Raw genomic sequence first — 115,343 nt, forward strand, 5'->3', positions numbered from 1 at the left:
TTTGTCGCGGACCGGCTGCCGTCGTACATGGTGCCGTCGGCGGTGGTGGTGCTGGACACCCTGCCGCTGACCGCGAACGGCAAGCTGGACCGTAAGGCGCTGCCCGCGCCGACGTATGCCAGTGGTGCCGGCCGGGCGCCGGCGGGGGCCCGGGAGGAGGTCATCTGCGAGGTCTTCGCCGAGGTCCTGGGCCTGGAACGGGCCGGTGTGGACGATGACTTCTTCGCGCTGGGCGGTCATTCGCTGCTGGTGGTGTCGCTGGTGGAGCGGCTGCGGCGGCGTGGTGTGTCGGTGTCGGTGCGGGCCCTGTTCACGACGCCGACCCCTGCGGGGCTGGCGGCGGCGGCAGGCCCGGAGCAGGTCACCGTTCCGCCGAACCTGATCCCCGAAGGCGCTGTCGAGATCACCCCCGACATGCTCCCCCTGGTCGACCTGACCGCAGCCGAGATCGACCGCGTGGTCGAACAGGTCCCCGGCGGCGCGGCCAATATCCAGGACATCTACCCCCTCGCCCCCCTCCAGGAAGGCATCCACTTCCACCACCTGATGGCGGACCGCGACGGCACCGACGTCTACGTGACGCCCACCGTCATCGAGTTCGGATCGCGCCAGCGCCTCGACGCCTTCCTCACGGCGATGCAGTGGGTGGTGGACCGCCACGACATCTACCGCACGGCGGTCGCCTCGGCAGGCCTCCGCGAACCGGTGCAGGTCGTCGTACGCCACGCGGACATACCGGTCGAGGAGGTCACCCTCCGTCCGGACGGCACCGACCCCGTCGAACAGCTCCTGGCCATGGCCGGCGGCTGGATGGACCTGGACCGGGTGCCGCTGATGGACGTACGCGTCGCCGCCGACCCGGGCGGCGAACGGTGGCTGGGCCTCCTCCGCATCCACCACCTGCTCCAGGACCACACCACCCTGGATGTGCTCCTCGACGACCTGCGGGCATACCTGGGCGGCCGGGCGGACCGGCTCCCGACGCCGGTCCCGTTCCGCGAATTCGTCGCCCAGGCCCGGCTCGGCACACCGCAGGAGGAACACGAGCGCCACTTCGCCGGACTCCTCGGGGACGTCACCGAGACCACCGCCCCCTACGGGCTGGCCGACGTCCACGGCGACGGCACAGGATCGGAACAGGCCCACCTGCGGGTCGACAACGCCCTCGCCGGCCGAGTCCACGAGGTGGCACGTTCCCTCGGAGCGAGCCCGGCCACCGTCTTCCACCTGGCGTGGGCCCGCGTCCTCGGCGCCGTCTCCGGCCGGGACGACGTGGTGTTCGGCACCGTCCTGTTCGGCCGGATGAACGCCGGCGAAGGCGCGGACCGCGTGCCCGGCCTGTTCATCAACACCCTGCCCGTACGCGTACGGGTCGACCAGCGGGGTGTCGGAGAGGCCCTCGGCGGCCTGCGGCACCAGCTCGCGGACCTGCTGGCCCACGAACACGCCCCGCTGGCACTCGCCCAGGGCGCCAGCGGACTCTCCGGCGGCAGCCCTCTGTTCAGCTCCATCTTCAACTACCGCTACAGCCCGGCCGGGCCACGGGAGACAGGGACCGAACTCGACGGGATGAGGATCGTCTCCGCCCGCGACCTCACCAACTACCCCCTCGCCGTGGCGGTCGACGCCGACGAGTCCGGCTTCGCCATCACCGTGGACGCGGTGGCGCCCGCCGACCCGGCGCAGGTGGGCGCGCTGCTCGTGACCTGCCTCGACGCCCTCACCTCCGCCCTGGCACAGGAACCGGCCACTCCGCTGCGTACGGTGGACGTACTCGACGGGACCGGTCTGTCCGCGCTCGTGGACGGGTGGAACGACACCGCGGTGCCGTTCTCGGACGTATCACTGCCCGAGGCGTTCGCGGCCCGCGTGACCGCGGGACCGGACGCGATCGCCCTGGTCCACGGCGACACTGAGGTGTCGTACGCGGAGCTGGGCGCGCGTTCGGACGCTCTCGCACGGGTGCTGGTGGCTGCCGGTGTGGGCGCGGAGTCGACCGTCGCGGTGGCGATGGAACGGTCCGTCGACCTCGTCGTCGCCTTCCTGGCCGTCTCGAAGGCCGGCGGGGTGTTCGTGCCGCTGGACGCGGGCTGGCCCGCGCCCCGGCTGCGCGCGGTGGTGGAGGACGCGAACGCCTGCCTGGTGCTGGTGCACGAGGCGACGGCAGGCCTCGAACTCGGCGTCTCCGCGGTATCGGTCCACGCCACATCGGACACGGCCGTCGGGCTGCCGGGTCCGGTGCCTGCGGGCGCTGCCGCGTATGTGATGTATACGTCGGGGTCGACGGGTGTGCCGAAGGGTGTGGTGGCGACCCATCGCGATGTCGTCGGCCTGGCGCGGGACCGCTGCTGGGGTTCGGCCTCCCGTGTCCTGTTCCATGCGCCGCACGCCTTCGATGCGTCCTCGTACGAGCTGTGGGTTCCGCTTCTGTCGGGCGGCACCGTCGTGATCGCGCCGGATGAGCGGCTGGACGCGGTGGCACTGCGGCGGCTGGTCGCGGAGCACGGGCTGTCGCACGTCCATGTGACGGCGGGGCTGCTGCGGGCGCTGGTCGACCAGGACCCGGGGTGCTTCACCGGTGTCAGTGAAGTACTGACCGGCGGGGATGTGGTTCCGGCGGAGTCGGTGCGGCGGGTGTTGGCGGAGAACGCCGGTGTGGTCGTGCGGCAGTTGTACGGTCCGACGGAGGTGACGCTGTGCGCCACGCAGCACGAGATCACCGACGCGGCTGAGGTGGACGCGGTGCTGCCGATCGGGCGGCCGCTGGACAACACCTCCGTCTATGTCCTGGACGACGGGCTGAACGTGGTGCCCGTGGGTGTGGCCGGTGAGCTGTACGTCGCCGGGGCCGGAGTCGCCCGGGGGTATGTGGGGCGGTCGGCGCTGACGGGTGAGCGGTTCGTGGCCTCTCCGTTCCGGCCCGGTGAGCGGATGTACCGGACCGGGGATCAGGTGCGGTGGTCTGCGGACGGCCGGCTGGTTTTCGTCGGTCGTGCGGACGAGCAGGTCAAGATACGCGGCTTCCGGGTGGAGCCGGGCGAGGTGGAAGCCGTACTCGCGGCCCACCCGGTGGTCGGGCAGGCGGCCGTGGTCGTCCGCGAGGACATCCCTGGCGACAAGCGGCTCATCGCCTACCTCGTCCCCGGCGAACACGGAGAGCAGGGGGAGCAGGGCGCTTCGATCGTCGGAACCGTCCGCGCGTACGCCGCCGACCGACTGCCGGAGTACATGCTCCCGTCCGCGTTCGTGGAACTCGACGTGCTGCCGCTGACCGTGAACGGCAAGGTGGACCGCAAGGCGCTGCCCGCGCCGACCTACACCACCGGTGGCGCCGGACGCATGCCCGCCGACGCCCGTGAGGAACTGCTCTGCCAGGCGTTCGCGGACGTCCTCGGGCTGCCGTCGGTCGGCGTGGACGACGACTTCTTCGCCCTGGGCGGCCACTCCCTGCTGGTGACCCGGCTGGTGAGCCGGGTACGCGTCACCCTCGACGCCGAACTGCCGATCCGCACGGTGTTCGAGGCGCCGACGCCCGGCAGGCTCGCGGCCCGGCTCGCCGCGGCAGGCGGCCCCGCCCGCCTCGCGCTGGTGGAACGCGAACGCCCCGCACGCCCCCCGCTCTCCTTCGCCCAGCAGCGCCTGTGGTTCCTGGGGCAGCTGGAGGGCCCGAGCGCGACCTACAACATCCCGCTGGCGCTGCGGCTCACGGGAGAGCTGGACCGGGAGGCGTTCGCGGCGGCCCTGCGCGACGTGATCGAGCGGCACGAGGTGCTGCGCACCGTCTTCGCGCTGGCCGACGGCGTGCCCTACCAGCGGGTCCTGCCCGTCGGGGAGACACCGTTCGCGCTGGACGTCGTGGAGGTCTCGCCCGACGGCCTGGCCGGCGCGGTCGCGGACGCGGCGGCGTACGCCTTCGATCTGATGACGGGGATACCGATACGGGCGTCGCTGTTCGCCGTCGCACCGGACGAGCATGTCCTCGTGCTGGTCGTGCACCACATCGCCGGTGACGCGTGGTCGATGGAGCCGCTGTCCCGTGATGTGGCGGTGGCGTACGCGGCGCGCCGCGGGGGCGAGGAGCCCCTGTGGGCACCGCTGCCGGTGCAGTACGCCGACTACGCGCTCTGGCAGCGCGAACTCCTCGGCCACGAGGAGGACCCCGGCAGCCTCATCTCACGCCAGGTGGACCACTGGCGGACCGCGCTCACCGGCGCGCCCGAGGAGCTGGAGCTGCCGTACGACAGGCCGCGTCCGGCGGAGCTGTCCTACCGGGGCCACCTCTCCGAGGTCGGGATCCCGGCCGAGCTGCACCGGCGGCTGCTGGAGGTGGCGCGCGCCGAGGGCGTGACGGTGTTCATGGTGCTCCAGGCCGCGCTGGCGACCGTGCTGAGCAGGCTGGGCGCGGGCACCGACGTTCCGATCGGGACCGCGGTCGCGGGACGCACCGACCAGGCCCTGGACGAGCTGGCCGGATTCTTCGTCAACACCCTGGTCCTGCGCACCGACCTGTCCGGGAACCCCACGTTCGCGGAGACCCTGGGGCGGGCGCGGGAGAGCCTGCTCGCCGCCCTGGCCCACCAGGACGTGCCGTTCGAGCGGCTGGTGGAGGAGTTGACACCGGCCCGTTCGCTGGCGCGGCACCCGCTCTTCCAGGTGATGCTGACACTGGAGAACACCGCGCGCGCCGGCGGCGGGGGCCTGGCGGAACTGCCCGGCCTGGAGATCTCCGTCCTGCCGACGGGCACCGTGCCCGCGAAGTTCGACCTCGACCTCGGTTTCACGGAGACCTTCGATCCGGCGGGGAACCCGGCCGGGATGCGCGGCACGCTCATCGCGGCCGCCGATCTGTTCGACCCGGACACGGCGGACCGGATCGCCGCCCGGCTCGTCCGCGTGCTGGACCAGCTGGCACACCGCCCTGAGCTGCGTCTCGGCGCGGTGGACATGCTGGACGCGGCCGAACGGTCCCTCCTCGTCGAAGGATGGCAGGACCCGGCGGTCCCGGTGGCGGAGACGACGCTGCCGGAGCTGTTCGAGGCGCAGGCGGCCCGGACGCCGGACGCGATCGCCGTGACGGACGGCGAGGTCCAGGTCTCCTACGCGGAGCTGGACGCGCGCGCCGAGCGACTGGCACGGCACCTGACCGACCGGGGGGTGGGCCCGGAGGACGTCGTCGGCGTGCTGATGGGGCGCTCCGCCGAGCTGATCGTGGCGGTGCTGGCCGTGCTGAAGGCCGGCGGTGCGTATCTGCCGCTGGACCCGGAGAACCCCGCCGAGCGGATCGAATCCGTACTGGTGGAGGCGGGGGCGGTGTGTGTCGTCACGTCCGTGGCGAGCAGGCACGCCCTCCCGGTGGCGGTGCCGGTCGTCCTGGCCGACGGTTCCGGGGTCGACGGTTCCGGTTCCGGTTCCGGTTCCGGGACCGTCGGTTCCGAGGCAGATGACGCGAGCGGCACGGCACGGCGCCGGGCCGTGCGCCCGGACCACCCCGCGTATGTGATTTTCACGTCGGGGTCGACGGGTCGTCCGAAGGGTGTGGTGGTGCCGCATCGGAATGTGGTGGCGTTGTTCGCGGCGGCTCGGGGGGTTGTGGGGTTCGGCGCGGGTGATGTGTGGAGTTGGTTCCATTCGCTCGCGTTCGATTTCTCGGTGTGGGAGTTGTGGGGGGCGTTGCTGCATGGCGGGCGGGTGGTGGTGGTGCCGTTCGAGGTGTCGCGGTCGCCGGGTGAGTTCGCGGGGTTGGTGGTGCGTGAGGGTGTGACGGTGTTGTCGCAGACGCCGTCGGCGTTCCATCAGCTGGTGGGGGCCGGTGCTGGTGTGGGTGTGGGTGCTGGTCTGGGTGGTGTGCGGGTGGTGGTGTTCGGTGGTGAGGCGCTGGAGTCTCATCGTCTGGCGGGTTGGGGGGAGCGGCTGGGGGGTGGTGGGCCGCGGTTGGTGAACATGTACGGGATCACGGAGACGACCGTGCATGTGACGCATGTGGATGTGTCCCCCGGGCCGGGTGTTTCGGGTGGGAGTGTGATTGGCCGGGGTCTTGCGGGGCTTTCGGTGGTGGTGCTGGACGAGTGGTTGCGTCCGGTTCCGGTGGGTGTGACGGGTGAGTTGTATGTGTCGGGTGCGCAGCTGGCCCGGGGCTATCTGGGACGCGCGGGCCTGACGGGTGAGCGGTTCGTGGCCTCTCCGTTCCGGCCCGGTGAGCGGATGTACCGGACGGGTGACCGGGCCCGGTGGTCGGCGGATGGCCGGCTCGTGTTCGGGGGCCGTGCGGATGACCAGGTCAAGATCCGCGGCTTCCGCATCGAACCCGGCGAGGTCGAAGCCGCACTCACCGCCCACCCGGACGTGGCCCGGGCGGCCGTGGTCGTCCGCGAGGACACCCCGGGCGACCTGCGCCTGGTCGGTTACGCGATACCCCGTGACGGTGTGGTCGCCGATGGGCTGGCGGAGGTCGTGCGCGGGTTCGCCTCGGACCGGCTGCCGTCGTACATGGTGCCGTCGGCGGTGGTGCTCCTGGAGACCCTGCCTCTGACGGTCAACGGCAAGCTGGACCGCAAGGCACTGCCCGCCCCGGCCTATACCGGTGGCGCGGGCCGGGCACCGGCGGACGCCCGCGAAGAACTGCTCTGCCAGGCGTTCGCCGAGGTGCTGGGGCTGTCATCGGTCAGTGTGGACGACGACTTCTTCGCGCTGGGCGGGCATTCACTGCTCGCGGTGTCGCTGGTGGAGTGGCTGCGACAGCGCGGCGTGCCGGTATCCGTACGGGCGCTGTTCACGACGCCGACCCCCGCCGGACTGGCCGCGGCGGCGGGCACGGGCGGGATCGAGGTCCCGCCGAACCTGATCCCGGAGGACGCGACGGCGATCACGCCGGACATGCTGACCCTGGTCGACCTGACCGAGGTCGAGATCGCCCGCGTGGTCGAGCAGGTCCCGGGCGGCGCGGCCAACATCCAGGACATCTACCCCCTCGCCCCCCTCCAGGAAGGCATCTACTTCCACCACCTCGTCGCCGACCGCGACGGCACCGACGTCTACGTGACCCCGACCGTGCTCGACTTCGACTCGCGGGAGCGGCTGGACCACTTCGTCGCCGCGCTGCGCTGGGTGATGGACCGGCACGACATCTACCGGACCGCGATCCTGTCGGAAGGGCTGCGCGAACCGGTCCAGGTCGTGTGGCGGCACACCGAACTCCACGTCGAGGAGGTCCCGCTCGACGCCTCCGGCCCCGAAGCGGTGGAGCAGCTCCGCACCGCGGTGGGCGGCTGGATCGAGCTGGACCGCGCGCCGCTGCTGCGGGCGCACATCGCCGAGGGCTCGGACGGCGGGTGGCTGATGCTGCTCCGCATCCACCACCTCATCCAGGACCACACCACGATGGAGGTGCTGCTGGAGGACCTGCGGGCATTCCTGACCGGTGCGGCCGACCGGCTGGCGCCGCCGGTCCCGTTCCGCGACTTCGTCGCCCAGGCACGGCTCGGGGCGTCGCGGGAGGAACACGAGCGCTACTTCGCCGGACTCCTCGGGGACATCACCGAGACCACCGCCCCCTACGGCCTCATGGACGTGCACGGCGACGGCGAAGCGGCCGCGCACGCCCGGCTGTGGGTGGACGACACGCTGACCGAGCGGATGCGTACGGTGTCCCGGACGCTCGGGGTGAGCCCGGCGACCCTGTTCCATCTGGCGTGGGCCCGCGTCCTCGGCGCCATTTCCGGCCGTGACGACGTGGTGTTCGGCACCCTGCTCTTCGGCCGGATGAACGCCGGTGCCGGCTCCGACCGCGCGCCGGGCCTGTTCATCAACACCCTGCCGGTACGGGTGGGACTGGCCGGGCGGAGCGTGTCCGAGGCCCTGACCGGCATGCGCCACCAGATGGCCGAGCTGATGGTCCACGAGCACGCGCCGCTGGCCCTGGCCCAGGCCGCCGCCGGCCTGCCCGGCGGCAGCCCGCTGTTCACCTCGCTCTTCAACTACCGGCACAACCAGGACGAGACGGAGCCCGGGGAGGAGATCGAGGGCATCCGGACGGTCTTCACCCGGGAGCACACCAACTATCCGCTCCACGTCTCCATCGACAACGACGGACCCCGCTTCGCGATCACCGTCAACGCGGTGGCGCCCGCCGACCCCGACCAGGTCTGCGCGCTTCTGCACACGAGCCTGAGGAATCTGGTCACCGCCCTGGCGGAGGCCCCTGACACGCCGCTCGACGGAGTGGACGTCCTGGACGCGCGGGCGCGGCACCTGCTGCACGTCGAGTGGAACGACACGGGCCGGGACGTGCCCGATGTCACCGTGCCCGCCGCGTTCGCCGCGTGGGCGGACCGTACCCCGGAGGCCGTGGCCCTGGTCTCCGGCGGCACGGAGGTGTCGTACGCGGAGCTGGACGCCCGCTCGGACCGGCTGGCGGCGCGTCTGGCGGCCGCCGGTGCGGGTGCGGAGTCGACCGTCGCCGTGCTGGTGGAGCGGTCCGTCGAGCTGGTGGTGGCGTTGCTGGCCGTACTGAAGGCCGGTGCCGCGTATGTGCCGCTGGACCTCGGATGGCCGGTGGCACGGATGCGGACCGTGGTGAAGGACTCGGGCGCGGGCTGGCTGGTGACGCACGGCCCGACGGCCGCACACGAGATCCTGAGCGGTGCCGGTCTCCCGGTGGTCCCGGTCGAGCCGGCGGCCGGGGCGGAGCCGGCGGAGTCGGCCCCGCCGCAGGAGTGGTCGCCGGGGCAGGCTGCGTATGTGATGTATACGTCGGGGTCGACGGGTGTGCCGAAGGGTGTGGTGGCGACCCATCGTGATGTGGTGCGGCTGGCGGGGGACCGCTGCTGGGGTTCGACGCCTCGGGTGTTGTTCCATGCGCCGCACGCGTTCGATGCCTCCTCATACGAGTTGTGGGTTCCGCTTCTGTCGGGTGGGACGGTGGTGATCGCTCCGGATGAGCGGGTGGACGCGGTCGTACTGCGGCGTCTCGTCGCTGCTCATGACCTGTCGCATGTCCATGTGACGGCGGGGCTGCTGCGGGTGCTGGCGGATGAGGACCCGGGGTGCTTCGCGGGCGTCAGTGAAGTACTGACCGGCGGGGATGTCGTGCCCGCCGAGTCGGTGCGAAGGGTGTTGGCGGAGAACGCCGGGGTCCGCGTGCGGCAGTTGTACGGTCCGACGGAGGTGACGCTGTGCGCCACGCAGCATGAGATCACCGACGCCGCTGAGGTGGACGCGGTGCTGCCGATCGGCAGGCCCCTGGACAACACCCGTGTGTATGTCCTGGACGGCCGTCTGTCTCCCGTTCCGGTCGGTGTGGCCGGTGAGCTGTACGTGGCGGGCGCCGGCCTCGCCCGGGGTTATGCGAACCGGTCCGCGCTGACGGGTGAGCGGTTCGTGGCGTGCCCCTTCGGGGCGGCGGGCGAACGGATGTACCGGACCGGTGACCTGGTCCGTTGGACGGCGGACGGTCGGCTGGTGTTCGCGGGGCGTGCGGACGAGCAGGTGAAGATCCGTGGGTTCCGGGTGGAGCCGGGCGAGGTCGAGGCCGTGCTCGCGGCCCATCCGGCGGTCGGTCAGGCCACGGTGCTGGTCCGCGAGGACACGCCCGGGGACAAGCGGCTCGTCGGGTATCTGGTGCCGGGTGAGCCCGGCGCTTCCGTCAGTGTCACCGTCCGCGCGTATGCTGCCGAGCGGTTGCCGGAGTACATGCTGCCGTCGGCGCTCGTGGAGCTGGACGCGCTGCCGCTGACGCCCAACGGCAAGGTGGACCGCAAGGCGCTGCCCGCGCCGGATTACGCGACGGGTGCGGGCCGGGCGCCGGCCGACGCCCGTGAGGAACTGCTGTGCCAGGCGTTCGCGGACGTCCTCGGGCTGCCGTCGGTCGGTGTGGACGACGACTTCTTCGCCCTCGGCGGCCACTCCCTGCTGGCCACAGTCCTCGTCAGCCGGATTCGTGCGACGTTCCGCGTGGAGATGGCGATCGTCGCCCTCTTCGACGCGCCGACCCCGGCGGCCCTGGCGCGCTGGCTGGTCCAGGCGCGGCCCGGACGGATCGCCCTGACCGCGTGGGAGCGGCCGGAGCGGGTCCCGCTGTCGTTCGCGCAGCGCCGTCTGTGGTTCCTCGGCCAGCTGGAGGGCCCGAGCGCGACCTACAACATCCCGCTGGTCCTGGAGCTGACGGGGGAGTTGGACCGGGAGGCGCTGGCTGCGGCGTTCCGTGATGTGATCGGCCGGCACGAGGTGCTGCGGACGGTCTATCCGATGGTGGACGGGGAGCCGTACCAGCGGGTCCTGCCGGTCACCGAAACCGGCTTCGACCTGCCGGTTGTCGAGATCGACGCCGCCGGGGTGACCGATGCGGTGACCCGGGTGACCGGGTACGCGTTCGACCTCGCGGTGGAGATTCCCGTACGGGCGTCGCTGTTCGCGGTGGCGCCGGACGAGCATGTTCTCGTGCTGGTGGTGCACCACATCGCGGGTGACGCGTGGTCGATGGCGCCCCTGTCCCGTGATGTGGCGGTGGCGTATGCCGCGCGGCGCGAAGGCGCGGAGCCCGTCTGGCCGGAGCTGCCGGTGCAGTACGCGGACTACGCGCTCTGGCAGCGCGAACTCCTCGGCGACGAGGAGGACCCCGACAGCGTGATCTCCCAGCAGATCGCCTTCTGGCGGAACACCCTGGAGGGAGCGCCGGCGGAACTCGCCCTGCCGACCGACAGGCCCCGCCCGGCGACGCCGTCCTACGAAGGCCGCTTCGCCCCCGTCGAGATCCCCGCCGACGTACACGCCCGGCTGCTGGAAGTGGCGCGGGAACACGGCGTGACCCTCTTCATGACGGTGCAGACCGCGCTGGCCGTGGTCCTGTCCCGGCTTGGTGCGGGTGATGATGTGCCGATTGGTGTGGCGGTGGCGGGGCGTACTGATCAGGCCGTGGATGATCTGGTCGGGTTTTTTGTGAATACGTTGGTGTTGCGGGCGGATGTGTCGGGTGATCCGTCGGTGGGTGAGGTGTTGCGGCGGGTGCGGGATGTGTCGTTGGCGGCGTTCTCGCATCAGGATGTGCCGTTTGAGCGGTTGGTGGAGGAGTTGGCTCCTGCGCGTTCGTTGTCGCGTCATCCGTTGTTCCAGGTGATGTTGACGTTGCAGAACGCGGGTGGCCGTGCTGGTGCTGGTGGTGGGGTTTCGTTGCCGGGTGTGGTGGCGGGGTCGTTGCCGTTGGGTGGTGAGGCGTCGGCGAAGTTCGATCTGGATCTGTCGGTGGGTGAGCGGTTTGATGCGGGGGGTGCGCCTGCGGGGTTGGAGGGTGTGCTGATCGCTGCTGCTGATCTGTTCGGGCAGGGGTCGGCTGAGCGGGTGGCGGGTGCTCTGGTGCGGGTGTTGGGGGTGATGGCCGGGGATCCAGGTGTGCGGGTGAGTGGTGTGGAGGTGCTGGATCCGGTCGAGCGTGGGCGGGTTCTGACGGAGTGGAACGACACGGCGGTGGTGGTGCCGGGTGTGGTGGTGCCGGGGCTGTTCGAGGCTCGGGTTGCTTCGGATCCGGGTGCGGTGGCTGTGGTGTCGGGTGGGGTGGGGGTGTCGTACGGGGAGTTGAACGGTCGGGCGAACCGCCTGGCGCGGTTGCTGGTGGCGTCGGGGGTTGGTCCGGAGTCGGTGGTCGCGGTGGTGATGGACCGGTCGGTGGAGTTGGTGGTGGCTCTGCTGGCGGTGTTGAAGGCGGGTGGTGCGTATCTGCCGATCGCGCCTGATCTGCCGGGTGAGCGGATCCGGTACATGCTGGACGACGCGAACCCCCGGCTCGTCCTCACCAACCACGAAACCGGAACCCGGATCGAGGAAACCGTCCCCTGGGCCGATTCCGATTCCGATTCCGCTTCCCACTCCCACTCCGAATCCGGTTCTGGTTCCGGGCGCGGGTTGGAGCGGGTGGTGGTGGATGATCCGGGGACGGTCGCTGCGCTGGCGGGGCTGGGTTCGGGTGATCTGCCTTCGGGTGTGATGGGTGGGCATCCGGCGTATGTGATCTATACGTCGGGGTCGACGGGCCGGCCGAAGGGTGTGGTGGTGTCGCACGCCGCGATGGCGAACTTCGTGGTGGCGATGGGCGGCCGATTCCCGATGGACGGGGAGGATCGTCTGCTGGCGGTGACGACGGTGTCGTTCGACATCCATGTGCTGGAGCTGTATGTGCCCTTGGTGTCGGGCGCCGGGGTCGTCCTCGCCGCTGAGGGTGAGGTGCGGGATCCGGCGGCGCTGGCCGGGCTCATCGAGCGGTCGGGTGTGACGGTGATGCAGGCGACGCCGGCGCTGTGGCAGTCACTGCTGGGCGGTCATGCGGAGGTACTGCGCGGGCTGCGGCTGCTGGCGGGTGGCGAGGCGCTGCCGGGTGCGCTGGCCGGGCGGATGGCTGCGCTGGGCGGTGCCGTGAGCAACTTGTACGGTCCGACCGAGGTGACGGTGTGGGCGACGGTCGCCGACGTCGAGGATTCCGTGGTCCGGATCGGGCGTCCGGTGGCGAACACGCGGGCGTATGTGCTGGACGGTGCGTTGCGTCCGGTGCCGCCGGGGTCCGTGGGTGAGCTGTATCTGGCGGGTGCGCAGCTGGCCCGGGGCTATCTGGGACGCGCGGGCCTGACGGGTGAGCGGTTCGTGGCGTGCCCGTTCGGGGCGTCGGGTGAGCGGATGTATCGCACGGGTGACGTGGTGCGGTGGTCCGAGGAGGGTGAGTTGCTGTTCGTCGGCCGGGCCGACGAGCAGGTCAAGATCCGTGGGTTCCGGATCGAGCCGGGCGAGGTGGAAGCCGTCCTCGCCGCCCATCCGGACGTGGTCCGGGCGGCGGTGGTCGTCCGGGAGGACACCCCGGGCGACAAGCGGCTCATCGCCTACCTCGTCCCCCGCAACCCCGAAACCGACGGGTTGCAGGACATGACACGGGGGTTCGCCGCTGATCGGCTGCCGTCGTACATGGTGCCGTCGGCGGTCGTCGTCCTCGACGCGCTGCCGCTGACACCGAACGGCAAGCTGGACCGTAAGGCACTGCCCGCGCCCGACTATGTGACAGGCGCGGGCCGGGCGCCGGCCGACCCCCGTGAGGAGGTGCTGTGCCAGGCGTTCGCCGAGGTCCTGGGCCTTGAACACGTCGGCGTGGACGATGACTTCTTCGCCCTGGGCGGGCATTCGCTGCTGGCCGTGTCCCTGGTGGAGTGGCTGCGGCAGCGTGGCGTCTCCGTATCCGTACGGGCCCTGTTCGTGACGCCGACCCCCGCCGGGCTGGCGGCGGCGGCAGGCCCGGAGCAGGTCGTCGTGCCGCCGAACCTGATCCCGGCGGACGCGACGGCGATCACCCCGGACATGCTCACCCTGGTCGATCTCACCGCAGCCGAGATCGACCGCGTGGTCGAGCAGGTCCCGGGTGGCGCGGCCAACATCCAGGACATCTACCCCCTCGCCCCCCTCCAGGAGGGGTTGTTCTTCCACCACCTGATGGCCGGGCGCGACGACGCGGACGTGTACGTCCTCCCGACCGTGGTCGGTTTCGACTCGCGGAACCTCCTCGATTCCTTCCTGGCGGCCCTCCGGCGAATCGTCGACCGGCACGACACCTACCGCACGGCGGTGGTCTGGGAAGGGCTGCGCGAGCCGGTGCAGGTCGTCGTCCGCAACGCCGAACTGCCGGTGGACGAAGTCGCCCTCGGCGCCGGCGGGGACCCGGCGGAACGGCTCATCGCGGAAGCGGGGGCGTGGGGCGCGCTGGACCGGGCCCCGCTGATGCGGGTGCGGATCGCCCCCGAGCCGGGCACCGGCCGATGGCTGGCCCTGGTGCTCATCCACCACCTGGTGCAGGACCACACCGCCCTGGACGCCCTCCTGGACGAGGTGCGCACGATCCTGTCGGGGCGCGCGGCCGACCTGCCCGAACCGGTGCCGTTCCGCGAGTACGTGGCGCAGACCCGGCTGGGTACGGCGCGTGAGGAGCACGAGCGGTACTTCGCCGGACTGCTCGGGGACGTCACCGAGACCACCGCCCCCTACGGCCTGACGGATGTCCACGGCGACGGCACGGCGACCGCGCGCGCCCAGCACTGGGTGGACGACACGCTCGCCGCACGCGTACGAGGGCTGGCCAGGTCGCGGGGGGTCAGCGCGGCCACGGTCTTCCATTTGGCGTGGGCCCGCGTCCTCGGCACCCTGTCGGGCCGCGACGACGTGGTCTTCGGCACGATCCTGTTCGGCCGGATGAACACCACGGTCGGCGCCCGGCAGGCGCTCGGTCCGTTCATCAACACGCTGCCCGTGCGCGTCCGCCTCGACCGGACCGGGGCCGGTGCGGCGCTGTCGGCGATGCGGGACCAGCTCTCCGAGCTGATGGTGCACGAGCACGCGCCGCTCACGCTGGCGCAGTCGGCCAGCGGTGTTCCGGGTGGCAGTCCCCTGTTCACCTCGCTCTTCAACTACCGGTTCACCGCGACGCCGGGCGGTGCGGGTGTACCCGCCGACGCCCGGGACACCTCCGGCGCCGCCCAGGACGGCGCTGCTCAGGACGGCGCCGGCGACGCTCAGGACGACGCGGTCGACGGGATCGCCCTGCTCGGATACCGCGAGCAGAGCAACTACCCCCTGACCGTGTCCGTGGACGACGTGGGGGAGCGGTTCCTCCTGACCGTCGACGCGGTCGCGCCGGCCGACCCCGACCAGGTCTGCGCCCTGCTGGGCACCTGCCTGGACAATCTGGCCGCCGTCCTCGACCGGGCGGAGGGCACAGGGCTCGCGGAGGTGGAGGTGCTGGACCCGGCCGGGCACCGGCGGCTCCTCGAAGACGGGACCGGTCCGGTCCTGGACGTGCCGAGGATGCCGGTCGCCGACCTGTTCGCTGCACAGGCGGAGCGGACACCGGACGCGACGGCGCTGGTCCACGGCACGGTCGAGCTGTCGTACGCGGAGCTGGACGTCCGGGCGAACCGCCTGGCGCGGCTGCTGATCGCACGGGGGGCAGGGCCGGAGTCGGTGGTCGCGGTGGTGATGGAGCGCTCGGCCGAACCGCTGGTCGCGTTCCTGGCGGTCATGAAGGCGGGCGCGGCCTGCCTGCCCGTCGATCCGGCTCTCCCGGCCGGCCGGATCGGGCTCATGTTCGAGGACATCCGGCCCGCGCACGTGCTGACGAGCCCGGGGTCCCGCTCGCTCGTGCCCGGAGACGCACCCGTGACGGTGCTGGGCACCGCGGAGACGGACGCGGAGCTGGCGGGCCTGGCCGGCGAAGCCGTCACGGACGGCGATCGCGTCACCCGGTTGCTCCCGGATCACCCGGCGTACGTGATCTACACGTCCGGTTCGACCGGGCGGCCGAAGGGTGTGGTGGTCACGCACACCGGGATCGCGGGTCTGGCCCGCGCCCAGGTCGAGTCGTTCGCGCTGAACGCCGACAGCCGGGTCCTGCAACTGGCCTCCCTCGGTTTCGACGCCTCGGTGATGGAACTGATCATGGCGTTCTCGTGCGGCGCGGCCCTGGTCGTTCCGGCGGCCGAGGGCCCGCTGATGGGGCGGGAACTGGCCGATGTCCTGCTGACGGAACGGATCACCCATACGCTGATCCCGCCGAGCGTCCTCGCCACCGTGCCCGATGTGACCGGCGACGCGCTGGTCACCCTGGTGGTGGGCGCGGAAGCCTGCCCCGCCGAGCTGGTGGAACGCTGGACGCCCGGCCGCCGCATGGTGAACGCGTACGGCCCGACCGAGATCACCGTGCTGTGCACGCTGAGCGACCCGCTCCGGCCGGGGGAGACCCCGCCCATCGGCCGTCCGATCGGGGATGTCCGGGTGTACGTCCTGGACGACCGCCTGGCACCGGTGCCGGTCGGTGTGGCCGGTGAGCTGTACGTGGCGGGTCCGGGCGTGGCGCGCGGCTATGCGAACCGGTCCGCGCTGACCGGTGAGCGGTTCGTGGCCTGCCCGTTCGGTGGGTCCGGGGAGCGGATGTACCGGACGGGTGACCGGGCGCGGCGGACCGCCGACGGCCGGCTGGTGTTTGTCGGGCGGGCGGACGAGCAGGTCAAGATACGCGGCTTCCGCATCGAACCCGGCGAGGTCGAGGCCGTGCTCGCTGCCCACCCGGCGGTCGGCCAGGCCACGGTGCTGGTCCGCGAGGACACCCCTGGCGACAAGCGGCTGGTGGCCTATGTGGTGGCCGGCGAGAACACCGTTGACGATCTGGCGGGGACGGTACGGGAGCACGCCGCCGGACGCCTGCCGTCCTATCTGGTCCCCTCGGCGATCATGGAACTGGACGCGCTGCCGCTGACGCCCAACGGCAAGCTGGACCGCAAGGCGCTGCCAGCGCCGGATTACGGCACGGGTGCGGGCCGGGCGCCGGCCGACGCCCGTGAGGAACTGCTGTGCCAGGCGTTCGCCGAGGTCCTCGGGCTGCCGTCGGTCGGTGTGGACGACGACTTCTTCGCCCTCGGCGGCCACTCCCTGCTGGCGACCCGGCTGGTGAGCCGCGTACGCGCGGTACTGGACGTGGAGCTGCCGGTCAGGGCGCTGTTCGACGCGCCGACCCCGGCGGCCCTGGCGCGCTGGCTGGTCCAGGCGCGGCCCGGACGGATCGCCCTGACCGCGTGGGAGCGGCCGGAGCGGGTCCCGCTGTCGTTCGCGCAGCGCCGTCTGTGGTTCCTCGGCCAGCTGGAGGGCCCGAGCGCGACCTACAACATCCCGCTGGTCCTGGAGCTGACGGGGGAGTTGGACCGGGGGGCGCTGGCTGCGGCGTTCCGTGATGTGATCGGCCGGCACGAGGTGCTGCGGACGGTCTATCCGATGGTGGACGGGGAGCCGTACCAGCGGGTCCTGCCGGTCGCCGACACCGGCTTCGACCTGCGGTTCACGGAGGTGGCGGCGGAGGATCTCGACACGGCGACGGCCACGGCCGTCGGGCAGGCCTTCGACCTCGCGGTGGAGATTCCCGTACGGGCGTCGCTGTTCGCGGTGGCGCCGGGCGAGCATGTTCTCGTGCTGGTGGTGCACCACATCGCGGGTGACGCGTGGTCGATGGAACCGCTGTCCCGTGATGTGGCGGTGGCCTACGCCGCCCGGCGCGAAGGCGCGGAGCCGGAGTGGGCGCCGCTGCCGGTGCAGTACGCGGACTACGCGCTCTGGCAGCGCGAACTCCTCGGCGACGCCGACGATCCCGACAGCACGCTGTCCCGCCAGGTGGAGTACTGGCGGAACGCCCTCGCCGGCGCACCGGACGAGCTGCCGCTTCCCACGGACCGGATGCGGCCCGCCGAGGCGTCCCACCGTGGACACCGGATCCCGGTCGTGGTCCCCGCCGACGTGCACGCGCGGCTCGTGGAGGTCGCGCGGGAACACGGCGTGACCGTGTTCATGGTGCTCCAAGCGGCGTTCGCGACCCTCTTGCACCGGCTTGGTGCGGGTGATGATGTGCCGATTGGTGTGGCGGTGGCGGGGCGTACGGATCAGGCTGTGGATGATCTGGTCGGGTTTTTTGTGAATACGTTGGTGTTGCGGGCGGATGTGTCGGGTGATCCGTCGGTGGGTGAGGTGTTGCGGCGGGTGCGGGATGTGTCGTTGGCGGCGTTCTCGCATCAGGATGTGCCGTTTGAGCGGTTGGTGGAGGAGTTGGCTCCTGCGCGTTCGTTGTCGCGTCATCCGTTGTTCCAGGTGATGTTGACGTTGCAGAACGCGGGTGGCCGTGGTGGTGCTGGTGGTGGGGTTTCGTTGCCGGGTGTGGTGGCGGGGTCGTTGCCGTTGGGTGGTGAGGCGTCGGCGAAGTTCGATCTGGATCTGTCGGTGGGTGAGCGGTTTGATGCGGGGGGTGCGCCTGCGGGGTTGGAGGGTGTGCTGATCGCTGCTGCTGATCTGTTCGGGCAGGGGTCGGCTGAGCGGGTGGCGGGTGCTCTGGTGCGGGTGTTGGGGGTGATGGCCGGGGATCCGGGTGTGCGGGTGAGTGGTGTGGAGGTGTTGGATCCGGTCGAGCGTGGGCTGGTGTTGGAGGAGTGGAACGACACGGCGGTGGTGGTGCCGGGTGTGGTGGTGCCGGGGTTGTTCGAGGCGCGGGTTGCTTCGGATCCGGGTGCGGTGGCTGTGGTGTCGGGTGGGGTGGGGGTGTCGTACGGGGAGTTGAACGGTCGGGCGAATCGGCTGGCGCGGCTGCTGATCGCACGGGGGGTTGGTCCGGAGTCGGTGGTCGCGGTGGTGATGGACCGGTCGGTGGAGTTGGTGGTGGCTCTGCTGGCGGTGTTGAAGGCGGGTGGTGCGTATCTGCCGATCGCGCCTGATCTGCCGGGTGAGCGGATCCGGTACATGCTCGATGACGCGAACCCCAGGCTCATCCTCACCAACCACGAAACCGGAACCCAGTTCAGCTCTGACGGGTTGGAGCGGGTGGTGGTGGATGATCCGGGGACGGTTGCCGCGCTGGCGGAGCTGGGTTCGGGTGATCTGTCTTCGGGTGTGGTGGGTGGGCATCCGGCGTATGTGATCTATACGTCGGGGTCGACGGGCCGGCCGAAGGGTGTGGTGGTGTCGCACGCCGCGATGGCGAACTTCGTGGTGGCGATGGGCGGTCGTTTCCCGATGGATGAGAGGGATCGTCTGCTGGCGGTGACGACGGTGTCGTTCGACATCCATGTGCTGGAGCTGTATGTGCCGTTGGTGTCGGGTGCGGCGATTGTGCTCGCTGGTGAGGGTGAGGTGCGGGATCCGGGGGCGCTGGCCGGGCTCATCGAGCGGTCGGGTGTGACGGTGATGCAGGCGACGCCGGCGCTGTGGCAGTCGCTGCTCGGTGGTCATGCGGAGGTACTGCGCGGGCTGCGGATGCTGGCGGGTGGCGAGGCGCTGCCGGGTGCGCTGGCCGGGCGGATGGCCGCGCTGAGCGGTGCGGTGAGCAATCTGTACGGTCCCACCGAGGTGACGGTGTGGGCGACGGTCGCCGACGTGCAGGAGGGTTCTGCGGTCCGGATCGGGCGTCCGGTGGCGAACACGCGGGCGTATGTGCTGGATGGTGCGTTGCGTCCGGTGCCGCCGGGGTCCGTGGGCGAGCTGTATCTGGCGGGTGCGCAGCTGGCCCGGGGCTATCTGGGACGGTCCGCGCTGACAGGTGAGCGGTTCGTGGCCTGCCCGTTCGGCGGTTCGGGCGAGCGGATGTATCGCACGGGTGATGTGGTGCGGTGGTCCGAGGAAGGTGAGCTGGTGTTCGTCGGCCGGGCCGACGAACAGGTCAAGATCCGCGGGTTCCGGATCGAACCCGGCGAGGTCGAAGCCGTCCTCGCCGCCCACCCGGACGTGGCCCGGGCGGCGGTGGTCGTCCGGGAAGACACCCCCGGCGACAAACGGCTCATCGCCTACCTCGTCCCCGGCGAACACGGAGAGCAAGGGGAGCACGGGGGTCAGGGCGCTTCGATCGCCGAAACGGTCCGCGCGTACGCGGCCGACCGACTGCCGTCCTACATGGTCCCGTCCGCGTTTGTGGAACTGGACGCGCTGCCGCTGACACCCAACGGCAAGCTCGATCGCAAGGCACTGCCCGCCCCGGTCTATACCGGTGGTGCGGGCCGGGCGCCGGCGGACGCCCGCGAAGAGGTGCTGTGCCAGGCGTTCGCCGAGGTCCTGGGGCTGGAACACGTCGGTGTGGACGACGACTTCTTCGCGCTGGGCGGGCATTCGCTGCTGGCGGTGTCGCTGGTGGAGTGGCTGCGGCAGCGCGGCGTCTCCGTATCCGTACGAGCGCTGTTCGTGACGCCGACCCCCGCCGGGCTCGCGGCGGCGGCAGGCCCGGAGCAGGTCACCGTTCCGCCGAACCTGATCCCGGCGGACGCGACCGCGATCACCCCGGACATGCTCACCCTGGTCGAGCTGACCGGGGCCGAGATCGACCGCGTGGTCGAGCAGGTCCCGGGCGGCGCGGCCAACATCCAGGACATCTACCCCCTCGCCCCCCTCCAGGAGGGCATCTTCATCCACAGCCTGATGGTCGACCGGGGCGCCACGGACGTCTATGTCACGCCCACGACGATCGCGTTCGCGTCGCGGCAGCGCCTGGACGACTTCCTCACGGCGATGCAGTGGGTGGTCGACCGGCACGACATCTACCGCACCGCGATCGTCTCCGACGGGCTCGCGGAGCCGGTGCAGGTCGTCGTGCGGCACGCGGAACTGCCGGTCGAGGAGGTGACGATCGACCCCGCCGCCCCGGACCCGGCCGAGCAGCTGGCGGCCGCCGTCCACGGCTGGATGGACCTCGACCGGGCGCCGCTGCTGTCGACACACATCGCCGCCGCCGATCCGCGGGGCGATCGCTGGCTCTGCGTGCTCCGCGTCCACCATCTCCTCCAGGACCACACGGCCATGCGGGTGATGCTCGACGAGTTGCGGGCGTACCTGGGCGGCCAGGGCGATCAGCTGCCGCCGCCGCTGCCGTTCCGCGAGTTCGTCGCCCAGGCGCGGTTCGGAGTGCCGAAGGAGGAGCACGAGGCGTACTTCGCCGATCTCCTCGGCGACCTGACCGAGCCGACCGCCCCGTACGGGCTCATGGACGTGCACGGCGACGGCTCGGCGACCGCGCAGGCCCACCTTCAGGTGGACAGCGCTCTGGCGGACCGGCTGAAGCGGGTGGCGCGGTCGCTGGGGGTGAGCCCGGCGACGGTCTTCCACCTGGCGTGGGCGCGGGCGCTCGCCGCGCTGTCGGGCCGCGACGACGTGGTGTTCGGCACGATCGTGCTCGGCCGGATGAACTCGGGCACGGGCGCCGACCGGGTGCCGGGCCTGTACATGAACACGCTGCCGGTACGGGTACGCCTGGCCGGCGCGGCGGTCGGGGAGGCGCTGAGCGGGCTCCGGCACCAGCTCGCCGACCTGATGGTGCACGAGCACGCGCCCCTGGCACTCGCCCAGGCGGCCAGCGGTCTGCCCGGCAGCCCCCTGTTCACCTCGCTCTTCAACTACCGGCACAACCAGGACGCGGGCCAGGGGTCGGCCGAGGCGCTGGACGGCATCGAGCTGCTGTCCTTCCGCGATGTCACCGACTATCCGCTCGGTGTGGCCGTCGACGCCGACGGGACCGGCTTCAGGATCGCCGTGGACGCCGTGGCGCCCGCCGACCCCGATCAGGTCTGCGCCCTGCTCCACACCAGCCTGGACCATCTGGTCACCGCCCTGGCGCAGGCCCCCGGCGGCTCGCTCCTCGCCGTGGACGTGCTCGACCCGGACGAGCTGTCCGAGCTGGTCGACAGGCGCAACGACACTGCGGTCGCGGTGGCGGATGTGTCGGTGCCCGAGGTGTTCGCGGGGCGGGTGGCCGCTGTTCCGGGTGCGGTGGCTGTGGTGTCGGGTGGCAGGCGGCTGAGCTATGCGGAGTTGGATGCGCGGTCGGACGGTCTGGCGCGGCAGTTGGTGGCGCGGGGTGCTGGTCCGGAGTCGGTGGTCGCGGTGGTGATGGAGCGTTCGGTGGAGCTGGTGGTCGCTCTGCTGGCGGTGTTGAAGTCGGGTGCCGCGTATGTGCCGCTGGATGTGTCGTGGCCGGTGGCGCGGATGCGTGCCGTGGTGGAGGACGCGGGTGCTGGGTTGCTGGTCGTGGATCGTGTGACGGCCGGGCATGCGCTGGTGGGTGAGGCGGGGCTGCCGGTGGTGCGGGCGGGTGCCCGTGGCCGCAGGTCGGTCGTCCTGCCGGGTCCGGTGCCTGCGGGTGCTGCCGCGTATGTGATGTATACGTCGGGGTCGACGGGTGTGCCGAAGGGTGTGGTGGCGACCCATCGTGATGTGGTGCGGCTGGCGGGAGACCGCTGCTGGGGCCCGACTCCCCGGGTGCTGTTCCACGCCCCGCACGCCTTCGACGCCTCCTCCTACGAGCTGTGGGTTCCGCTCCTGTCCGGCGGCACCGTCGTGGTGGCGCCGAACGAAGCGGTGGACGCGCCCGGGCTGCGGAATCTCGTCGCCGCCCACGACGTATCGCATGTCCATGTGACGGCGGGGCTGCTGCGGGTGCTCGCGGATCAGGATCCCGGGTGCTTCACCGGCGTCAGCGAAGTACTGACCGGCGGGGATGTCGTGCCCGCCGAGTCGGTCCGCCGGATCCTGGCGGAGAACAGCGGCGTCGCCGTACGACACATGTACGGTCCGACGGAGGTGACGCTGTGCGCGACGCAGCACATGATCACCGACGCGGCCGAGGTGGACGCGGTGCTGCCGATCGGCCGGCCGCTGGACAACACCCGCCTGTACGTCCTGGACGCCCGTCTGTCTCCCGTTCCGGTCGGTGTGGCAGGAGAGCTGTACATCGCGGGGGCCGGCCTCGCCCGGGGGTACCTCAACCGGCAGGGGCTCACGGGCACATGGTTCGTGGCCTCCCCCTTCCGGCCCGGTGAGCGGATGTACCGCACCGGCGACCTGGTCCGTTGGACCGCCGACGGCGGGCTGGTGTTCGTCGGGCGGGCGGACGAGCAGGTCAAGATACGCGGCTTCCGGGTGGAGCCGGGTGAGGTGGAAGCCGTGCTCGCGGCCCACCCGGCGGTCGGACAGGCGGCCGTGGTCGTACGGGAGGACACCCCCGGCGACAAGCGGCTCATCGCCTACCTCGTCCCCGGCGAACACGGAGACCCCGGAGACCACGGCGAGCAGGGCACCTCGATCACCGAAACCGTCCGCGAGCACGTGGCCGACCGACTGCCGTCGTACATGGTCCCCTCCGCGTTCGTGGAACTGGACACCCTGCCCCTGACGGTCAACGGCAAGCTGGACCGCAAGGCACTGCCCGCGCCCGACCTCGTGTACGGAGCGGGCGGCGCCGTCGCGGACGGACCCCTCGCCGTGCTGGAACAGGCCATGCGCGAGGCGTTCGCCGAGACCCTGGGGCTGCCCGAAGTCGGTGTGGACGACGACTTCTTCGCCCTGGGCGGGCATTCGCTGCTCGCGGTGGCGCTGGTGCACCGCCTGAAGGCGCGGGGCATCATCACCTCCGTACAGGATGTGATGGCCGCACCCACCGTGACCGCCCTGCTCGGCACGCTCACCCTGTCGTCGGTGCGGGACTCCCTCGGTGTGCTGCTGACGATCCGCGGTGGCGGTGACCGGCCGCCCCTGTTCTGCGTCCACCCGGCCGGCGGGCTGAGCTGGAGCTACATGCCTCTGGCCCGGCATGTGCCGGAGGACCGGCCCGTGTACGGGCTCCAGGCCCGGGGCGTCGACGGACAGTCCCCGTTCGCGGGCTCGGTGACGGAGATGGCCGCCGACTACATCGAGCAGATGCGGCGCGTCCAGCCGGCCGGCCCGTACCACATCGTCGGCTACTCCTTCGGCGCGACCCCGGCGCACGAGATCGCCGTTCAGCTGCGGGACCAGGGCGAGGAGGTGGCGGCCCTGGTCATCATGGACTCGTTCCCGCTCGACGACATCCTCAAGGAGGTCCGCGCCGCCGGAGGCACGCCCTCCGACGGGGGCGAGCCGTGGGAGGACGTGCTGCGGGCGGAGTACGGGCCCCTGCTCGGCGGATTCTCCGACGACGAGATCGCCGTGTTCGCGCGGGCCTTCGAGAACAACACCCGGATCAGGGGGGCGCACACCACCGGGCGGTTCGACGGCGACGCCCTGGTCCTCGCCTCGACCGACAACGCATCGGAGGACGAGCCGCTCACCGCGAAGTGGGCGCCCTACATCCTCGGCGGGATGACGGAAGTGTCCATCCCCTGCGGGCACGCGGACATGGTCCGGCCCGACATGATGGGCCTGGTCTGGCAGGCGATCGCCGCCTGGCTGGAATCCCGATGACCAAGCAACCGGAGGGAACTGACATGCGAAGGACATCCCTGGTGTGCCTCCCCTTCGCGGGGGCCGGCGCCTCGTTCTTCCACCCATGGGCGGCGCTGACCGACGGCAACCCGCGGATCGTGGCACTCCAGCTGCCGGGACGGGAGTGGCGGCTGTCCGAGGACCCGTACCGGAACGTGGCCCAGGCCGTGGCGGGGCTCCTCCCCGCCGCGGGCGGCCAGATCGCCCCCGGCGACCGGGTGGCGGTCTTCGGACACAGCCTCGGCGCCGTCCTGGCGTACGAGCTGGCCCACGCGCTGGTCGCCCACACCGGTGCCGATGTGGCACGGCTCGTCGTGAGCGGATCACCGGATCCCTGGACACCACGGGCGAGACGGGCGACCGGCCTCCCCGACGACGAGTTCCTGCTGCGCGTCAAGGAGTTCGCCGGCTACGGCCACGAGGCCCTCGCCGACCCGGACATGCGCGAACTCATCCTGCCGACCCTGCGGGCCGACGTCGAAATGCACGAGAACTACACGCCCGCCACGGACCGGCCGCTGCCGGTGCCCATCACCGCCGTCCGCGGCACCGGGGACGACCTGGTCACGGCCGAACAGACGGCGCGATGGGCCAGGGCGACCAGCGCCGGCTTCACCCGGGCCGAGGTGGAGGGCGGACACATGTACATCGCCGAGGACCCCGGCAGCCTGCTGCGCCTGATCGATGACGAACTCGCCCGCTGAGCGCCGAGGAGAGGCCCATGGAGCTGGACGGCAAGACCGCGATCGTCACGGGGGCCGCCCGTGGCCTCGGCCGGGCCTGCGCGGTCGCCTTCGCCCGCGCGGGCGCCGACCTCGTCCTCCTCGACGTCTGCGCGGACCTGCCGGGGGTGCCGTATCCGCTCGGCAACCCCGGCCAGCTCGCGCACACCGCCGACCTCTGTCGTGAGCACGGCGCCGCCGTCCTGACCCGGCACGTGGACATCCGCGACCTCGCCGCGCTGCGGCAGGCGGTGGACGAGGCCCACGACCGGTTCGGAAGCGTCGACGTGCTGCTCAACAACGCCGGGATCGCCGCTCCCTCCGGCAGGGCCACCGACGAGATCACCGAGGACGAGTGGCAGCTCATGATCGACGTGGATCTCTCCGGCGCCTGGCGCGCGATCAAGGCGGTCGGTGCGATCATGACCGGCCAGCGGTCCGGCAGCATCGTCAACGTCGCGTCGACGGCCGGGCTGGTCGGCTACCGCAACTTCGCGGGGTACGTGGCCGCCAAACACGGCGTCATCGGACTCACCAAGGCGGCGGCGCTCGACTTCGCCCCGGTGAAGGTCCGCGTCAACGCGCTGTGCCCGGGATCGGTCCGGGACGACCCGGCCGTGGAGGGCCGGATGCTGTCGGAGATCGCCAGGTCGCTGGAGGTACCGGTCGCCGAACACGAGGAGGCGTTCGTCCAGTCGCAGCCCATGAACGCCCTGATCGAGCCCGGTGACGTCGCATCGGCCGCCGTCTGGCTCGCCTCCGACGGCTCCCGGCAGGTCACGGGATCGGTCCTCACGGTCGACGGCGGGTTCACGGCCCGCTGAGCCGCCCCTTCCGCCGAACGCAGGGAGATGAACGTGGTCACGCCCCCCTCGCAGCCGCCCGGGAACGCCCGGCACTGCCATGCCCTTCGCCTCCGGCTCGGCACCCCCGCCGACGCCGGCGTCCTCGCCGAACGCTTCGCACGGCTCACCGCCCCGGGCGGATTCTGGTCCGAACGGGTGCCGTTCGCGAGCGACGACCCGGGCGGCGTCCGCCGCCGTGCCCGCGAGCTGGCCCGGCCCGTCGGCGCCGGCCGGGGCGCGCGCGCCGTCCTGATCGAGTACACCGACGGACGGGCCGACCTCGTCGTCGTCGCCCACCGGGCCGCGTTCGACGGCCGGTCGCTGCGCCGCCTCGCCGCCGCGACGCTCGACGGCGCCGCGCCGACCGACGAGGGTCCGCCGCCCGCGTGGACCGGGAACGGTACGGCCCTGCCCGAGGCCGACCCCGCACCCGTGTGGGGCCTGGGCGAACCGGGGCCCGGCGACGACGCGGTGGCCCGGTGCCTGCTCACCCTGCCCGCGGGCACGGACCCGGACCCGGAACGCTGGCGGGCGGCGTTCGCCGCGGTCCTCGGCCGGTACGAACCGGAGAAGCCGCCCGGACGGGCCCCCGGCGCGGGACTCCTCTTCGAATCCGACGGCGATCCCGACGGCGATCCGGGCGGCGATTCCGGCGGCGGTCCCAGCGGCGCGTTCAGCGGGAAATCCGGCAGGGCATCCGGCAGGGCATCCGGCAGGGCATCCGGCAGGGAATGGGAGTACGTGCCCTGCCAGGCCCCCCTCCACCCGCTGACGATCACCGTGGGACGCGGCCCCGGCGGCACGGTCGAGCTGCGGGCCGACCACCGGCCCGCCCGGATCAGCGAGCCGGTCGCGGCCCAGTTCCTCCGGCATCTGGCCGAGGCCCACCGCCGGGCCCCCGGCTCCCTCGCCTCCCCCGACTCCCCGGACACCTTCGACACCTTCGACATCTTCGACAGCGCGGAACGGGAACGGGTGCTGGCGCTCGGACGCCCTCCGCTCCCCCTGCGCACCACTCCACGGCGGATCCCGGACGTCTTCGCCGAACGCGCCGCCGAACACCCCGACGCCGTCGCCCTGCTGGACGAGGACACCCAGGTCACCTACGGCGAACTCGACCTCAGCTCCACCCGGCTCGCCCACGGCCTGCGCGCCGCCGGGGTCGCCGACGGCGCCCTGGTCGGCGTCTGCCTGGAACGCTCGGCGGAACTGGTGGCGGTCCTGCTCGCCGTGCTCAAGGCCGGGGCGGTCTACGTGCCGCTGGACCCGGCGTACCCGGCGGACCGTCTCGCCTACCTCGCCGAGGACTCCGAGCTGTCCGTCGTGGTCACCACGCTCGACGACTTCCCCGGCCCCCCGGATCTCAGGGCACTCACCCCCGACCGGGTACGGGAGCTGGGCGGCGACGGCACCGACACCCCGCCCCCGACCGGCGCCGGCCCGGCGGACGCGGCCTACGTCATCTACACATCGGGCTCCACCGGCCGCCCCAAAGGCGTGCTCGTCCCGCACGCCAACGTCGTCGCCCTCGTGGACGCCACCCGCGACGACTTCGCGCTCGGCACCACCGACGTCTGGACGTTCTTCCACTCCGTCGCGTTCGACTTCTCGGTCTGGGAGATCTGGGGCGCCCTGCTGACCGGCGGCCGTCTCGTCGTCGTCCCGTACTGGCTCTCCCGGTCGCCCGAGCGGATGCACCGGCTGCTCACCGACCGGGGGGTCACCGTCCTCAGCCAGACGCCCTCCGCCTTCGCCCAGCTCGCCCAGGAGGACCGGACGAGACCCGGGCGGCTGCCGGTACGACTGGTGATCTTCGGGGGCGAGCCGCTGGACACCCGGAGCCTGCTGCCGTGGCTGGACCGGTACCCCGAGTCCCGCTGCCGCCTGGTGAACATGTTCGGCATCACCGAGACCACCGTCCACGTCACCGCCGGAACGGTCACGCGCGGCCTCGCCCTCGCCGGTTCGAAGTCCGTCGGCAGACCGCTCCCCGGCTGGCGGGTGTACGTGCTGGACGAGACCGGGAGACCGGTGCCGCCGGGGGTCGCCGGGGAGATCCACGTCAGCGGTGCCGGAGTGGCACTCGGCTATCTGCGCCGACCCGGGCTGACCGGGGAGCGGTTCTGCGCCGACCCGTTCGGCGACGGCCGGATGTACCGCACCGGCGACCGGGGACGCCTGCTGCCGGACGGCACACTCGAACACCTGGGACGGCTCGACAACCAGGTCAAGCTGCGCGGCTTCCGGATCGAACTGGACGAGATCCGCTCGGTGCTGGCCGAATGCCCGGGGGTGGTCGCGGCGGCCGTGACACTGCGCCGCACCGACCCACAGGACGCGGCCACCAGCCGTATCGACGGGTACGTGGTGCTCTCCGGCGAGGCCGCGACAACCGCGAACCCCACGGCACACATACGGGAGCGGATCAGCCGCATCCTGCCGGACTACATGCTCCCGGCGACCGTCACCGTGCTGCCCGCGCTCCCGATGACCGCCCACGGAAAGGTGGACTTCTCCGCCCTGCCCGAACCCGGGACCCCCGCAGCCGCAGCAGGGGCAGGGGTCGGGGACGGCCTCCGGGCCCCCGAGGACGACATCTCCGGCGCGCTGCTGGACGTATGGCGCCGGCTGTTCGGCTCCACCGTGGGCGTATCCGACAGCTTCTGGGAGCTGGGCGGGAACTCGCTGCTCGCCATGCGGATCGCGGCGGCCGTCCGGGAGCGCGGCCTGCCCCCGCTGGATCTGCGGATGCTGTATCTCCACCCGACGGTACGGGAGCTGGCGGCCGCGATGGCCGTGTGACGGCTACGCGGTGCTCTCGACGACGCGGTTCTCCCAGGCCCAGACGGCGATCTCGGTCCGGTTGCGGACCCCCAGCTTGGTCTGGATCCCGGACAGATGGCTCTTGACCGTGCTGATGGAGATGAACAGTTCGGAGGCGATCTCCTGGTTGGTGCGGCCGCGCGCGATGGCCTGGACCACCTCGACCTCACGCCCCGACAACGGCATCGACCGCGCGGCACGCGAATGGGGCACCGAGCCCGCGTCGTTGAGATGCTTCAGCAGCCGGAGGGTGATCGACGGCGAGACGAGGGCCTCGCCGTTGTGCGCGGCGCGGACCGCCTCGATGAGCAGGGCGGGTCCGGCGTCCTTGAGGACAAAGCCCACCGCGCCACCGCGCAGCGCCCCGTACACGTACTCGTCGAGATCGAACGTGGTGACGACGATGACCCGGATCGGATCGGTCACCCCCGGGCCGGCCAGCGCGCGGGTGACCTCGATGCCGTCGAGCCTGGGCATCCTGATGTCCACCAGGCACACGTCCGGGCGCAGCCGTCTGGCCATCTCGACCGCTTCGGCGCCGTCCTCGGCCTCACCGGTGACGGTGATGTCGGGCTGATCCTCCAGGATCAGCCGCAGACCGCGCCGGATCATCGTCTGGTCGTCGGCGATCAGGACCTCGATGGACATCACGGCTCCCTGGTGGGGACGGGCAGGGCCGCCCGGACGGACCAGCCGGCACCGGGCCGGGGGCCGGCGTCCAGCGACCCGCCGAGCGTTTCGACACGTTCACGCATGCCGATCAGACCGTACCCTCCGCGGTGGTGCGCGCGAGGGGAACCCGGCGGGGCGTCGTCCGCCACTTCCACGGTGACACCGCCGGGTGTGCGGCCCACGGTGACCTCGATGGAACGGGCGTTCCGCGCGTGCCGCAACACGTTCGTCAGGGACTCCTGGACGATCCGGTACACGGTGCTGGTGACCTCCGGCGGCCACCGTGTGTCGGCTTCGCCGTCGGGCATCGCCAGGCTCACCGTCGGGCCCTGCCGGCTGAACCGCTCGACCAGGGCGCCCAGCTGCTCGGGGCCGGGTGAGGCGGGCGCCGCGTCGTCGGTGTCCCGCAGCAGGCCCACGACCCGGCGCATCGCGGTCATGGCCTCGCCGCCGGCGGTCTCGATCTCGGTGAGCGTGTCCGCGACCTTCTGCGGATCGCGCCGCGCGACGACCTGCGCCGCCTGCGCCTGGATCAGCATGCCCGTGATGTGGTGGGCGACGATGTCGTGCAACTCCCGCGCCAGCTCCAGCCGTTCCGCCCGGCGCACCCGCTCGGCGGCGGCCCGCGTCCGGCCGTCGTAGGTCCGCAGCGCCAGTCCCACGGCGACAGCGAGCAGCCAGCCCACGGTGGTGATGGCCGTCACGGCGGAGGACGGCCGGCCGGAGAACTGGCCGACGATCACCAGGAGTCCGCCCGCCGTGACGGCACCGGCCGGCACCGTCGGCAGTGCCCTGACCGCCGAGCCGGTGAGCACCGCCAGGCCCAGGGTCATGGCGGGCCCCGGCTCGGCGGGCAGCCGGACTCCGGGCATCATCCCGATCAGTACGATCAGGGCCGCCACGCCCAGGCCCGCCGCGGCCGTCCAGGTCAGCTCCCGGTGGCGGGCCAGCGCGAGCGCGCACACCACGGCGGTGGCGACACTGCCGGGGACCCAGGACGCTCCGCCCCAGGTCTGTGCGAGGGCGAACGCCTGGATCACGATCGCCGTGAGGAACACGGCACCGAGCCCGGCGGTCGAGGCACCCTTGACCCATCGGTGGGGAATGGTCACGGCGCTCAGGCTACCCAATCCCCGACCGCCCTCCGCGCCGTTCGGCGCGGCACCAGGGGTACCGCTCACCGTGTTCACGACCTCTCCACGCTCTCCGCGCCTCCGGGGCGCCGCTCGTTCCGGTGCTCCGGAGGCTCCGTGACCGCAGTGGACCGTCCGGGGTTACGGGGAGGACGGTCCAGAGCTACCGGGAGGGACGGTCCGGGATTACCGGGAGGACTGTCCGTTTCCGCCGCCCTGACGGTCCTGGACCCGCAGGGTCGCCCCCAGCGCGAGCGCGACGGCCATCGTCAGCGACGACAGGCCCGTCACGATGGTCCAGCCGTTGACCCAGACCGCACCGGCCAGGACGACGCCACCCGCGGCGATCGCGGCGGCCGGTGCGGTCGGGAGCTTCCTGACCGCGGAGCCGACGAGCACGGCCAGGGCGAGCGACGTGATGGGCGCGGGCTCCTGCGGCAGGTCCTCGCCCACGGCCAGGGACACCGCGACGGCGATGCCCGTCACCGCGAGGCCCGCGAGCGCGGCCGGCATTCTGTGCCGCTCACGCACCAGCGCGAGCGCGCTCACCACCACCGACACGGTGGTGCCGAGCACCCAGGAGGCGCCGCCCCAGCTGTCCGTGAGCATGTACGTCGTGAAGGAGATCCCCAGGACGAACACGAAGGCAAGTCCGATGTTGAAGGTGTTTCCGGCCGGTCGCACCGACCGTTCCGCTGTATTCATGCTGCTTAGGCTAGGAAGTACGGGCTCACAGCGGACCAGCCGAAAGTACGGAAGAGTGCCGGACGAGCCGTGCTTTGGACCGGTTCCGGCACGGTGGATCCGTTCCGCCCGGCCACGGGGCCCTCCTCAGGACGGGACGCGGCGGGCGGACAGATCGAGGAGACGGCTGTCGAGACACCGCTCGACCGCCAGGTCGAACAGCCGCCGCTCCACGTCCGCACGCTCCGCCGGCGTCAGCACCGGCGGCCCGCCCATGCGTCCCGTCAGCCGGTCCAGGACCCCCAGCAGCGCCGCAGCGGGGTAACGGGTGCCGCACTCCTGCCACACCCCCAGGACGGAGGCGGCGGCGAGGACGGCCGTGTACCGGTCGGCGAGCGCGAACGCGGCGGGCGAGGCGTCGATCGTGAGATCCTCCGGCCCGAGCGCCGCGCACCCCTTCCGCAGCGCCTCCAGCTCGTCCCGGCACCGCGCGGCGAACCGGCGGACCGGATCGGAGTCGTCCGCGCGGGCGCCGTCCGCGATCTTGAGGAGTGTGCCGATGACACCGTCGTGGCGCGGCATGCCGGGGCTCAGCCGGTCCAGGGACAGCGCCGGCAGGTCACCGCCCAGGTCGAACAGCGCCGGTGCGGCGGCCCGGCCGTCCGGCCATGCCCGGCGGGCCAGCCTCGGCAGCTGCGGAAGCAGGGTCACGAGGGCCGCCGCGAGCGAGACATGGGAGAAGGTCGCCGGGGCCACGTCCCGGGCCAGCTTCTGGAACATCGCGTACGGGCCCCGCCGCAGATACGACCGCGCGCCCAGGACCGCCCGCAGATCGTCGAACGCGTCCAGCAGGATCCGCGCGGTCAGGTACTTCGCCGCCGGGGCGTAGACCGCCATCGCCTCCGGCTCCAGATGCAGCGCCCGCAGGACCACACCCGAGAACGCGTCCATGGCCAGCAGATCGGCCCAGGCACGGGCGATCGCCGCCCGCACGTACGGCAGGTCGGCGACCGCGCCGCCGTACAGACGGCGGTCGAGCGAGCACCGGATCACCAGACGCAGCGCGGTGTCCAGCGGCCCGACGTACACCGCCGGGCCCACCGAACGGGTCGTCTGGTACGAGCGCAGGGCCACCTCGATGCCCTGGCCCGGGGAGCCGATCAGGGCCCCGGGGGGCACGGGGCAGTCGGTGAACTCCACCCCGCCGAGCTGGACACCGCGCATGCCCGAGCTGTGGAAACGCGGCAGGTCCCGCAGGGCTCCGGCCGGCAGCCCGTCCCGCAGGAGCAGGAACTGGCTGTGGCCGCGGCTGCCCGCGCCCGCACCCGTCCGGGCGAACACCACCATGGCCTCCGCCCGCCGTACGTTCGCCACGACCTCCTTGCGGCCGGACAGCAGCCAGCCGTCCGCGTGCGGCCGGGCGGCGAACTCGGCGTGCGCGAAGTCGTTGCCGTGCGCCAGCTCGTGGAACGCGACGGCGATGCGGCCGTTCGCCAGCAGCAGGTCCGCCGCCCGGCGCCGCTGCTCCTCGTCGCCGGCGGTCCAGATGTTGACGGAGGCGATGAGGGAGCTGAAGCCGTAGCCGAGACCGAGGCACGGGTCCCGCCGCCACAGCGTCCGCAGCACCTCGGCGAGCCGGTCGGCGCGCTCCAGCCGGCCGCCGTGGGCCACCGGCACGAACTCGGCGTTCAGCCCGTACGTGTCCAGGGCCCGCTCGCCCTCGGCGAGCATCTCCTGACGTTCGTCGGCGGCCAGGACCGCCGCGTGACCGACCGGGTTGTGGTCGTCCAGGGCATCGCCCAGGAGGGCGTCGAGCGCGGCGGCGGTCATGAGTGGCCCCCCTGGGGCATCGGCGCGCCGAACGGGGTCACCGGGGCGCCGGTCCGCGCCGCCTGTGCCACGTACCGCGCGAGCGGCTCGTCGATGCGGTCGTCGCCCGGGGCCGGGTCCGGCGGCGCGGTCCGCAGCCCGGCGGCGAGCGAGGCCCGCAGCGCGCGCAGTGCCGCCCGTACCCACAGGCCGTCCTGCCACAGCGGTTCGCCCTGGTGCCGGTGGCGTCCCGCGGACCATGCGTGCAGGCAGGCCGCGCCCGCGTAGCACAGTTCGTAGGCGGCGGCGATCTCGTAGGCGGCCATCGGCGGGCGGGCGGCCGGAGCCACCGCCGCCATCAGGTCGTGCACGGCCGCCGTGGTGGCCTCCAGCGCGGCGGCGTGCTCCGCGAGCCCCTCCGGGGCCGGTCCCGTGGCGAGGGAGCGGGCCAGCGCGGGGAGGGACTGCACCACCGAGCACCCCCGCCGGGACAGCAGGGTCAGGGCATCGCGGTCCAGCGGGCCCGGCGGGGCGCCGCCCACGGCCACGGCCTCCGCCAGCCCGGCCGCGTCCACGGATCCGGCGGCGTACCCCCGTACCAGGCGGGGGAACTGCTGGACGAGCGCCGCACGGTTCACCGGGGTGCTGCCGTCGAACACCGACACGATCCGGTGGTCGCGCCAGATCTTCTGGAAGGCGCCGTCCGCGTACACGCCGGTGAGGAAGGAACGGGCCCCCAGCAACTCGGCGAGTTCACCGAGCACCGTGTCGGTCAGCTCCGGCGCGACGGACTTGACCAGCGCGGACACCACGCTCATCTCACCGGTGAGGGAGTGGATCGAGCGGCTGCCGACCAGGGCCGCGGCCTCCGAGGCGGCCAGCAGCGCCGCGCACCGGCCGAGGGACGCCCGGGGGTGGGCGCGCTCCAGCAGCGGGCGCCGCTGGATGATCCGTTCGGCGGTGAACGCGGCCGCGATCCGCAGCGCGTGCTCACCGGCGCCCAGCGACAGGGCGGCGCACATGGTCCGGGTGAGCTGCAACGCGCGCAGCACGGTCTCGATCCCGGTGCCCTCGCCCCCGAGCAGCGCGCCGGACGGCAGTGCCGCCCCCTCGAACGCGATGCCGGAGATGTCGACGCCCCGGATGCCGTGGGTGGGTTCCTTGGGCAGTGCCCGCCAGGTGCCGGGGGCGAGCGCGGCGCGGTCCACGAGGAAGAGGCTGTGGCCGCGCGCGCCGCCCGCCGCGCCGGTGCGGGCCAGGACGGTCAGATACGGGGCCCGGGTGGCGTTGTTGACGGGCCATTTCACGCCGTCCAGCCGGTATCCGCCGTCCTGGACGGTGGCGGTCAGCTCCCCGTCGAGGAGGTCGGCGCCGTGGTCCGGCTCGGACAGCGCCCAGGCGACCGGGTGGCCCGCGAGGACCGCGTCCGCCGTGGTGCGGGCCTGTCCGGCGTCGCCGGCGAGCCAGACCGACGCGGCGCCGAGGTAGGTCTTGCCGTGCGCGACCATGGTGCTCAGGTCGTGCCGGGCGACCGTACGCCAGAGCCGCGCGAGGATTTCGTGGTCGGCTCCGGCGCCGCCCCACTCGGCGGGCACGTAGTACGCGGGCAGGCCGAACGCGTCGAGCCGGGCGACGAACGGGGCCGGGAACTCCTCGGCGGCGTCCAGCTCGGCGGAGAGCCGGCCGGCCGCGCCCCCGGGGCCCGGCGCCCCGTCCGGGCCGGGGCCGGCCGCCTCCAGCAGGGCCGCGTCGAGCGCGGCCGCCAGCGCGCGGCCCGTGCCGAAGACGGCCGCGGTCACGGCTTCGGTCCCGCCGGCGCCGTGCGCAGCGCGGGCTCCAACTCGGCGTGGAGCACCGGCACATCGCCCGCGAGGAACCGGTCCCGCAGGGCGGTACGTCTGATCTTGCCGCTGGTGGTACGGCGTACGGTGCCGCGCCGCACCAGCACGACGTTGCGCACGGGAAGGCCGAACGACCGGGTGAGCCGGCGGGAGACCGCGGTGGCGACGTCCGGCAGCTCGGACTCCGGGGTCCCCGGGCGCACCTCGTGGACCAGCACGACGCTCTCCTGCGGCGTGCCGACCCCGAACGCGACCCCGAGCTGGTCGCCGAGTGCCCGGTGCGCGGCGCGGGCCTCGTGCTCCAGGTCCTGGGGGAAGAGATTGCGGCCGTGGACGATCAGCAGTTCCTTGAGCCGGCCCGTGATGAACAGCTCGCCGTCGAAGAGCGCGCCCAGATCGCCGGTGCGCAGCCAGCCGGGCCCGTCCTCGTCGCCCGCGAGCCGGGCGTCGAACACCCGCGCGCTCAGTTCGGGCTTGCCCCAGTAGCCGCGGCCGATGCTCCCTCCGCGCAGCCAGATCTCACCCACCCTGCCCTCGGGCAGCGGTTCGCGTGTCCCCGGGTCGGTGATCCGCAGATCGAAGGCGTGCGCCCGGCCCACACCGATCAGCTGCCGCCCGGTGCCGCCGGGCACCGGCCGCAGCCGTGGCCCTTCGGCCGACTCCAGGAGCGCCTGGTCCACGGTGAGCACGGTCGGCCGGACGTCGTCGGGTACGACGGTCACGTACGCCGTGGACTCGGCGAGGCCGTAGCCGGGGGAGTGGGAGCGGTCGCCGAGCCCGATCCGGGCGAAGCGTTCCGTGAACGCCTCCGTGGTCGGTACGTGGATGGGCTCGGCGCCGTTGAGCGCGTAACGCAGGGCCGACAGGTCCAGGCCCGCCATCATCTCGTCGGTGACGAGGCGGGTGCAGAAGTCGTACGCGAAGTTGGGGGCGCCCGTGTAGGTGACCCGGTACCGGTCCAGCATGCGGAGCCACTCGACGGGCCGCCGCAGGAGCAGGGTCGGCTGCATCAGCGTGAGGGGCGCGCCGCACAGCAGTGCGCAGGTGAGCTTGGTGAACAGGCCCATGTCGTGGTGGAGCGGCAGCCAGCTGCCGAACCGGTCGTCCGGCCCGAGGCCCATGTGGGTGCAGAAGGCGGCGGCATTGGTCAGGATCGCGCCGTGGGTGAGGATCACCCCGTTCGGCGATCCCGTCGACCCGGAGCTGTACTGGAGGACCGCGTCCGTGTCCCGGTCGACCACCCGCCCGTGGACCGGCTCCCCCGCCCCGGGCTCCGGGGCCCCGCCCACGGGCCGTACCGCCTCCACGGGGAGCCGGTCGAGCCCGTGGGCGCGCAGCTGGTCGACCACGGCCGCGTGCGCGGCGTCCGTGGTGATGGCCAGGCCGGGCGAGCAGTCGGCCGCGATTCCCGCGATCCGCTCGTCGGCGCTCGCCGAACCGCCCGGCGTCGGCGAGGGCACGGCGATCAGCCCGGCGGACAGGCACGCGAGGTAGACCTCGGCGAACTCGATCCCCGACGGCAGGGCGATGAGCACCCGTTCGCCGGGGGCCAGCCGCCGGGCCAGGCCGGCCGCGCGCACCCGGGTCCGGCGGGCCAGCTCCGCGTAGGTGACACTCTCGTGTTCCGGAGCGGTGGAGCCCTGCCAGAGGGTCAGCGCGGTGCGTTCGGGATACTCGGCGACGCGCGCGGCGAACGCCTCCCCCAGGCTCCGGAATCCGGTGAGGTCGAGGGTCATGGCGTCAGCGCCGGCCTTCCATCGCCTCGATGAGGCTCTTGGGCCGCATGTCGGTCCAGTTCTTCTCGATGTAGTCGAGGCACTCCTGGCGGCCGGCTTCTCCGAAGACGGTGTTCCAGCCGTCGGGGACGTCGGCGAAGACGGGCCAGAGCGAGTGCTGGCCTTCGTCGTTGACGAGAACGAGGTAGGTGGCGTCGGGGTCCTCAAAAGGATTCGGCACAGCGTTGCCCTCTCGCGATGAAGGAATGGAGTGTGGGGGCGGCTCGACCGCGCCTCACTATGCCTCCGCGGTCCGCTGACCATCAATACCGAAGGAGCGTTCCCGCAGTTCCTCCTCGGCTGTCTGCTCGACCTTGGACATCGTGGCGCGCAGGATGGGCGGGGCCATCAGCGAGGTGACGATCGCGACCAGCACGATGATCGTGTACATCTCGGTGCCGAGTACGCCGAGACGCAGCCCCACCATCGCGATGATCACTTCTATGACGCCCCGGGCGTTCATCCCCGCCCCCAGGGCCAGCCCCTCCCAGTGACTGAGCCGGCTGAGCCGCGCCCCCGCGTACGCCCCGGCGAACTTGCCGAACACGGCGGCCGCGAGCACCCCGAGACCGGTGAGCAGGACGGCGGGGTCGGCGAGCGCCGTGAGGTCCATCCGGAGCCCGGCGGTGGCGAAGAAGACCGGTGCCAGGACCGCCACCACGAAGGTCTGGAGCGGGGCGATCGCCTTCTGGTCCAGCGCGCCGCTCGCGCGGATCACGACACCGGCGACGAACGCGCCGAACACCGCCTCCAGGTCCATGGCCTGGGTGGCGGCCGACGCGAGCAGCGCCAGGACGACCACGACGGTCACGGTCCCCCCGCTCCCCGGCGTCCGCGCGGCCGCCCGCAGGCAGAACGCGACGACGGGCCGCAGCAGGACCGCGCAGATCAGCACCACGGCCAGCCAGGTCACCGAGAGGGCCAGTTCGCCGGAGTGGAACCCGGTGGTCGCCATGGCCGAGACCATCGAGAGCAGCAGCCATCCGATGATGTCGTCGACCATCACGGCGCACAGGGTGAGCTGGCCGATATTGCGGTGCAGCAGCCGCAGATCCATCAGGGTCCTGGCGATGACGGGAATGGCACTGACCCCCATGGCGACGCCCAGGAACAGCGCGAACACCGGGCGCTCCCCCGGGACCAGGAAGGCGGGCAGCGCGAAACCGACGGCCACACCCAGCGCGAGCGGGACGGCGATCCCGGCGAAGCTGATACGGATCGCCGCGGTGCCGCGCCGGCGCACCATCGACAGGTCCATGTGGGCGCCGGTGAGGGCGACGAGCAGGAGCACACCGATCTGCCCGGTCGCGTCGAGGAGATGGAACTGCCCGGGGTCGCGTGGCAGCAGCCAATCGCTGAACCCGGGCGCGACCTGCTCCAGGATCGACGGGCCGAGCAGGACGCCCGCGCACAGCTCACCGACGATGGCGGGCAGGCCGAGCCTCACCGCCAGCCGGCCGAGCAGGAACGCGACCAGCAGCAGCGTTCCGACCTGGAGCAGGAAGACGAGCAACTGGTGGGCGGCGATGGTGGGTACCGGTTCGACGGCCAGCATCAACGAGCCTCTCTGTGAGCGCATCTCGTCCGGGCCCTGGCGGGGGACGCCGCTGCCCGCCGGCCGGTACCCCGGCTTCGGGACGGGCGTACCCGGCGGGCCACGGCAGCCGGGTGCCGGTGCTACCGGCAGGCCGGTGATCGTGGGGGGAGGGGGGAGGGGTTCATTCGACATGGTTCGGCACCGGGGTGTCCAACCGCACCCGGGTCCTCACTTGGACGAACGCGCGAGCGGTGCCCCGGGGCGGGGTGGCACCGGAGAACCAGGCCCTGGGGAGAGGGCCCGGGGCCGACCCCCACCGGCCAGGAGCGGTGGAGTGCGGCGGGCGTACCTTCGCCCCGTCGGGTCGTCGGCGTCAACTACCCCGACCCATCACGGAGATGGCCGGATCCGGTGCACACGGCCCGGCCGCCGCGGAGCCGTCCCGCCTCCGTCGTTGAACCGTTGCCCGGACGACAGCGTGTCGAAGGGCGACGGCCGTCGCCCGGTGGTGCGAGCGGGTGCCGCCCTGACCGTACGCGTGTGCCGGGGCGGCACCCGGCGGCCTGCGGAAGGGAGGCCACCCTCGCGCCACCTTCGCGCGCGTCGCGTCACATCGCGACTTCACGATACGGAGGGTCATGGGTCCTCACGCACGCCCGCTGCCGCAAGTGCGCGGCCGGGAACAGCAGCTGGCACAGATCGGCGCGAACCTGCGGGACGTGACGGGCGCCCGGCGGAGCCGGGTCCTCCTGGTGGAGGCGGCGTCCGGCACGGGCAAGACCCGCCTCCTCCTGGAGGCCGCCGGCATCGCCGCCAGAAACGGCTTCACCGTCGTCGGCGGTGTCGCGGCCGGTCACGACGGCGCACCCAGGGCGTCCCCGGCGGCGGCCGGTGCCCACCCCCACCCGCCGGGCACCGCCGAGGACGGATTCCACCATCCGACCGGGTCCCTGGCGATCGAGGCGGCGCGGGCCCGGCTGCGCACCGACGCGGAACACCACCGCACCGTCGTCGCCCTCGACGATCTGCACTTGGCGGACCCGCCCGCCCTGTCCGCCCTGTGCGACCTCGTCATCGCCCTCGGCGGCCGCCCGATCCTGTGGCTGCTCGCCTTCGCCCCGGACGGGGACGCCGCCCCGTACCAGCCGGTCAAGACCTGTCTGGGCCGGCTCCGGGGGAGACTTCCCACGGAACCCCTGCGGGAACTGGGACCGCTCCCGGGCGAGGCGCTCGCGCAACTGGTCGCCGACTGCGCCGGAGCCGCCCCCGGGCCGACGCTCCTCGCCCTCGCGGAGAGCGTCAACACCACGCCCCGCGCGGTGATCGAGCTGATGCGCGCGCTCGCGGAGGACGGCGATCTCCAGGTGGTCGACGGCATCTCCCGGGTGCGGACCGGCCCGCCCGGTCCCGGCCCCGGCGTCGGCGCAGGTCCCGGCACTGGCACTGGCACTGGAGTCGGCACCGGCGTCGGCGTCGGACCTGGTCGCGGCACCGGCGTCGGGCTGCCCAACCCCGTACCGAAACGTTTCTCCATGCTCATGCGCAGAGAGTTCCGATCGCTCTCCGCACCCACCATGAAGGCGCTGCGGCTGGCGGCCGTCCTCGGATCGCCGTTCGCCCCCGAGGACCTGTCGGCCATGCTCGGCGAAGCACCGGTCGGACTGCTGGCAGCGGTCGACGAAGCGGTCGGCCGGGGACTCCTCGTCTGCGGCCGGCACGACCTCGCCTTCCGCAGCGAACCGATCTGGCGGGTCCTGCTCGACTCCGTCCCCCTGCCGATGTGCGCGCTCCTGCGCCGGCAGGCGGCCGGCATGCTGCTCCCGCGCCCCGACGGCATCGAACGCGCCGCCCTCCAACTGGTCCACGTCGCCCAGCCCGGCGACGCGGAGGAACTCGACGTCATCGCCGAGGGGGCGCACAGGCTGCTGGCCACCGACCCCTCGACCGCGGCGTCCCTGGCGACCCGGTGCATGGAACTGCTGACACCCGGCCGGTCCGAGCGCGTACGCCTGGCGCGGACCGCCGTCGAAGGCCTCACCAGGGCGGGCGACCCGGGCCGGGCGATCACCCTGGCCAAGGACACGATCGACGAGGTCGCCAGGCTCGAAGCCCCGCTGTCCGCGCCGCTCGCCACGGACGTCGCCGGACTGCGGGCGTCGATGTCGACCGCGCTGCTGCGACTGGGGAACGCGCGGATGGCACACCGCGCCGCAGGCGACGCGCTCGCCGCGCAGGCGGGCGGACCCCCGCAGCAGGAGGCCGTGATCACCCATCTCGCGGCCTCCTACCTGACCGGGGACAGCACCGGGATCCAGCGCGCCCAGAAGATCCTCAGCGCGCCCGGCCGGCATGTCCAGGCCGTACGGGTCGGCGCGTTGACCGTGCACTCGCTCGACCAGTGGCGCGAGGGCCGCGTGGGCGACGCGGTGGAGACCCTGCGCAAGGCCGTCGCACTCGACCACGGCGGCGAGAGCACCCAACTCCTCGACCCGCGCTGGTTCCTCGCGTTCGCCCTCACCAGGACCGACGAGTACGACGAGGCGGCGGCGGTCGTCGAGTACTCCGCCCGGCCGACCGGCCCCGACGCGGGCAGGACGGCCGCCGCCGTCCCCGCCGTGCTCCGGGCGCCGCTCCACCTCGCCCAGGGACGCCTGGACGAGGCGGAGGAAGCGGCGCGGATCGGTGTCGCCACGGACGGCCTCTATGTCCCGATCGCGCCACAGGCATGGCTGGTCCTGGCCACCGTCGCCCTGCGCCGGGGAGCCCTCACCGAGGCCGAGGCCCACATCAAGGATCTGGACGAGAGCTTCCCCCAGGACGACGCCTCCCCTCCCTGGTGGCCCGCACGCCTGCTGCTGAACGCCCAGCTGGCCGAGGCACAAGTGGACGCGCGCGCTGCCATGGACGTCCTGATGGAGATCGCGGCCCACGCGGGCGCGCTCCGCGAACTCGTCCTGGAGGACCCGGCCGCCGCGGGCTGGTGCGTCCGCAGCGCGCTCGCGGCGGACCGGCCGGGCATCGCCCAGGCGGTGGTCGAGACGACGGAGTACCTCCGCACGCACAACCAGCACGTCCCCGCGGTGCTCGCCGCCGCCACGCATGCCCGCGCGCTCGCCGAGGGGGACGCCGACGCCCTCGCCCAGGCGGGCAGGCTGCACCGGAACCCGTGGGCCCGGGCCGCGGTCACCGAGGACCACGCCGGCCTGCTGCTCGACCGCGGCGACCACGAGGCCGCGATCAGCCGGCTGGACCGCGCGATGGGCGCCTACGGGGCACTCGGCGGCGAACGGGACGCCGCACGCGTACGGGCCAGGCTGCGCCTGCTCGGTGTGCGGCGCCGGCACTGGACGCAGGCCAAGCGCCCGGTCTCCGGCTGGGAGAGCCTGACGAAGACCGAGCGGAAAGTGGCCGAACTGGTGGCCTGCGGGCTCACCAACCAGCAGGCCGCACGCCGCCTGTTCATCTCGCCGCACACGGTCGGATTCCACCTCCGGCAGGTCTACCGGAAGATGGGAATCCGCTCCCGCGCGGCCCTGATCCGGCTCAGGACCCAGTGAGAACCACCCCGCCGCGCAGTCCCGCCGGATCCACTCGACCCGCCGCGGTGGTTCGCGGGACCCGCGCCGTCAGCGGCTCCCACCAGCGGCGGTTCGCCGCGTACCACGCCACGGTCTCGGCGAGACCCCGCTCGAACCCGGTCCGTGGCGCGTAACCGAGCGCCCGCAGCTTGTCGTCGGCGAGCGAATAGCGGCGGTCGTGGCCCTTGCGGTCGGGCACCCGCTCCACGCGCCGCCAGTCGGCGCCCAGCGCGTGCAGCAGCCGGCCGGTCAGCTCCAGGTTGGTCAGCTCGGCGGTGCCGGCGACATGGTAGACCTCGCCCGGCACGCCGCGCTCGGTGACCAGCCGGACGGCCCGGCAGTGGTCGTCGACGTGGATCCAGTCGCGCACATGGCCGCCGTCACCGTACAGCGGTACGTTCAAGCCGTCGAGCAGCCGGGTGGTGAACAGCGGGACGACCTTCTCCGGGTACTGGTACGGGCCGTAGTTGTTGCCGCAGCGGGTGATGCTGACCGGCAGCCCGTGGGTACGGGCGAAGGCGAGCGCGATCAGATCGCCGCCGGCCTTCGACGCGGCGTAGGGGGAGTTCGGGCCGAGCGGGGCCGTCTCGTCCCAGGAGCCGGCCGCGATACTGCCGTACACCTCGTCGGTGGAGACCTGGACGACCCTCGGGGTGCCGGCGTCGAGGCACGCCTGCATGAGGGTCTGCACGCCCAGGACATTGCTGCGGACGAACTCGCCCGCGCCGGCGATCGACCGGTCGACGTGCGACTCGGCGGCGAAGTTGACGACGACGTCATGGCCGGGAACCGTCTCCCTGAGCAGGCCGGCGTCGCAGATGTCGCCGTGGACGAAGGTGAACCGGCCCGCGACGGGCGCCAGGTTCGCCGGGTTCCCGGCGTAGGTCAGCTTGTCGAGCACGGTCACGTCGTACCCGTTCGCATACCCGTCGGCGTCCGCGTCCGCGACGCAGGACCGGACGAAGTGGGAGCCGATGAAACCCGCGCCGCCGGTCACGAGAATCCTCATGAGGCGACCTGCACCTTGCTGTGGTCGCCGAGGACGAGCCGGTGGGCCCTCGGGATCCGGGGCATCGACGGCACCGTCGCCGTGCCCGTGCCCGCTTCTGTGTCCGTCTCCGTCTCCGTCACCGTCACCTCGGTCTCGCGTCCGATCAGTGAGTGCTCGACGCGCCGCATCCCGACGATGGACGCGCCGCGCAGCACGATCGAGTTCGCGATCTCGCTGTCGACCACCGTGCAGTCGCTGTCGATGGAGGTGAACGGGCCGATGTGGGAATCACGGATCCGCGAACCGGCCGCGACCACCGCCGGGCCGACGATCCGCGACCCGGTGACGGTCGCGCCCGCCTCGATCACGACCCGGCCGACCAGTTCGCTGGAGTGGACCTCACCGGAGCAGTCGGCCTCGACGCCGTCCAGGACGAGACGGTTGACCTCCAGCATGTCGGCGACGTTGCCGGTGTCCTTCCAGTAACCGGAGACGACCGTCGACTGCACGCGGCAACCCGCGTCGATCAGCCCCTGGATCGCGTCGGTGATCTCCAGCTCGCCCCGCCACGACGGCTCGATCCGGCCCACGGCGTCGTGCACCCGGGCCGTGAACAGATAGACGCCGACCACGGCGAGGTCGCTCTTCGGATGCTCCGGTTTCTCCTCCAGACCGATCACCCGGCCCCGCTGGTCCAGCTCGACCACGCCGAACGCGCGCGGGTCCGCCACCCGGGTCAGCATGATCTGGGCGTCGGGCCGGCTCGTCCGGAACCGCCGTACGAGCGAACTGATGCCGCCGACGATGAAGTTGTCACCCAGGTACATCACGAAGTCGTCGTCGCCGAGGTAGTCACGGGCGATGCGCACGGCGTGGGCCAGACCCAGCGGTGCGTCCTGCCGGAGATAGGTGACCTCCAGGCCGAAGCGCGAGCCGTCGCCGACGGCGGCCTCGATCTCGGCGGCCTTGTCACCGACGACGATGCCGACCTCGCGGATGCCCGCATCGGCGATCGATTCGAGGCCGTAGAACAGGACCGGCTTGTTGGCGACGGGGACGAGCTGCTTCGCCGAGGTGTGCGTGATCGGCCAGAGCCGGGAGCCGGACCCGCCGGCGAGCACGAGCCCCTTCATCGGCGTCAGATCACCCGGACGGTCGGCGAACGGCAGATCACGGCCGCGAGCGCGGCAGCCGGCCGCCGGCAGCCGGAGGTTCCCGCTCCCGGGTTCGGCCGGTGCCGCCGACCCGGCCGGCGGCCGCTCGGTGGTCTCAAGGGTACGAGCCATCATCTCCCCATATCCGTGGAAGGGGTGCATTGGTGGTGGGTGCTCCGATGAACACGCGGGGGCGGGGGCAGGAGCGGGACCGGGGCGGATGTGCTCAGGCCAGCACGGCGGGCAGGACACTCATCCGGCGGATCATCCACTCCGACTCCCACGCGACGGCGGTACGGGTGCTCAGCCGCGCCCGGGGGAAACGGCGCAGGAACCCGCCCAGCGCGATCTGCGCCTCAAGACGGGCCAGCGAGGCGCCGATGCAGTAGTGCGCGCCGAGACCGAAGGAGAGATGTCCCTGCCCCTGCCGCTCCGCCGCGAAGCTGTCGGCCCCCTCGCCCGGCCGCCGGTTCGCGGCGGCGATGTTGACCTGCACCGGGGCGCCCTCGGGGATCAGATAGCCGCCGAGGTCGATGTCCGCGGTGGCGAACCGCCAGGTCGGGTGCGGGAACGGCGGGTGCACCCGCAGGGTCTCCTCGACCCACGCCCTGATCTCCTCCTCGGACCGCGGCCGCTCGTCGGCCGGCCGCCGCAGGGCCTCGTACAGCGCCGCGGAGATCAGGCTCCCGGTCGTCTCGTAGCCGGTGATGACCATCGCCAGGGCCCAGACGACGACCTCGCCCTCGGTGACCGCCGCGCCCGGCCCGTCGGAGGCGGCCAGCAGGCCCGTGATCACCCCGTCGTGCAGCGGGCCCGGGTCGCGCACCCAGCCCTCGACCGCCCCGTACAGCGCCCTGACCGCGTTGCCGCGTGCCGCGTAGTCGGAGGAGTAGAGGATGACGTCGGTGATCCCGCGCAGCCGCTGCTGCGCCTCGGGGGGCAGACCGAGCATCTCGGAGATGAAGGCCAGCGGAATGCGGTGCGTGTACTCCGTGACCACGTTGACTTCGGCAGACTCGCCCGAACCGGAACCGGAACCGGAACCGGCACCCGAACCGGCTTTTGGTTCATGAGGATCGGTCACCGCCGCGGCCTGCTCCAGCTCGTCCAGGAACCCGTCGACCTTGGCGCCGACCTCCGCGCCCCACTTCTCGGTGTTGCGCGGACTCAGCACCGACGCGTGCAGCCGCCGGATCCGCGCGTGGTGCTCCCCATCGCTCATGATCATGGTACGGGCGTACTCCGGGTCCGGCTGCGACCCCAGCATCAGGCCCGGCTTGCGCATCCAGTCGGGGACCAGGGTCACGTCCTTGGCGAGCCGCGGATGCGCGAGCGCGATCCGCACCAGCTCCCGGTCGCACACGACCCAGGCGTGCCTGCCGAGATAGGGGATCCGGACGACCGGCGCCACCCGGGCGGCCGCCAGCAGCTCCGGCATGCAGTCGAAGGGCCCCGGGTCCGTCGGCATGCCCGCCTCGGGGGCCTGGACCGGGCATTTCCCCGTCGTGGCGCTCGCTGTGACACGGGGTGTGGCGTTCACTGCGGCGTTCACTGCGGCGTTCACTGTGTGACACCTCCGGTGGGAATCCGGCCGTGGGATGCGGCCAGGGACTCGATCAACTCGGCGGCCCGTCGCGGGGCGTCGCGGCTCCGGTGCTCCCGGGCCAGCGCGCGGGCCCGCCGCCGGTAGCGCTCGTCGGTCAGGACGGTGGTCACCGCGGCCCGTACGCGGGACTCCGTCACGGCCCGCCGCCCGAGGACCACACCGGCACCGGCCCAGGCGACCCGGGCCGCGATGTCGGGGTTCTCCTCGGAGCCCGGCGCGACGACCAGGGGCACCCCCTGGGCGAGGGCCGCGTTGACGCCGTTGTAGCCGCCGTTGGTCACCATCACGTCCACGTGCGGCAGCAGATGGTGGTACGGGACGAACCGCTCCAGCCGGACGTTGCCCGGCAGAGGCAGCAGCTTGTCGGTGTCCAGGGTGCTGCCGGTGGTGACCACGGTGAGGACGTCCTCGCCGGCCAGCGCCCGCACGGCGGGCACGAGCAGCCGGCCGACGTCGTTGGCCGTGGTGCCCTGGGTGATCAGCACCACCGGCCGGCCGCCCCGCAACTCCTCCCACCAGCCGGGCGGGTCGAAGTGTTCCGGGGGGAGGCCGAAGAGCCCGCCCACGAAGTGGGTCCCCGGGAGCAGGTCGCGGCGGGGATATTCGAAGGAGGGCACCGTGCCCATCAGATAGAGGTCCGGCGGGCGGGCGATGTTCTCCAGGGCGCCCGTCCGCAGCCGTTCCAGTCCCACCAGGGCCCGGGTCCGGTCGGCCGCCCCGCGCAGGTCCCGCATCGCGACCTGGTCCCCGAGGAACCGGAGCAGCGCGTCGCGGACCCGTCCCAGCGGCCACGGACCCGGCCGCAGCCCCCAGCCGAGCGGCGGGGCGTCCCTGCTGCCGGGGATGTAGACCGAGTTGCTCAGCCAGGCCAGCGGGATGCCGGTGCGCTCACTGGCGAAGCACGCGCCGTAGCACATGTCGTCGGCGAGCACGCAGTCGGCGGGGAACCGTCCGAGCACCGCCAGCAGGTCCTCCAGCTGGCCGGGCGCGGTCCCGTAGAAGATGTCCCGGATGCCGGTCTTGAAGCCGGCGAGCCCGGTCAGTCCGGCATGGGCGGGGAAGGCCTCCTCCCTGCTTTTGCCGCCGAAGTCGAGCCCGGCGCGCATGGGTTCAAAGCGTGCGCCGGTCCGTTCGACCTGCTCCTGGAAGACCCGGCCCGTGTACCAGCGCACCTCGTGCCCGCGCCGGGCCAGTTCCCGGGCGACCTCGAACACGCTGACGACGTGCCCTGGTGCCGGTGTGGTAGCGATCAACACTCGTGTCATCGTCGCCTCCGTCGGGGTGGGTGATCGCTGGTGCCCGTTGTGTGCGTTGTATGCGATGTGCGCGTGACGTCCGTTGCGTCCGTCGCCCTCCGGCCCTGGACGTCAGCCATCCACGCAGGCCAGCATCGCCCCGCCCCGGCCACTGGATCGCGGTGCGGGAAAAATCCCGCGCGTTCGTGCGGGATGGCGCCGTCCCGCCGGCCCCTCCGCGTCGGCGCACCGGCGGCCGAACCATCCGTGCCCACGCCCGGTGAGTGATACGAACGCGCGGTCACCGCGCCAAGAATGGGTCGCAGAGCAATCCCCGGCATCGCCCTTCCAGAGTTTCAGGGCCCTTTCCGGAACGGGGAAAGGGAAGGGAAAAGGGAAAGGCGCCGGGTTCATCCAGGACAAGCTTCCGGCGTTGGACATCTCGTACTGGAGGAAACCTGTGGCGGAACTCTTGCACGAGATGGACGGAACGGACAGCGGAATCGACGGACCCAAGCGGATCACCGTCATCGGCGCCGGCATAGCCGGTCTGGTCGCGGCGTACGAGTTGGAACGCCTCGGACATCACGTTCAGGTCATCGAAGCGAGCCATGAGATAGGCGGCCGCATTCACACCCACCGATTTCCCGGCGGCGGCGGCCAGGCCGGCCCCTTCGCCGAGCTGGGAGCGATGCGGATCCCCGCGGGACACCGGCTGACCATGCACTACATCGCCGAACTCGGCCTCCAGAACCAGGTACGCGAATTCCGGACGCTGTTCTCCGACGCGGCCGCCTATCTGCCAGGACCCTCGGGATTCCTCCGGGTGCGCGACGCGCATGAAACCCTGGTCGGCGAGTTCGCCGCCCGGGTGCCCGGCCGCCCGTACCGGGAGAACACCCTGCTGTTCGGCGCCTGGCTGGAGGCCAGTATCAGGGCCATCGCCCCCCGCCCGTACTACGAGCGACTGCGCAGCGAGATCGATGTCGAATTGCTGAACCTCATCGATCACATCGATCTGACACCGTACCGTTGCGGCAGCGCGGGAAACAGAATCGACCTGCACGCCTTCTTCGCCGACCACCCCCAGGTGCGGTCGTTCTGCCCGCCGCGCCTCGAACGATTCCTGGACGACGTACTGGACGAGACCAGCTCCACCATCGTGCGGCTGCGGAACGGGATGGACGCGCTCCCCCAGCGGGTCGCCTCCCGGATCCGGGGGAGAATCTCGACCGGCCACGAGGTGGTGGGCATCCAGGTCCGGGACGACGGGGTGACGCTGCGGATCCGCCAGGGCATCAGGACCCTCTCCAAGACCTGCGACTACGTGGTGTGCACCATCCCGTTCACGGTGCTCAGAAGGATGCGGCTGACCGGATTCGACCAGAACAAACTGGACATCGTCCAGCAGACGAAGTACTGGCCGGCCACGAAGGTGGCCTTCCACTGCCGCGAACCCTTCTGGGAGAAGGACGGGATCAGCGGCGGCGCCTCCTTCACCGGCGGGCATGTGCGGCAGACGTACTACCCGCCCGCCGAGGGCGACCCGGCGTTCGGCGCGGTACTGCTCGCGAGCTACAGCATCGGCCCGGACGCCGACGCGCTCGGCCGGCTCAGCGAGGTGGAACGGAACGGGATCATCACCAGGGAGCTGAGCGTGATCCACCCCGAGCTGCGCGAGCCGGGCATGGTCCTGGGCGTCGCGGGCCGGGCCTGGGGCGCGCGCCGGTGGTCCTGGGGAGCGGCCACCGTCCGCTGGGGCCAGGAGGCCAGCCTCCGCGAGGCCGAGCGGCGGGAGGCGGCCCGGCCGCAGAAGGGACTCTTCTTCGCGGGCGAGCACTGTTCCTCCAAACCCGCGTGGATCGAGGGCGCGATCGAGTCGGCGATCGACGTCGCGCACGAGATCCAGTGGTACCGGCCGCGCGCGAACCGGGTGTTCGCCGCCGCCGCCCGGCTCAGCCGCTCCGGCGAGCCCGCATGAGCGTCTTCGACCTGCCCCGGCTGCACTTCCACGGCTCGGCGACGACCCATCTGCCCACCGGCGCGCGCAGCGGTCTCGTCGACCTGGCGACCAACACGGCGCTCACCGACGACGGGCGGCCCTTCCCGGCGCACCGCCCGCCCACCGAGTACCACGACCACCTCGACCGGCTGGGGCCGAGGTACGGCAGCGACGGCCGCCCGGCGCCCGACGGGCCGTTCAGCGCCGCCAAGGGCGAGGACTTCGCCGGCAACGGGCACTTCTCGATCGACGCGCGGATCGTCGCCGCCGAGGGCCGTGCGGGCGACGTCGACACCACGGACCCGGTGGTCGGGCGCGGGGTCGACATGTGGGGCCACTACAACGAGTACCTGGCCACGACCGTCAACCGGGCCCGCGTCTTCGACGTCGATCCGTCCTCCGACTGGACCACGACCCTCATGGTCGGACAGTTCTCCTTCGGCCGCGACGGACGCTCCCACGACGTCGGGTACATGGCCACCGGCGCCGTCCACGGCTTCCACCCCCCGCGATGGCACAACTCCGGCCACGCCGCCGACATCGGCGACCACTGGCTGGCGGGGCGGCTGCGCCGGTCCGTCGTCCACCAGTTCGTCGTGGCCGGGGACGAGGAGCTGACCTGGCTGGAGGAGGCGGACGCCTCCCCGGCCGTGCGGCGGCTGAGGGCCACGGTCGCCACCGAGGGGATCGGCGGCCTGGTGGTGCAGTTCGCGCTCAGCCACCTCGCCGCACCGGACGCACCCGACCGGCCGGGCCGGTGGCGGCTGCGCGGGACGATCGCCCCCTGGCGCCCGCACGAGCCGCGCACCTACCCGGCGGGCCGGCTGCTCGTACCGGACCGCCGCCTACCGGGCAGCTGCGTACTTGACCGCGAAGTGCCAGACGGCCGCGTACTTGACCGCGAAGTACCGGACGGCCGCGTACCGGGCAGCTGCTCACCTGACCGGGCGGCCCCCGGCGGGCTGCACAACCTCACCGTCGAGGTGACGGACGAACACGTCACCCTCAACATGATCACCGCCCTGCCGACGACCGGGGCGGAGGCCGGTTCCCCCGTACCGGTCGACGTCGGAGACCTGGAGCTGCGTACGGCGGACACTGGCCGGCTGGTGGCCCGGATACCCCGGCAGGCCTACCTCGGGGATGCGTACGCCCTGGCCGGCGGCCTGGTGACGGTTCCCGCCGAGCTGCCGGCGAGCGCGGCGGCGGGGGAGGCGCTGCACCTGGTGGGCACCGCCCCCGGCGGACCGGCGGTGCACCTGCGGGAGAAGGAGATCAACGTCCAGACGGACGACGCGTCCCTCTTCCTGGAGCACCCGAGCAGCCCGGATGACGCCGACCACGATGTCGACGTGCTCGTACGGTCCTTCGTCCGGGGCCGCCCGGCCGCCGTCGCCGGGATCGGCGTACGGCAGTACTTCAACCCCCGTGCCCTCCCGCGCGACCCGGCCGCGCGCTCCCCCGAGGCGCGGTCCTCCGACATCGACATCGTCCGGCTGCGGGCAGGCCGCCGCGACGGCTCCGGCACCTGGTCGAGCACCTGCGCCCTGGAGACGGACGACGCGGGCCACGGATGGTTCACCCTGCGGGGCGCGGCGGCCGGCACCGCCCGCGTCCTGCTCTCCACCGGCGCCGGTGACCTGCCGTGCGACGCGGACCTCCCCGGCTCCGCCGCCCTCGGCCACGACCACGACGACGCCCTCGGCTACTGGCCGGGCGCGGGCCATCTCGCGGTACGGGTGCTTCCCGACGACCGGCGCCTGTCCGGCACCGGCCAGGACGAGGCGACCTTCGACCTGCTGTACACGGAGGTCTTCGCCTTCTACGAGCAGCTGTACTCCTTCATGAAGGCGGAGGTCTTCAGCCTGGCCGACCGGTGCAAGGTGGAGACGTACGCGAAGCTGATCTGGCAGATGTGCGACCCGCGCAACAAGGCGAAGACGTACTACATGCCGCCGACCCGGGACCTGTCCGAGCCGAAGGCACGGCTCCTGCTCACGTTTCTGCGCGCTCAGCAGGCCCCGGACGAGGTCCTGGTGACCGTACCGGCGACCTCCCGCCGCAGCGGAAGGATCACCACCAGGGGCGGGCTCGTCCGGGCGCTCCGCGACGCCGCCGCGCTCGAACTGGCCGTCATGCTCCAGTACCTGTACGCGGCCTACTCCGTGCCCACGCACGGCGCCGGCCTGGCCTACGTGCGGCAGGGCACCTGGACGCCCGAGCAACTGAGGCTGGCCTGCGGCGACGGCGGCGAGACCCGCGACGGGGGCATCCGCGGGACGCTGCTCGACATCGCCCGCGAGGAGATGATCCACTTCCTCCTCGTCAACAACGTCCTCACCGCCGTGGGCGAGCCCTTCCACGTACCCCGCATCGACTTCTCCACCATCAACCACCGGTCGCCGGTGCCGCTGGACTTCTCCCTGGAGCGGCTGGGCGCCGGCAGCGTCGAACGGTTCACGCTGATCGAGCGGCCGGACGGCCTCGTCGGCGAGGTGCGGCGGGGCGACCCGGCGGCGGCCCCCGCGTACGTCGAGTCCGGGGACGTCGAATCCGGGGATGGCGAGTCCGAGGACCGGCACCAGCACCCCTACGCCTCGCTGAGCGAGCTGTACGCGGACATCCGCGAAGGCCTGCGGCGCGTCCCCGGCCTCTTCCTGGTGGAGAAGGGCAGGGGCGGCGGGGAACACCATCTCTTCCTGCGGGAGTCGGTCAACCGGCACCACCCCGACTACCAGCTCGAAGTGGACGACCTCACCAGCGCGCTGTTCGCGATCGACGTCATCACGGAGCAGGGCGAGGGCGGCGTCCTCGCCGGGGCGCAAGGACCGCCGCGCACCGCCGCCGAGCCGTCGCACTACGAAGCGTTCCTGCGCATCGGCGACCTGCTGCGCGACCCACCGGCCACGGGTACGCGGCAGCACCACTCACGGTCCGGCCAACGGTCCGGCCAACGGTCCGGCCCACGGTGGAGCCCCGCCTACCCCGTCGTACGGAACCCGACCCTCGGGCAGGGGAACCCGGCCATGGAGACCGTCACCGACCCCGACGCCCGGACGGTCATGCGGCTGTTCAACCGTTCCTACTTCATGGCGCTTCAGCTCATGGTGCAGCACTTCGGCGAGCGCCCGGACGCGAGCCTGCGGCGGTCCGACCTGATGAACGCGGCGATCGACATGATGACGGGGCTGATGCGCCCGCTGGCGGAACTGCTGGTGACCCTGCCGTCGGGACGGCGGGGCACGACCGCCGGGCCGTCGTTCGAGCTGACCGGGCAGCCCGCGCCCACAGCCCGTCCGGACGTGGCCAGGCGCGGCATCGCACTCCGCCTCGACCACCTCGCGGCGGAGTGCGGCAAGTCCCCCCTGGTGCCCGACCGCGTGGGGCGGATGAGCGCGTTCTGGGCCGACCACTTCCGGCCACCGAGCCTCTAGGACACCCCGTCCCCAGGCGCCGCGTCCCCAGGACAGCCGCCGTCCCGCTGCTGCCGACCGAAGGAGAGCGCATGCCACCCGCGACGACGCTGCCGCGGTTCGACCTCAAGGGCTGGGACAGGAAGGACATCGCCCACCCGTACCCGGTGTACCGGCGCTACCGGGAGACCGCGCCGGTCCACCGCGGGGCCCCGCGCACCGGCGAGCCCGACACCTTCTACGTCTTCTCCTACGACGAGGTCGCCCGGGTGCTGTCGAGCCGCCGCTTCGGCCGGGACGCGCGGGTGGCGTCCGCCGGGGCAGCCGCCGTGTCCGGCCCCGTCCCCGCCGAGTACCGGGCCCTGCGGACCATGGTCGAGAACTGGCTCGTCTTCATGGACCCGCCGCGCCACACCGAACTGCGCTCCCTGCTCGGCACCGGGTTCTCCCCGCCGGTCGTCGCCGGTCTGCGGCCCCGCATCACGCGCATCGCGCGGGAACTTCTGGAACGGCTCGCCAGGCACCGGGAAACCGACCTGGTCGACGGCTTCGCGGCACCCTTCCCCCTCCTCGTCGTCTCCGAACTCCTCGGCCTGCCGCAGGAGCACCACCCCTGGCTCCGCGCCACCGCCGTCGCCCTCCAGGAGGCCGGCACCACCCGGTCGCGCTCCGGCGGCGGCCCCGCGCGGGCCGAGGCCGCCGCGCGGGACCTCGCCCGCTACTTCCGCCGGGAGATACGCCGCCGCGGCGGGGACGACGGCGGTGACCTGCTCTCCTTCCTCGTCCGTGCCCGGGACCGGGGTGCGTCGCTGACCGTGGACGGCATCGTGGGCACGGGTGTCCATCTCCTCACCGCCGGACACGAGACCACCACCAACCTCCTGACGAAGACGGTGCTGGCCCTGCGGGCGCACCCGCGGATCCTCGCCGAACTGCGCGGCACTCCCGCGCTGCTGCCGGGGGCGGTCGAGGAGTTCCTGCGCTACGACCCGCCGGTGCAGGCCGTGACGCGATGGGCGTACGAGGACATCCGCATCGGCGGGTACGAGGTGCCGCGCGGCAGCCGTGTGGTCGCCCTGCTGGGCTCCGCCAACCGCGACCCCGCGCGCTTCCCGGACCCCGACGCCCTGGACCTGCGCCGCCCCGCCGACCGGAACCTGGGCTTCGGTCTGGGCGTCCACTACTGCCTCGGCGCGACGCTGGCCCGGGCCGAGGCCGAGATCGGCCTCAGGGCGCTGCTGGACGGCCTGCCGGGGCTGGACCGCGGCGGTCAGCGGGTCGACTACGCCGACGACATGGTCTTCCACGGGCCGACCCGTCTGGTGCTCGACCTGTCCGACCGCCCACGCCCGTCCCCGTCCCCGTGATGGCGATCCGCAGCGACACATCGAAACCGACGAAACTGTGTGAAAGGCAGGCAGTCATGACGCAGAACCTCGACACCACCCCGGGCGATGTCGGCCGGGCGTACGACCAGTTCGCCGAGATCGGCGCCACGAGCAGCCTGGGCGGCAACATCCACGTGGGCTACTGGGACGACGTCCACGCCGCCGCCGACCCCCACACCGCCGCCGACCCCCACACCGCCCACGACACCCGCGAGGCCGGCGGCGCCCGCGACATCCCCATCGCCGAGGCCACCGACCACCTCACCGACCTCGTCGCCGACCGTCTCGCCCTCCGCCCCGGCCGCCACCTCCTGGACGTGGGCTGCGGCAACGGCTTCCCGGCGCTGCGCGTCGCGGAGGCGCGGGACCTGACCGTCACCGGCGTCACCGTCAGCGCCCAGCAGGTCGCCGAGGCGGCGGAGCGTGCGGGTCGCTCCGCCGCCCGCGACCGGGCCACCTTCCTGCTCGCCGACGCCATGGACCTCCCCTTCGAGGACGGATCCTTCGACGGGGCCTGGGCGATCGAATCGCTGGTGCACATGACCGACCAGGCCACCGCCCTGGCGGAGATCCACCGCGTGGTCCGCCCCGGCGGCCGTCTCGTCATCTCCGACCTGTGCCTGCGCCGGCCGTTCACCGGCGCCGACACGGCCGTACTGGACGGCATGAAGCGCGTCTACCAGCTCGCCCGGATCAACACGCCCGACGAGCACCGCGCCCGCCTGGCGGAAACGGGCTGGGAGCTGCTGGAGCTGACGGACATCGGCGAACAGGTCCGCCCCAGCTACCGGCACGGCGCCGCCGCCTTCCGGGAACTCGCCGCCTCCCTCGACGCCGAAGCGGCGCAGCGGATCACCACGGCCGCCGAGGTGATGGAGGCGTTCGGGAAGCACCCGGACACCGGCTATGTCCTGATCACCGCGCAGCGGTCCTGACCCGCCGGGAGTTCCCCATGTCGTCCTGTATCGGCCCCCCACCCGCCGCCCCCACCGCCGTGCGCCCGCGCGAGGACCGCGAACAGGCCGAACGCATCGCGCTGTCGGCCGCGACCCGCCACGGGGCGCACCTGCGCACCGAGGATGTCCACGCCTGGCTGGCCGAACGCCGCCGCGCCCACGTCTTCCAGGTGGACCGCGTCCCGTTCGAGGAGCTGGACGCGTGGCGGTTCGAGCGCGGCACCGGCAACCTCGTACACCGCAGCGGGCGGTTCTTCGCCGTCGAGGGCATGCATGTCGTGGAACACGACGGGCCCTACGGCGACGGCCCCCGCCGGGACTGGCAGCAGCCCGTCATCATCCAGTCCGAAGTGGGCATCCTCGGCATCCTGGGCAAGGAGATCGACGGGGTGCTGCACTTCCTGATGCAGGCCAAGATGGAGCCCGGCAACATCAACCTGCTGCAACTGTCACCGACCGTGCAGGCCACCCGCAGCAACTACACGCGGGCCCACGGCGGCACGGACGTGAAGCTGGTCGACTACTTCGTCCGGCCCGACCGCGACCGTGTCATCGCCGACGTCCTCCAGTCGGAGCAGGGCGCCTGGTTCCTCCGCAAGTCCAACCGCAACATGGTCGTGGAGACCGCCGACGACATCCCCGCGCTGGACGACTTCCGCTGGCTCACCCTCGGCCAGATCGCCGAACTGCTCCACCACGACGACCTGGTCAACATGAACGCCAGGACCGTGCTGTCCTGCCTGCCGTACCGGGACACGACACCCGGCGCGGCGCTCTCCGACGTACAGCTCCTGTCCTGGTTCACGGGCGAGCGCTCCCGCCACGACGTGCGCGTCCGGCGCGTACCGCTGGCCTCCGTGCGCGGCTGGAAGCAGGGTGCCGACGCGATCGAGCACGAGGAGGGCCGCCACTTCAGGGTCGTCGCCGTGTCCGTGAAGGCCGGCAACCGCGAAGTGGCCGGCTGGACCCAGCCGCTGATCGAACCCGTCGGCCTGGGGATCGTGGCGTTCCTCGTACACGACATCGGGGGAGTGCCGCACGTACTGGTCCACGCCCGCGCCGAGGGCGGCTTCCTGGACACGGTCGAGCTGGCCCCGACCGTCCAGTGCGCGCCCGGCAACCACGCCCACCTGCCGCCGGCGGACCGCCCGCCGTTCCTCGACGCCGTCCTGAGCGCCCCCCGGTCCCGCATCCGCTACCAGGCCGTTCACTCCGAGGAGGGCGGACGGTTCCTGCACGCCAGGAGCCGGTATCTCGCCGTCGACGCCGACGGGACGAGGGCCGCGCTCGACCCGCCACCCGGCTACGCCTGGGTCACCCCGGGCCAGCTCAGGGCCCTCACCCGGCACGGGCACTATCTCAACGTCGAGGCGCGCACGCTCCTGGCCTGCATCAACGCCATGGCGGCAGGCCCCGGGGGAGGTGCGGCATGAACCACCCACCACAGGCCCCCGGGCCGCCACCACAGGCCCCCGGGCCGCCACCACAGGCCGTCGGGCCGACACCGCAGGTCCCCGGGCCGCTGATCACCGTGCTCGGCGCCTCCGGCTTCGTGGGGTCGGCCGTCGTCCGGGCCCTGGCACAGCGCCCCGTCCGCCTGCGGGCCGTGGCGCGCAGACCCGTCGCACCCGTCCCCGGCCCCGCCGAGACCACCGTCGTCACCGCCGACCTCACCGACCGGGCCGCCCTCGCCGAGGCGGTCGCGGGCTCGGACGCGGTCATCCACCTGCTCCTGGCCGACGGCGGCTGGCGGGCGGCCGGGACCGACCCGGGAGCCGAACGCGTCAACGTGGGCGTGATGCGGGACCTCGTCGGCCTCCTTGGGCCGGTCACCGGCGCCGGTACGCCCCCACTGGTGGTGTACGGCGGCGCCGCCTCGCAGGTCGGCGTGCCGCCCCGGGAACCGCTCGACGGCAGCGAGCCCGACCACCCCGGCACCGACTACGACCGGCAGAAGCTGACGGCCGAACGGATCCTGAAGCAGGCCACGGCCGACGGCCGGGTCCGCGGCATCAGCCTGCGCCTGCCCACGGTGTTCGGCGAGAGCGCCGCGCCCGGCGCAGCCGACCGGGGCGTCGTGTCCGCCATGGCACGGCGGGCCCTCGCGGGCGAGCCGCTCACCATGTGGCACGACGGCACCGTACGGCGTGACCTCGTCCATGTCGGCGATGTCGCGGCGGCGTTCACGGCGGCGCTCGACCACCCGGACGCCCTGGTGGGCGGCCACTGGCTGATCGGCGCCGGCCGGGGCGACGCGCTCGGCGACGTCTTCCGGCTCGTCGCCCGTGCCACGTCCGAGCACACGGGACGGCCCCCGGTCGCCGTGGTGTCCGTGGACCCGCCCGCGCACGCCCCCGCGACCGACTTCCACAGCGTGACGATCGACTCCTCCCCGTTCCGGGCGGCCACCGGCTGGCACCCCGGGACATCGCTGCCCGAGGGGGTGCGCCGGACGGTCGCCGCCCTGGCCACGGGCACCTCCGCCGCGGAACACCTCTGATGAAAGGAAGGGCCGGCACATGACCGTACGTGTATGGGACTACCTGGCGGAGTACGAGGCCGAGCGACCGGACCTCCTGGACGCCGTGGAAACGGTCTTCAGCTCGGGACAGCTCGTGCTCGGCAGGAGCGTGCACGGCTTCGAGGAGGAGTTCGCCGCCTACCACGGAGCGGACCACTGCGTCAGTGTCGACAACGGAACGAACGCCATCAAACTGGGACTCCAGGCGCTGGGTATCGGACCGGGCGACGAGGTGATCACCGTGTCCAACACCGCCGCGCCCACCGTGGTCGCCATCGACGCGACCGGCGCCACCCCCGTCTTCGTCGACATCCGCGCGGACGACCACCTCATGGACACCGACCAGGTGGCGGCGGCGATCACCGGACGCACGCGGTGCCTCCTGCCGGTGCACCTGTACGGGCAGTGCGTGGACATGGCCCCCCTGAAGGAGCTGGCCACCCGGCACGGGCTGACCATCCTGGAGGACTGCGCCCAGGCCCACGGCGCCCGGCAGGGCGGCACACCGGCGGGCACGACCGGGGACGCGGCCGCCTTCTCCTTCTACCCGACGAAGGTCCTCGGCGCGTACGGCGACGGCGGCGCGGTGATCACCTCGGACGGGTCCGTGGCCGAACGCCTGCGGCGGCTGCGGTACTACGGCATGGAGGAGCGCTACTACACGCTGGAGACACCCGGCCACAACTGCCGTCTGGACGAGGTCCAGGCCGAGATCCTGCGACGCAAGCTCCGCCGGCTCGACACGTACATCGCCGGCCGCCGCGCCGTCGCCCGGCGCTACGCCGACGGCCTCGCCGGCACCGGCCTCGGACTTCCGCGCATCGCCCCGGGCAACGACCACGTGTACTACGTGTACGTGGTGCGCCACCCCCGGCGCGACGACATCATCGACCGCCTCAGGTCCTACGACATCCAGCTGAACATCAGCTATCCGTGGCCCGTGCACACCATGACCGGATTCGCCCACCTCGGATACGCCACGGGCTCGCTTCCGGTCACCGAGGCGCTGGCCGCCGAGATCTTCTCGCTGCCGATGTACCCCTCGCTCACCCCCGACCTCCAGGACAAGGTCATCCACGCGGTCCGCGAGGTACTCGCCACGCTCTGAGCAGCCGATCCGTTCACGAGTCGAGGGAGCAGCCATGAGAGCACGCCCACTTGCCGTCGAGGGAGCCATCGAGTTCACCCCCCGTGTCTATCCCGACGAACGGGGCCTGTTCATCTCGCCCTATCAGGAGAAGGCGTTCACCGAGGCGCACGGCGGCCCCCTCTTCCGGGTCGCGCAGACCAACCACAGCCTGTCCCGGCGCGGGGTGGTCCGGGGCATCCACTTCACCGCGACGCCGCCCGGCACCGCGAAGTACGTCTACTGCGCCCGTGGTGAGGCCCTGGACATCGTGGTCGACATCAGGGTCGGCTCACCCACGTTCGGCTGGTGGGACTCGGTCCTGATGAACCAGCGGGACCACCGGGCGGCCTATCTCCCCGTCGGGGTGGGCCACGCGTTCGTGGCGCTCCAGGACGACACCGTCATGTCGTACATGCTCTCCGAGAGCTATGTACCGGAGAACGAACTCTCCCTGTCCGTCCTCGATCCGGCGCTCGGGCTGCCCGTCACCAGGGACACCGGACCGATCCTCTCCGAACGGGACGGTACGGCGATCACGCTGGCCGAGGCGCGGCGGCAGGGCCTGCTGCCGGAGTATGCCCGCTGTCAGGAGATCGAGTGGGGACGCTTCCCGGCGGCTGGCGCGGCCGCTGCCGCGATCGCGGACGCCTGACGCACCGACCACGGGGAGCCCTCACCCCTCCATCCCTTCCATCTCTTCCGTTGAAAGGCAGTTGCCATGACCGACACCGCTCCGAGCATCCCCGTACCGGCAGCCGTCGGTGAGCTGTACGACCGGCTGACGCGGACCGCGATGAGCGACGGCACCTTCAACCCCAACGTCCACATCGGCTACTGGGACACACCGGACTCCGAGGCGACGATCGAGGAGGCGATGGACCGGCTCACCGACATCTTCATCGACCGGATGGGCGTGGACGGCTCGTCCCACGTTCTCGACCTGGGCTGCGGGGTGGGCGGGCCCGGCCTGCGGGTCGTCGCGCACACCGGCGCACGGGTCACCGGCATCAGTATCAGCGAGGAGCAGATCAGGACCGCCAACCAGCTGGCGGCCGACGCCGGGTTCGCCGACCGGGCCGCCTTCCGGCACGGCGACGCGATGAAGCGGCTCCCCTTCGCCGACGGGTCCTTCGACGCCGTCATGGCCCTGGAGTCGATCTGCCACATGCCGGACCGGCAGCAGGTGCTCACCGAGGTGTGCCGGGTCCTCGCCCCCGGCGGCAGGCTCGTCCTCACCGACGTCTTCGAACGCGCCCCGCGCAAGCCGGTCCGGCACCCGGGCATCGACACGTTCTGCCGCGGCCTCATGGCGACCATGGCCGACATCGACGACTACGTCGCCCTGCTCCACCGCTCGGGCCTGCGACTGCGCGGCATCCTCGACGTCACGGAGCAGACCACCCTGCGCACCGGCCGAGAGCTGGCGAAACTGGCGGCCGCCGAGGACCGCCCGGCGGCCATGGACGAGCGGAACTTCCTCTTCTCCGACGATGCCTTCCACCCGTCCGACCTGGCGGGCGTCGAGGACTTCGGCTGCCTCCTGGTCACCGCCGAACGCCCCTGAGCGCTTGAGCCCTGTGCGCGTGGAAGGGCCCGCGCGACGGACCCACGACGAAAGGCAGGAACATCATGACGCGTTCCGGTGAGTCGACGGATGTGCTGGTCGTGGGCGGCGGCCCGGTCGGCATGGCGCTGGCGCTGGACCTGACGTACCGGGGGATCGACTGCGTGGTCGCCGACGCGGGCGACGGACAGGTCCACCACCCCAAGGTGAGCACGATCGGCCCCCGTTCGATGGAACTCTTCCGCCGCTGGGGGGTCGCGGACGCCGTCCGGAACGCCGGCTGGCCCGGCGACCACCCCCTGGACATCGCCTGGGTCACCCGGGTCGGCGGCCATGAGATCCACCGCTACCGCCGTGGCACAGCGGCGAACCGCCCCGCCTTCGCGCACACCCCCGAACCCGACCAGATCTGCCCGGCACACTGGCTGAATCCGGTCCTGACACGGGCCGTCGGCATCCACCCCGAAGGCCCGCTGCGCCTCCGCACCACCGTCGACCGCGTCCAGCAGGCCGACGACCACGTCGCCGCCACCCTCACCGACCACACCACGGGCACGACCGGCACCGTACGGGCGCGGTACGTCGTCGCCTGCGACGGCGCCGCCTCCCCCATCCGCCGGGCGTGCGGCATCGACGCCCCGGCCCGCCACCGTCCGCAGGTCTTCCGCAACATCCTCTTCCGCGCCCCCGAACTGGGGGACCTGCTCGGCGAGCGCGCCGCCCTCGTCCACTTCCTCCTGCTGTCGTCCACGCTGCGCTTCCCGCTGCGCGCGCTGAACGGCAGCGACCTGTACAACCTGGTCGTGGGCGTGGACGACGACACCGCCGCCCGGGTCGACGCGCTGTCCCTGATCAGGGCCGCCCTCGTGCCCGACACCCCGGTGGAGCTGCTGAGCGACGGCGAGTGGCACCTCACCCACCGGGTCGCCGACCGCTACCGGGCCGGCCGGGTCCTCCTCGCCGGCGACGCCGCCCACACCCTGTCGCCCTCCGGCGGCTTCGGCCTCAACACCGGCCTCGGCGACGCCGCCGACCTGGGCTGGAAACTCGCCGCGACCCTGAACGGCTGGGCCGGGCACCACCTGCTCGACACCTACGACACCGAACGCAGACCGATCGCGCTGGAGAGCCTGGAGGAGGCCAACCACCACCTCCAGCGCACCCTCCGCAGGGAGGTGCCACCCGAGATCCACCTCGACGGGCCCGAGGGCGAGCGGGCCCGGAAGGAGATGGCAGGACGGCTGGAGAGCAGCGGCGTACAGCGGGAGTTCGACGCCCCGGAGATCCACTTCGGGCTGCGCTACCGGTCCCCGGCCATCATCGAGGACCCCGACGTGCCGGCCCGCCCCGGCGGACCGGACGCCGACTGGCGCCCCGGCAGCGAGCCGGGCTACCGCGCCGCCCACGCGTGGTGGGACGCCACCACGTCCACGCTCGACCTGTTCGGCCAGGGCTTCGTCCTGCTGTGCTTCGCCACGCCCGATGCCGGGGCCGCTGCCGACGGGCTCGCGGGAATCGAGCGCGCCTTTGCCGGCCGGGGTGTGCCCCTGACCGTCAGGACCGGTGGCGACGCGGAGGTCGCGAGGGTCTACGAACGGCCCTTCGTACTGGTCCGCCCGGACGGCCATGTGGCATGGCGCGGCGACGACCTGCCCCGGGACCCGGCGGCGTTCGCCGACACCGTACGGGGCGCCCGGGCGGGGTGACCGGCCCGCGCGGGCCGGGTCCTGACATCCGCGTCAGGCCCCGGCCCTCCCCCCCGGCCCTGACCCGTCAGCGGGGCGCGGCCGCCCGGGTGCAGTGCCGGCAGACGTACCGGGCCCGCAGGAGAAGCTGCATCGCCTCCGGATCCTGGTGCACGGCACAGAGCCACGAGGGCTCGGCGGCCGCCGGCAGGTCGTGCTTGAGGTACTGCCACAGGGTGAAACGGGGCCCGCCATGGCCGTCGGGCCTGCTGTCGCTGCTCATCGCCGCTGATGTCCTCGCTGCCACCGGCGCCCTCGCACGGCGCGACCGGGACGTCGGTCTCGCGCGCGCCGAGGCCGCGGCCGTTGGCGTCGTCGAAGGGATCCTGCCCATGGAAGGGCACTTCCCGTTGTAGCGGATAGCGCTGGAATGCGGGAGGGGGACGGCAGGATTCCTGCTCGGCAGGACGTTTTTCGGCCATGGTCGCCGGGGCGGGCGCGGGGCACGGTTCGGCTGCGAAGACCTCCCGGCTTCCCGGCTTTCCGGCTTCCTGGCTTCCCGGACGCGTCGCAGGATGTCGGTCCTCCGGCAGCAGGCCGTCGCCGTCCGGGACCACCACGACATCCGCGCCGCCGCGATCCCGCGGCCGGTGCACGCCGGCGTTCCTGCCACCGGGAACGCCGGGGGACGGAGAGGCCGGAGCCGAACGCTTCGCCGCCGGCATCGATGACCCGGCCCGCATCCTCCTGGTCGCGGACGGCCCGGTGACGCCGGCCCGGTGACGCCGGCCCGCACCGGGCTTCCCTGCCCCGACGGTCACGGGCACGTGGGGGCCTACCCCTTGGGGATCCTCCAGTCGACGGACTCGCCCTGCTCCGGCGCGTACACAAGGTGCTCGGGCCGCTTGTCGCCGGGTACGGGGAAGGCGACCAGGCCGCGCGCGCACTGGCCGGGCTTGAGGGATCTGTCCATCGGGAACTCCGGCTTCGGCATGTCACCGCCGGTGGAACCGGTGATCTCGATGGAGGTGCCGTCGCTGTAGACCAGCGACCACGGGAACTGGCTGACGGAGAACTTTCCGGCGATGTCGCAGATCTTGACGTCCGCCGTCGCCCAGGTGTCACCGCCCTGGAAGTCGGCGGGTGCCTCGGGCTGCGGCCCCTTGTAGGGCTGCTGATAGCTCAGCGCCTGGACGGTGAAACGGATGCCGTTCTCCGGCTCGGCGATCTCCCTCTGGGCGCCCATCCTGAGCGCGCCGACGGGCTCTGCCTCGGTGGGCGTACTCGGGCTCGCGGTGACGGTCTTCGTCACCGTGACGGTCGGTGCGGGCTTTGCTTCGTCGCCGCTGCTGTCACTGCCGCAGGCGGTGAGAGCGGTGAGAGCGGTGAGGGCGAGCAGACTGCCCGCGATCGCCGTCTTGGTGGTGCGCATGGTCCCCCCGGATGTGTGGTGCGGGGATCATGGTGCGACAGAGTTCACGGTTGCGGGGCAACAGTGATCGGACTGTGACTCACGAAGGGCGGCCATACAGGGCGGCGACTGCGGGGAAGCGCCGGCGTACCCTGGCGGACCCCGTTCGACGGGGCTCGACACCACTACCTGATCGGCCCGTTGCCGCTGCTGTCGCGGCCCCGGGCCGATCGGCTCGGCTCCGGTCCTACCGCTCGGCGGGCTGGTCGGCCGATGCGGGTGCCGGTGCGGGGGCGGCCAGGCCGAGGCCGAGGCGGTCCAGGACCGATTCGACGGCCGGGAGGGCCATCACGCGGGTCACCGCGCCCGCGATGGCCAGGGCGCCGGCGACCCAGGGGAGGGTGGCCGGGATGCCGGAGGCGTCGACCACGCCGGGGAGGACCGCCGCCACGGCGACGGCGGTCTGGAAGGTCGTGCGGATCGTGCGCTTCGAGGTGTCCTTCATGAGGATGTCCCCCTCAGGGTGGGCGGGTTCGCGAATTCGTGCGCGGCCGTCCCGGAGGGCTCGGGCCGCGGCAGCGCAGGCACGCGGGAGTACACGCGTTGGGACACGCGTGTGCACGCGACCGCGCCGCAGTGAGGTGGCGGAGGAGAGAAGAGACAGGGCGGCGGAATGGCACGCCCAGTCCTTTCATGCCCGTTCGGAGGGGGTTTGGAACGTCCCGGAGGAGTCTGTCTCCTCTCGTGCCCCGACGGGCACGGGCCCCCGGGGCGGCCGCCCGGCGCACCCCTGTCAGCCGTGCCGCTGGTCGCAGCAGCCGTCACGCGTCATCAGATCGGCCACCGCGCCCCAGTCCGTCCCGGCGGCACGCCCGGTGGGGCCGGGCGCCGGGAAGGCGTCCTCCAGTGCCGACCGTTCGTGGACCGTTCCGCCCCGTACCGCCGTGACGACGCGGATCAGCGTGTCGAAGTCCGCGAACGGGTCCCCGTCCACGATCGTCAGATCCGCCAGCCGGCCCGCCGCCACCGTGCCGAGGTCCCGTTCCGCGCCGAAGACCCGCGCGGGCGCGGACGTCACCGTCGTCAGGGCCTCCGCCGGGCTCAGCCCGTACCGGTGCAGCGCGCGCAGCCCCAGGTGCAGATGGAGCCCGACCGGCGTCAGCGGCGCGTCGGTGCCGAGGACGACCTCGCCGCCGTCCCGCAGCACACGGCGGTAGAGGCCCACCTCGCGCTCCAGCACCCCGAGTTCCCTCTCCGACGGCGGCTTCACCGCCCGCGCGTCCACGGTCTGCACGTCCCACGGCGGCATCATCCCCCGGACCCGCCGGTCGGCCGCGACCGAAGGGTCCGCTCCGATCAGCGGGATCGCCGTGAACGGGGTGGCGATCAGCTGGAACCGGCCCTCCGTGTACACGTGCTCGGTGTCCTCGTACGTATGTCCCCCGGGCGTGGCCCCGTGCCCGTACTCCGCCCGTTCGGTCGCGATCAGATGCGTCGTCAGGTCCTGCCCGGACTGGAGCCCCGCCGAGCACAGATGACTGCCGCTGAGCACCCCCAGTCCCTCGTGGGCCCGGTCGGCGGCCGCGGCCATGAAATCGTACGGGGCCCGTACATATGTCTTGACGAAGTCCCAGTCCAGCGCCGTGCCCCGGGCCAGCGAACGCGCGAGACCGGCCCGCGTGCGGTGCGCGCGGCCCATGCTGTAGCCGACCCGGGAGCCGTCCAGCAGCTCACCCGTCGCCAGCAGCCGGGGCGCCACCAGCGCGCCCGCCGCGATGTCGTCCCGCAGCCGCGCCTGCTCGTACGCGAAACCCCCCAGGGAGACGGTGGTGGTGATCCCGTACGCGAGGTACAGGGCGCCCTGCCGTGCCCCGTACGTGTACGGCCAGGGGTGCGTGTGCGCGTCCCACAGGCCCGGCAGGACCGTCTGCCCGGACGCGTCGACGCTGCGGGCCGCCGGCCGTCCGGGGCGGTGCGGTTCGACCGCACGGATCCGGCCATCGGTGATCAGTACGTCGACATCGGAACGGGGTGGCGTGCCGGTACCGTCCCACAGCAGCCCCGCGTGGACCACCGTGTCGACGGGGGCGGGCCGCCGGACGTCCAGCGACACCGGGACGGTCCGGGGCGGGCCGGCAGGGTGGCCCTCCGCGTCGACGCGGAGCAGCCGCAGCCGCCCGTTCGACTGGTACAGCAGCGTACGCGCGTCACCCGACCAGGAGGGGTGGTCCGCCGGCTCGTCGGTGAGGAGGAGGGCCGCGCCCGTGGGGGTGCCGTCCGCGTCCACCGGCAGCAGCCACAGCGCGGACTCGCTGACGCAGGCCAGCCACCGACCGTCCGGCGACCAGACCGGGCCCGACGCGTACCGGTCGGAGAGCGAGACGTACGGCCCCACCGCGTGCAGCCGGGACTCCGCGGTGACGGTGTCGACCACCCGGACGAGGTTGTGCCCCTCCCGGAAGCGGAAGTTCAGCCGGTTGCGGTCGCAGAGGGCGATCCGGCGGCCGTCCGGGGACCAGCTCGGGCGGCCCGGCAGCCCGCCGCCGCCCAGGGGCGCGGCGAGCGTCCGCTCGGTTCCGGCGGCGAGGTCCCGGACGACCAGGTTCCCCGCGAGGTCGAGGCAGGCCAGCCGGGTGCCGTCGGGCGAGGGCACGGCCTGTACCCGGCCGGCGGGCGTGAGCACGGTCTCGGTGCCGTCGGCGAGGTCCCGCCGGCGGACCGTGTTCAGGCCCGTGCGGTCGTCCGTCCAGATCAGGGCACGCCCGTCCGGACTCCACACCGGCCCCTGGACGTACGCGGTCGCCGGCGCGGCGACGATCCGGCGCGGCGTCCCGCCCGACGTGCCCACGGTCCACAGCGCGTTGAGCGCCGCGAACGCGATGTGGCGGCCGTCCGGCGACAGCTGCGGCAGATGCACCCCGCGCGCCGGACGCGGGCGCTCCGCCTCCAGCGCGTACGACTTCACCGTGTACCGGGGCCTGCGCACCCGCAGCGTCGCGTCCAGCGGCACCGCAGTGCCGCTGCTGGTGGCGGTACTGGTGCCGGTGCCGGTCCTGTCCCGGTGCGGCCGGACGATCCGGAACCGGCCGTCGACCGTCAGCAGCAGCCGCTCGTCGTCGGCCCAGCGCGGCGGCGCGGGCGCCAGGTCGCCTTCCAGCCGCACCGGCTCCCCGTCCACGAAGAGGGTGATCGTGTCGGTCCGGGGACCCGGCAGGGCGTGGAGCCACGCGATCCGCCCGGCCGGGGAGACGGCCGGGGTGAGCAGATTGCCCTCGGCGGCGGTGTGTTCCACGACGACCGGGCCCACAGCGGTGTCCCCGGGGGCCGCCGGTACGGAGGCGATCGTCCGCGACACCAGCGCGGGCGCGGTGAACCGGCCGCGTACGAACAGCACGCGCGAGCCGTCCGCCGACCACACCGGGTCGAAGTCCTCCCAGGGGCCGTCCTGCCCGGGGCCCGCCTGGCCCGGCAATCCGGTGAGCCGGGTGAGGCGGCCGTCGCGCACGTCGACCGTCCAGACGCGGTACGGGCTGCCCGTGACGGGGTCGCCGCCGCGTTCCGAGGAGAACGCCAGGCGGGTGCCGTCAGGCGACCACGCGGGCGCCCGGTCGTCGAAGGGGCCGCCGGTGAGGCGGCGCAGGCCCGAGCCGTCCGCGTGCATCACCCAGAGGGCGAAGAAGCCTCCCCGGAAGGCGCTCATCGCCACCGTGCGGCCGTCCGGCGAGAACACCGGACGGGTCGGTTCCAGGTCCGGTGGCGTCAACGGTGTCGCGGGCGAACCGTCCCGGGGCACCGCCCACAGGACGTTCTGCACCTCGGCGACGATCCGCCCGCTCCGCGCGGCCACGGTCGCGGCACCGTTAGTCGCCCGGGTGAAGCGGACGGCGACCAGGTCGGTACCAGGGGCGGCCGGGCCGGAGTGGACGGAGGGGGCGGTGCCCACGGCGTCGAGGGCGAGCCCGGCGGGGAGCGCGAGCCCGGCGGCCGCCGAACCGGATGCGGCCCTGAGGAAGTCTCTGCGGGGGAGGGGCGAAGGCTGCACGGTGTCTCCTCGCGTGAGCGTACGGCGTGCCCGGACGTCCGCCGGCCGCGCGGCGCGGAGCGCGGCGGCGGGCGTGTCGCCAGGGCCCGGGGCCGGCGTCCGTTCGCGGCCGTCAGCGTGGTGCGTAGGGTACGGGCGCGGCGGCCCGGGTACGAGGGCGCCCGGCACGCCGTTGACCGGGATCGCGCGGGGCGCCGTCGGCGGTGCACCGGGGACGACACGGTCCCTGCGACCGTCCGTCCGCTGCGCGCCGGGCCACCGGTTCCTCCAAAGGCGGATCCCCGGTGCACCGGTACGGGGTGCCGCGGACGGCCGGTTGACCGGGAGCGTCACCGGTACGGGGTGCCGGGTGTGGCCGGAATCCACCCCTGCGGGCGGGTGGCGCACCGGCCGTGGACACGCGGCCCCTCCGCCCTGCCCCGCCCCGGTGCGACCACCCCGTGCCCGTGCCTGGTCGACTCCCGTACTGACGTGCAGTCTTCACCACCACGACCAGTGACACCGCAAACAGACGTTCCCGTGGTTCCACACATTGACGACGTTTCAACAACTACGGTTCAGTGAGTGCGCAAACCCCCACACCACGGCGCACCCGCGCGCTCCCCCCAAGAGCCCCCACGCTCCGCCCGGGTGCGCCGTCAACGCACAAGGAGGACTCGTGCTCTCACACCGCACACGAGACCGCGTCAAGGCCCTGATCCTCGCGTTCGCCGCCGCCGCCGGACTCGCCACCGCGAGCCTCGCCCCCACCGCGACCCCGGCCGAGGCGGCCGTCGGAACCCGGGCCCTCGCCGCCGGCTTCTCCGTGAGCGAGGCCCAGTTCAACCAGATGTTCCCGAACCGGAACCCCTTCTACACGTACTCCGGACTCGTGGCCGCCCTCGGCGCGTACCCGGGCTTCACCACCACCGGAAGCGACGAGGTGCGCAAGCAGGAGGCGGCGGCCTTCCTCGCCAACGTCAGCCACGAGACCGGCGACCTCGTCCACATCGTGGAGCAGAACCAGGCCAACTACCCGCACTACTGCGACTGGAGCCGGCCGTACGGCTGCCCGGCCGGCCAGGCGGCGTACTACGGACGCGGACCGCTCCAGCTGAGCTGGAACTACAACTACAAGGCGGCGGGCGACGCGCTCGGCATCGACCTGCTGAACAACCCCTGGCAGGTGGAGAACGACGCGGCCGTGTCGTGGAAGACGGGCCTGTGGTACTGGAACACGCAGAGCGGCCCGGGGACGATGACCCCCCACGACGCCATGGTGAACAAGCGCGGATTCGGTGAGACGATCCGGTCCATCAACGGCGCGATCGAGTGCAACGGCGGCAACGCGGGACAGGTGCAGAGCCGCGTCGACAAGTACCGTCAGTTCACCCAGATCCTGGGCGTGCCGACCGGTGACAACCTGTACTGCTGACCACCGCCCCGACGAGTGACGGGTGACGAGTGACGGGTGACGAATGACGAGTGCGGGGCCGCGCATCGAGGCCCCGCACCCGTCACTCGCACCCGCATGACCGTCCGGGCCCTCCTCACAGGTGGGACCCCACCCCCACGTACGCCGCCAGCTCCCCCTCCCCGAGCGACCTCCCCCGGGCGTACCCCGCCGCGTACCCCGCCGGACCCAGCGCCCCACGCGCCCGGCCCGCCGCCCGGTCCACGTCCCCCCGTTCCGCCACCGGCAGCGGCGCACCCACCGAGTCCCGGGCCGCGCCCGCCGCTCCCAGCAGCACCGCGCAGCGCTCGTACGCGCCGGCCGCCGCACCCGCCGCCGCCAGGCCCTCCAGGGCGAGCGCCACGGCCCGCACGTCCCCGAGACCGCGCGCCACCGCCAGACCCTCGCGGTGCCGGGCCGCCGCGAGCGCCGGATCGCCCCGCAGCTCCGCGACGAACCCCAGCTCCGCCAGGACCAGCGCCGTACCGGGCCCGTAATCGACCTCCCGGAACCACCACAGCAGCTCCCGCAGATACCCCTCCGCCTCCGCGTAACCGCCCGACCGCCGCGCCCCCAGCGCCAGACCCAACCGGGCATCCGCCTCACCCGAGCGCAGGCCGTGGTCGCGGGCGAGCCGCAGCGCCCGCTCGTGGTGGTCGTGCGCCGCCGCGTGGTCGCCCGTCAGCAGCGCCAGCCGGCCGAGGCCGGTGTGCCGCTTCGCCGCCTCCGCCGCGAGACCGAGCCGTTCGGCGATCGCCAGACCGTCCCGGTGCAGCCGCGCCGCCCGCTCGTAGTCGCCCCCGACCTCGGCGAGCACCGCCAGCGGGAAGACCGTCTGGAGCCGCCCCCACGGATCACCGAGCCCGGTGAACAGCCGGGCGCTGCGCTCACCGTCCCGCCGCACCGCCGCCAGATCGCCGCGCGCCAGCGCGTGCCGCGCACGGACGCTCAGCGCCGCCGCCGTCCCCCAGTCGTCGCCCAGCGCCGCGAACCGCTCCAGGGCACCGTCGGCCAGCTCCTCGCCCGTACCCACGTCACCCGCCCCCAGCTGCGCCGCACTCAGGAACCACAGCGCACGGGCGTACCCCGCCGGATCGTCGCCGCCTCCGTCCGCCCGGTACGGGGCCAGTGCGGTGGCGATCGCCCCGGCCGCGTCCGGCGCGTCCCCGGCCAGGAGCGCGACACCGGTCCGCCACACCACCACGCGGGCCCGGACCCGCGCATACGCGACACCGCCACCACCGGCACCTGTTTTCGGTGGCATGGCGAGCACCAGGTCCAGCGTCCGGCGGGCCTCGTCCAGCATCCCCCGCAGCACCCAGTACCAGACCAGCGCGTCGACCGTCCGCAGCGCCCGTTCCGCCGCACCGCCGCGCACCGCGTGGGCGACCGCCTGCCGCAGCTCCGAGCAGGCGCCGTCGAGCAGTTCCAGCCACTGCCGCTGGCCCGGCCCGCGCAGCTCGGGCGCGGCCCGCAGCGCGAGCCCGGTGTAGTGGCGGCTGTGCCGGTCGCGTACGGCCCCGGTCTCGCCCGCCGCTTCGAGGCGCTCCGCACCGTACGCCTTCACCGACTCCAGCAGCCGGTACACCGGCCCTCCGGCACGGTCCGCGACCACCACGAAGGACCGGTCGACCAGCCGCGCCAGCAGATCGAGTACGTCCCCGGCGGCGATGCCACCGTCCCCGAAGCCGTCCCCCAAGCCCTCTCCGGGGCCCTCCCCGGGGCTGCTCCCGGAGCTGTTCCCGGGGGCGCCGTCGTCGGCGCACACCGCCTCCGCCGCCTCCAGCGCACAGCCCTCCGCCTGTACGGAGAGCCTGCGCAGCACGGTCCGTTCGGCCGGGGCCAGCAGCTCCCAGCTCCAGTCGAGCACCGCGCGCAGGGTGCGCTGGCGCGCGGGCCCGTTCCGGGGGCCGCCGGACAGCAGCGCGAACCGGTCGTCGAGCCGGTGCAGCAGACCGTGTACGCCGAGACTCCGCGCACGGGCGGCCGCCAGCTCCAGCGCGAGCGGAACACCGTCCAGGCGCGCGCAGAGGGCGGCGAGCGCGGCCGCGTCGCCCGGGTCGTCGGCGAAACCGGGCGGCAGGGCCGCGCGGGCGGTGAACAGCGCCACCGCGTCGGCGGGCCGCAGCGGCTGCACCGGCAGGACCGACTCCCCGGCGGCACCCAGCGGCTCCTGACTCGTCGCCAGGACCGACACACCGGACGCCCCCGGCAACAGGCCGCCCACGACATCGGCGACGGGCTCCACCACATGCTCGCAGTTGTCGAGGACGAGCAGCAGCCGCCGTTCGCGCAGCATCCGCCCCAGCCGCTCGCGCGGCGACAGGCGCGCCCCGCCGTCACCGGCCGCCCGGACGCCGAGCACCGTCAGCAGGGCCTCGGCGACCTCGTCCGGACCCGTCCCGGGGGCCGGGGCGAGCCCGGCGAACTCCGCCAGGACCACCCCGTCCGGGAACCGGTCCGCGCCCCGCCGCGCCACCTCGACGGCCAGCCGCGTCTTGCCCACCCCGCCGGGGCCGGTCAACGTCACCAGCCGGGAACCCGCCAGGCGCAGCGCCGCCCCGGCCACCGCCTCCTCCCGCCCGACCAGCTCCGTGACCGGCGCCGGCAGCCGGACACCACCGGACCACTGCGGTACGGGGGTCTCAGGGCCGTCCGTCCGCGCACGGGCCGCCACCGCCCCGCCGCCGCTGGTCTCGTGTGAAGGGCCGTCGCCGCTGCCGCCGAGCGAGGGGTCGTGCCGCAGGATCGCGCCGTGCAGTGCCACCAGTTCGGCCCCGGGGGCGAGCCCCAGCTCGTCGTCGAGGGTCCGCCGCAGGCTCTCGTACCCGGCGAGCGCGTCCGCCTGGCGCCCCGCCCGGTACAGCGCCCGCAACTGGACGGCCCGCAGCCGCTCCCGCAGGGGGTGCGCGGCGACCAGCTCCTCCGCCTCCCCGGCGATCTCCGCGTACTCGCCGAGGTCGGCCCGGAGGGCGAGCCGGTCCTCCAGGGCGGTCAGCCGGTCCTCCTCCAGCCGGTGGGCGGCCGCCCGCGCGAAGGGCCGGTCCGCGTACCCCGCGAACGCGTCACCGCGCCACAGCCCCAGCGCCCCGGTCAGCAGCGCCACCCGCGCTCCGGCGTCCGCGCCGGTCCGCGCCCGCCGCAGCAGCTCCGCGAACCGTTCGGCGTCCACCGCCCCGGGCTCCGGCCGCAGCCGGTAACCGGCGGTGTCCTGGACGACGAGACCCCGGGCCCCCGGCTCGGCCCGGTCCAGCGCCGCCCGCAGCCGTGAGACCTGGCCCTGAAGGGCGTTGCGCGGATGGTCGGGTACGGCGTCGCCCCAGAGGTCGTCCACCAGCCGGTCCGTGGAGACGGGGCGCCCGGGGGCCACCAGCAGCCGGGCCAGCAGGGCGCGCGCCTTCGTACCGGGCACGGCCACCGGCCCCCCGTCCGCTGTCCACACGGTCAGCGGACCGAGCACCCCGAAACGCATTCGATCACTTTAACCGGCTTGACCCGCGTCCTGCGGGCCGGTCCGCCGGGCGTGGGAGCATCGGCGCATGGGCGGTACGGAGGCGGCGGCGCCGGGTGACCGGGGCGACCGGGGCGACCGGGGTGACCGGGGTGACCGGGGCGACCGGGGCGACCAGGGCGAGAGAGTACGGGAGTTCCTGGCGGCGCTCCGGGTGGGCGATGTCGTCGGCGGCACGGTGGCGGAGGTGTCCCGGACGGTGTCGGTGACCCTGGACGGGTTTCCCGCGCGCCCGCTCGGGGTGATCGACTCGACGGGCCCGTTCTGGCGGAGCGGCGGACCGGCCACCGCCGCGGGGGCCGTGGCGGGGGAGCGGATCACCGCGGAAGTGGCCGACGCCGACCCGGACCGCGGCTGGGTACGGCTGTGGCCCGCCCCGACCGAGCACCGGGAACTCTGGGCGTTCCTGCGCTCGCTCGGCCCCGGCCGGACCCTGCGGGGCGCCATCGCCTCGATCGAGTCGTACGGCGTGTTCGTGGCGCTGGACGAGGGCCCCCGCCACCCGGCCCTCCCCGGCGTCGGGTTCATCGCGTACCCCGAACTCTCCTGGCTGCCCTTCGACACCGCCGCCGACGTCGTGGCGGTCGGGCAGCGGGTCTCCTGCGCGTTCCTGTACTTCGACACCTGGAACGGCGAGGCCCGCCTCTCGCTGCGGGCGACGCTGCCGGACCCCTTCGCCGCCTTCGCCGACAGCGTCACGGTGGGGCAGGAGCTGCGGGGGCGGGTGACCAAGGTGGTTCCCTTCGGCGTCTTCGTCGATGTCGCCGACGGGATCGAGGGGCTGCTCCGGCCGGCGCCGGAGCAGCGGTCCGCGCCGCAGGTCGGCGACGAGGCCGTGGTGGTCGTCGCCGGGATCGACCGGGAGCGGCGCACCGTACGGCTCGGCGCGGGCGGCCGCCCGCCGACGTAACAACGGCGGCAACGGTAAAGCGGCGGCGGGCATGCGGGTCACAGCATGCGGCGGTGACAGCGGCGACGGCGGGCAGTGGCAGCGGGAGTGACAGCGGTCAGTGACAGCGGGCGGCAGCGGACCGACAGTGCATCGGCAGCGCATCGGCAGCGCCCCCGTACACGCTGGTCCTGTTCCACCGCACCACAGCCAACCGCACCACAACCACCGCATCACAGCGGACCACCCAGGAGGCACCCCATGACTGCCACGCCCACCGCCACCGCCACCGCCAATGTCACCGCCACCCCCCAGCCGGTCACCGTGCTCGGTCTCGGCAATCTGGGACAGGCGATCGCGGCCGCCTTTCTCGACGCGGGGCACCCCACCACGGTCTGGAACCGCACGCGGTCCCGGGCCGACGCGCTGGTCGCCCGGGGCGCGCGCCGGGCCGAGGACCCCGCCGCCGCCATCGCCGCGAGCGAACTGGTCGTCGTCGCCGTCCTGGACTCCGACACCGCGCGGGCCGTCCTGGACCCGGCCGCCGACGCGCTCAAGGGCCGGACCCTGGTGAACCTCACCAGCAGCACCCCCGGCCCGTCCGGCGAACTCGCCGCCTGGGCGACGGACGCGGGCGCCGACTACCTGGCCGGAGCTGTGTACGCCGTACCGCAGACGCTCGGCACCGCCGACGCCTTCGTCCTCTACAGCGGCTCGGCGGCGGCCCACGAGCGCCACCGTGAGCGGCTCGCGCTCCTCGGCCGGGATGTCTTCGTCGGTACGGACCCCAGCCTCGCCGCCGTCCACGACGTGGCGGTACTGAGCGGGATGTACGGCATGTTCGCGGGGTTCTTCCAGGCCATGGCGCTGGCCCGGTCGGCGGCGATCCCGGCGGCCGATCTGACGGAGCACCTGGTGACCTGGTTGAAGGCCGCCGCCGACGCCCTCCCCGGCTTCGCGCGGGAGATCGACTCGGGTGACTACTCCACCGACACCTCCAGCCTGGAGATGAACGCGGCGGGCCTGGACAGCATCCTCGCCGCGACCGAGGCCCAGGGGCTGCCCACCGACCTCATCGCCCCGGTGCGGGCCCTGCTCGCCACCCAGATCGCGCAGGGACACGGCGGCCTGAGCCTGGCCCGCGCGGTGGAGTCGCTGCCCGCCCCGGCCGCGCGCTGACCCCTCCCCGGTCCCGCGGTCGCCCCCGGCCCCGCCGGACCGGGGGCGACTGTTGGACAATGGACCCATGAACGAGCGGAAGCCTCCGGGAGTCAGCTTCGAATCGTGGGTGGACAAGCAGATCCGCGACGCCGAGTCACGCGGTGACTTCGCGTCGCTGACGGGGGTGGGGAAGCCGCTCCCCGAGGAGATCGAGGCCCCCTACGACGAACTGTGGTGGATCAAACGGAAGATGGTCCGCGAGGGGCTGGCGGTCCTGCCGCCCTCCCTCGCGCTGCGCAAGGAGGCCGAGGACGCCCTCGAAGCCGCCTGGGCCGCGCCCTCGGCGACGGCCGCCCGGCGGATCGTCGCCGAGGTGAACCCCAAGATCCGCGACATGATGCTCAAGCCCCCGCCGGGCCCGCCGCTGGGGCTCAAGCCGTACGACCTGGACGAGATTGCGCGCGCATGGCACGCACGCCGCCGGGCCGCCGCACAGGACCCGCAGGATCCGGCCGACGGAGAGCAGCCACCCGGCTCCCCGAGGTGACCCCCCGGACGGCACTGGCACCGGCTGCCCGGCCGGGGCCGGCCGCTCCGTCAGACGTCGATCAGACGTCGATGTCGAGGCGGCCCGCCAGCTCCCGGGGCAGGGTGTAGAGCCGTTCCGGCGGCAGCAGCCGCTGGGCGTTCGCCGCCTTGCCGTTCCGGACCTGCTGCGCGATCTTCCGCACCTGGGGGGTGATGTCCTCCAGGCCGGTGACCCACTCCTCCGCGTACCGCTTGATCAGCCCCCGGCCGATACCCACCTGGATGCTGTAGTGGTTGAGGGCGGCTCCGCGCAGGGAGCGTTCGGGGTCCCACTGGACATGGACCGGAGCCTTGGCCACCAGATCCGGATGAGAAGTGGTCAGCACCGCCTGGGACAGCGCTTCCTCCCAGCCCTCCCGCGTGACGCGGATGGCGAGAATGCGCTCCTGGCCGGACTTCTGACCCCAGTTGCTGCGGTGCATGAGCCAGAGGAAGGACGGTTTGATCCAGGTCATGCGCTGGAACGAGAACGGCGGTACGAAACGGCCCTCCCGCAGGGCGGGATCGGCGATCGCGGACGAGTACGCCTGGTAGACGACGATCGTCCGGGCATCGTGCTGGGCGCGTATCTGACGTAGTGCGGTCATGACGGAAGGGTGCCACCGGGCGTCCGCCCCCGGCGACTCAATATTCAGGTCGACGGACTATTCCGCACATTCCGCAGACGTTTTGCGCAGTTCGTTCCCCGCAGGCCGTTCCCGGCGCGGGAGCCGCCCCGGACCGCTCGGTACCGACGCCCGGGGGTGTGAGCACCGGAATGAGTAGCGGGAAGGGTAGTGTGCCGTGCGGAGGTGCAAGGATGTCCCACGGCCAGGAGGCCCTGTTCGCCCGGGTCGACGCGCTGCTCGCGCGCCCCGACGAACTGCCGCCGCCCGCCGAGCGCAAGCGGCTGCGCGAAGCGGCGAAGGTGACCCAGCAGGAACTGGCGGAGATCTTCGAGGTGCGCCGGGAGTCCGTCCGTGCCTGGGAGGCCGGGCGCAGTGAGCCCAAGGCGCCCAAGCGGCAGGCGTACGCCCGGCTGCTGGAGGGCTGGTCCGCGAAGTATCCGGCGCCGACCGCGCCGGCCATCCCGGCCATCCCTGCCGCCCCGGTCGGTCCTGACACCGCCGGCGCTCCCGCGGCCGCCCCGGCCGCAACACCCCCCGCGCCGACCACCCCGGCGACCGTGCCGACCACTCCGCCGGCCGCGCCGACCACCGTGACCGCCACCGCGCCGGCCGCCCTGCCCGTACCGACACCGCCCGAGGCACCGGGCCAGGCCGCAGCCACAGCCACGGCACCAGCCACGGCATCGCCCCCGCCACTGGCACCGCCCCCACCCCCGGCATCAGTGCCCGCCACGGCACCCGCGTCACGTACCCCTGCCCCTCGATCCGCGCCCCGGCCGGCCCCCCGGCCCGCGCCCGCCGCCGGCCCCGGACGCGCCCCCCGGGACGCGGTCGCCCGCGACCCCCGCTTCCCCTCCGGCCCCCTCGCCGTCCTCGACGGCGACGGCACCGCTCACACCCTCGACGGCACCCTCCTGGACTGCCCCGCGACCACCGTCCCCGAGCTGGTCGAGTGGACCCTCGCCGAATCCGGCCTCGGCGCCCCCCGGCTGCACCGCCACGGCAAGGACGCCGATCCCCTCGTCGTCCTCACCGCGTCCGCCGCCGAACGCCTCGGCCTCCCCGCCGTCCTGGAGGACCGCCGGGGCCTGCGGCTGCCCCCCGACCACCCCGTGGTCAAGGAGATCACCCGGGCGAAGTGGAAGCTCACCCAGCGCGGCTTCGGCCCCTGGCCCCGTGTCTACCGCCCCGCGACGACCGGCGGCCGCCAGTGCGTCCAGCTCGCCGTCCTGCCCTGGGGCGCCCTCGACAGCCGCGCCTGGGCCGACGCCGCCGCCCTCCCCCCGGCCGACCTGGCCCGCGCGCTCGGCCTGTACGCCACCCGCGTCCTCACCCCCCGGGGCTCCACCGCCGTCAGCGGCCTGGAGCTGATGACCGCGCTCCGCCCGCCCACCCGGCCGGCGAAGGACGGGACGACCGGGGCCTGGGTCTCCGCGCCCAACCCGGGCGCGCTCACCCGCCCCGTCGACCCCGCCCCGCCCGAGGCCCCGGCCGAACACCCCGTCGCCCAGGGCTGGCCCGCCGACCGCTTCCTGGACGAGGAGGCGTACCAGTGGGTCCGCGACCCGGCGCTCCTGTCCGACGCGGAGTGCCTGCTCCCGTACGCCGTGGGGCTCGACATCAACACCGCCTTCCTCGCCGCCGCCTCCCGGCTGCCGGTCGGCCTCGGCGAAGCGGTCCGCGCCGACTTCCCCGCCTTCGACCCGAAGATCCCCGGCAGCTGGCTGGTCGACCTCTCCCACGTCGAACTCGACCCCCGGCTCCCGTCACCGTTCACCCCGACCGGCGCCCGGCCCGAGGGCCCCGCCTGGTACACCACGCAGACCGTCGCGTACGCGGTCGAACTCGGCGCCGACGTCCGCCCCCTGGAGGGGTATCTGCGGTACGGGACGGGCGCGTTCCTGGACCCCTGGCACGACCGCCTCAAGAGCGCGTACGTGACGACCATGGCCGAACTCGGCGTCCCCGTCGGCAAGGACACCGACGAACGTGCCTTCCTCGCCGCGATGGACGGGCACAAGCAGCGCGACCCCGTACTCGCCGCCGTGCTCTGTGCCGTCAAGTCCACCGTCAAGGGCGGCATCGGCAAGCTGCGCGAACGCCCCCAGGGCGCCGGCTACCGGGACGGCGAGCGCTGGCCCGCCCTGGAGCGCCCCACCTGGCGCCCCGACATCCGCGCCGCCGTCATCGCCAAGGCACGCGTCAACATGCACCGGAAAATGGCCAACACCGCCAGGGAGACCGGCCTCTACCCGCTCGCGGCCCTGTCCGACTGCGTCGTCTACCCCTCCGCCGGGCCGTCCCCGCTGGACTTCCTCCCCCTCACCCCCGAGGGCCGCGTCCTGCCGGGCGGCTTCCGGCTCGGCGCCACCCCCGGCCTCGCCAAGGTCGAAGGGGTCCAGGAGCTGGCGTGGGCCGTGGACCTGATGGAACAGGGCTACAACCCGGCCCGCCACATCAAGGGCGGCGACGCCGTCCTGGACGAAGGGGAGTAGCCCGTGGGGGACATCGACGACGCCCTGGTCCGCGCCGACCAGGTGCTGTTCACCCGCGAGCCGCCCAAGGGCACCCAGGCCCGCGTCCGCTTCCTGCTCGGCCGGCTGCGGACGACGAAGGCGGTCGCGGAGGCGATCGGGGTCACCCGCCGCTCCGTCGAGCGCTATCTGTCCGGGGAGCGGAAGACCCCGCCGGCGCCGATCGCCGACCGGATCGAGAAGGAGGTACGGGCCCGCTGGCAGCCCCGCGTCCGCGAACGCCGCCGCCGCGAGGCGGCCGCCCGTACCGGAATCACCGTCGAGACCCGCGCCCGCTTCGGCTACTCCGCCCCCATCGGCACCACCGACGACCCCCGGCTGCGCCGTCTCACCGTCCATCTCCCGCCCGACTACGCGGACCGGCTCTTCACCGCCCAGCGGCAGGGCGCCGACGACCGACGGCTCCGGGGGATCGTGGCCGAGGGGCTTCAGCGGGTGTACTTCCGCGACGACGGGGCCCGCGCCGCCGAACTGGAGGTCGAGATCACCGACATCGACTACCTCGACCTGTCCTACTGACCTGACCTGACCTGACCGTTCACGTGATGGGTGGAATAGGCCACGGGGCAGGGTGAGTTGGTGCGTTGCATGAGCAGCGACACCAGCGGTCAGACCACCACTGCCGGCACCACCGCCGTCACCACCGACACCGACACCGAGCCCGACACGGACACCGGGGCCGGGGGACCCACCGGCCGTTCGTTCCTCTTCGTCCTGGGCAGCTCCCGGCCCGACGGCAACAGCGAGATCCTCGCCCGCGCCGCCGCCGAACGGCTCCCCGCCGGCGTGCCGCGGCGCTGGGTGGACCTCTCCCGGCTGGACCTGCCCGACTTCCAGGACGGACGGCACGAGACGGGCGAGTGGCCCGTCTCCGGGAGCGAGGCGGAGCTGCGCGACGCCACCCTCGCGGCCACCGACATCGTGCTGGTCACACCGCTGTACTGGTACACGGTCTCGGCCCAGATGAAGCGTTACCTCGACTACTGGTCCGGCTGGCACGGCATTCCCGGTCTCCGTTTCAAGGAGCGGATGGCGGACCGGACCCTGTGGGGCGTGACGGTCATGGCCGACCGCGAGGAGTCCCGCGCCGGCGCGCTCGTGGCCACGCTCGACCACTCGGCCGCGTTCCTGGGGATGCGCTTCGGCGGCGTCCTGCTCGGCAACGGCTCGAAGCCCGGCCAGGTCCGCACCGACGAACGGGCGCTGGCCCGCGCCGCCACCTTCTTCCAGCGGGTGCCGCGCCCCGGCCGCTTCCCGCGGGGGGAACTGCCCGAGGCGGAGTGGGAGGAGTACACGGGGGCGACCGAGGCGGCCTGACACCGCGGCGGTACGCGGCGGCGCGCACTCCTCCCCTCCCGCGGGCCCGGCTATCCGCCGTGGTACGCGTCGTGGACGGTCACCGAGGCCGTGTTGCCCCGGACGTCCGCGAGCTGGGCACGGAGCGCAAGGGCCCTGCCCCGGCCGGGGTTGGTGAGGGTGACGGTGCCCCGGGTCACCGGGAGCTTCGTCCAGGTGCGACCGGAGTCGTAGGAGACCCGTACCGTCAGCGACTTCAGGCCGGCTCCGGCGGCGGGCCCCTGGACGGTCACGGGGACCCGCTGCCGCTCACCGGCCGGTGCGGTGCCGTCGAGCGCGGTCCGTACGCCGAAGCGGACCGTGGAGACGGGCAGCGCGACCTCCGTCCCGCCCGGCGGCCGCGCCGAACGGAAGGTCCAGGAGGCGTCGACGCGACGCGCGGCACGGGAGACCTCCGGCGCGCGCTCCACCGAGGTCGACAGGGTGTACGCGGCCTCCTCGGGGCCGACGGTGAAGGACCCTGCGGCCAGCGGGTCCTCGTTCTCGCCCACGGTGGTGCTCCCCCGCCGCAGGACGGTCCGTACCGAGGTGAAGTCGGAGACGCCGGGGTGGCCCGCGGCGTCCGCGACGACCGGGAGACGGCCCCGGATCTCGTCCCCCTGGCGGAGGACACCCTGTCCGGGGCCGACGGCCGGGCCGAACACCGGTGTGTTGAACCGTACGCCGGAGGTCCTCCCGGCCGGGAAACGCCGCGACTCCGCCAGATAACGGGCGGACGTGGCCTCGCCCCCGGGGTCGCGGAACTGCTCGAAATGCGTGTCCCACCGGGCCCGGGACCCCGAGACGTACAGCGTGCGGACACCGCCGAGCCGTACGTCGGTCATCGGGCCGAGGCTGCCGCGGACGCCGTCGGCCCAGCCGCTGAGGATCAGCATGCCGTGCCGTGAGGCTCCCGGCGCGCCGAGGCCGGCCCGGACCTTCGCCAGGTCCCGCAGGGCGAACTTCCGGGTGAATCCGGTGGCGACCCGGTCGACCCGGCCGCCGGTGGCGATGTGATAGGCGGTGCCGGATCCCCTCTCCCACTCCCCGTGCCAGGACTGCACCAGCGTGCCGTCGCCGACGCGCGGACCGAGATGGGCGAAACGGCTGAGGGCGAAGGACTCCAGATGGCCGCCGAAGAGGAGGTCCCTGTCGGGGTTTCCGCCGGGGTCCTGGCGTCCGACGAGCGTTCCGCTGTAGGTCTCCCTGGCCCCGGCGTCGGGCACGGTGATGCTCACCGGCCTGGTACGACGGGCGTCCAGGGTGATGGTGGTGTCCTTGCGGAGATCCACCTGGGGCTGGGTGAACTGGTCGATGATCCCCCGTTCGCCCCGCTGGACCGCGTTCAGGAAGTAGGTCCCCCGGGGAAGACGCACCGTCGCGACCCCCGACGGGCCCCCGCTCATCCGGTACGGGTCGTACCGGAAGGGCCAGTGGGCGATCTGGGCCTCGAAACCGCCCACGGGCCTGCCGTCACGGCCGAGCCCCTTGACGGTGAGGTCGTACGACTCCTCCTCCCGGTCGACGGCGGCGGCCGTGCGGACCGTCCGCCCGCCGCCGGTGGCCGTGACCGCCGCCGAGTAGTGGCCGTCCAGCGTGCCGCCGATACGGGTGTCTGCGGTCACGGTGACCGACGTGCTTCCCCCGGCGGGTACGGTCACCTCACGCGCCCCGAGGGTGAAGAACCCCGCCGGCGCGGGCCTGCCCGTGGGGCCGGTGCCGGACACGGACAGGGCGAGGGTGACGGCGGAGCCGCCCGTGTTGGTGTAGGTGATGGTCCGGGTCACGGGCCTGTCGTCGCCGTGCGGCCACGACTGGACCCCGAAACCGAGCGACGAGGGTCGCGCCAGCACGGTTCCGTCGAGCGCGCGGTCCGCCGCGACACGGCCCGAGCCCTGCTCGTACGCAGGACGGCCGATGTCCTTCGCCGATCCGGTCAGCGCCGCCTTGAGACGCTCACCGTTCCAGGACGGGTGCTTCTGCTTGAGCAGGGCGGCGGCTCCGGCGACATGCGGGGTGGCCATCGACGTACCGTCCAGCGTCACATACCCCGGAGGGTTCTCGCCCTCCAGCCGGGCCGTCGCGCTGCCGGCCGCCGACGCCGCCGTGATGGCCACACCGGGCGCGGTGACATCCGGTTTGAGGCCGCTGTCACCGGTGCGCGGGCCACGGCCGGAGAAGGCCGCCATCCGGTCCCGGTCGTCCACCGCGCCCACCGTGAGCGCGGCGTCGGCGCTGCCCGGGGAGTCGACCGTGCCCGGCAGGGGACCGCTGTTGCCCGCCGCGACGACGAAGAGCGTCCCCTGCTGCCGGGACACCCGGTCGACATGGGCTTCGAGGGGATCCTCCCCGGGGGTGTCGGCGCTGCCGAGGCTGAGGTTGACGATGTCGGCACCCTCGGCGACGGCCCAGTCGATCCCGGCGATGACGTCCGACTCCAGGCCGCCGCCGAAGTCGTCGAGGACCTTCCCGGCGAGCAGCGCGGCACCCGGCGCCACTCCCGTGTACGTGCCCCGTGACATGGCCCCCGTGCCCGCCGCGATCGACGCGACATGGGTGCCATGGCCGTTCCGGTCCTTCGCGTCCGGGTCCTGGGTGAAGTTCCGTTCCGCCCGGACCCGGCCCTGGAGATCCGGGTGGGTGGCGTCCACGCCGGTGTCGAGGACCGCGATCGTCACCCCGTCCCCCCGAAAGCCCTGCTTCCACACGGCCGGGGCGCCGACGCGGCCCACGCTGGTGTCGAGCGTGGCCCGGCGCACGCCGTCCAGCCAGATGCCGCTGATTCCGGCCGCCACCGTGCGCCGCCCGTCCCGCTCGCGGGTGAGCGTCTTCCAGAGCCGGGCCGGGTCCGCGCGCGGGGCGGAGAGCGCGTCCGCGCCGAGCGGTCCGAGGGTCCGGCGCACCCGGGTGTCCCCGGCGCCGCGCACACCGGCGCGGGCCGCCTTCGCGGCGCCGCCCCCGCCCTCGTAGGCCACGATCAACGGCAGTCCGCCGTCCGGGCCCGCCCGGTCCATGGCGCGGCTCAACTCGCCTGTGTCGAAGAGCCGCCGGTCCAGCTTCCCCGCCGTGATCAGCGGGGCGGCGTCCGCCGGGACCACGGAGGTGCGGCCCCCGGCGGTGCTGCTCCACAGGGGGATGCCCGAGCGGCCCCGGCCGGGCCTGACTCCCGCGACCCTTCCCCTGCCGTCGAGCAGTACCTGATCGCCGGTGATCAGCGTCAGCCGCTTCCCGGCGCGTTCCGCGCCTTCTGTGCCTTCCTTGCCTTCCGCTGTGTTCACGGCTGCTGGAGTGCCCGCGGGCGGTTCCTGCGCCGAAGCGGTACCGGCCGTGCCGCCGGCGGTCAGGGCCACGGCCACCATGGCGGCGGCGGACCGGCGGATACGTCTGTCGTTCCTGTGCAACTTGCTCCTCGGAGTTCGGTTCCGGGTGCACGGCAGCCCTCGGCACGGGCCTCGCGAGGCGGCAGAAGGCATACCCGCGCCCATTCGTGGGCCATAGACGTGGAATCCGATCACCGGGTTGACCGCCGCAGTGACTGGCCGAAACCTGAACTGACCGCTCCACGGGGGCCCGCCGGGACGGTCGGGCACGGCCCCGGCCGGCACCCGGTGGAGGCCCCGACTCCGGGGCCGCCTCGGGTGCCGGCCGGGATGAGCTGCGGAGACACGAACGCGCCGCCGGGTGCGCCGTACCCGGACGAGAAGCGCGCGGGCCACCGGGAGTTCCGGTGCCCAGGGGGGAGGACACCGGACGGTACGTGGCCGAAAAGCTGCGCAGCGCGGGGGGCGGGGGCGGGGGCACGCCGTCGGCCGCAGGCGGCGGAAGGCCCGGCCCGGTGATCCCGTCGCGACCGATCACGGGCACGCTGCCGACCACCCGACAGCGGCCGGAGTTAAGGTGGGCGACATGCTTTGACGCCTGCCCGCGCCCCGGGCACCCCCGCCGCCTCCTTCGTCACCGCGTTGCGCACCTCGCGTTCCCGCAGGACCCGACGGAGGAGTCCCCACCCATGTCTTCCCCCTTGCCTTCCCCTTCCCCTTTGCCGTCTTCCTCTTTGCCGTCTTCCCGTTTCCCGTCTTCCTGTTTCCCCGTCACCCCACGGCCGCCGATCGAGGTTCCCCGGGGGTTCCTCGACGCGTACGCCCTCCATGGGCCCGAGGCACGGAAGTGGCTGGCCGGTCTGCCCCGGCTCGGCGCCGAGTTCCTCGACCGCTGGCGGCTGCGCCCCGACGGCCCCGCCGGCCACGGCACGGCCTCGCTCGTGCTGCCCGTGGTGCGCGAGGACGGCCTGCGCGCCGCCCTCAAGCTCCAGCAGCCGCGCGAGGAGAACGCCGGCACGGCGGCCGGCCTGCTGGCCTGGCGCGGCGACGGCGTCGTCCGGCTGCTCGACCACGACACCGCGACCGCCACCCAGCTGCTGGAACGGCTCGACCCGAGCCGCACACCGGCCGCGCTGGACGACGACGACACCGCCATGGAGGTGCTGGCGGGCCTGCTGGCCCGGCTCACCTCCGTGGCCGCGCCCCCCGGGCTGCGGACCCTCGCCGCGACCGCCCGCGCGATGCTGGAGCAGACACCGCGGGCCGTGCCGGCACTGGCCGAACCGGGGGAGCGGCGGCTGATCGAGGTGTGCGCCGCCTCGGTCGCCGACGTGGCAGGCGAGAGCGGCGACCGGCTGCTCCACTGGGACCTGCACTACGGCAACGTGCTCGCGGGCGAGCGGGAACCGTGGCTGGCGATCGACCCCGAACCGCTCGCGGGAGACCCCGGCTTCGACCTGCTGCCCGCCCTGGACAGCGCCTGGGAGAAGGTCGTGGCCTCGCCGCACGGGGTGACCGGGGCGGTGCTGCGCCGGTTCGACCTGCTGACCGCCGCCCTCGGCCTGGAGCGGGACAGGGCGGTCGCCTGGACGCTGGGGCGCGTACTCCAGAACGCCCTGTGGGACATCGAGGACGGCAGGAACGCGCTGGAACCGGCGCAGGTGGCCATCGCCACCGCCCTCCTGGAACACCGCCGCATCCGCCGCACCCGCTGAACCTGCCGCACCCGCTGAACCGCCCCGCCCCGTACCCCGGGGGCACTGGGTACGGGGTACGGGGTACGGGGGAGCGGTGTCAGCGGATCCTGGTCATGACGGACGCGTAGCCACCGCCCCCGGGGTAGGTCCAGCTGCCGCTGAGCACGTTGCCGTCGGGGCTGAAGGTTCCCCGGTAGTACGCCGGGGAGCCCTTCTCCCCGGCCCAGATGGTCAGCGTGTCGCCGTCGGCGGAGGGGTCGTACACGTAGTCGAACGTGTTTCCCGCGTTGTCGTAATAACGGGAGTGGATGTCGGCGCCGGCCGCGTCGGCGCCGAACGGCTTGAGACGGCCGATGATCTCGACGCCGACGACCGGCTGCCCGTCCTGCGTCAGGTCGATGTCCTGGTGCAGGAAGTGCTCCCCCGGCAGCCACCGGTAGGTGACGGTCCCCTCGGCACCGCCGCTCACCTTCCAGGTCCCGGTCAGCCGGCGCAGGGAACGCAGCTCCAGATCGGACTGGGGGGCGGAGTCGGCGATGCGGTCAAGGTTGCTCATGGGTGGATATCCGTTTCCCTCGTGCGCTGTTGGTGCCCGTATGACGGCGGGGCACGGCAGGAGGAATCGGTGAAGGCGACGTGTCCTGCGTCACATCGCCGTCACAGCTCCGCGTTGGCGGGGTCGAGGGTGAGGGGGAGACCGGCCAGGGGCAGTACCTCCGGGCCGAAGGTGGTGATGCCGGTGATCACGCCGTGCTCGATCCGCAGGACATCGATGTTGACGGCGGAGTACTCCGCGTCGCCGGGCCTGCGGACGTAGTTGACGGCGGCGGGCTGCCGGTTCAGCGCCAGCGGTACGGAGTGCCACGCACCCCACGCGCTCTCGCCCTCCAGGACGGGCCGCCACATGGCGAGAATCGCCTCCCGGCCGGTGAAGACCAGATGCGCCGGAGGCATGGACTGGCAGGCGTCCTCGTGCAGCAGCGCGGTGAGCGCGGGCAGGTCCGCGTTGCGGCAGGCGGTGACGAACCGGTCCAGCAGGGCCCGTTCGGCGGCGGTCGGGCCGGTGGCGGCCTGCCACTCCGTGCGCTCCCCGGGCAGGTGCTCGCGCAGGGTGGCGCGGGCCCGCTGGAGCGCGCTCTTGACCGAGGCGACGCTCATCTCCAGGGTTTCGGCCGTCTCCTGGGCGGGCAGCCCGGCGGCGTCCCGCAGGACGAGGACGGCGCGCTGGCGCGGCGGCAGATGCTGGATCGCGGCGAGGAAGGCGAGTTCGATGGTCTCCCGCCCGATGGCGGCCGTCTCCGGCTCCGTCCCGGCGGGCGCGGCCAGGTCGAGCAGCCGGTCGGGGCAGGGCTGGAGCCAGGTCACCTCGGCGGTCGCCGACCGGGCCGGGCCGCCGTCGCTGCCGGCCGCCGCCACGGTCCGGCGGCGGCGCCTGGCCAGGTCGTCCAGGCAGACGTTGGTGGCGATCCGGTAGAGCCAGGCACGGAAGCCGGACCGGCCCTGGAAGCTCTGCCGCCGGTCCCAGGCGCGCAGCAGGGTCTCCTGCACCATGTCCTCGGCCTCGGTGAGGGAGCCGAGCATGCGGTAGCAGTGGACATGGAGTTCGTGCCGGTGCCGGGTGGCCAGCTCGGTGAACGTGCCCTGGTCACCGGCCCTGATCGCCTCGGCCGTCCGCTCGTGCTCGGCCCGCTGCCGTTCGGTCCGCTGCTGTTCGGTCCGCTGCTGTTCGGCCCGTTCCCGTTCGGCCCGTTCCCGTTCGGCCCGCTCCCGCTCGGCCTGCTCGCCCCCGGCCTGCTCGCGCTCGGTCCGCTCCCGCTCCGTGTGCTGCCGCTCGATCCGGTCCCGCGCCGCCGTCCCGCCGCTCACGTCGTCGTCCCCGCTTCCGTACGTCCGCTCCGGCCCCGCGCCGGTGCGGTGTGGGCTGTCCGTCCGCGTTCGACCGTAGTGCGTTACGTCCGCGTGCCGCGCAGGAGTACGGGTACGGGCCGGGCTCGCGCGGCCACGGCTGCTCGGGCGCTCGGGCGCTCGGGCGCCCGGACCGCTCGGGGGCCGTCGCCGGTCAGCGGCGGGCGAAGTGCGTGACGACCACGCCGTTGTCGAACGACGCACGGTCGGTGACATCGAAGACGGTGGGGTCGAAGGCCCCGCTGAACGCCGGGATGCCGGACCCGGCGACCACCGGGTAGCTCTTGATGATCAGCTCGTCGATCTCGGGCAGCAGCGCGCCCGCGAGGACACCGCCGCCGCAGAGCCAGATGTCCTGCCCCTCCTCCCGCTTGAGGCCGCGCACCAGGCCCAGCGGGTCCCCGGCGACCACGGTGACGGCGGGGTCGACGTCGGGCGCGAGCGTGCTGGACACGACGTACTGCCGCAGATGGGCGTAGGGGCTGGTGAAGCCGGCCGCAACACCGGGGCCGTAGGCGCCCCGGCCCATCAGTACCGTGTCGAAACGCTTGTTGGGGGCGTCGGCCAGGCCCTCGGAGGCGCGTCCGGGGGTGGGGACGGTCTCCGGGTAACGGGCGTTGATCCACCCGGAGTAGGCGGCCGCCTGCCGCTCGTCCCCGAGCGGGTAGAAGTCGAACTCCCCGCCGGGGCCGGCGATGTACCCGTCGATGCTGACGGCCACGTAGTACACGAGCTTTCGCATGAACACCTTCACCGTAGTACTTTGATTGAAGTGGTGTGACCGTAGTACTTCAAGTGAAGTGGTGTCAACGGAGATGCCGGATGCGGGGTGCCGGGATGGCGGACGCGATCCGTGGGCTATCCGCGCGTGCCGCCGAACGCGCCCGCCGCCGCCGCGAGGGCCGCGCTCCGGGCCGCCTGCGCCGGCAGCTCCGGGTCCGGCGGCGTACGGAGCAGTACCAGTTCGTGGTAGAGCGGCGCGGTCGCCGCGACCAGCAGCCGCCGTGCGTCCGTGTCCGCCGGCAGTTCGCCGCGCCGGACGGCCCGTTCGACGACGGCTCCGCAGCGCTCGTACCGGTCGTCCCAGAAGCGCCGCAGCGCGCGGGCGGCCTCGTCGGACCGGAACGAGGCCGCGATCAGAGCCTCGGTGATCGGCGGACGCGCGCTCAGGCCGGCCAGGATCTCCTGGTTCAGCGCCGTCAGATCCCCCGTCAGGTCGCCGGTGTCGGCGGGCCGCCAGCCGTCGCCGCCCGCCGCGTCGAGGACATCGGCGAGCAGCCCGCCGACATCCTTCCACCGCCGGTACACCGTGGTGCGGTGCACGCCCGCGCGAGCCGCGACCGCGTCGACGGTCAGTGCGTCGTAGCCGCCTTCGACCAGCAGGGCGCTGACCGCGTCGAGCACCTGCTCGCGGACGCGCGCGGTCCGCCCGCCGGGGCGCCGGCGGGCGGACGTCGGCTGCGTCTCCGGCGGGTCGGCCGCCTCTGCCGAGGGGGGCGGTGAAGGGCTTTCGGAGAAGGGGGTTGCGGGAGGGGGCGGGCTCATGCCAACATGCTAACACAACAAACGTCGCTTTAAGGAGTCGCCGTCATGCTCCACCGGAGTGCTCACCCGTCCCCGCATCCCCAGACCGCCGCGAGTACCCCGGAGTGCCTCCTTGCCTACGCAGATCACCGTTCGTTCCGTCACCAAGTCCCTGGGTGGCAAGCTCGTTCTCGACGATGTGACGTGCACGCTCACCGCCGGTGAGCGCACCGGGATCACCGGGGAGAACGGATCGGGAAAGTCCACCCTGCTGCGCCTGCTCGCCGGGGAGATCCGCCCCGATCACGGCGCGGTCGTCGTCCGGTCCGACGGCGGCGTCGGCTACTTCGCACAGGAGGGACGGCTGTCCCCCGACGCGACCGTGCGCCAGGTCGTGGACGAGGCCCTGGGCGAACTCCGCGCGATCGAGAGCCGCATGCGCCGCCTGGAGACCGCGATGGCGGCCGGCGACACCGACACCGACGCACGCACCGGCACAGGCCCCGACATCCACACACGTACCCACGCAGGCACCGGCCCCGGCCCCGGCCATGACGCGGTCAAAGACGCGGTCAGAGACGCGGTCATGGCCGAGTACGGCGAGCTGCTGACCGTCTTCGAGCTGCGCGGCGGCTACGAGGCCGACGCGCGCGTGGAAAGCGCCCTGCACGGCCTCGGCCTGGGCGCCCTCGACCACGACCGCACCGTCGGCAGCATGTCCGGCGGCCAGCGGGTCCGGCTCCGGCTCGCCGCCGTCCTGGCCGCCGCCCCCGAGGTGCTGCTCCTGGACGAACCGACCAACCACCTCGACGAGTCCGCCCTCGGCTGGCTGGAGGACCATCTGCGCACCCGCCGGGGCACCACCGTCGCCGTCTGCCACGACCGGCTCTTCCTCGAACGCGTCGCCACCACCCTCCTGGAGGTCGACGCCGACCGCCGCACCCTCGTCCGCCACGGCGGCGGGTACGCCGGACATCTCGCCGCGAAGGAGGCGGCCCGGCAGCGCTGGATCCACGACCACGCCCAGTGGCAGGCCGGTGTCGACCGGTTCCGCGAGGCCGCCGCGACCACCGCCCGCCGCGTCGCCCCCGGCCGCGCCATGAAGGACGGCAACAAGATGGCGTACGACCGCGCCGCCGGACGGGTGCAGCAGTCCCTCGCGGGCAGGGTCCGCCAGGCGGAGGAGCGGCTGAACCGGCTGCTCGCCGACCCGGTCCCGGCACCTCCCGAACCACTGCGCTTCACCCCCGTGCTGCGCGCGGGCCGGCTGCGCGGCGCCGTGCTCGACGCCGCCGGTGTCGCCGTCACGGACCGCCTCCACCCCGTCGGCCTCACGGTCACGGCGGGCGAACACCTGCTGGTCACCGGCGCGAACGGGGCGGGCAAGAGCACCCTGCTGAGCGTCCTCGCCGGGCGGATCCCACCCGACAGCGGCCGGGTCGCCCGCCGGGGCCGGATCGGCTACCTCCCGCAGCAGCCGGAGTTCGACCGGCCGGGCGACACCCTGCTGGCCGCCTTCGCGCGGGGCCGCGCCGGTCACCTTGACGACCACGCCGAACGGCTGCTCGCGCTCGGCCTGTTCACCCGTGACCGGCTGACCGTCCCCGTCGGTGGCCTCTCCACCGGGCAGCGGCAGCGGCTCGCCCTGGCCCGGCTGCTCAGCGAACCGGCGGACGTCCTGCTCCTCGACGAGCCCACGAACCATGTGTCCCCCGCGCTCGGCGAGGAGCTGGAAGCGGCGCTGGCCGACTACGCGGGCACCCTCGTGGTCGTCAGCCACGACCGCCTGCTGTGCCGGCGCTGGCAGGGGACCCGGCTCGATCTGACGGCGACCCCCGCCGCGAAGTCCGGAGCGGCCGCCGCCGTCACGGCCTGAGGGAGACGGCACGGGTACGGGGGCAGCGCCCGCCCCCGTACCCCCGCTCCTGTCCCGTCGTACGTGCGCACGCGCGCCATCTGCCATCTGCGCCATCTGTCATCCGCCGCATGCCAGCCGTCCGTCCATGGAAAGGACTCCGTATGCCCGACCGCACCACCACCTCCCTCCTGACCCGGATCGCCGTCTCCGAGCCGGGCGCGGGGCCTTACGCCGTCACCACCGGGCCCGACGGCGCGCTCTGGATCACCCTGGTCGATGCCGGGGAGATCGTCCGACTCGTACCGGGAGATCCGCCCGGCGGCCCCCACCGGCTCGACCGCCACGGACTCTCGGCCCCGGGCTGCGGGCCGACGGTCATCACCACCGGTGCCGACGGCGCGCTGTGGTTCACGCGCTACCGGGACCACAGCATCGGACGGATCACCGTCGACGGCACGGCGTCCTCCGTCAGCCTCCCGACGCCCGACAGCGGACCGTACGGGATGGTGTCCGGCCCCGACGGGGCACTGTGGTTCACCCAGCTGAACGCCGACCGGATCGGCAGGATCGGCACCGACGGCACGGTCACCGAGATCCCGCTGCCCGTGAGCGGGGCCTTTCCCTCCGCCATCACCACCGGACCCGACGACGCGCTCTGGTGCACGCTCCACCACGCGGACGCGCTGGGCCGCGTCGACACCGACGGCGGGATCACCGTCCATCCACTGCCCGCCACCGGCGCGGGCCCGGTCGGCATCACCCGGGGCCCGGACGGCGCGCTGTGGTTCACCGAGATCACCGCCGGCCGGATCGGCCGGATGGACACCGACGGCGCGGTCCGGGAGTTCTCCCTGCCGGATCGCGGCTGCCGCCCGCACGCGATCATCGCCGACCCGGACCGTGGGGTCTGCTGGTACACCGCGTGGGCGACCGGCCGGGTCGGATCCATCACCCCCGACGGACACATCGAGGAGTACGAGCTGCCGGACCCTGACGCCGGACCCCACGGCCTCACCGTGGGAACGGACGGCGCGGTCTACGTCACCATGGCTACAGGGGCGCTCGCCCGGCTGGAACCGTGACGCCGGCGGCCACCGCTCACCGCTCACCGCTCACCGCCAGAGCCAGCGCACGAAGCTGACGAGCCCGAACACCCAGACCGCGAAGAACCCGAGCAGCATCAGCACGATGCCGACGCCGGCCGGCAGACCGATGGCCGGGCCCCCATCGTCCTCCGGTTCGCCGCCGCCGTCGCCGTCCCGTTCGAAGGGAATCGTGGCCCAGTCGACCGGCCGCCCGGTGTGTTCCGAGGCGGCTTCGCGTACGCCGGTCAGCTGCCGGGCCGCGAACGCGGTACCGGCGAGGGATTCGGGCGCGTTCCAGGCCAGGGCCCGCATCCGCCGGAGCGGCGCTGAGTACCGTTTCTCGAACGCGGCGGTCTCCGCCGGGTCCCGGTCCTCCTCCAGATACATCCACCGCCCGGCTTCGGCGGGCTCGCCGTACAGCCGGTAGACCTCGCCCAGGCGCCGCCGGAGCGCCAGGTCCTCGGGGAAGGAGGACACCAGACCGCGCAGCCGCTGCCGCGCCAGGGGTATCCGACCCGCCGCGAGGTCCGCTTCCGCACGAGCCAGTGTTTCCATGAGAGCCATGGCTGCATGATCCCTCACGGAACGCGGCGGCCGTCCGGGCGGCCCTCGGGAACGAGGGGAGGCTCAGCGGGCGGCGGCGCCGAACCACTTGGGCAGCCGGCCGAGCAGTTCCCGCTGGTCGTCGCCGACCCACACCACGTGGCCGTCCGGACGCAGCAGCGCCGCGGGCACGTCCAGTTCCCCGGCGGCGTCGAAGACGTGGTCCACGCGGTCCTCCCAGCCCGCCACCGACAGCCGGCCGGTCCGGTCGAGCAGCAGGCCGCGGCCGCCGTGCGTCAGTTCGTAGAGGCGGCCCCGCTCCAGCTTCAGATCCCGCATCCGCCGCCCGAGCAGTTCCTGCCCCTGCCCCTGCCCTTGCCCCGGCCCCTCGCCCTCGCCGATGTCGTAGCGGACCGAGATCGCGCTGATCTTCTCGATCAGATACCGGTTCACCTCCTCGAAGTCCATCAGTTCCGCCAGCAGCCGCCGCACCGCCCGGGGCCCCGGCTCCGCCTCCAGCAGCTGGGTCTGCGCACGGGTGTTGTCCAGCACGTCGGCGGCCACCGGGTGGCGCTCGCCGTGGTAGCTGTCCAGCAGCCCGTCCGGTGCCCAGCCGTTGATCTCGGCCGCCAGTTTCCAGCCGAGGTTGAACGCGTCCTGGAGGCCCAGGTTGAGGCCCTGCCCGCCGGTCGGCGGGTGGATGTGCGCCGCGTCGCCCGCCAGCAGTACCCGGCCGACCCGGTAGCGCTCGGCCAGCCGCGTGGCGTCGCCGAACCGGGAGAGCCAGCGCGGCGAGTGCACGCCGAAGTCGGTGCCCGCGATCGCCCGCGTCCGCTCCTTGACCTGCTCCAGCGTCGGCGGGACCGTACGGTCCTCGGCCACCCCGTCGGCGGGCACGATGAGGCGGTACACCCCGTCCCCGAGGGGCATGGTCCCGAACCGCTTGTGCGTCCTGCGGACCTCGGCCACCACGGCGGCCAGCTCCTGTGGCGCCACGGCCACCTCCACCTCCGCCAGCAGGGTCTCGACCCGGGTGGGCTCACCCGGGAAGCCGACGCCGAGCAGCTTGCGCACCGTGCTGCGGCCGCCGTCGCAGCCGACGAGCCAGCGCGAGCGCAGCCGCGTGCCGTCGGCCAGCCCGACCGTCACCCCGTCCTCGTCCTGGCTCACCCCGACCAGTTCGTTGCCGCGCCGGATCTCCGCGCCGGCCTCGATGGCGTGCTCGGCCAGCAGCCGCTCCGTGACCGCCTGCGGGATGCCGAGGACATAGGAGTGCGCGGTGTTCAGCCGCTCCGGCCACGGTTTGTCGATGCCGGCGAAGAAACCGCCGACCGCGAACCGCTGCCCGATCGCGAGGAACGGCTCCAGCAGCCCGCGCTGGTCCAGGACCTCGACGCTGCGCGCGTGCAGGCCCAGTGCGCGGGACTGCCCGGCGGGCACCGCCTCCTTCTCCAGGACGACCACGCGCACACCGTGCAGCCGCAACTCGCCGGCCAGCATCAACCCGGTCGGCCCGGCACCGGCAACGATCACATCAATCATCACAACACCCATATCCGCATATCTGCGTATCCGCGTTCACCGTCTCCGGCTTGGATGGGCGATTCTGCGTCACGCCAGGGGCCTTGTGGCAAGCCCCCCGGTGCGCTATAAGTTAAGAGTGGCGAGGAGTGGGTGACCCCCTCGCCCTTTGTCATTTCCGGAGACTCCCGGGGATTCCTGGAGACTTCCGGAGACACTCGGCCAGATTCCTGGAGCGCATCCCCCGGCACGGCACCTCGTACGCGGTGATACCCGGTGGAGGCCTTATCGGCGCACCCATCGGCCCTGCCCGCCCCCACCGCTGCGATAGGTTCGTACCTTCCGTCCGGCCGCTCCCCGGTCCCGTCCGCCCGGGGTGGGCCGCCCGATGGACAAGGGGGACACCGTGGCCACTGCGGACAGCGCGTTTCTCACTCACGCGGCGGAGGTCGTCTTCGACCTCGGCCTCGACCGTTTCCGGCTGACCGCACTGACGGTCCCGACCCGCCGGATCGCGTTCGCCGAACTGCCCGGCCCGGCCCGGCCGCCGGTCTACCAGGCGGGCGGCCCGCCCGCTTCCGCCGCTCCGGAGGGCCGCCGCCCGCCCGACTGGCGACCGGCCGCCGACGCGCCGGCCTGGCTCCATCTCGCCTGGCTGCTGGACGACCTCGCGGCCTGGACCGTGGCCCTCGCCGAGGAGCGCATCACCGTCACCGGGCTCGAAGCGCCCCGGCCCGAGTGGTGCGACCTGCTCCTCCGCGATGGGGACACCTCCTGCCGCGCCCGGATCACCCTCGCGGACCGGGCGACGACGCTCGACTTCCCCGGCATGTACCTGTGCGAACTGCTCGCCGAGGGCCGCTACCGCGACCAGCTCGTACCCGCCCCGGGAACGGGCCGCCCACTGATCGACCTGCGCGGTGTCCTCTGAACCCGGCACCGGCCGCGCCCACCACCCGCCCGGGAGAGGTGCCGGGCTCCTACGCGGTGGCCCGCCAGTCGCCGCAGTACTGGATGTGCAGCAGATCGGGGATGTCCCCCCGGGCGCCACGCCGATGCCGGGAACCGGCGTCGAGTTCGACACAGCGATGGGACTCCCCGCCGCCGCCCGGATCCGCGTACCGCGGGGCCGTCAGCCGGTGGACCGTGGCCCCGGTCTCCCGGAACGCCACCGCACTGCCGGTCACGAACATCGTCTCCGCCGCCCGCGCGAAGGAGAGACGGTCCCGGAACTCCTCCGTCCAGTAACGGGGGTGGAGTTCGGCCCCGGGCCCTTGGAAGTCGCTCTCCGGGATCGTCACGGTATGCGGCACCCCGGCGCCGAGCCGTGCCCGTACGGCCTTCCACCGCGACGCGGGGAACTGCGACCGGTGGTGCACCAGGGCCAGATCCAGCGGTGCGACCGGCTCGTCCGGCTCCACCGGCAGCCCGTCGGGCGCCGCGTTCCCCCGTATCGGCAGATACACCAGCGACCGGGGGGACCGAGCCGCGAGCCCCCAGGCCACGGCGAGTTGCGCCGCCCCCTCGTCGTCGGCGTACAGATCGGCCGCCCACGCGGGACGGAGGAAGAGACCCCGGGCCGGCCGGTCGGGGCGTATCACGCGGTACTCGTCCGCGCCGAGCCGGACGCGGTGGATCCTCATACGGTGCTTCACGGAGCGTGACCCTACGGAGGAAACCAGCCGCAGCCCACCGAATTTGGCCACCGGGTCCCGACAGGGAGATTGCGGAGGTCACGGAGGCCCTGGGGTCCTCGGGAGGCATCAAAACGTGTGGAAACGCCCGTGCGGAGAGTGAAATGGATCTCAACAGGCCCTCGGTGGACGGAAGATGGAACGCCACGGACGATCTTCCCGTCCTGCTGCGCGGAGCGCGCGGTCGTACCGGCCGCGCCGTGCATCGAAGGGGGAACCATGCCCGTGTTCACCAAGCGTGCTGCTGCCGTACTCACCACCACGGCGCTCGCCGTGACCGGCCTCGCGGCGACCGCCGCCCCGGCCACCGCCATCCACGGCGGCCAGAACACCACCGTCACCGACCATCCATACGCGATGCTGTTCACCACCGCCGACAACCAGCAGGTGTGCGGCGGCACCCTGGTGGCGCCCACCAAGGTGCTCACGGCGGCGCACTGCGTCGACGACGCGACCTCCACCAATCTGAAGGTCATCGGCGGCCGTACCGACCTGTCGTCCACCAAGGGGACGGTCCGCGCCATCCGCTCGATCGCCCTCCACCCCCAGTACGACGGGACGGGGCTGGTCAACGACGCCGCCGTGGTGACCCTCTCCGCGTCGATGCCGTACGCCACGCTGCCGGTCGCCGGCCCGAACGACACCGCCCTCTACACCCTCGGCACCACCGCGAAGGCCGTGGGCTGGGGCAGGATCGCACGCGACACCAACGCCACCCGGCTGAAGTCGGCGCAGCTCACCGTCTCGCCGCTGGCGAAGTGCGACCCCTTCACCGAACCGACCGACTCCCTCGACCGCAAGGTGTGCGGCACGCCGCCCGCCGGTACGCAGAACAGCATCTGCCGGGGCGACTCGGGCGGCCCGCTCGTCGCCGGCGGCAAGGTGATCGGCGTCGTCACCTCCGGGAACAAGTACTGCGACACCGAGCACCTGAAGTCCGTCTTCACCCGTACCAGCTCGATCGCGGCGGATCTCGGCCTCCCGACCAGCTGACCAGCCCACCCGTTGACGCGGTGACGCACCGACACCGCACGCCCGGGGCCCGGCCCCTCCGCCCAGGAAAGCGAAGGGGCCGGGCCCCGGGCTCCAGTCAGCCGCTCACCAGGTCACCATGAGCCGCCGGGGGCTGCGGGAGCTGCTGCCCAGCCGCCATTCCACTCCCTCCGCCGGCTCCGCCAGGCGCAGCGTCGGGAAGCGGGCCGCGAGCCGGTGCAGGCCCAGCCGGAGTTCCAGCCGGGCCAGCCAGGCGCCCAGGCAGTAGTGCGGACCGGCGCCGAACGCCAGCGTCGGGGCCTCCAGCGGGGCGAAGAGGTCGTCGAAGGGCCGCGCGGAGAAGATGTCGGGATCCCGGTTGGCCAGTGAACAGTCGGCGAGCACCACCGAACCGGCCGGAATGACGACCCCGCCGACCTCGATGTCCTCGGCGGCGTGCCGGGCGCTGCCCCGGTCGTCGCCCAGCGGGATCAGATGGAGCAGCCGGTCCGTGAGCACCTCCGCCGCCCCCTCGTCCGCGCCCAGCCGCTCCCAGCAGTCGGGCCGTTCGCCGAGCAGATAGAGCAGGCAGTTGCTCAGCATGGTCATGGTGGAGTCGTGGCCGCCGATCGCCAGCCCGCACACCAGCTGCACGAGCTGCGCCTCGGGCACCCCGCCCTCCGCGTCGGCCGCCCGGACCATGCCGCTGACCAGGTCGTCCGACGGGGCCCGGCGCCGCTCCGCGAGCAGCGCGGAGCCGACCTCCGCGAACTCGGCCAGGGAGGAGGCCACTTCGGCGCTGTCGTGGGAGCCGTCGGAGAAGGCGTGCTCCGCCCAGTGGCGCAGCCGTGCCCGTACCGACTCGTCAAGACCCATCAGCCGGCTGATCACCATGACGGGCAGGGGCAGGGCGTACCGCTCCACGGCGTCGGCGGGCCGCTCGCACCGCGCGAGCCCGTCCAGGCACTGTTCCACGATGGCGGCGATCCAGGGCTCCCAGCGGGCGACGGCCCTCGGGGTGAAGGCCCGCCGCAGGGTGCGGCGCAGCCGCAGATGGTCGGGGCCGTCCTGGTTGAACATCAGATCCGGGTTGCTCACCAGATCCGGTACGGAGGACAGGGCCGGGCCGTCCGTCTCCCAGAGGCTGGAACGCCGGAAACGGGCGTCGGAGAGGACCTGCCGGACATCCCCGGGTCTGCTCACGAGCCAGCCGGGGGAGCCGTCGGAGAGTTCCGTGGGGCACGGGGGTCCCACCACCCCCTGGATCGCGTGGTGCAGCGGCGGACGGGGGGAGGGAACGGGGTCTGCGGCGGTCACGTGGGCCTCCTGCGCGCGGCGGCGGGCGACGGGCCGCTCCGCCGGGGAAAGCCTAGGGGCGCGCATGGGCGTGCCGTAACGGCGTACAGCGGCGTCACCAGCGCGGAATGTAAGCCTCCGCCGCGCCCCGGACCGCTGTTCGGACGGGCACCCTCCTCCCGGCCTCCCCACGCTGTCGTCGTCCCATCCCCCGCCGACGGTCGCTTCGGTCGCTTGAGTCGCTGCCGCCGCCGTATCCTGCCCGTTCCGGAGACCGGAGCCGCGACCGGTCGCAGAAGCAGAGGAGCATCCGCATGGCCGTCCTGCACGCAACCACCATGAAGCCCACCAAGCTGGAACTGCTCACCGCATGGCTCCCCCGGCAGAGCTGGTACGAGGGCGGTGCCGCCACCCCGGAGCTGGCCACTTCCGGCGGCTTCCGCCTGGACGACCCGGCGGGGGAGGTCGGCATCGAGATCATGGTCGTGACCGACACCTCCGGTCCCGAGCCGGTGGTGTACCTGGTGCCGATGGGCTACCGGGGCGCGGAGTCGGCGGACATCCCCGCCGAGGGCCTGATCGGCACCTCCGAGCACGGCGTGCTGGGCACCCGGTGGATCTTCGACGGTACGTACGACCCGGTGGTGACGGCCCAGTTGCGGGCCCTTCTGGACGGCGTCGCGGTGCCGCAGCACCAGCGCGAGAGCGGCAGGACGGAGCCGACCGTCGTGGTGGAGGGCGCCGTTCCCGCGGATGGGTCCGAGGTACGGATCAACCGCGTGCTGCTGCCGGTGGACTCCGCCGGGGAGCCTCGGGACACGACGGGTACGCAGGACGGGCACAGTGCTCCCGCACGCCTGGTCGCCGGGTGGACCGGCCCGGACGGGACGGCCGTACGGGGCGTGTTCGCGACCGCCGTACGCGGGTAGCCGCCCGTCCCCGGGGGCCGCGCGGCCGTACGCCCGCGCGGCCCCTCCGGACCGTACTCCGCTCCCTTCGCCCGCCGGATGTCACACTCCGGCGGGCTGTTCTGTCCCACCTGCGGAAGCCCGCCGGAACACCCGTACGGCAACGACAGGTACGACAGGTACGACAGGACGGAGCCAACCCATGGCCAGGATCCCGCTCACCCCGCCCGACACCCTCCTCAACCGTCTGGGCGCCTGGTACTCCCGGCGCGTCTACGGCAAGGTGCTCGAACCCGGTCTCGCCGTCGGGCACAACGCCCGCGTCCTGCGCGCCTATGTGCGGCACGAGCGCGCGGTGGCCAAGTGGAACACGCTGGACCGGGGACTCAAGCAGCTCGCCGTCATGGCGTCGGCGGCCCGGATCAACTGCTCGTGGTGCATGGATTTCGGCCATTGGGAGGCCGACGGCCTGGGCCTCCCCATGGAGAAGATCGCCAAGGTCCCCCGGTGGCGTGAGCACCGGACCTCCTTCACCGCGCTGGAACTGCTCGTCATGGAGTACGCCGAGGCCATGACCGAGACCGAGCCCGCCGTCACCGACGAACTCGCCCGTGACCTGCTGACACGGCTCGGCGAGGCCGCCTTCGTCGAGCTGACCGCCATGGTCGCGCTGGAGAACTACCGCTCGCGTCTCAACAGCGCCTTCGGCCTCACCAGCCAGGGCTTCTCGGACGCGTGTGCAGTACCGTCACGGGCGTGATCGACACCGCCACCTTTGAACAGAACCGGCGCATGCTGTTCGGCATCGCCTACCGCATGCTCGGCAGCGTCGCCGACGCCGAGGATCTGGTGCAGGACACCTGGCTGCGGTGCAGCCAGGTGTCCACCCGCGTGGAGAACCCGGCGGGCTACCTCGCCCGGACGGTCACCAATCTCGCCCTCAACCGGCTCACGTCCGCGGCCGTCACGCGCGAGCGGTACGTCGGCCCCTGGCTGCCCGAACCCCTCGTCACCCGGCCCGACACGGCCGAGGACGTGGAGCTGGCCGAATCCGTCTCCCTCGCGATGCTCGTCGTGCTGGAGAGCCTGTCACCGCTGGAGCGGGCGGTCTTCGTGCTCAAGGAGGTCTTCGGCTTCTCGTTCACGGAGATCGCGGGGATGCTGGAGCGGAGCGAGGCGTCCGTACGGCAGGTCGGCCGCCGGGCCCGTACCCATGTCCAGGAACGCAGACCGCGCTACGACACCCCCGACGAGGTGCGGCGGCGGGTCACCGACGAGTTCCTGGCGGCGTGCGTCGGCGGCGACCTCAACCGGGTGATGGAACTGCTGGCCCCCGATGTGACGGCGTGGAGCGACGGCGGCGGCAAGGTGCAGGCCGCCCTCCATCCGCAGCGCGGCGCGGACAAGGTCGCCCGCTTCTTCACCGGCGTACTCGCGAAGCTGGCGCCCGGCACCGACGCGCACCCGGTTCTCGTCAACGGCCGCCCGGGACTGCTGTTCACCGTCGACGGCCGGCCCGACACCGTCACCTGCGCCGAGATCGTGGACGGGCGCATCACCCAGATCCACGCCATCCGCAACCCGGACAAGCTCCGCCATGTGGAGCCCATCGGCTGAACGCCGCCGCGCACGACCGCTCCGGCACCGGGCCGTGCGCCGCCCGTTGCCGTTGCCGTTGCCGTTTGCCTTTGCCGTACGGGACTGCCGCCGCGCCCGCGTCCCGGCGGGAGGCGGCCGGCGAGGTCCGCGCCCATCCCGCCGGGCCCACCGGTCCGTGAACGGGAAGAGCCCTCGTACCCGACGCCCGGCCACTGATGTCCGAAGCCGGGCCGCCGACCGACACGATCGTCCACGAGATCGGCGGTGACCGGCTGCTGCGGCTGATCGGCGTCCGCCCAGGCGTTCTACGGCCTCGTCCGCCGGGATCCCGTCCCCCTGTCCGATCCCGGCGACGGGCACGGCGGCCCCACGCGCCGACCCCACGCGCCGCCCCGGCACGCCGACATGACGCACCGACATGACCCACCGCCATGACGCACCGACATGACGCGCCGACACGGCGGGCCCCTTTGACTTCTTCCGCTTCCGTCCTCCAGAATCACCACCATTCCACTAACTAACTAGTGGAAGCATGAGTGAAGCGGGGGACGCATGACCGACGACTCGTATCCGTACGCCCTGGAGGCCCGTGGCCTCGGCAAGAAGTACCTGCGCGGCCTGGCCCTCCAGGACTGCTCCTTCCGGCTGCCGGCCGGCACCATCACCGCCCTCGTCGGGCCCAACGGAGCCGGCAAGAGCACCTTCCTGCGGATCGCCGCCCGCCTGATCCGGCCGTCCACCGGCCGGCTGCGGATCTTCGGTACGGACGTCACCGACGCCGCCGCCCTCGACCGGGTCGCCCTGGTGGACCAGGACAAGCCCCTGTACAAGGGCTTCACCGTGGCCGAGACCCTGCGACTCGGCCGCGAACTCAACCCGCGCTGGGACCAGGCGGCCGCCGAACGGATCGTGGCCGCCGGGCAGGTGCCCTTCGATGCGAAGGTCGGAACCCTCTCCGGCGGCCAGCGCACCCGCGTCGCGCTCGCCCTCGCCTTCGGCAAGCAGGCCGAACTGCTCCTCCTCGACGAGCCGATGGCCGATCTCGACCCCCTCGCGCGCCATGAACTCTCCGCCCTGCTCATCGCGGAGGCCGCCGAGCGCGGCACGACCGTCCTGATGTCGTCGCACCTGGTCTCCGAGCTGGAGGAGATGTGCGACCACCTGCTCGTACTCGCCGGGGGACGGCTGCGGATGGCCGGTGCGACCGACGAGCTGCTCCCCGCCCATCTGCTGGTCACCGGGCTCGCCGACCCCGGCGCCCGGCCCGCCGGCGACGGAGTGCTGCCGCCCGGGTTCGCCGAGCGCCACACCGTGATCGACTCCCGGGTCACCGGGCGCCAGTTCACCGCCCTGATCCGGGCCGGGGCCGACCCCGGCGACCAGTACAACAGCGCGGAACCCACCCTCGAAGAGGTGCTGCTCGGCTATCTGCGCTCACCCGGGGCCCCCTCGTTGATCACGCCCGACACCGCCGTCACCACCGCGACCACCGCGACCACCGCCCCGGCGGGCACGACCACCACCGCCACCGGCTTCCGGAAGGACCACGCCGCATGAGCGCCACGACGACCACTCCCGCGTCGAGCCCTTCCACCGACACCCCGGGCATCGGCCGCCGCGGCCCGCTGCGGGGCGTCACCTGGGTGGTGTGGCGGTGCAACCGCACCGCGCTGCTGATCCTGCTCGGCGCGGCGGCCGCGTTCGCCCTCTACTGCGCCGTCGAACGGCCCGGCCTCCTGGACGCCCTCGCGCGGCTGGAGGCCGGACAGATCGGCCGGCTTCCCCAGGCGGACAACTCCGTACTCGACAACGGATTCCTGTTCGTCCAGTTCCTGCCTCTGGCGGTCGGCGTCTTCATCGGCGCCCCGCTGCTCGCGAGGGAGGAGGAACAGGGCACCCTCCGGCTGATCACCACCCAGTCCGTCGGGCGGACCCGGGTGGCCATCAGCATGCTGGCCCTGCCCCTGCTGACCGTGGCGGTCTGCACCACCGCCATCACGACGGCCTTCACCTGGCTGTGGCGCCCGGCCCACGCCGTTCACTCCGGCGGGGACTGGTGGGTGAGCGGAGCGTTCATGGTCACCGGTCCCATGCCTGTCGCCCTGACCCTCTTCCTGACCACTTTCGGTATCGCGGCCGGGGCCGTGCTGCGCCGTGCGGTCGCCGCCATGGGCGTGACCTTCCTCGTCTACGGCGTCTGGGACCTGCTGCTGGTGGGGCACATCCAGCGGATGGTGGCGACGCCCCGGTCGCTGACGTACCCTCTGGGCGGCGAGCAGCCGCAGCTTCCGGAGGGCGCCGCCTGGTTCGACCGGTGGGCCGTCTCCGCGGACGGCGAACTCCACGGCTGGGGCAGCTGCGTGTTGTCCACCGAGCAGGCGTCCGTGGCGTGCATGAGGGAGAAGGGGCTCGTCAGCGAGGTCGTCGAATACCTCGACTACGAGCAGCTGGGCGGTATGCAGTGGACCCTGGCGGCGATACTGCTGACGGTGTCGGCCGTCCTGGCCGGCTTCGCGGTGTGGTGGACGCGCCGCAAGTCGTTGTAATCGGTGCAAGCGCACAGTGGGGCGGTTTCCGTGGTCGAGTTCCGGATCGACCGGCGCAGCGGCGTCGCCACCTATCTCCAGATCGTGCAGCAGGTGAAGCAGGCCCTGCGGCTCGGCATCCTGGTGGAGGGCGACCGGCTGCCCACCGCCGCGCAGGTGGCCGCGACGACCCGGGTGAACCCCAACACCACCCTGAAGGCCTATCGCGAACTGGAACGCGAGGGACTGGTCGAGCCGCGCCCCGGCGTCGGCACCTTCGTCAGCCAGTCCCTCAGCCGGCTTCCGGCGCAGGACAACGACCGGCTGGCGGCGGGGCTCGCGGCCTGGATGGACGGGGCGCGCGAGGCGGGTATGGAACGGGAGGACGTCCGCGCGCTGATGGACGCGACGCTGGAAGAGCGCTTTCCCGCGGACGGGTGAGGCCGACCGCCCGGGAGCCCTGCTCGGCCGATCGCCCGGAGCCTGCCCGGCCGGTCGGAGCCCTGCCCGGCCGCCCGGCAGACGCCCGGCGGCCGGCCCGGCACCTGTCTCCCGGGGGTTCCTGTCCCCGGTCCGTGAACGGTGTACGGGACACCGGACCGGACCCGGCCGGGAAGCGCAACCATTCGTGTTCCCCGGCCGTCAAGCAGGGGCGTGGCACGGCGAGAACGCGCCACGCTCCCGACGACGATCCAGGGGGCTCCACCATGACCTCACGCAGCACGCTCCGGAGACCGGCGCTGGTGGCCGCGGCCACCGTCGTCTCCTCGCTCGTCTGCGCCCTCGCCGCGCCGGTGGCCGCCGCCGGCCCCGTACCGCAGGAACCGGCCCCCCGGAAGAAGGCCGTACCGATCGAGGACTTCAACGGCGACGGCCTGCGCGACGTCGTCGTCGCCGCGTCGTACGGGACGGTGCGGGGACGCACCGGGGCCGGGTTCGTGACCGTGCTGTACGGCGCGGAGTCCGGCCCGGCGAAGGCGCGGAAGCAGCTCCTCCACCAGGAGACCCCGGGGGTGCCCGGCGGCGCCGAGGCGGACGACTTCTTCGGCGGCTCCCTGACCACGGCCGACCTCGACCGCGACGGGTACAGCGATCTGATCGTGGGCGCGCACGGCGAGGACACCGGTACGGCGGCGGCGGGCAGCGGCGTCGGCACCCTGTCGGTGATCTGGGGCGGCAGGGGCGGACTCCAGGGGGCGGCGACCCTGCTGACGGGCTCCGGCACGGACGCGGAGATCGGTCGTCACACCGTGGCCGGCGACATCGACGGCGACGGGGCCGCCGACGTGGTCACCACGGAGAACGGGCGGCATCTGCAGGTCCTCTCCGGGCCGTTCGACCGGTCCGGGCGGCCCCTCGGCGGCTCGGACACCCTCCGCGACGACGGCGAGAACAGGATCACCGACCTGGCGGCGGGCGACATCACGGGCGACGGGCGGGCCGACCTCGCGGCCACCCGGCACGCGTACCCCGACGACGACTCCTTCCACACGGTCCACTGGAAGGGCACCGCCGTGGGGCCGGCCCCCGCGAAGGCGATCACACACGGCCCGAGTACCCGCCTCCAGGGCAGCAACCTCGACATCGGCGACATCAACAAGGACGGTTACGAGGACCTGGTCGTCGGCCGCCCCCACGACGGCTGGGCGAGCGACCCCGCCCAGGCCGCCGGCGGCATGATCACCTATGTGCCGGGCTCGGCCTCGGGCCCGGTGGGCACCCGGGTCCGCGTGTTCAACCAGGACAGCCCGGGAGTCCCCGGCAGCGCGGAGGGCACCGGCGTCCCGTACGGCCCCGACCAGTTCGGCACGGGCGTCACCATCGGCGACATCGACGGGGACGGCTACGGGGATGTCGCGCTCGGCGTCCCCCTGGAGACCATCGGTACGGACGGGAAGAGGCTCGGCGCCGGTACGGTCGTCACCCTGCGCGGCACCAGGAACGGCCCGACGGGCGCCGGGGCGAAGCTCTTCAGCCAGGACACGGCCGGGGTGCCGGGCGCGGCGGAGCGCTGGGACACGTTCGGTACGGCGGTGAAGCTGGCCGACACCGACGGCGACCGCAGGGCCGAGCTGATCGTCGGGGCCCGTGGCGAGAACCGGGGCGAGGGCGGGCTCTGGGTCCTCAGGGGCACCGGTTCCGGGATCACGGGCAAGGGCGCGTCCGCCTTCGACGCCCGCCACTTCGGCGCCGTCCGCGCGGGGGCCAACCTCGGGGACGTCATCAACCACTGACGGCGACCACGGACGGGGACCACGGACGACAACCACCGGGCGTCGGTGTTCACCCGACCCGGGCGGCGATGAGCCGCGCGCACGCGAGGGATTCGGTACGCGTGGTGTCGACCTCCAGGTCGTAGCCGACGCCCTCGTGGGCCAGGTCCGCCTGCGACGCGGCCATCCCCCGGGCCCGGTCCCCCCGGGCGATCTCCCGCCCGGCGGCGACGGCGCTCTCGCAGCGGACCCCGACCCAGAGGACGTCCAGCCCGTCGAGGGCCTGCCGCCACCGCTGCTGGGACGCGGCACCACCGAGGAACACGTCGTCGACGACGACCCGCGCACCGGACCGCGCCATGGCCGCGACCCCTGCCATCCACGCCGCTTCCAACCGCCGGAACTCCGGCCCGATGTCCACCCCGCCGTCCGCCGTGAACCCGATGCCCTCGCCCGAGGACTCCAGGGCCGGGGGCAGCGCGTCGACCAGCACATCGATACCGAGAGAGAGCCAGGGGTCCGGCAGGACGGCCTGGAGACACCGGACGATCCCGGACTTGCCCGAGCTGGACCCGCCGTTCAGAACGATCACTTGAGTTGGCACAGGAGCACAGTAGAGGGGCCCGCCGACCAGCCGGAACGCATTTCCGGCGGGCCCCGCCATGCCCCCGCCGGGCCTGCGGGGCTGCCTCAGGTCCGGGTGGCGGTTCCGCACCCGTCGCCGCCCGCCCCCGTGCGCATCCGCTCGGGCATCGACGTGCTGCGGTCGTACGGGTCGACTGCGGGGCCGGTCCCCGCCCCCGCCGACTGCCCGGAGCCGAACTCCGGGGCGAGCAGGCCCGCGCCGTCGCCCGTCCCCGTGCCTGCCCCCCTGCCCGTACCCGTGGCTGCTTCCGCTGCCGCCCCGCAGCCGCCGTTGGCCACGTCGACCGTGTACGAGACGAGCGAGAACGTCCCCGGCTCGGTATGCACCTTCGCGGGGTTGTCCCAGTTCAGCACCGTCTCGCGGCGCACGATCGTGCGCGCGACCTCGTCACCGCCGCGCGCCGGCGCCACCGCGTACACATAGGTGACATCGGCCGTCACCCGGAGGGCGCCGAGCGGACCCTCCCGGTATGTGATGCGGCCCCGGGTCCTGACGTCGTCCCCGATGAGCCGGACGCGTTCCGTGTCGAACCGGCTGAAGAGCATCAGCGGGTCGTTCTCCTCGTCCGGCGCGCGGAACGCGGCCGCCAGGAACTCCCGGGTGTCCTGCTGACGCGGGTTGATCAGCGCGATGGCCCGGCGGGGGCGCTCGCCGCGCAACACCCCCGGGTCCAGGTTGGACGCGGCGTGGAAGTCCCGGGTCCGGGCGAGGGCCTGCCGGACCTGCGCCGTGGTCATCCAGCCGGTGGCCCGGGCCGCCGGCAGGGAGATCCCGGCGGTGCCGCTCGCCCAGCGCGCGGCGGGCGACCCCCTGAACGGGTCCTTCGGCGTGGGCCGCAGGGCCGACTCCGTGGGCGGCGGCTGGGTGGGGCGTTCCGACTCGCCCGCGAGCGGCTGCCCGGCCCCGCCGCCCCCGCCGCCACCGCCGTCACCGAACAGGCCGGTCACCCGCCCCGGCAGCAGCGCGACGACGAGCAGGGCGACCGAGGCCAGCAGCCCGGCCACGTACCAGCCCTTCCGTGACTTCGGCCGGGCCGGTGAGTACGTGCGCCACGGCTCCGGCCGGGCGGGGTTCTCGCGCAGCCTGCGCGTCACCTCCCGGGCCCGCGCCGACGGCTCCTCGGGCGCTCCCCGCACCCCGTCCACCGATTCCCTGAGGAACCGCTCCCACTCCTCGTCGGACAGGGACGAACCGCCCTGCCCACCACCCACGCTCACACCCGACTCCTCACGCCGCCCACCGTTCCGGCGGCGTCCCATCCATGATCATTGACCGAATGATCCCATGGCGGCCCCGGGTCCGATCGGCGGCCCCGGCCCCGGACCGGGGCCCACCGCGCGGCCGATCACCCGGTGATAGCTTTCCGTCCGCTCACTGGTCCAAGTGCTCCGGCACCCCACCCCACCTGCGCTTTTCATCAACTCTCAGCGTTTCATGAGGACTTCTCTCAGAGAGATCTCATCTTTCTCTGCAACCGTCCGTCCCTCCCGTTTGTCTTGAACTCAGAGCCAACAGGCTGAAATTGGACATCCGGGCACCGGTCGGCGTGCGTCCCGCGCCGCGGAGCCCCCGGGGAACTGGGAATCACATGCGCTTTCGTCTGTCCGCTGGTGTCGCTTCCGGCGCGCTGGCTCTCTCCGCCCTCTCCGTTCCCGCCGCCCAGGCGGACATCGCCACGGGCGAGCGGGCGGCCTCGGCCGGGGTGACGGTCTCGAACGTCGTCGTCAACAAGGGCAAGCCGATTGTCGCGGGCACCCACGCGCGGCAGCGGATCGCCGTGACCTACACGGCCCGCGACGACTCCGGGATCTACTCGGCCGACACCACGCTGTGGCACGGCAGAGGCCCGGCCGCCGCGAACGACTGGATCTTCTCCGACGGTGACACGAAGTGCGGCGCCGGTACCGCCCCCACCTGCACGGCGTACTTCATCGTCGACCCGCAGGAGTTCTACCAGAACAAGATCGCGGGCAATGGCTGGAAGGTCGAGATCGACGTCTACGCGGAGGACTCCGACGACTACAGCAACGCCAACGCCAAGGGCTTCTCCATACTGCGGGCCGCCAAGCTCACCGCCAACGCGTCCCCCGAGCCGGTCCGCAAGGGCAAGACCATCACCGTCACCGGCAGGCTGACCCACGCCAACTGGGAGACGTACAACTACACCGCGTACGGCAGCCAGTCGGTGAAGCTCCAGTTCCGCAAGAAGGGCGCCAAGGACTACAGCACCGTCAAGACCATCAAGTCGGCCAAGAACGGCGACCTGAGCACCACGGTCAAGGCGTCCGCCGACGGCGCCTACCGCTACAGCTTCGCGGGCTCCACCATCACCTCGAAGGTCGACGCCGTGGGCGACACCATCGACGTCCGCTAGTACGGGGGCAGGTAGGTACGCGGTAAGCAGTACGCGGTAGGCGGTCAGGCGGTCACGGGAGATCGTGACCGGTTCCGGGGCACGGCCCCTGGGCGCACGGGGGCGTTCAGGGTCCGTGCCCCGGTCTGTTCGGTGCGGGGTCGGGGTCCGGGGTCCGGGGTCCGGGGTCCGGGGTTCAGGTCCGGGTCCGGGTCCGGCAGGGGAGCGGGCCGACGGCACCGGTGCCCAGGCCGCTGCTCAGGCCGTTGCTCAGGCGTAGATCGCGGCCATCTTCTCCGCGTACCAGCGGCCCGGCGTCATCCCCTCGCCGGGTGGTGCGACGGGTTCACCCGCTGGGACCGGCTGGACCGGCGGGACCGGGGGGACCGACGGTCCGGAGCCGCCGGGCAGGGGGACGGGATCGACCGACGCGTCGTGGTTGGGCAGATGGAAGAAGGGGATGGAGAGCCGGGCGCCCGTGCGGCCCGCCACCGGGTTCACCACCCGGTGCAGGGTCGACACCCACCGGCCGCCGGTCCAGAACGCCATCATGTCGCCGATGTTGATGACGAAGCTGCCCGGCACGAACGGCACATCGCGCCAGCCGCCGTCCCGGTGCCGCACCTGGAGACCGCCGGCGTCGTCCTGGTGGAGGACGGTCAGGTTCCCCCAGTCGGTGTGGGCGCCCTTGCGCAGCTGGCCGGGGAGCGGCGGCACCGTCTGCGGGTAGTAGTAGTTGGCGACGACGGTCGAGACGGGTGCGTCGGTCCGGTCGGCGAAGAAGTCCTCGCCCAGGCCCAGGGCCAGGCCGAACAGCCGCATCAGATCCTGACTGAGGGCCTCCATCGCCCGCATGTACGCGAGCCAGACCGGGCGGAACCCCGCCGGGTCGCCGGGCCAGACATTGACCCGCGTCCAGGGCGCGGAGTCGCCACCGGCCCGGCGGCGGCCCTCGGTGTCGAGATCTCCCAGCACATTCGCGGAGAAGATCTCGCAGAGGTCCGGGGGCGTGTCCAGCCCGATGCCCTTCGCCACGCTCCCGGCGGAGTAGCTCACTCAGTCCGCAGCTGTCGGGTCCCGCGAGGGCCCGGTCCTTCTCCTGCCGGGGCAGCTCGAAGAACTCCCGTGTGGTGGTGTACATGTCCTCGATCAGGGACGGGGACACCCCGTGGCCCACGACGACGAAGAACCCGGACGTCGTACAGGCCCGGTCGATGGCGCGGGCGACCGAGGCGCGGGCGACCGAGGCACGGTCGCTTGACGCACCGTCGCCGGTGGCTGCCGACGACAGATCGATGACGGGGACATACCCGTCCAGAAGGGTGTTATGGCTCATTCTCTTCGTCCTCCTCGGGAAGCGCGAGACGGCTCTCGCACGGGACCGGACCGACCGGGGCCACGGGACCGGACCGACCGGGGCCACGGGCAGGACCGGCCGGGGCCACGGGCAGGACCGGCCGGATGAGGACACTCTTCGCTCCCGTCCGTGTCACCCCCAAGCCCTAGGCTGGAACATGCGGCAATCCGGCGGACGGATGGAGGAGAACGGTGGATTCCGGCACTCAGGCAACCCCGGGCAGGCCGTCGGCACCGGCCGTTCCCAAGGGCGGGGGAGGCCTCGACGACCTCGATCACCGGCTGCTCCACGCCCTCCAGCTCGACGGCCGCGCCCCGTTCAGCCGGGTCGCGCGCGCCCTCGGCACCTCCGAGCACACGGTGGCCCGCCGCTACCGGCGGCTGCGCGGGCTCGGGCTGCGGGTCGTCGGCCGGCCCGTCCCCGCCCGGCTCGGCCTCAGCCGCTGGCTGCTCCGGCTGAGAACCGCGCCCGACGCCGCCGTCCCCCTCGCGGGGGCCCTGGCCCGCCGCCCGGACACCAGCTGGATCACGCTCGCCGCCGGGGGTACGGAGATCCACTGCGCGGTCACCGTCGACGGCCCCGAGGAGCGCGACGCCCTGCTGATGCGGCAGTTGCCCCGTACCCCGCAGGTGCTCTCCGTCGAAGCCCACTGTGTGACACGGTCCTTCATCGGTGACACGAGCACCTGGCACGCCACCCGGGTGACCGGCGCCGGCGCCGGGGCCGACGCGGACCTGGGCGCCGGGGCGGAAGCGCCGCCGCTGCCGCTGACCGCCACCGACCGCGTCCTCCTCGCCGAACTCGCCCGCGACGGCCGCGCGACCCTGCCCGAGCTGGGCGCGGCCACCGGCCGCGCCCCCTCCAGCGTGGGGCGCCGGCTCGACCGCCTCCGGGCCGAGGGCGCGCTGTCCTTCGCCGTGGACTTCGACCCCCGGCACCTCGGCTACCACATGAGCACCCTGCTGTGGCTGCGGGTGGCCCCCGCCCGGCTGCGGGCCGTGGGGGAAGCCCTCGCCACCCACCCCGAGATCCCCTTCGCGGCGGCCACCACCGGTCCCGCGAACCTGGCCGCCGGCGGGGTCTTCCGCACCCCCGGGGAGCTGTACGCCTATCTCGACCGGCGGATCGGCCCGCTGCCCGGAGTCCAGAGCGTCGAGACCTCGCCCACCCTGCGCGAGGTCAAACGGCTCACCGTCGGCTGATGCCGTCCCCGTTCGGTGGAGGTCACTGGGCGAAGGTACGACCCAGCTCGCTCCTCGGCGCGGCCACCGCGCCCAGGGTTCCGTTGCCGAAGGTGACCGAACCTGTCGCCGTCACCCCGGACCTGGTCCCCCTGAACGCCCAGAGCGCGCCCGCGCGCTGGTTCTCGCCGACGGCCGCCACGATCAGATCGGCCCTGCGGTCGCCGTTCATGTCGACCAGTTTGTTGTTCTCGCCGAAGACGTCGAACGCCTCGGACACGCCCGGAACGCCCCTGCTGCTCTGGGTGAGGCGCTTCGCACCGCTGCCGGTGAGGCCCTTCGCGGAACCACGCAGGGTGATCACCGCGCCGGCCCACCGCACTCCGTCCACCTCCTTGGCGAGGACCCCGGCAGCGACGTCCTCGTAACCGTCGCCGTCGATGTCGGCGATCGAGACGCCGGAGCCGAAGTAGTCGTCGGGGACCGCGACACCGGGGATCCCGGGGCTGTCCTGGTTGATCCGGACGGCCTTGCTGCCCACCAGGCCCTTCGCGGAACCGGGGACGTAGCTGAGCATGCCGCCCTTCGCCTGCGGGATGTCGCGGTCGCTGTCGTAGCCGTCGCGGCGGCCCATGACGACATCCGCGTGGCCGTCCCTGTTCACATCGCCCATGTCGAGGTTGTCGCCGCCTTCGAGTGTCCACTTGGCGTCCTTCTTGACCACCTCGTACGTGGGCGAAGGCCCCTGCGGAGTGCCCTTCCACACCGCCAGGTGGCGGGAGTCGGGATTCTCGTAGTAGGTACGTATGGCCGCGATGTCGGTACGGCCGTCGCGGTCGATGTCGCCGGCGGCCAGGTCGCGGTTGAAAAAGAGACCACCGCCGATCAGGCGGGCACCGGAGGCCCGGCCGTCGCGCTGGAACGGGCCCGAGAGCACGAGCAGATTGCCGAAGTCCTCGTTGACGGCGAGATCCTGGTCGCCGTCGCCGTCGAAGTCCCCGATCGCCATGTGCCTGCCTGCTCTGATGTACGGGCCCGGACTGGTCTTCAGAGTCGCCGAGCCGGAGAGGCCCTTCTTCCCACCCCAGATCACCATGACCGTGCCGGTTTCGTGCTCGTCCGTGCCGGTCCTCTCCCCCGGGGAGCTGACGATCAGGTCGGTGTAGCCGTCGCGGTCCAGGTCACCGGTGACCAGGGCCTCGCCGAAGCCGTCCCCGGCGTCGGCGGAGCCCGGGATGTCCGGCAGGTCCTGGTGGAACAACTGCCGCCGCTCGTGCGCGGGCCGTGACTTCGATCCGTACAGCACGGCGACGTGACCCGCCCGCTCCTTGCCGTTCACGGTCCCGCCGGGCGCGGCGACGGCGACATCGCGGTAGCCGTCGCCGTTGAAGTCCTCCGTCTTCGCCACCGCCTTGCGGGGGACGGCGTCGGACGTGGTGGCGGTGGTGGCGGTGGCGGGCGCCGGGGGAGCGGCCAGGGACAGGACGGCCGTGACGGCGGCGGCGAGCACCGGCCCACGACCCACTCGGTATGCGGTCATGTCGGTCCTTCGGGAGCGCGACTCCGGGCGGGCACGGAGGTGTGCGTACCCCGTGCGTACCCCGGCGGGGCGTCGCCCGTGTCTGCTGGACCACCGGGAGGACGAAAGGGTTGTCCGGGTTGCTGTCACGATCCGTATATGTCTTGTTCCGTACGGGTCACGTTCCGTCGGGCCATGTTCCGTGCGGGTGGTATCCCGTACGGGTGGTATTCCGTACGGGTCACGTTTCCTTCGGGTCGCGGGCCGGGCGGTCGAGTGCGGCCAGTCTGCGTTCCAGCACCGTCCGTTCGCGCTCGTTGCCGCACAGCTCCACGGCGCGCTCCAGTTCGGCGCGTGCCTCGCCGGTGCGGCCCAGCCGGATGAGGAGTTCCCCGCGTACGGTCGGCAGGAGATGCGAACGGGCCAGCGCCCCGGAGGCCACCAGCCCGTCCACGATCGTCAGCGCCGGGGCCGGGCCGCGTGCCATCGAGAGGGCCACCGCCCGGTTGAGGTCGACCACCGGCGACGGCGCGAGCCGGCCCAGGGCCTCGTAGAGGAGGACGATCCGCTCCCAGTCCGTCGCGGCCACCGACGGCGCCACGGCGTGGCATTCGGCGATCGCCGCCTGGAGCCCGTACGCGCCCAGGCCCCGGCCGGAACGCTCCGCGCGGGCCAGGGCGGCGCGGCCCCGGCGGATGGCGGCGCGGTCCCAGCGGCGGCGGTTCTGGTGCTCCAGCAGGACCGGTTCGCCGTCCGGTCCGGTACGGGCGGGGAAGCGCGCGGCCGTCAGTTCGAGGAGCGCCAGCAGGCCATTGACCTCGGGTTCGTCCGGAGTCAGCCGGCTCAGTACGCGGGCGAGCCGCTGGGCCTCGCCCGCGAGGTCGAACCGGATCAGCCGGCTGCCCGAGCTGGCCGACGAACCCTCGGTGAAGATCAGGTAGAGCACGCTGAGGACCGAGCCGAGACGTTCGGCACGCTCCTCGGGCGGGGGCACCGCGAACGGCACCCGGGCCGCAGCCAGGGTCTTCTTCGCCCGGGTGATCCGGGCCTGGACGGTGGCGGTCGGGACGAGGAACGCGTTCGCGATCTCATCGCTCGTCAGCCCGCCGACGACCCGCAGGGTGAGCGCCACCCGGGCCTCCCGTGACAGCACCGGGTGGCAGGAGACGAACATCAGCGCCAGGACGTCGTCGTCGATCTGGTCCGGGTCCCACAGCACGTCCCCGCCGCTCCGGTCCTCCCGGTCGTTCCGGTATCCGTCCGGGGCGGCCGAGCCGGGTGGGGCACCCGTGACGATGCCGCCCTCGCCCAGGCCATGGGCGAGGGCGGCGTACCGCTCACCGAGGGCGGCACGTCGGCGGAACGTGTCGATGGCGCGGCGCCGGCCGACGGTGAGCAGCCAGCCCGCCGGGTGGCGGGGGACGCCGTCGCGCGGCCAGGCCACGAGGGCTTCGGCCAGTGCCTCCTGCGCCAGGTCCTCGGCGAGCGCGAAGTCGCCGGTGTAGCGGGCGAGGGCGCCGACGATCCGCGCGGACTCGATCCGCCAGACGGCGGCGACGGCGTCACGGCCGGTGGGTGCGGTGGGGCCGGTGGGGTCAGCAGGCTCGGTGGGGCCGGTGGGGTCAGCGGGCCCGGTGGTGTCGGTCATGGCGGGCCCTCACGAACGTGGCCCGCGCGGCACGTGCGGCCCCTGTGCCTCGTACGGCCCACGCCGACGGTGCCGGCCCCGCCCCGTCCCCCTGCCCCGGAGACTCGGCCGGGACCGGGACCGGGACCGGCACCCCGATCGGGGGGTGCCGGTCCCGTCCGGGCCGCTCAGAGCTGGCCCGTCGCCTCGCGCCACGCCCGCTCCTTCTTGATCCACTCGTTGTCCTGCGGGAACTCGTCGATCGACGACACCCGCCGGATCTCCGTCACAAAGCCGGGCCCGGTGATCGGCGAGCGCCTGGCCCACTCGATCGCCTCCTCCTTCGATGCCACATTGAGGATGTAGAAGCCGCCGAACAGCTCCTTGGTCTCGCCGTACGGGCCGTCGGTGACCACGGGCGGCTCCGACGCGTGGTCCACGACCACTCCCTCGGAGGGGTCGGCGAGCCCTTCCGCCGCGACCAGCACCCCGGCCCGGATCATCTCGTCGTTGTGCCTGCCGACCGTCTCCAGCATCTCGTCGAAGTCGATGGCGCCCATCGCCGCGTAGGCCTCGTCGGTGGCGCGCATGATCAGCATGAACTTCATGGCCGGTCTCCCTGGACTGTCCGGGTCCGCTTCTCGGTCCCTCTCATCCCTAGGTCGAACGGCGGGTGCCGTGGATCGACACGGCCGCCGTTCCCGTGCCGCGAACTGTAACCGCAGGGCCCCGCCCGCGAGCCCCGACGCCCCGGGGGCCTGCCGGAACCGCGCGCCCGGACCCCGCAGTCACGGACCCGGACCCCGCAGTCGCGCGCCGGCCCCGGGAGCGGCCCGTCGCGCCTACCGGCTGAGCGCCCGGAAGCGGCCCACCGCCAGCGGGAAGAAGACCGCCAGCAGGAGCAGCGGCCAGCCGACCGCGAGCAGGACCGCGTGGTCGGCAGCCCAGCCGCCGCCCGTGTCCAGGCCGCCGAGGTCGCGGACCGCCGTGGCCGTCGCGGACAGCGGGTTCCACGGGACCACCGCGCCCAGCCAGCCGGGCATCGCGGTGGGCGACGCGAACGCGGTCGAGAGGAAGCCGACCGGCCAGACGAGGATCTGGACCGCCTGCACCAGCTCCGCCCGGCCCGCCAGCAACGCCAGATGGATCCCGATCCACAGCATGGCGAACCGCATCAGCAGCAGCAGGCCGAACCCGGCGAGGAACGCCGCCGCGCCCCCCTCCCAGCGCCAGCCGAGCGCGGCGCCGACACCGGCCAGTACCAGCAGCGACACCGCCGACTGGAGCATGTCGGCAAGGCTGCGGCCGACCAGGACCGCCGACGAGGCCATCGGCAGGGACCGGAAGCGGTCGATGACGCCCTTGTTGAGGTCCTGGGTCAGGTTCGTCATCGTCGCCTCCAGACCGAAGGCCACGGTCAGAGCGAGGATGCCGGGCATCAGATAGGTGAGGTAGTCACCCGTCACACCCCGGCCGCCGCCCATGAGATAGGCGAACATCAGCAGCATCATCACGGGGAACACGAGCCCGACGAGGACCTGCCACGGCATCCGCGCCCAGCGGGACAGCTCCCGGCGGGTCATCGTCCAGGAGTCGGCGGCGAAGTGCGCGATCATACGGGGACCTCCTGTGTGAGGTGCAGGAACACCTCGTCGAGCGTGGGGCGGCGGACCGTGATGTCCTCGGCTTCGACGGACGCGGCCGACAGACGGCGGACGGCCTCGGTCAGGGCCGCCATCCGGTCGGTGACGGGCACGCTCAGCAGCCGCCGGTCCTCGTCCACGGCCGGCGCCCCGCCGAAGGGCGGCCGCAGCAGATCCGCGACGACGGCCAGATCGGCGGCGTTCCGGAGCACGATGTCGATGCGGTCGCCGGCGAGCCGGGCCTTCAGCTCGTCGGCGGTGCCGTCGGCGATGACCCGGCCGGAGGCGATGACGCTGATCCGGTCGGCGAGTTGATCGGCCTCCTCCAGATACTGGGTGGTCAGCAGCACGGTCGTGCCGCCGCCGACGAGCGAGCGGACCGCGCTCCACACCTCGGCCCGGCCGTGCGGGTCGAGACCGGTCGTCGGCTCGTCCAGGAAGAGCACGTCCGGGTCGGTGATCAGGGAGGCGGCCAGGTCGAGCCGCCGCCGCATGCCGCCGCTGTACGTGGCCACCGCCCGGGTTTTGGTGTCGGTGAGGCCGAACCGCTCCAGCAGCTCCTCCGCCCGGGTACGGGCCCGGCGGGACCCGAGGTGGTGGAGCCGACCGAACATCTCCAGGTTCTGCCGACCGCTCAGCTCCTCGTCCAGCGCCGCGTGCTGCCCGAGGAGCCCGATCCGGCGCCGTACGTCGGCGGCCCGGGTCCGTACGTCGTACCCCGCGACCCGCACCACGCCCTCGTCGTGCCGGAGCAGGGTCGCCATGATGCGCACGGCGGTGGTCTTGCCCGCCCCGTTGGGGCCGAGGACCCCGTGCACGGTGCCGCGCGCGACCGTGAGGTCCAGCCCGTCCAGGGCCTTCTTGCCGGCCTTCTTGTCCCCGTACCTCTTCCGTACGCCCTCGACGGTGATCGCGTCGTGGTCGGTGGTCGTCGTCCGTCCGCCCATCCGTCCCTCCATCCTTCCGGCCGCCCCTCCGCAGAGAGAAGTCAAATTTGACTAATCGGTACCGTAGGGTCTCGTCCGGGATTAGTCAAACTTGATTACAGGGCCGCCGGGGGTGGACCTCACGGGGCGCCCGCCGGGCGGACGGCGGCGCCGGCCGTGGTGACCTCGCCCGGCGCCAACGCCTGCGGACCCGCCAACGCCTGCGGACCCGCCGGGGCCGGCGGCATCCCGGTCAGCAGTGTCGCGGTCTTGCGGTCAACCCGCCGAACCCCCGAGGATCTGTGGCGTCCCCCGACTCCGGTGGACCGGTGACAGGCGCCCGTCCGTACGGCGTCCCGCCCGTACCGCGTCCCTCCCGTGTCCGCCCGAGGAGCCGCCGCCTTGTCCTTGCGCTATCGCACCAACGGCCCGGAATTCGACTTCCCGCCCTTCCCCGGGCCGCCGCCGGTCCGCTATGTCCTGGCGTCAACACCGCGTTGCGGCAGCAATTTGCTCGCCCGTGCGCTCTGGCACACCGGCGTGGCCGGCTTTCCCGAGGACTATCTCGCCGACACCTATGTCCTCGACTACTTCGAACGCTGGGGTTTCACCGCCGAGAACGCCGATGAACTGCCCGCGAGCCATATCCGCGCCCTGATGAAGGTCCGCACCAGCCCCAACGGCGTTTTCGGTATCAAGATCCACGCCGGTCATCTCGCCGATCTGGAGACCGACCCGCACACTCTCCTCTCGTCCCCCCTTTACGTTCGCGTCGAACGCGCGGACCGGCTGCGCCAGGCGATCTCGTACACGATCGCCGAGCAGACCGGCGTATGGATCGTCGACGGAACCCATCTCCCGGCGAGCCGCGCCAGGTCCGAACCCCGCTACGACTACGAGGAGATCGGCCGCCGGCTGCGCATGCTCGACGGCGACGCGGAGACCTGGGACGCGTATGCCGAGCGGTACGGAATCACCCCCCACGTCGTCGTCTACGAAGACCTCGTCGCGCACTACGAGGAAAGCGTCCGCGCGTGCCTCGCCTTTCTCGGCGTGGACGCTCCCCAACACATTCCGCCACCCGGAATCAG

Annotated in this window: 72 protein-coding genes and 1 pseudogene (1 of these 73 running past the window's edge); 37 read left to right on the forward strand and 36 right to left on the reverse strand. The window is 73.1% G+C overall.

Going from position 1 to position 115,343, the window contains the following annotated elements:
• Positions 1–30: 30 nt before the first annotated feature.
• Genes SYYSPA8_RS11210 through SYYSPA8_RS11225 form a run of 4 tightly spaced genes read left to right on the forward strand, consistent with a single transcriptional unit; the run spans position 31 to position 28,135 of the window.
• A complete protein-coding gene (locus SYYSPA8_RS11210; RefSeq protein ID WP_456115160.1) occupies positions 31–23,745 on the forward strand; it encodes a non-ribosomal peptide synthase/polyketide synthase in 23,715 nt (7,904 codons plus the stop codon).
• Between the two features lie 23 nt (positions 23,746–23,768).
• Positions 23,769–24,470, forward strand: coding sequence for a thioesterase II family protein (locus SYYSPA8_RS11215; RefSeq protein ID WP_323446934.1), 702 nt, complete (start codon positions 23,769–23,771; stop codon positions 24,468–24,470).
• A gap of 17 nt (positions 24,471–24,487) precedes the next feature.
• Positions 24,488–25,312 carry an SDR family oxidoreductase gene (locus SYYSPA8_RS11220; protein WP_323446935.1) on the forward strand — a complete coding sequence of 275 codons (825 nt, stop codon included), beginning with the start codon at positions 24,488–24,490 and terminating at the stop codon, positions 25,310–25,312.
• 33 nt (positions 25,313–25,345) lie between these two features.
• Positions 25,346–28,135 (forward strand): amino acid adenylation domain-containing protein, encoded by a 2,790-nt coding sequence (locus SYYSPA8_RS11225; RefSeq protein WP_323446936.1) that lies wholly within the window; start codon positions 25,346–25,348, stop codon positions 28,133–28,135.
• A gap of 3 nt (positions 28,136–28,138) precedes the next feature.
• Here the strand turns inward: SYYSPA8_RS11225 and SYYSPA8_RS11230 are convergent, their stop codons facing one another.
• The 8 genes from SYYSPA8_RS11230 to SYYSPA8_RS11265 form a co-directional block, all read right to left on the reverse strand.
• The gene (locus tag SYYSPA8_RS11230) at positions 28,139–28,804 is read right to left on the reverse strand and encodes a response regulator transcription factor (RefSeq protein ID WP_323446937.1); all 666 of its coding nucleotides are present in this window, start codon (positions 28,802–28,804) and stop codon (positions 28,139–28,141) included.
• Positions 28,804–29,940: a sensor histidine kinase gene (locus SYYSPA8_RS11235; protein ID WP_323446938.1), complete on the reverse strand. Its 1,137-nt coding sequence runs from the start codon at positions 29,938–29,940 to the stop codon at positions 28,804–28,806. Before SYYSPA8_RS11235 ends, SYYSPA8_RS11230 begins: the two co-directional genes overlap by 1 nt.
• Before the next feature lie 207 nt (positions 29,941–30,147).
• The gene (locus tag SYYSPA8_RS11240) at positions 30,148–30,666 is read right to left on the reverse strand and encodes a metal transporter (RefSeq protein WP_323446939.1); all 519 of its coding nucleotides are present in this window, start codon (positions 30,664–30,666) and stop codon (positions 30,148–30,150) included.
• A 126-nt stretch (positions 30,667–30,792) separates the two neighbouring features.
• Positions 30,793–32,475, reverse strand: a complete 1,683-nt coding sequence (locus SYYSPA8_RS11245; protein ID WP_323446940.1) for an acyl-CoA dehydrogenase — start codon at positions 32,473–32,475, stop codon at positions 30,793–30,795.
• Positions 32,472–34,253 carry an acyl-CoA dehydrogenase family protein gene (locus SYYSPA8_RS11250; RefSeq protein ID WP_323446941.1) on the reverse strand — a complete coding sequence of 594 codons (1,782 nt, stop codon included), beginning with the start codon at positions 34,251–34,253 and terminating at the stop codon, positions 32,472–32,474. Before SYYSPA8_RS11250 ends, SYYSPA8_RS11245 begins: the two co-directional genes overlap by 4 nt.
• A complete protein-coding gene (locus tag SYYSPA8_RS11255; protein WP_323446942.1) occupies positions 34,250–36,031 on the reverse strand; it encodes a fatty acyl-AMP ligase in 1,782 nt (593 codons plus the stop codon). The genes SYYSPA8_RS11250 and SYYSPA8_RS11255 overlap by 4 nt, the downstream gene beginning before the upstream one ends.
• 4 nt (positions 36,032–36,035) lie before the next feature.
• Entirely contained in the window at positions 36,036–36,251 is a 216-nt protein-coding gene (locus tag SYYSPA8_RS11260; RefSeq protein WP_323446943.1) for an MbtH family protein, read from the reverse strand.
• Between the two features lie 57 nt (positions 36,252–36,308).
• Positions 36,309–37,649, reverse strand: coding sequence for a cation:proton antiporter (locus tag SYYSPA8_RS11265; protein ID WP_323446944.1), 1,341 nt, complete (start codon positions 37,647–37,649; stop codon positions 36,309–36,311).
• 596 nt (positions 37,650–38,245) lie between these two features.
• Between SYYSPA8_RS11265 and SYYSPA8_RS11270 the strand changes: the two genes are divergently transcribed.
• A complete protein-coding gene (locus SYYSPA8_RS11270; RefSeq protein ID WP_323446945.1) occupies positions 38,246–41,164 on the forward strand; it encodes a LuxR C-terminal-related transcriptional regulator in 2,919 nt (972 codons plus the stop codon).
• On the opposite strand, the gene rfbB is transcribed toward SYYSPA8_RS11270, so the two are convergent.
• The 4 genes from rfbB to SYYSPA8_RS11290 all read right to left on the reverse strand — a co-directional run bounded on the left by rfbB (position 41,151) and on the right by SYYSPA8_RS11290 (position 46,201).
• Positions 41,151–42,194 (reverse strand): dTDP-glucose 4,6-dehydratase, encoded by a 1,044-nt coding sequence (rfbB, locus tag SYYSPA8_RS11275; RefSeq protein WP_323446946.1) that lies wholly within the window; start codon positions 42,192–42,194, stop codon positions 41,151–41,153. The two genes, SYYSPA8_RS11270 and rfbB, sit on opposite strands and share 14 nt — an antisense overlap.
• Positions 42,191–43,309: a glucose-1-phosphate thymidylyltransferase gene (locus tag SYYSPA8_RS11280; protein ID WP_323447378.1), complete on the reverse strand. Its 1,119-nt coding sequence runs from the start codon at positions 43,307–43,309 to the stop codon at positions 42,191–42,193. The genes rfbB and SYYSPA8_RS11280 overlap by 4 nt, the downstream gene beginning before the upstream one ends.
• Before the next feature lie 247 nt (positions 43,310–43,556).
• On the reverse strand, positions 43,557–44,798 hold the full coding sequence (locus SYYSPA8_RS11285; protein WP_407705993.1) for a cytochrome P450: 1,242 nt from the start codon (positions 44,796–44,798) through the stop codon (positions 43,557–43,559).
• A gap of 92 nt (positions 44,799–44,890) precedes the next feature.
• Positions 44,891–46,201 (reverse strand): glycosyltransferase, encoded by a 1,311-nt coding sequence (locus SYYSPA8_RS11290; RefSeq protein ID WP_323446948.1) that lies wholly within the window; start codon positions 46,199–46,201, stop codon positions 44,891–44,893.
• A 430-nt stretch (positions 46,202–46,631) separates the two neighbouring features.
• Between SYYSPA8_RS11290 and SYYSPA8_RS11295 the strand changes: the two genes are divergently transcribed.
• The 10 genes from SYYSPA8_RS11295 (at position 46,632) to SYYSPA8_RS11340 (ending at position 60,850) form a co-directional block, all read left to right on the forward strand.
• Positions 46,632–48,152 (forward strand): flavin monoamine oxidase family protein, encoded by a 1,521-nt coding sequence (locus SYYSPA8_RS11295; protein ID WP_323446949.1) that lies wholly within the window; start codon positions 46,632–46,634, stop codon positions 48,150–48,152.
• On the forward strand, positions 48,149–51,607 hold the full coding sequence (locus tag SYYSPA8_RS11300) for a ferritin-like domain-containing protein (protein ID WP_323446950.1): 3,459 nt from the start codon (positions 48,149–48,151) through the stop codon (positions 51,605–51,607). Before SYYSPA8_RS11295 ends, SYYSPA8_RS11300 begins: the two co-directional genes overlap by 4 nt.
• Positions 51,608–51,678: 71 nt before the next feature.
• Complete coding sequence (locus tag SYYSPA8_RS11305) at positions 51,679–52,953, forward strand: cytochrome P450 (RefSeq protein ID WP_323446951.1); 1,275 nt, start codon at positions 51,679–51,681, stop codon at positions 52,951–52,953.
• A 56-nt stretch (positions 52,954–53,009) separates the two neighbouring features.
• Positions 53,010–53,909 (forward strand): methyltransferase domain-containing protein, encoded by a 900-nt coding sequence (locus SYYSPA8_RS11310; RefSeq protein WP_323446952.1) that lies wholly within the window; start codon positions 53,010–53,012, stop codon positions 53,907–53,909.
• A 17-nt stretch (positions 53,910–53,926) separates the two neighbouring features.
• A complete protein-coding gene (locus SYYSPA8_RS11315) occupies positions 53,927–55,363 on the forward strand; it encodes an NDP-hexose 2,3-dehydratase family protein (RefSeq protein WP_323446953.1) in 1,437 nt (478 codons plus the stop codon).
• Complete coding sequence (locus SYYSPA8_RS11320) at positions 55,360–56,430, forward strand: NAD-dependent epimerase/dehydratase family protein (RefSeq protein WP_323446954.1); 1,071 nt, start codon at positions 55,360–55,362, stop codon at positions 56,428–56,430. The genes SYYSPA8_RS11315 and SYYSPA8_RS11320 overlap by 4 nt, the downstream gene beginning before the upstream one ends.
• A gap of 19 nt (positions 56,431–56,449) precedes the next feature.
• Positions 56,450–57,559, forward strand: a complete 1,110-nt coding sequence (locus tag SYYSPA8_RS11325; protein WP_323446955.1) for a DegT/DnrJ/EryC1/StrS family aminotransferase — start codon at positions 56,450–56,452, stop codon at positions 57,557–57,559.
• A gap of 34 nt (positions 57,560–57,593) precedes the next feature.
• A complete protein-coding gene (locus SYYSPA8_RS11330) occupies positions 57,594–58,232 on the forward strand; it encodes a dTDP-4-dehydrorhamnose 3,5-epimerase family protein (protein WP_323446956.1) in 639 nt (212 codons plus the stop codon).
• Positions 58,233–58,298: 66 nt separating this feature from the next.
• On the forward strand, positions 58,299–59,144 hold the full coding sequence (locus SYYSPA8_RS11335) for an SAM-dependent methyltransferase (protein WP_323446957.1): 846 nt from the start codon (positions 58,299–58,301) through the stop codon (positions 59,142–59,144).
• Between the two features lie 65 nt (positions 59,145–59,209).
• Complete coding sequence (locus tag SYYSPA8_RS11340; RefSeq protein WP_323446958.1) at positions 59,210–60,850, forward strand: FAD-dependent monooxygenase; 1,641 nt, start codon at positions 59,210–59,212, stop codon at positions 60,848–60,850.
• Positions 60,851–60,917: 67 nt separating this feature from the next.
• On the opposite strand, the gene SYYSPA8_RS11345 is transcribed toward SYYSPA8_RS11340, so the two are convergent.
• From SYYSPA8_RS11345 to SYYSPA8_RS11360, 4 genes are all read right to left on the reverse strand, one after another.
• Entirely contained in the window at positions 60,918–61,112 is a 195-nt protein-coding gene (locus tag SYYSPA8_RS11345; protein ID WP_323446959.1) for a hypothetical protein, read from the reverse strand.
• Positions 61,113–61,664: 552 nt separating this feature from the next.
• Entirely contained in the window at positions 61,665–62,261 is a 597-nt protein-coding gene (locus tag SYYSPA8_RS11350; RefSeq protein ID WP_323446960.1) for a DUF4352 domain-containing protein, read from the reverse strand.
• 226 nt (positions 62,262–62,487) lie between these two features.
• Positions 62,488–62,745, reverse strand: coding sequence for a hypothetical protein (locus SYYSPA8_RS11355; RefSeq protein ID WP_323446961.1), 258 nt, complete (start codon positions 62,743–62,745; stop codon positions 62,488–62,490).
• 288 nt (positions 62,746–63,033) lie between these two features.
• The gene (locus tag SYYSPA8_RS11360) at positions 63,034–66,282 is read right to left on the reverse strand and encodes an amidohydrolase family protein (protein ID WP_323446962.1); all 3,249 of its coding nucleotides are present in this window, start codon (positions 66,280–66,282) and stop codon (positions 63,034–63,036) included.
• Positions 66,283–66,940: 658 nt separating this feature from the next.
• Here SYYSPA8_RS11360 and SYYSPA8_RS11365 point away from each other — a divergent pair.
• Positions 66,941–67,696: a chitinase gene (locus SYYSPA8_RS11365; protein WP_323446963.1), complete on the forward strand. Its 756-nt coding sequence runs from the start codon at positions 66,941–66,943 to the stop codon at positions 67,694–67,696.
• Between the two features lie 115 nt (positions 67,697–67,811).
• On the opposite strand, the gene SYYSPA8_RS11370 is transcribed toward SYYSPA8_RS11365, so the two are convergent.
• On the reverse strand, positions 67,812–71,186 hold the full coding sequence (locus tag SYYSPA8_RS11370; protein WP_323446964.1) for a BTAD domain-containing putative transcriptional regulator: 3,375 nt from the start codon (positions 71,184–71,186) through the stop codon (positions 67,812–67,814).
• A gap of 67 nt (positions 71,187–71,253) precedes the next feature.
• Between SYYSPA8_RS11370 and SYYSPA8_RS11375 the strand changes: the two genes are divergently transcribed.
• The 3 genes from SYYSPA8_RS11375 to SYYSPA8_RS11385 all read left to right on the forward strand — a co-directional run bounded on the left by SYYSPA8_RS11375 (position 71,254) and on the right by SYYSPA8_RS11385 (position 73,822).
• A complete protein-coding gene (locus SYYSPA8_RS11375; protein WP_323446965.1) occupies positions 71,254–72,135 on the forward strand; it encodes a S1 RNA-binding domain-containing protein in 882 nt (293 codons plus the stop codon).
• A 240-nt stretch (positions 72,136–72,375) separates the two neighbouring features.
• Complete coding sequence (locus tag SYYSPA8_RS11380) at positions 72,376–73,293, forward strand: NAD(P)-dependent oxidoreductase (protein ID WP_323446966.1); 918 nt, start codon at positions 72,376–72,378, stop codon at positions 73,291–73,293.
• Between the two features lie 67 nt (positions 73,294–73,360).
• On the forward strand, positions 73,361–73,822 hold the full coding sequence (locus SYYSPA8_RS11385; RefSeq protein WP_323446967.1) for a DnaJ family domain-containing protein: 462 nt from the start codon (positions 73,361–73,363) through the stop codon (positions 73,820–73,822).
• Positions 73,823–73,883: 61 nt separating this feature from the next.
• On the opposite strand, the gene SYYSPA8_RS11390 is transcribed toward SYYSPA8_RS11385, so the two are convergent.
• Positions 73,884–74,450 carry a DUF4291 domain-containing protein gene (locus tag SYYSPA8_RS11390; RefSeq protein WP_323446968.1) on the reverse strand — a complete coding sequence of 189 codons (567 nt, stop codon included), beginning with the start codon at positions 74,448–74,450 and terminating at the stop codon, positions 73,884–73,886.
• Positions 74,451–74,662: 212 nt separating this feature from the next.
• Between SYYSPA8_RS11390 and tap the strand changes: the two genes are divergently transcribed.
• The 3 genes from tap (at position 74,663) to SYYSPA8_RS11405 (ending at position 78,322) form a co-directional block, all read left to right on the forward strand.
• Entirely contained in the window at positions 74,663–76,966 is a 2,304-nt protein-coding gene (tap, locus tag SYYSPA8_RS11395; protein WP_323446969.1) for a telomere-associated protein Tap, read from the forward strand.
• A 3-nt stretch (positions 76,967–76,969) separates the two neighbouring features.
• On the forward strand, positions 76,970–77,524 hold the full coding sequence (gene tpg / locus SYYSPA8_RS11400) for a telomere-protecting terminal protein Tpg (RefSeq protein ID WP_323446970.1): 555 nt from the start codon (positions 76,970–76,972) through the stop codon (positions 77,522–77,524).
• A gap of 69 nt (positions 77,525–77,593) precedes the next feature.
• Positions 77,594–78,322, forward strand: coding sequence for a flavodoxin family protein (locus SYYSPA8_RS11405; protein ID WP_323446971.1), 729 nt, complete (start codon positions 77,594–77,596; stop codon positions 78,320–78,322).
• 50 nt (positions 78,323–78,372) lie between these two features.
• Here the strand turns inward: SYYSPA8_RS11405 and SYYSPA8_RS11410 are convergent, their stop codons facing one another.
• On the reverse strand, positions 78,373–81,741 hold the full coding sequence (locus SYYSPA8_RS11410; protein WP_323446972.1) for a S8 family peptidase: 3,369 nt from the start codon (positions 81,739–81,741) through the stop codon (positions 78,373–78,375).
• Between the two features lie 653 nt (positions 81,742–82,394).
• Here SYYSPA8_RS11410 and SYYSPA8_RS11415 point away from each other — a divergent pair.
• Positions 82,395–83,375, forward strand: a complete 981-nt coding sequence (locus tag SYYSPA8_RS11415) for an aminoglycoside phosphotransferase family protein (RefSeq protein WP_407705981.1) — start codon at positions 82,395–82,397, stop codon at positions 83,373–83,375.
• Between the two features lie 79 nt (positions 83,376–83,454).
• Here SYYSPA8_RS11415 and SYYSPA8_RS11420 read toward each other — a convergent pair whose 3' ends face one another.
• From SYYSPA8_RS11420 to SYYSPA8_RS11435, 4 genes are all read right to left on the reverse strand, one after another.
• Positions 83,455–83,913, reverse strand: coding sequence for a hypothetical protein (locus tag SYYSPA8_RS11420; RefSeq protein ID WP_323446973.1), 459 nt, complete (start codon positions 83,911–83,913; stop codon positions 83,455–83,457).
• 101 nt (positions 83,914–84,014) lie between these two features.
• Positions 84,015–85,223, reverse strand: coding sequence for an RNA polymerase subunit sigma-70 (locus tag SYYSPA8_RS11425; protein WP_323446974.1), 1,209 nt, complete (start codon positions 85,221–85,223; stop codon positions 84,015–84,017).
• A 193-nt stretch (positions 85,224–85,416) separates the two neighbouring features.
• Positions 85,417–86,004, reverse strand: a complete 588-nt coding sequence (locus SYYSPA8_RS11430) for a dihydrofolate reductase family protein (RefSeq protein ID WP_323446975.1) — start codon at positions 86,002–86,004, stop codon at positions 85,417–85,419.
• A gap of 116 nt (positions 86,005–86,120) precedes the next feature.
• Positions 86,121–86,807, reverse strand: coding sequence for a TetR/AcrR family transcriptional regulator (locus tag SYYSPA8_RS11435; protein WP_323446976.1), 687 nt, complete (start codon positions 86,805–86,807; stop codon positions 86,121–86,123).
• Between the two features lie 112 nt (positions 86,808–86,919).
• Here SYYSPA8_RS11435 and SYYSPA8_RS11440 point away from each other — a divergent pair, with 112 nt between their 5' ends.
• Together SYYSPA8_RS11440 and SYYSPA8_RS11445 are read left to right on the forward strand one after the other, a co-directional pair.
• On the forward strand, positions 86,920–88,662 hold the full coding sequence (locus SYYSPA8_RS11440; protein ID WP_323446977.1) for an ABC-F family ATP-binding cassette domain-containing protein: 1,743 nt from the start codon (positions 86,920–86,922) through the stop codon (positions 88,660–88,662).
• A 143-nt stretch (positions 88,663–88,805) separates the two neighbouring features.
• Positions 88,806–89,726, forward strand: coding sequence for a Vgb family protein (locus SYYSPA8_RS11445; RefSeq protein WP_323446978.1), 921 nt, complete (start codon positions 88,806–88,808; stop codon positions 89,724–89,726).
• Positions 89,727–89,756: 30 nt separating this feature from the next.
• Here the strand turns inward: SYYSPA8_RS11445 and SYYSPA8_RS11450 are convergent, their stop codons facing one another.
• Entirely contained in the window at positions 89,757–90,293 is a 537-nt protein-coding gene (locus SYYSPA8_RS11450; protein ID WP_323446979.1) for a DUF6584 family protein, read from the reverse strand.
• A gap of 63 nt (positions 90,294–90,356) precedes the next feature.
• Positions 90,357–91,814 (reverse strand): rifampin monooxygenase, encoded by a 1,458-nt coding sequence (gene rox / locus SYYSPA8_RS11455; RefSeq protein WP_323446980.1) that lies wholly within the window; start codon positions 91,812–91,814, stop codon positions 90,357–90,359.
• Positions 91,815–92,199: 385 nt separating this feature from the next.
• On the opposite strand from rox, the gene SYYSPA8_RS11460 reads away from it, so the two are divergent.
• Positions 92,200–92,724 (forward strand): hypothetical protein, encoded by a 525-nt coding sequence (locus SYYSPA8_RS11460; protein ID WP_323446981.1) that lies wholly within the window; start codon positions 92,200–92,202, stop codon positions 92,722–92,724.
• 49 nt (positions 92,725–92,773) lie between these two features.
• Here the strand turns inward: SYYSPA8_RS11460 and SYYSPA8_RS11465 are convergent, their stop codons facing one another.
• Positions 92,774–93,448 carry a hypothetical protein gene (locus SYYSPA8_RS11465; RefSeq protein ID WP_323446982.1) on the reverse strand — a complete coding sequence of 225 codons (675 nt, stop codon included), beginning with the start codon at positions 93,446–93,448 and terminating at the stop codon, positions 92,774–92,776.
• A 258-nt stretch (positions 93,449–93,706) separates the two neighbouring features.
• Between SYYSPA8_RS11465 and SYYSPA8_RS11470 the strand changes: the two genes are divergently transcribed.
• Complete coding sequence (locus SYYSPA8_RS11470; protein ID WP_323446983.1) at positions 93,707–94,480, forward strand: S1 family peptidase; 774 nt, start codon at positions 93,707–93,709, stop codon at positions 94,478–94,480.
• Between the two features lie 105 nt (positions 94,481–94,585).
• Here the strand turns inward: SYYSPA8_RS11470 and SYYSPA8_RS11475 are convergent, their stop codons facing one another.
• The gene (locus SYYSPA8_RS11475) at positions 94,586–95,776 is read right to left on the reverse strand and encodes a cytochrome P450 (protein ID WP_323446984.1); all 1,191 of its coding nucleotides are present in this window, start codon (positions 95,774–95,776) and stop codon (positions 94,586–94,588) included.
• Positions 95,777–96,069: 293 nt separating this feature from the next.
• Here SYYSPA8_RS11475 and SYYSPA8_RS11480 point away from each other — a divergent pair, with 293 nt between their 5' ends.
• From SYYSPA8_RS11480 to SYYSPA8_RS11510, 7 genes are all read left to right on the forward strand, one after another.
• Positions 96,070–96,684: a maltokinase N-terminal cap-like domain-containing protein gene (locus tag SYYSPA8_RS11480; RefSeq protein ID WP_323446985.1), complete on the forward strand. Its 615-nt coding sequence runs from the start codon at positions 96,070–96,072 to the stop codon at positions 96,682–96,684.
• 181 nt (positions 96,685–96,865) lie between these two features.
• A complete protein-coding gene (locus tag SYYSPA8_RS11485; protein WP_323446986.1) occupies positions 96,866–97,423 on the forward strand; it encodes a carboxymuconolactone decarboxylase family protein in 558 nt (185 codons plus the stop codon).
• A complete protein-coding gene (locus SYYSPA8_RS11490) occupies positions 97,420–98,280 on the forward strand; it encodes an RNA polymerase sigma-70 factor (protein WP_323446987.1) in 861 nt (286 codons plus the stop codon). The genes SYYSPA8_RS11485 and SYYSPA8_RS11490 overlap by 4 nt, the downstream gene beginning before the upstream one ends.
• A 534-nt stretch (positions 98,281–98,814) precedes the next feature.
• Positions 98,815–99,819, forward strand: a complete 1,005-nt coding sequence (locus SYYSPA8_RS11495) for an ABC transporter ATP-binding protein (RefSeq protein ID WP_323446988.1) — start codon at positions 98,815–98,817, stop codon at positions 99,817–99,819.
• Positions 99,816–100,808, forward strand: a complete 993-nt coding sequence (locus SYYSPA8_RS11500; RefSeq protein WP_323446989.1) for an ABC transporter permease — start codon at positions 99,816–99,818, stop codon at positions 100,806–100,808. The genes SYYSPA8_RS11495 and SYYSPA8_RS11500 overlap by 4 nt, the downstream gene beginning before the upstream one ends.
• Positions 100,809–100,838: 30 nt before the next feature.
• The gene (locus SYYSPA8_RS11505) at positions 100,839–101,228 is read left to right on the forward strand and encodes a GntR family transcriptional regulator (protein ID WP_323446990.1); all 390 of its coding nucleotides are present in this window, start codon (positions 100,839–100,841) and stop codon (positions 101,226–101,228) included.
• A gap of 266 nt (positions 101,229–101,494) precedes the next feature.
• Entirely contained in the window at positions 101,495–103,021 is a 1,527-nt protein-coding gene (locus SYYSPA8_RS11510; protein ID WP_323446991.1) for an FG-GAP-like repeat-containing protein, read from the forward strand.
• A 49-nt stretch (positions 103,022–103,070) separates the two neighbouring features.
• Here the strand turns inward: SYYSPA8_RS11510 and cpt are convergent, their stop codons facing one another.
• Both cpt and SYYSPA8_RS11520 read right to left on the reverse strand, forming a co-directional pair.
• Positions 103,071–103,604 carry a chloramphenicol phosphotransferase CPT gene (gene cpt, locus SYYSPA8_RS11515; RefSeq protein WP_323446992.1) on the reverse strand — a complete coding sequence of 178 codons (534 nt, stop codon included), beginning with the start codon at positions 103,602–103,604 and terminating at the stop codon, positions 103,071–103,073.
• An 86-nt stretch (positions 103,605–103,690) separates the two neighbouring features.
• The gene (locus SYYSPA8_RS11520; protein ID WP_323446993.1) at positions 103,691–104,863 is read right to left on the reverse strand and encodes a hypothetical protein; all 1,173 of its coding nucleotides are present in this window, start codon (positions 104,861–104,863) and stop codon (positions 103,691–103,693) included.
• Positions 104,864–105,234: 371 nt separating this feature from the next.
• Here SYYSPA8_RS11520 and SYYSPA8_RS11525 point away from each other — a divergent pair, with 371 nt between their 5' ends.
• A complete protein-coding gene (locus SYYSPA8_RS11525; RefSeq protein ID WP_323446994.1) occupies positions 105,235–106,020 on the forward strand; it encodes a calcium-binding protein in 786 nt (261 codons plus the stop codon).
• A gap of 249 nt (positions 106,021–106,269) precedes the next feature.
• On the opposite strand, the gene SYYSPA8_RS11530 is transcribed toward SYYSPA8_RS11525, so the two are convergent.
• Positions 106,270–107,055: an isopenicillin N synthase family dioxygenase gene (locus SYYSPA8_RS11530; protein ID WP_323446995.1), complete on the reverse strand. Its 786-nt coding sequence runs from the start codon at positions 107,053–107,055 to the stop codon at positions 106,270–106,272.
• A gap of 49 nt (positions 107,056–107,104) precedes the next feature.
• Positions 107,105–107,335: pseudogene (locus SYYSPA8_RS38335) on the reverse strand (2-oxoglutarate and iron-dependent oxygenase domain-containing protein); the annotation flags it as partial.
• Positions 107,336–107,547: 212 nt separating this feature from the next.
• Here SYYSPA8_RS38335 and SYYSPA8_RS11535 point away from each other — a divergent pair.
• Positions 107,548–108,558 (forward strand): Lrp/AsnC family transcriptional regulator, encoded by a 1,011-nt coding sequence (locus SYYSPA8_RS11535; RefSeq protein ID WP_323446996.1) that lies wholly within the window; start codon positions 107,548–107,550, stop codon positions 108,556–108,558.
• Between the two features lie 22 nt (positions 108,559–108,580).
• Here the strand turns inward: SYYSPA8_RS11535 and SYYSPA8_RS11540 are convergent, their stop codons facing one another.
• The 5 genes from SYYSPA8_RS11540 to SYYSPA8_RS11560 all read right to left on the reverse strand — a co-directional run bounded on the left by SYYSPA8_RS11540 (position 108,581) and on the right by SYYSPA8_RS11560 (position 114,273).
• Entirely contained in the window at positions 108,581–110,077 is a 1,497-nt protein-coding gene (locus SYYSPA8_RS11540) for an FG-GAP-like repeat-containing protein (protein ID WP_323446997.1), read from the reverse strand.
• Positions 110,078–110,297: 220 nt separating this feature from the next.
• Complete coding sequence (locus SYYSPA8_RS11545; protein ID WP_323446998.1) at positions 110,298–111,704, reverse strand: RNA polymerase sigma factor; 1,407 nt, start codon at positions 111,702–111,704, stop codon at positions 110,298–110,300.
• Positions 111,705–111,871: 167 nt separating this feature from the next.
• A complete protein-coding gene (locus SYYSPA8_RS11550) occupies positions 111,872–112,291 on the reverse strand; it encodes a YciI family protein (protein ID WP_323446999.1) in 420 nt (139 codons plus the stop codon).
• A gap of 234 nt (positions 112,292–112,525) precedes the next feature.
• A complete protein-coding gene (locus SYYSPA8_RS11555; protein WP_323447000.1) occupies positions 112,526–113,299 on the reverse strand; it encodes an ABC transporter permease in 774 nt (257 codons plus the stop codon).
• The gene (locus tag SYYSPA8_RS11560) at positions 113,296–114,273 is read right to left on the reverse strand and encodes an ATP-binding cassette domain-containing protein (RefSeq protein WP_323447001.1); all 978 of its coding nucleotides are present in this window, start codon (positions 114,271–114,273) and stop codon (positions 113,296–113,298) included. Before SYYSPA8_RS11560 ends, SYYSPA8_RS11555 begins: the two co-directional genes overlap by 4 nt.
• Positions 114,274–114,654: 381 nt before the next feature.
• Between SYYSPA8_RS11560 and SYYSPA8_RS11565 the strand changes: the two genes are divergently transcribed.
• Positions 114,655–115,343, forward strand: partial view of a Stf0 family sulfotransferase gene (locus SYYSPA8_RS11565; RefSeq protein ID WP_323447002.1) — the 5' portion only. 142 nt of this gene lie beyond the right edge of the window; the window shows 689 of its 831 coding nt (coding positions 1–689); its start codon is at positions 114,655–114,657; the stop codon falls past the right edge of the window.

Source organism: Streptomyces yaizuensis (assembly GCF_034961445.1).
In the GTDB taxonomy this organism is placed as follows: domain Bacteria; phylum Actinomycetota; class Actinomycetes; order Streptomycetales; family Streptomycetaceae; genus Streptomyces; species Streptomyces yaizuensis.

Excerpts from the sequence above, each read along its gene's own strand:
- SYYSPA8_RS11215 (WP_323446934.1), top strand. The coding sequence starts at position 23,769 with ATGCGAAGGACATCCCTGGTGTGCCTCCCCTTCGCGGGGGCCGGCGCC.
- SYYSPA8_RS11220 (WP_323446935.1), top strand. The coding sequence starts at position 24,488 with ATGGAGCTGGACGGCAAGACCGCGATCGTCACGGGGGCCGCCCGTGGC.
- SYYSPA8_RS11230 (WP_323446937.1), bottom strand. The coding sequence starts at position 28,804 with ATGTCCATCGAGGTCCTGATCGCCGACGACCAGACGATGATCCGGCGC.
- SYYSPA8_RS11240 (WP_323446939.1), bottom strand. The coding sequence starts at position 30,666 with ATGAATACAGCGGAACGGTCGGTGCGACCGGCCGGAAACACCTTCAAC.
- SYYSPA8_RS11245 (WP_323446940.1), bottom strand. The coding sequence starts at position 32,475 with ATGACCGCCGCCGCGCTCGACGCCCTCCTGGGCGATGCCCTGGACGAC.
- SYYSPA8_RS11255 (WP_323446942.1), bottom strand. The coding sequence starts at position 36,031 with ATGACCCTCGACCTCACCGGATTCCGGAGCCTGGGGGAGGCGTTCGCC.
- SYYSPA8_RS11265 (WP_323446944.1), bottom strand. The coding sequence starts at position 37,649 with ATGCGCTCACAGAGAGGCTCGTTGATGCTGGCCGTCGAACCGGTACCC.
- SYYSPA8_RS11270 (WP_323446945.1), top strand. The coding sequence starts at position 38,246 with ATGGGTCCTCACGCACGCCCGCTGCCGCAAGTGCGCGGCCGGGAACAG.
- rfbB (WP_323446946.1), bottom strand. The coding sequence starts at position 42,194 with ATGAGGATTCTCGTGACCGGCGGCGCGGGTTTCATCGGCTCCCACTTC.
- SYYSPA8_RS11280 (WP_323447378.1), bottom strand. The coding sequence starts at position 43,309 with ATGAAGGGGCTCGTGCTCGCCGGCGGGTCCGGCTCCCGGCTCTGGCCG.
- SYYSPA8_RS11285 (WP_407705993.1), bottom strand. The coding sequence starts at position 44,798 with ATGCCGACGGACCCGGGGCCCTTCGACTGCATGCCGGAGCTGCTGGCG.
- SYYSPA8_RS11290 (WP_323446948.1), bottom strand. The coding sequence starts at position 46,201 with ATGACACGAGTGTTGATCGCTACCACACCGGCACCAGGGCACGTCGTC.
- SYYSPA8_RS11300 (WP_323446950.1), top strand. The coding sequence starts at position 48,149 with ATGAGCGTCTTCGACCTGCCCCGGCTGCACTTCCACGGCTCGGCGACG.
- SYYSPA8_RS11305 (WP_323446951.1), top strand. The coding sequence starts at position 51,679 with ATGCCACCCGCGACGACGCTGCCGCGGTTCGACCTCAAGGGCTGGGAC.
- SYYSPA8_RS11310 (WP_323446952.1), top strand. The coding sequence starts at position 53,010 with ATGACGCAGAACCTCGACACCACCCCGGGCGATGTCGGCCGGGCGTAC.
- SYYSPA8_RS11315 (WP_323446953.1), top strand. The coding sequence starts at position 53,927 with ATGTCGTCCTGTATCGGCCCCCCACCCGCCGCCCCCACCGCCGTGCGC.
- SYYSPA8_RS11320 (WP_323446954.1), top strand. The coding sequence starts at position 55,360 with ATGAACCACCCACCACAGGCCCCCGGGCCGCCACCACAGGCCCCCGGG.
- SYYSPA8_RS11325 (WP_323446955.1), top strand. The coding sequence starts at position 56,450 with ATGACCGTACGTGTATGGGACTACCTGGCGGAGTACGAGGCCGAGCGA.
- SYYSPA8_RS11330 (WP_323446956.1), top strand. The coding sequence starts at position 57,594 with ATGAGAGCACGCCCACTTGCCGTCGAGGGAGCCATCGAGTTCACCCCC.
- SYYSPA8_RS11335 (WP_323446957.1), top strand. The coding sequence starts at position 58,299 with ATGACCGACACCGCTCCGAGCATCCCCGTACCGGCAGCCGTCGGTGAG.
- SYYSPA8_RS11340 (WP_323446958.1), top strand. The coding sequence starts at position 59,210 with ATGACGCGTTCCGGTGAGTCGACGGATGTGCTGGTCGTGGGCGGCGGC.
- SYYSPA8_RS11345 (WP_323446959.1), bottom strand. The coding sequence starts at position 61,112 with ATGAGCAGCGACAGCAGGCCCGACGGCCATGGCGGGCCCCGTTTCACC.
- SYYSPA8_RS11350 (WP_323446960.1), bottom strand. The coding sequence starts at position 62,261 with ATGCGCACCACCAAGACGGCGATCGCGGGCAGTCTGCTCGCCCTCACC.
- SYYSPA8_RS11355 (WP_323446961.1), bottom strand. The coding sequence starts at position 62,745 with ATGAAGGACACCTCGAAGCGCACGATCCGCACGACCTTCCAGACCGCC.
- SYYSPA8_RS11370 (WP_323446964.1), bottom strand. The coding sequence starts at position 71,186 with ATGCGTTTCGGGGTGCTCGGTCCGCTGACCGTGTGGACAGCGGACGGG.
- SYYSPA8_RS11375 (WP_323446965.1), top strand. The coding sequence starts at position 71,254 with ATGGGCGGTACGGAGGCGGCGGCGCCGGGTGACCGGGGCGACCGGGGC.
- SYYSPA8_RS11380 (WP_323446966.1), top strand. The coding sequence starts at position 72,376 with ATGACTGCCACGCCCACCGCCACCGCCACCGCCAATGTCACCGCCACC.
- SYYSPA8_RS11385 (WP_323446967.1), top strand. The coding sequence starts at position 73,361 with ATGAACGAGCGGAAGCCTCCGGGAGTCAGCTTCGAATCGTGGGTGGAC.
- SYYSPA8_RS11390 (WP_323446968.1), bottom strand. The coding sequence starts at position 74,450 with ATGACCGCACTACGTCAGATACGCGCCCAGCACGATGCCCGGACGATC.
- tap (WP_323446969.1), top strand. The coding sequence starts at position 74,663 with ATGTCCCACGGCCAGGAGGCCCTGTTCGCCCGGGTCGACGCGCTGCTC.
- SYYSPA8_RS11405 (WP_323446971.1), top strand. The coding sequence starts at position 77,594 with ATGAGCAGCGACACCAGCGGTCAGACCACCACTGCCGGCACCACCGCC.
- SYYSPA8_RS11420 (WP_323446973.1), bottom strand. The coding sequence starts at position 83,913 with ATGAGCAACCTTGACCGCATCGCCGACTCCGCCCCCCAGTCCGATCTG.
- SYYSPA8_RS11430 (WP_323446975.1), bottom strand. The coding sequence starts at position 86,004 with ATGCGAAAGCTCGTGTACTACGTGGCCGTCAGCATCGACGGGTACATC.
- SYYSPA8_RS11435 (WP_323446976.1), bottom strand. The coding sequence starts at position 86,807 with ATGAGCCCGCCCCCTCCCGCAACCCCCTTCTCCGAAAGCCCTTCACCG.
- SYYSPA8_RS11445 (WP_323446978.1), top strand. The coding sequence starts at position 88,806 with ATGCCCGACCGCACCACCACCTCCCTCCTGACCCGGATCGCCGTCTCC.
- SYYSPA8_RS11450 (WP_323446979.1), bottom strand. The coding sequence starts at position 90,293 with ATGGCTCTCATGGAAACACTGGCTCGTGCGGAAGCGGACCTCGCGGCG.
- rox (WP_323446980.1), bottom strand. The coding sequence starts at position 91,814 with ATGATTGATGTGATCGTTGCCGGTGCCGGGCCGACCGGGTTGATGCTG.
- SYYSPA8_RS11470 (WP_323446983.1), top strand. The coding sequence starts at position 93,707 with ATGCCCGTGTTCACCAAGCGTGCTGCTGCCGTACTCACCACCACGGCG.
- SYYSPA8_RS11480 (WP_323446985.1), top strand. The coding sequence starts at position 96,070 with ATGGCCGTCCTGCACGCAACCACCATGAAGCCCACCAAGCTGGAACTG.
- SYYSPA8_RS11485 (WP_323446986.1), top strand. The coding sequence starts at position 96,866 with ATGGCCAGGATCCCGCTCACCCCGCCCGACACCCTCCTCAACCGTCTG.
- SYYSPA8_RS11495 (WP_323446988.1), top strand. The coding sequence starts at position 98,815 with ATGACCGACGACTCGTATCCGTACGCCCTGGAGGCCCGTGGCCTCGGC.
- SYYSPA8_RS11500 (WP_323446989.1), top strand. The coding sequence starts at position 99,816 with ATGAGCGCCACGACGACCACTCCCGCGTCGAGCCCTTCCACCGACACC.
- SYYSPA8_RS11510 (WP_323446991.1), top strand. The coding sequence starts at position 101,495 with ATGACCTCACGCAGCACGCTCCGGAGACCGGCGCTGGTGGCCGCGGCC.
- SYYSPA8_RS11525 (WP_323446994.1), top strand. The coding sequence starts at position 105,235 with ATGCGCTTTCGTCTGTCCGCTGGTGTCGCTTCCGGCGCGCTGGCTCTC.
- SYYSPA8_RS11540 (WP_323446997.1), bottom strand. The coding sequence starts at position 110,077 with ATGACCGCATACCGAGTGGGTCGTGGGCCGGTGCTCGCCGCCGCCGTC.
- SYYSPA8_RS11545 (WP_323446998.1), bottom strand. The coding sequence starts at position 111,704 with ATGACCGACACCACCGGGCCCGCTGACCCCACCGGCCCCACCGAGCCT.
- SYYSPA8_RS11550 (WP_323446999.1), bottom strand. The coding sequence starts at position 112,291 with ATGAAGTTCATGCTGATCATGCGCGCCACCGACGAGGCCTACGCGGCG.
- SYYSPA8_RS11555 (WP_323447000.1), bottom strand. The coding sequence starts at position 113,299 with ATGATCGCGCACTTCGCCGCCGACTCCTGGACGATGACCCGCCGGGAG.
- SYYSPA8_RS11560 (WP_323447001.1), bottom strand. The coding sequence starts at position 114,273 with ATGGGCGGACGGACGACGACCACCGACCACGACGCGATCACCGTCGAG.